The sequence below is a fragment of the Microbacterium sp. LKL04 genome, assembly GCF_900102005.1.
Lineage (GTDB): Bacteria > Actinomycetota > Actinomycetes > Actinomycetales > Microbacteriaceae > Microbacterium.
This window is the reverse complement of record NZ_LT627736.1, coordinates 1,985,674-2,098,776: the sequence shown is the minus strand read 5'-3', so window position 1 is coordinate 2,098,776 and position 113,103 is coordinate 1,985,674. Positions and strand designations below refer to the sequence as shown.

The following is a 113,103-nucleotide window of genomic DNA, read 5'->3' as shown; positions in this document are numbered from 1 at the left end:
GCGCTCGCCGCGCTGTTGCGACGCTGGGACGCCTGACCGCGGCATCCGCCCGACGGCGACGGCCCCCCACCCGCAGGTGAGGGGCCGTCGCTGCGTCAGCCGGTCAGGCCAGCTGGCGACGTCGACGCATCAGCACCGCGCCGAGCACCAGCAGCACGCCCGCACCCCCGACGAGCGCGATGAGCGGAGCGGGATCGCCGCCGGCGTTCGCGAGGCTCCCCGCCAGCACGACGGTGATCGGGACGCGGATGTCCCGTCCGCCGTCGGTGCTCAGGACCAGGGTGTGGGCGCCGGTCTCGAGGTCGCCCGGAACGGCGACGGTGAAGGCGAGGCGACCGTCGGCATCCGCTGCCGGGATGCCGGTGATGACCATCGGCTCGCTGAACAGCGTCGCGCCGATCTGCTGCCCGGCGGTCAGGCCCGACACCGACACGCGGAACGACCCGCCCTGCTCGACCCGCGTCGTGCTCAGGGTGACGGTCGCCCAGGCCCCGGTGTCGCCGGGCTCGGTCGGTTCGCCGGGCTCGCCGGGTTCGGTGGGTTCGCTCGGCTCGCCGGGTTCGGTCGGTTCGCCCGGCTCGCCGGGCTCGCCGGGCTCGCCGGGTTCAGTGGGTTCGGTGGGTTCGGTGACTTCGACGGCTCGGCCGAGGGGCGCCGGGTCGACGACGTCGCGGGACGCGAAGTACTCCACCGTGGCGGCGAGGTCGGCCTGGCCGGTGTCGGTGCGGACGGTGCCCTCGGCGAAGGCCGCGAACCCGTCGCCGCCGGCGGCCAGGAACGAGTTCGTGACGACGGTGAAGACGTCGTCCGCGGCGATCTCCTCACCCTTGAACGTCATCGACGTGACCTCGCCTGAGCGTCCGACGCTCTCACCCGGGAGGGGCGTCGCTTCGGTGTATTCGTAAGAGAAGCCCTCCGAGACGCCCAGGTGCAGCTTCGGGCGCTCGCCCGTCGCCTTCCACTGCTGCTCCAGGATCGCCTTGATCTGCGCGCCGGTCAGGGGAACGGTGACCAGGGTGTTCGCGAACGGCTGCACGTCGGCGACCTCGCGGTAGCTGACGATGCCGTCCTCGCCCTTCAGCAGGTCCGCACGCAGGCCGCCCGGGTTCATGAGAGCGATCTGCGCCGGCGTCCCGCTGTAGGCCTCGTTCGAGGCGGCCCACAGGTAGACGTCCGCGACGGTGTTGCCGAGCGTCGATTCGACGCCGCGGTCCGAGCCCTTCACACCGCCCCGCAGGATGTCGCCGCTGATGCGACCGACCTCCTTCGACCCTTCGACCTCGGCGTACGCGGTGGCGTCGGCCACGATCTTCGCGACGGCGGCATCCGGAGCGTAGCCCCCCTCGAGGAGCTTCTCGGTCGTGCCCGCGATCGACAGCAGCTCCTTGGTGGAACGGTCGACCTCGAGCGACAGACGGCCCATCGCGGTGCCGTACTCGGCAGCCTGGATGACCGGACGGGTCTCGCCGCCCGGCGCCGCGACCTCGCATGCGTATGTCTGGTGCGTGTGCGCCGAGACGATCGCGTCGATGTCCGGGGACGCACCGCGGACGAGCTTCCCGAAGTCGGACGGGTCGGATGCCACGACGCCGCAGTCGTTCGATGTCGCCGTACCCGAGTGGGTGAGCAGCACCGTGACGTCGGCGAGGTCGCCGTCGGTGATCTTCTTCGCGACGCGGTTCGCGGCGGTCAGCTGGTCGCCGAAGGTGATGCCGGCGATGCCGTCGGGGCTCACCATCGTCGCGGTGTCGGTGGTGACAGTGCCGATGAACGCCACGCGCACGCCGTCGACCGTCTTCACGGTGTACTCGCGGAGGGCGGGGGTCGTCGTGCCCTTCTCATAGACGTTCGCGCCGAGGGCGAAGTCCTCGCTCCCGTAGGACGGGATGACGCGGTCGGTGATGTCGTCGAAGCCGCGGTCGAACTCGTGGTTTCCGACCGCCGAGACGTCGAGCCCGGCAGCGACCAGCGAGTCGATGGTCGGCTCGTCGTCCTGGGTGAAGGACGTGAACGTCGACGCGCCGATGTTGTCGCCGGCCGAGACGACCAGCGTGTTGGGGTTCTTCGCCTCGGCGGCATCCACAGCACCGGCGAGGACGGCGGCGCCGACCTGGTTCGCAGAGCTGTCCTTGCCCGCTTCGATGCGTCCATGGAAGTCGTTGATCGTCAGGATGTCGATGTCGATCGGGTCGAGGGCGTCCTCGATGGCGAACAGGGTGGTCGTCCCCGAGACCTCGTTGCCGACCGCGAGCATCGGGGTGCCGCTGGGTGACTGGTCGGCGGGGATGAAGGTGACCCCCTCGGGTCCCAGGTCGCCGGCTGTGGCGAGGTCGCCGCCGTCGTCGACGGACTGCGAGAAGTCGCGGTTGTTGACGTAGGTGACGAACGTGGGGGATGCCGGGTCGCTGATGTCGTACGCCGCGATACCGCCGACGCGCTCGAAGCCGACGAACGCGTAGGTGCGCCCGCTCAGCTCGCCGATCGTGACGCTCTCGGGCTCAGGCCCCTTGTCGTCGCTGCGGCCCTCGAGGTTCGACTCGGAGTGGTTGGAGTTGAAGAACTCGGGCGCAGCGGCCGCGGTGACCTCTTCGAAGCTCGACCCGGAGTCCCAGACGAGCTCACCGTCGGTCGTCCAGATCGCGAACGAGCGGCCGCCGAAGGAGTAGAGCTCCTCGTAGCAGCCGCGGTCGGCGTCGAGGCCGTTCTCGATCGTGACGTTCAGGCGGCCGAGGTCGGCGTTGCCGAGCTTGCCGGCGACCGGGCTGTCGGCGCAGACGGGGGCGAGGTCCTTGGAGCCGAGGTCCTTGGCGCGGACGGCTTCGGCGTACTCACCCCACTCGCGGGCGTCGCCCTCGTTCGCGGTCACGAGATAGGTGGTGCCGCCGGCGGTGTAGGAGTCGATGGCGTCGGGCTGGTACATGCCCTTGAGACCCTCGTAGGTGCGGAGGGCGACCTTGTCGTCGCGGTCGCTCGGGTCGAGAGCGTTCTTCGCGAGGCCGTGGTCCTTGAAGCCGAGGGCGTGGATGTCCGTGACGGTAGCCGAGGCGAGATCGACCGTCGCGATGGCGTTCGCCTCCTGCAGGGTCGCGTACGCGACGCCGCCCACGACGGTGATGTACTCGGGCTCGAGGTTGCGGCTGACCGGGTGGTCGTCGCCGTGCGGGGTCGGACCGAAGACGCGGACGTCGGGGTCGAGGGCCCCGTCGGCCTCGTAGGCGTGGAAGTCCGCGATGCGGACGGCGCTCTGCGACGGGGCGGTCTTCGAGGTCGGCAGTGCGACGACGCCGATCGATCCCTCGGGGTCCGAGCTGAAGTCGTCGGCAGGCTCGCCCTCGTTCGCGACGACCGCGTACGCGCCGTCGGCCGAGACGGTGACCATGTCGGGCAGGGAGCCGACCTGCACGAAGCCGAGGGTCGCGGCCGCGGGGGAGGCGGCATCCGCGTCGAAGAAGACGAGGTGGCCGGGGGCGGTCTTGTCGGAGGCCTCGATGGCGGCGATGCCGAGGCCGTCCTCGCGGATCGCGACCGAGTTCGCGACGCCGTCGGAGGCGAGCGAGAAGAGCTTCTTCGGTGCGGCGGGGTCGGACGCGTCGAGCACGTCGATGACGCCTGCCTGGGCGTTGACGACGAACAGGCGGTCCTTGTAGGCGGCGACGATCTCTGCTGCCGACGCGTCGAAGACGCCGGTCTCGTACGAGCCGACGGGCGTCAGCGTGAGGGCGGCGTCCGGAGCGGAGCGGGTGATCGGGTCGGGCACGACGGCGGCTGTCGCTGTCGAGGCGGCGGTGACGGTGAGTGTGCAGGCGACGGTGGTGACGACACCCAGCGCGAAGGCGCGCCGGACGGTGCTGCGGAAGGCGTGCGAAGGCATCGGATTCCTCGTGATCGGGGTGGTGCGCGACGTGCGCACCTCTGTCCTATCGACGCCGGGTGTCCGGGGTGCACTGCCCGGTGGACGGCGGGTGAACGGGGAGGGTACGTCGCGTTCCGGCATCCGTCTGCGAGCATGTGGACATGACGGATTACGCGACCATCCTCACCGAGACGCGCGGACGCGTCGGGTGGATCACCCTCAACCGGCCCGAGGCGCTGAACGCCCTGAATGCGCAGGTCATGCACGATGTCGTGGATGCCGCGGAGGCCTTCGACGCCGATGCCGGGATCGGCGCGATCGTCGTGACGGGCAGTGAGCGGGCGTTCGCGGCGGGGGCGGACATCAAAGAGATGGAGGCGCTCAGCGGCAGCGAGATGCTGCTCGCGAACCACTTCGGCGAGTGGTCGCGGTTCGCCGCGGTGCGGACGCCGACGGTCGCTGCGGTGGCGGGCTACGCGCTGGGCGGCGGGTGCGAGCTGGCGATGATGTGCGACATCATCCTCGCGGCGGACACTGCGCGTTTCGGGCAGCCCGAGATCGGTCTCGGGGTGATCCCGGGGCTCGGCGGAACGCAGCGGCTGGTGCGTGCAATCGGCTCGTTCAAGGCCGCGGAGATCGTGCTGACGGGTCGGCAGCTTGCGGCGGACGAGGCCGAGCGTGCCGGGCTGGTCTCGCGCGTCGTCCCCGCGGCGGAGCTTCTGGAGGACGCGCAGCGCACGGCGGAAACGATCGCGGCGAAGCCGTTGCCGGCGCTGTACGCGGCGACGGCGGCGCTCGACGTGGCGGAGGAATCGACGCTCGCCGAAGGGTTGCGCTTCGAGCGGCAGGCGTTCGCCGGGCTGTTCGACACCGCGGACCAGAAGGAGGGCATGGCCGCCTTCCGCGAGAAGCGGACGCCGGAGTTCCGTCACCGATGAGCGCCGTGCGTCTGGTGCGGTCCAGCGGTCTCGCCGCGGCGCCGTACGCCTACGCGTCGCGCGTCGAGGCCGGTGCGGAACTGGTTTTCCTCGCCGGAGCGTGCCCGCTGGCCGACGACGGCTCGACGGTCGCGGTCGGCGACGTCGCAGGGCAGGCGCAGCGGTGCGTCGAGACGATGCTGGTGGCATTGGATGCCGCGGGTGCTGCGCTCACTGACGTCGCCTCGACGAGGGTGCTGGTGGCCTCCGCGGACCGGAGGGATCTCGTCGCGGCCTGGGATGTCGTGCGCGCGGCCTTCGGCGACCACGACGTGCCGAGCACGCTGATCGGCGTGGCCGCGCTCGGGTATCCGGACCAGCTCGTGGAGATCGAGGCCGTCGCGGCGGTGCGGCGCGGGTAGGCGAGGTGTGGCCGCGTGGCCGGGGCGAACGGTCGGCTACTGCTGTGGTTCGGGCGGGTGCTGGTGTGGTCGTGGGGCGTGGGCGTTGTGGTGCAGCGCCGAGCCGCGGATCGGTCAGGTTCGTGCGTCATCAGGCGCACGGCCCAGGTTCGTGCGTTATCAGGCGTACCGCTCAGGCTCGGGCTGACCTGGCGGGTGCGGGGCGCGTCGAGCCAGGACCGGTCTCGGATCGCGCAGTTCGGCGTCGGCTCAGAAGGGTGCGGGGTCGCCGGGGTGTGCTGCGGCAGGGGTGAAAGCGACGGCCGGTGTGGGTGCGTCTTCTCTGTAGGTCCTGCCGACGGGTGAGGTCCATTCGAGGACTCCACCCGACAGTTGTCGCACCCGCCAGGCGGTGAATTGCTTCATCGAATGATGCCGCTGGCACAGGTGTGCGAGGTTGCTCAGTTCTGTTTTCCCGCCGAGGGCGTGGTCGTGGGTGTGGTCGACCTCGCAGCGGATCGCGGCGACGCGGCATCCGGGGAACCGGCAGTGCTGGTCGCGGGCTTGCAGGAACCGTCGCATCCCCGACGGGACCCGGTACGAGTCGGTCGCGACGGTCACCCCGGTCGCAGGGTCGTGGAACAGGCGCTCCCAGACGTGCGTCGACCCGGCCAGCACCCGGGCGGTGGCGGGATCGATGGGGGAGCGACCGGCGAGATCGCACGGCCCGTCATCCGCACCAGTCAAGGTCGCAGCGGGGACGAGAACCTGCACCCGAGCACGGATCGCGCCGAGCGGGCCGGCGGTCGTGTCACGGGTGTCATCCAACGCCGGGGTCCCCGCAAGGAGGAGGTCAGCGAAGACGTCCGCGCGGACCTGGTCCGTCGATCGTGCATCTGTCGCGACAACGTCGGCGCTCTCGCCTGATGCGCGCTCAGCGCGGGTGTCGATGATCGCCCGTGCCTGCTGTGTCAGTCGGTCGTGGATCCCCTCCGCGATCACGGTCGGCAAAGTGGCGATCAGATCCGACATGCCATCGCGCCCGGGCATGAGTCGCACGCATCGACCCGCCGAAGCCTCTTCATGTCGTTCCGCGAACGATCGTGGGTGCATCCGGTGGGCGAGGATCTCGAGCTCACCTCGGACTCGGTTCGGCGTCTGGCCGTCGCAGCGTTCGATCGCGATGGCCTCGAACTCGGCCCACAACTCCGCGGGGAGGTTCAGCCCGGCGTCGACGATTGCTTTCACGTGTCCCTGAACGATCCGTCCGGCTTCCCATGCGGCGACCGCGGCGGGGAATCCTTCGATCGTCACCCGAGCCTCACCGATCCGACGTTGCACCGCCCGGTCGGTGAGCCGCATCACCCCGGCGACCTCGGCGGAGATCGACCGGAGCACCATGTCGTGCACCTGAACTCTGGCGTTCCGAGGTGCGCCCTGCTCGTCCGCCAGCCGCCCCGCGGCGGCCAGGGCGCGCAGCTCACGAATCTTCACCCGAGCGAACTCGACACCGATGTCCTCAACGTCCGCGACGATCCCCTCGATGGCGGCGAGATACGCCTCACCATCGGGGGTTTCCGCTGCGTCCGTCATACCCGAACTCTCGCACCGACCTCCGACATCGCGACCCCGAAAACCGCCGAAACCACCCGTTATGAACAACTCCGAAAATGAGAAATCACTCATCTTTCCCGATCGCGCTGAGTGACGCACGACCGTCGTGAGGACTTCTCCACAACTCGACCACCGAGTTCGCAAGCCGCCATGGTCATCCGCAGCACCGCGGTCGTCAGGCGCGGGTCCCTATCGTCGGGCACGTGAAAGCCCCGGTCCTCGTCCCGCGATTCGCGACGTTCCCTTCGGTCTCCTTGCTGGTGTCGCGCTGGGCGTGCGAGAGGTCTGGGCTTGGGCTCCAGGGGAGTTCCCGACGCTCCTCGTGATCGCCTTCATGCCGTTCACCGTCTTCGCGGGCTTATGGACGGCAACCTTGCTCTGGGCTCTCGTCGAGCTGGTGATGATCGCCCGATATCGCGAGCCGCGGGGCGCGCCTGTCGCGGCGATCCTCGTGGGCAGCGCTCTCGGTGCGGGGTTTGCTCTGATCGCCGATGCGGCATACCCGAACCCGATGATGCGGGCATCCCTCGTCGGCCTCGCCGTCGCCGGGTCGATCATCGTGACTCTCGCGATCCGCGGCCGTCCGACGTCACTCGCGCCGCCGGGTCCCGTCCCAGACACCGGCACCCTCGCGCCCGACCGTAGACTCTGAGGCGATGCCGAGGAGGAGTCAATGAAGATCGTCGTCCTGCTGAAAGAAGTGCCGGACACCTGGGGTGAGCGCACGCTCGACCTCGAGACGGGGCTCGCCGCGCGTGACGCGTCCGAGCGCGTCCTCGATGAGATCGGTGAGCGCGCGCTCGAAGCCGCCTTGACGTACTCCGAGGCAAACGACGGCACCGAGGTCGTCGTCATGACGATGGCGTCGGATGCAGCGACCGCCTCCCTCCGCAAGGGCCTCGCGATGGGGGCTCACTCCGCCGTCCAGGTCACTGACGACGCCCTCCGTGGCGCCGACCTCGGCGTCACCGCCCGCGTCCTCGCTGCGGCGCTTCGCCGCACCGGCTTCGACCTCGTGATCACCGGCAACCTCTCCACCGACGGCGCGGGCGGCGTCCTCCCCGCCATGCTCGCCGAGCATCTCGGCGTCCCGCAGGCCACCGCTCTGTCCGCCGTCGAGATCACGGCCGACGCCGTCAGCGGCACGCGTGCGACGGACTTCGGCACCGCGTCGCTCACCGCGCCGCTCCCCGCCGTCATCTCGATCACCGAAGCACTGCCCGACGCCCGCTTCGCCAACTTCAAGGGCATCATGGCGGCGAAGAAGAAGCCGTTCGAGGTGCTGTCGCTCGCCGATCTCGACGTCGACGTCGACCCGGCATCCGCCCCGCAGTCGATCATGACCGCGGTCGCGCAGAAGCCGCCGCGTCAGGCGGGCATGAAGATCGTCGACGAGGGGGATGCCGGTGAGAAGCTCGCCGTATTCCTCGTCGAGAACCGGCTGGCGTGAGACTCGAGGAGAACATCGTGACCGACTTCGCCCCTGACGCCGTCCTCATCTGGCTCGACGTGACACCTGCCGGGGAACTGGCCGCCTCCGCCGCCGGTCTCATCGGCGCCGGCGCCTCGATCGGCACCCCTGTCGTCCTCGTCGTCGCCGACGAATCCCGGCACGCCGATCTCGCGCGCGCCGCCGGATCCCTCGGAGCGGCGACGGTCCTGACCGCCGGCCTCGGCGGTGCCGACTCAGCCCTCACTGTGCCGGTCGTCGACGCGGTGGCTGCGGCATCCGCTCTCGTGCAGCCTGACGCCGTCCTCGTCTCGAACTCCATCGAGGGCCGGGATGTGGCCGGCCGGTTCGCCGCCCGCACCTCGGCCGCGCTGTGCGTCGACGCCGTCGGCGTCTCGCGCGACGACGACGGCGTCCTCGCTCAGCACTCCGTCTACGGCGGCGCCTACAACGTCACCGCGGGAGCCACCTTCGGCCCTCTCGTCGTGACCATCCGTCAGGGTGCCGTCGACGCGCGTGCGGAGGCCGTCGACGCACCGGCGGTCGTCGCGCTGCAGGTCGAGGCATCAGGAGCGCCCGCTGCCACCATCACGGGTTTCGACGAGGCGGTCGCCGTCTCGAGCCGCCCCGAACTCCGCGGGGCGGCGAAGGTCGTCTCGGGCGGACGCGGACTGGGTTCCGCAGATCAATTCGCCCTGGTCGAGCAGCTTGCCGACGTCCTCGGCGCAGCGGTCGGTGCCTCCCGCGCCGCGGTGGACGCCGGTTACGTGCCGTACTCCTATCAGGTCGGTCAGACCGGCGTCTCGGTCTCGCCGCAGCTGTATGTCGCCCTCGGCATCTCGGGCGCCATCCAGCACAAGGCGGGCATGCAGACGGCGAAAACGATCGTCGCAGTGAACAAAGATGGAGAGGCACCGATCTTCGACATCGCCGATTTCGGTGTCGTCGGAGACCTGTTCACCGTCGTGCCGCAGCTGATCGCGGCGCTCGAGGCGGGAAAGAAGTAGAAAGCGGATGGCGACATACGCGCGTTCCGTGCGCCGGGGGCTTCCGCGCGCCTCCGGTGGCGACCCCTGGCCGCCCCCGACGGAGGCCCCGGCATCGGTCGCCGACGCAGCCACGGCCCCGGCCGCCGACGTGGCCGCGGAGACGCCGACCGCTGATGTGGTGACGTCGCGCACCGAGTCCGCGACGACACCGCCGGCCAAGTCTGCGCCGCCGGCTCCCGCCTCGGGGACGGCAGAGGATGCCGCGCCCCCGCACCCCGCCGCGCCCCCGCACCCCGCCGCGTCTCCGGCTACCGCGACACGACGCGGACTCCCGCGCACCCCCGGCGGCGAGCCCTGGCCTCCCGCATCCACCGGCCCGTCGCCGGCCGAAGGCGCGGCACCGGCGGAGCATCGCCCGGCGCCGGAAGCTGCGCCCCCCGCATCCACGGCGGCATCCGCGCCCCGCCCTACCGACGACTCGGGGGCGGCGCCCCCCGAGAGCGCCCCCGTCGCCGCATCCATCCCCGCGGCCGGCGCGGTCCGCCGAGGCCTCCCGCGCGCCGCCGGCGAGGACGCCTGGCCCCCCGCCGAGACCACGCCCGCGCCGCGCGCCGCGCCCCCATCCCGCGAGACTGCACGTGGCGACCGAGACAGCGATCTCACGCCGCAGTCTCGGCGCGAGCGTGCAGTCTCGGCGTCCTCGGAGCCGGAGTCCGCGCCCAAACCCGCCGCCCCGACCCCCGCGCCCGCCGCCCCGACCCCCGCGCCCGCCGCCCCGACCGCGCCCGCGCCCCCCACCCCCGCGGCCCCCGACACCCCGCGCGCTCCGCTCGCGGAGCGCGCGCTCGCGCACGCCGGCGTCGCTCGGCGCCCGGACCCGAAGCCCGATCCCGCGCGCATCGGCCCGTTCGCGAAGGCGCAGTGGGTCGGCGTGGTGGTCCTCGGCGGCGGGGCCGTCCTCTACGTCGCGGCGATGGCGGTCCTCGCCGTCCGCTGGGTCCTCAGTCTCGAACCGCTACAGGACTTTCTCGCGACCTACCCGGGCGAATACCACCTGCCCGAGGGGGCGCCCGTCGGGTTCCCCGCGTGGCTGAACTGGTCGCACTTCCTCAACGCGTTCTTCATCGTGCTGATCATTCGCACCGGGTTGCAGGTCAGATCGGAGAAGCGCCCCGCGGCTTTCTGGATCTCGAAGAAGGACCGCAAACGCCGGATGAGTCTGACGCTCTGGCTTCACCAGGCCCTCGACGTCCTGTGGCTCGCGAACGGTCTGATCTTCGTCGTGCTGCTGTTCGTGACCGGCCAGTGGATGCGGGTGATCCCGACCTCGTGGGAGGTGTTCCCCAACGCGCTGTCGGCGGCCATGCAGTACGTCTCCCTCGACTGGCCGACCGAGAACGGCTGGGTGAACTACAACGCTCTCCAGCAGCTCGCCTACTTCGCCACGATCTTCATCGCCGCCCCGCTCGCCGCGATCACCGGCTACCGCATGAGCGCCGTGTGGCCCAAGCAGGCGACGACACTGAACAGGCTCTACCCCGTCGAGTGGGCGCGCAAGCTGCACTTCCCGACGATGCTCTACTTCGTCCTGTTCATCGTCGTACACGTCGCCCTCGTGCTGTCGACCGGAGCCCTCCGGAACCTCGGCCACATGTACGCGGCGACCGGATCCACCGATCCCGAGGCGTACGCCGACAACTGGACCGGCTTCTGGCTCTTCGCGCTCTCGATCGCCGTCACCGTCGCGGCGTACGTCGCGATGCGTCCGCTCGTCGTCGCCCCGATCGCGCGGCTGTTCGGCGAGGTCAAGAGTCGCTGATCCGGCCGAAGACCCGTCACCCGCACACCCCGCCACAAAGTCCGACGGCGCGGCATCCGAGACGGGATGCCGCGCCGTCGAGTCTCGCGCTCGTGCGTCAGCGCACGAAGCGGACTTCCGTCAGCGTTTCGCCGAGGAAGGGTTCGGTGTGGCTCGCCCCGTCGAGGGTGAACCCGTTGCGGGTGTAGAACCGGTGGGCGCGGGGGTTGTCCTCGGCGACCCAGAGGTAGAGCTCGCTGTCGGCCTCGGGGACGACGGCGTCGAACAGGCGCTGGCCGATGCCGGTGCCGTGCCAGGCGTCGAGCAGATAGATGAAGTACAGCTCGCGGTTGCGCGGCGCATCGCGGTCGCGGGCGGGGCCCGATCCGGCGAACCCCACTATCTCGCCGTTCACGAGGGCCGCGACCATGTTGAAGTCGGGTCCCTGCTGAGCCCAGTGGGTCCAGAGTTCCGCGAGTCGGCGGGCCGAGACGTTCTCGAGGGCGGCCTTGCTGATGAGGTGGTCGTAGGTCTCGTGCCAGCACGTCGCGTGCACTCGGCCGAGGGCCTCGGCGTCCACGTCGCGAACGGGACGGACGACGGTGTCGGTCTGCAGTTCGGGCTCCATGGCCAGACTCTACGCACGGCCCGTCGGATCGTGAAATCGACAGTGACCGGGCCGTATATGCCGCGCCACGACTGTCGATAAGTGACAACGGATGCCGCATTGTGCGCGTGTACATGGCTAGGCTCGCCGCTCGTGAACGTATGGTGGCGGACCCTGTTGACCCTGATGCGCGCCCGGGTGATGTACCGCCGGCGCGGACCCATCCCGCCCGACGCCGTCGGACGTATCCGGCTGCGGACCCTGCCGACCGACATCGACCTGCTCGGCCACATGAACAACGGCCGGTACGCGTCGCTGTTCGATCTCGGCCGATTCGACCTCCTGACCCGCACCGGCATCTGGCAGACCATGAACGAGCGCGGCTGGTACGGCGTCGTCGCGAGCGAGACGGTCACCTTCCGGAAGTCCCTCCAGCTGTGGCAACGGTTCACCGTGGAGACCCGCATCATCGGCCACGACGACAAGGCGGTCTACCAGATGCACCGCGCGGTCGTGAAGGGCGAGGTCTACGCCGAGATGATCCTGCGCGTCCGGTTCCTCCGCCGCACCGGCGGGATCGTGCCCCTGGAAGAGCTCTTCGACGCCCTGCACCGGCCTGACACCCTGCCCCCGATCCCGCAGTGGATCCAGGACTGGGCCGCGGCATCCGCTCTGCCCTCCACTCGCGCGGAGGCGCCGAGCATCTGGCCCTAGCGTGTCCCGCCTCGACGGCGGGAGGCGCGCTTAGGCTGAGCCTCATGTCGGACACGTCTGTCGCGCCACAAGCGCCCACCGCCGACCTCGCCGAGCGGGCCATCGCCCTCGCAGAGCGCTGGGTCGCCGAATCCGCCGAGGTCGCTGTCGACCCCGCCGCAGAGCGTCTCGCGGGGGTGTTGAAGGACCCGAACGGCCTGCCGTTCACCCTCGGCTTCGTCGACGGGGTCATGCGGCCCGAGTCCCTCACGGCCGCGGCATCCAATCTGCAGCGCGTCGCTCCGCTCGCGCCGTCGTTCCTGCCCTGGTACCTGCGCGCCGCGGTGCATGCCGGCGGCGCCGTCGCGCCGCTGCTGCCGTCCCCGGTCGTCCCCATCGCCCGGCGCGTGCTGCGCGAGATGGTCGGTCACCTCATCGTCGACGCTCGACCCGACAAGCTCGGGCCGGCGTTGCAGACCCTGCGGGAGTCGGGCGCCCGGCTGAACCTCAACCTCCTCGGCGAAGCGGTGCTCGGCGAGTCCGAAGCCCTCCGCCGGCTCGAGGGCATCCACGAGCTCGTGCGGCGCGACGACGTCGACTACGTGTCGGTGAAGGTCTCGGCGATCGCCAGCCACCTCTCGATGTGGGCGTTCGACGAGATCGTCGAGCGCGTCGTCGAGCGCCTGCGTCCGCTCTACCTGTCGGCGGCGGAGGATGGCACGTTCCTCAACCTCGACATGGAGGAGTACCGCGACCTCGACCTGACGATGGCCGTGTTCATGCGCGTGCTCGACGACCCGCGGCTGCGGGACCTCGAAGCGGGCATCGTGCTGCAGGCGTACCTGCCTGACGCCCTCCCCGCCTTCAAGACCCTGACCGCATGGGCGCGCGAGCGCGTTGCCGCCGGTGGCGCGCGCATCAAGGTCCGCCTCGTGAAGGGCGCGAACCTCGCGATGGAGCACGTCGACGCCGTCATGCACGACTGGCCGAGCGCGCCGTACGACACCAAGCTCGACACCGACGCGAACTACGTGCGCTGCCTCGACGAGGCGCTCCAGCCGGAGAACACCAGGGTCGTCCGCATCGGGGTTGCGGGCCACAACCTCTTCCACATCGCGTACGCCTGGCTGCTCGCCGGCCAGCGCGGGGTTCAGCGCGACGTCGAGGTCGAGATGCTCCTCGGCATGGCCCAGGGCCAGGTGCAGGCGGTCGCGCGCGAGATCGGACACGTCCTGCTGTACGTGCCCGTCGTCCGCCCCGACGAGTTCGACGTCGCGATCAGCTACCTCGTCCGCCGCCTGGAGGAGAATGCGTCCAGCGCGAACTTCCTGTCGGCCGCGTTTGATCTGGCGTTCGACCGCGCCATGTTCGTCCGCGAGCGCGACCGGTTCACGGCATCGGTCGCACGCGCGGCGGAGCGCACGCTGACCACGGGACCCCGGCGTCACCAGGACCGCGCCGCGACGCCCGACGAGGGTGACACGGCGATGACGACGGATGCCGCCCCTTCAGCCGATCTCGACGACGCTGCGCTGACGCAGGTCGTCCTCGGCATCGCCGGTCGTGGCTCCGCCGCCGCCGTCGACCCCGACGAGACGCGCCCGGCCGAGCTTCCGGGCCGACCGTCGCTGTTCGGCGGGGACGCCTTCGTCGAGACCGCCGTCTTCTCCTCGCGCGAAACGGCCGTCTCGGCGGGTGCCCCCGGGTTCCGCAACACGGCCGACACAGACCCCGCCCTGCCTGCGAACCGCACGTGGGCGCGATCGATCCTGAGCCGGGTCGCCGCCTCGACGGCGGGGGATGCCGCGATCGCCGCGGCCCGCATCGGCACCAAGTCCGAGCTCGAGGCGACTCTTGGGCGTGTGACAACGGCCGCCGACGCGTGGGGCTCGATGCCCGCCGCCGACCGTGCCGGAGTGCTGCTGCGCGCGGCGCGCGCGCTCGAGGCCCGCCGCGGCGAGCTGATCGAGGTGGCGGCATCCGAGACCGGCAAGACCTTGGCCGAAGCGGACGTCGAGGTGAGCGAAGCGGTCGACTTCGCTCGCTACTACGCGGCGACCGCGCGGGAACTCGACAGTGTGAGTGGGGCGGTCTTCGTGCCGTCGCGCGTGACGGTGGTCACCCCGCCGTGGAACTTCCCCGTCGCGATCCCCGCGGGCGGAGCGCTCGCCGCGCTCGCCGCCGGTTCGGGCGTGGTCTTCAAGCCCGCGCCGCAGGCACGGCGCTGCGCGGCGGTCGTCGCCGAAGCGATCTGGGAGGCCCTCGACGATGCCGGCATCGGCCGCGAGATCCTCGCGCTGGTCGACCTCGACGAGGGCGACCTCGGTACGCAGCTCATCACGCACCCCGCGGTCGACCGGGTGATCCTCACCGGGTCGTTCGAGACCGCGGCGCTGTTCCGCTCCTGGCGGCCGGATCTCGCGCTGCAGGCGGAGACGAGCGGCAAGAACGCCATGATCGTGATGCCGTCGGCGGACCTCGACCTCGCGGCATCCGATCTCGTCCGCTCGGCGTTCGGCCACGCGGGGCAGAAGTGCTCGGCCGCCTCGCTCGCGATCCTCGTCGGGCCTGTCGCGCGGTCGCAGCGTTTCTCGCGGCAGCTGGTGGATGCCGCGACCTCCCTGCGCGTGGGGTCGCCGGACGATCCGCTGACCGAGATCGGCCCGCTCGTCGAGGCGCCGTCCGGCAAGCTCGAGTGGGCTCTCACGACCCTCGACGAGGACGAGGCGTGGCTCGTCGAGCCGCGTGAGCTGGCCGACGAGCGCTACCCCGGGCGACTGTGGACCCCCGGCATCCGCACCGGCGTGAAGCCGGGCTCACGCGTGCATCTGGAGGAGTTCTTCGGTCCGGTCCTCGGCGTCATGCACGCCCGTTCGCTCGAGCACGCGATCGAGCTGCAGAACGCCGTCGACTACGGCCTGACCGCGGGGCTCTACACGCAGAACCCCGACGACCTGGCACTCTGGCTCGACCGCGTCGAAGCGGGCAACCTCTACGTCAACCGCGGGACGACGGGGGCGATCGTCCAGCGTCAGCCGTTCGGCGGATGGAAGCGGTCGTCGGTCGGCGGGGGAGCGAAGGCCGGCGGACCGAACCACCTCATCGGCCTCGGCTCGTGGCGTCCCACCGCGGGTGCAGCGACGTCGTCGACCCTGCATCTGAAGGGTCTGGACTCCTCGATCACGGACGTCATCGAGGCTGCGCAGCCCGCGCTCGGCTACGAAGCGTTCGAGTGGCTGCGCCGCGGCGCGCTGTCGGATGCCGTCGCGTGGAATCGCATCTTCGGCAAGGTCGTCGACGTGTCGCACCTGGGTGTGGAGCGGAATCTGTTCCGGTACCGTCCCGCGACCGCCGAGATCCGGTCGACGACGGATGCCGCGCCTCAGTCGCTCATCCGTGCGATCATCGCGGCCGTGCGCGCCGGGTCGGCGTTCACCGTCAGCACCCCGGCGGGGCTTCCCGCCACGGTGCGCTCCGCGCTCACGGCGCTCGACGTTCCGGTGTTCGTCGAATCCGATGACCAGTGGTTCGCGCGGATGTCGGGACCTGGTAGCGAGGATGCCCCGGCGCGCGCCGATCGCGTGCGCCTCGTCGGGCCGCCCGCGCAGGTGCGGGAGGTCCGGACCGCCCTCGTGGCCGCGATCGACGGTGCCCCCGATCTCGCGGTCTACGCCGATGAGGTGACGCAGGCGGGACGCATCGAACTGCTTCCGTTCCTGCGCGAACAGGCGATCTCGATTACGGCGCACCGCTTCGGCAACCCCGATCACTGGAGCGAAGCCGTCATCTGACCGAGCGTTGGTAGGCCGATCCAGCTGTATTAATCGATCCGCAGAAGAAAACAACTTATCTTTCTGGCGCTGACCGATGCCGGCTTGTTTGAATGATCTAGCGCTTCTGGGGAGCGCGCACGAAAACACTTCGGGGGGAGTGTCGCCCCGGGCTCACGGACCATCGGTCAGAGCCCGGGGCATTCGTGTTCTCAGGCGTAGCGGGGGAGCCTCACCCAGGCATCCGGATCCGCGTCCTCGCGCGGGATCATGAACGAATCCACGAGTGCACGCACCGTGAGTCCCAGCAGCGTCCACTCTCCGGAGGGGGTGCCGTCGGCCCCCGTCATCTGGAACGTCGGGTGGGGGAGCCGCTCGAGCGATTGGATCGCGAACCCTTCCGCGAGCGCCGCCATCGCCTCGGCGAAGTCCTGGATGGTCAGCCCGTCCCGCATCCTCACCCCGTACGCGTCGATGACGTACTGGTACAGCTCTGCGAAGGCCTCGATGGACTCCCGGTGCCGCTCGTGGCTGGCTTCGGTCAGTTCCGGCCAGGTGTCGGCGGTGGTCCGCAGGGCCAGAGCGACGCGGAACGATTGGGCATCGAGCATCTCGGTGGGGTCGTCAGCGGTGAGCTCCGCCGCCTGCACGTGCGCGAGCGCCGCCTCGCGCACGATCTCCTCGCCGGACGCACCGGCGGCGATCATCTCGTCCACGCGGGCGCGCATCCCGTCGGCCGGCCCGGCCACTCGCATCCGCACCATCGAGACGGCGAGGTCGCGGTGGTAGTCGGCCTGATCGGCCCATAGCCGGTAGGCGGCCCCGGTGGTCAGTCCCGTCCGCCGCAGCACGTCCTGCAGGCGGATGTGCTGTACGCCGGCACTGACCCCGCGTTCGAGGAGCATCTGCATCCCGGCGCGCAACAGGAGGGCTCTGGTCTGTTCACCCGTGCGTCTGGCCATGATCTGCATCCTGTCATTCCCAGGCAACCCCGCGTGGCATGCATCCACCGGATTACTGCACCCGACCTGCCATGATGGGATCCGGCGTGCCCGATCCGTCGGCTCCTCGGAGCTCCGTCGGGCCTCAGGACAGCGTCCGCCGCCCCGGAGACGAGGAGCGAGAATGACGACGCCGACCGAGAAGCCGACCCGCATCGCCCAGCACCGCCGATACCTGATGTGCCGCCCCGAGCACTTCACGGTGTCGTACAGCATCAATCCGTGGATGGAACCGTCGCGTCCCACCGACACCGCCAAGGCGGTCCGCCAGTGGCAGGCGCTCCACGACGCGTACATCGAGCTCGGCCACGAGGTCGAACTCATCGACCCGGTGCCGGGTCTGCCCGACATGGTCTACACCGCGAACGGCGGGTTCATCGTGGACGGCCGTGCGCTCGGCGTCCGGTTCCGCGTCGACGAGCGTCGCGGCGAGGAGCGTCCTTTCATGGACTGGTTCGCCGCGCACGGGTTCGAGGTCGTCGAGCCGACCGAGGTGCAGGAGGGTGAGGGCGACTTCCTGCTCGTCGGCGACACGATCCTCGCCGGCACCGGCTTCCGCTCCGTCGGCGACAGTCATCGCGAGCTGGGGCGGGTCTTCGAGCGCGAGGTCGTCTCGCTGCGGCTGGTCGATCCGCGGTTCTACCACCTCGACACCGCGATCACGGTCATCGACCCCGTCCAGGGCCCCGGCGGGGTGGAGCGGGCGAACATCGCCTATCTGCCCTCCGCCTTCGACGAGGACTCGCGTCGTGAGCTCGCCGAACGCTACCCCGACGCGATCCAGGTGTCGGATGCCGACGGTGCCGTCTTCGGGCTGAACGCGGCCAGTGACGGACTCCACGTCTTCGCCTCGCCGCGCGCGACCGACTTCGCCGCGCAGCTCGAGGAGCGCGGCTACATCCCCGTCCCCATCGATCTGTCCGAGCTGCTGCTCGGCGGCGGCGGCATCAAGTGCTGCACGCTCGAACTGCGCGGAGGTGCGCGATGACCGACCCCGATCTGCCCGCGTCGGACGCCGTGATCTCGGCCGAAGAAGCCCACGTTGCCCACAATTACCACCCGCTCCCCGTCGTCGTCGCCGAGGGTGAGGGTTCCTGGGTCACCGACGTCGAGGGCAAGCGGTACCTCGACCTGCTGTCCGCCTACTCGGCGTTGAACTTCGGACACCGGCATCCCGCCCTCGTCGCGGCGGCCACCGAGCAGCTCGGCCGGCTGACGCTGACGAGCCGGGCCTTCCACAACGACCGGCTCGGCGACTTCGCGGCTGCGCTCGCCGAGTTGACCGGCAAGGACATGGTCCTGCCGATGAACACCGGCGCCGAAGCGGTCGAGACCGGCATCAAGGTCGCGCGCGCGTGGGCGTACCGGGTCAAGGGCGTGCCCGAGGGGCGCGCGAAGATCCTCGTCGCGTCGGGCAACTTCCACGGCCGGACGACGACGATCGTCGGCTTCAGTGACGACCCGCAGGCGCGCGACGGCTTCGGCCCGTTCGCCCCCGGATTCGAGATCGTCGCCTACGGCGATGCCGCGGCCCTCGCGGCGGCGATCGACGAGAACACGGCCGCGGTGCTCATCGAGCCCATCCAGGGCGAGGCCGGCGTCGTGATCCCGCCGGACGGGTATCTCCGCGCGGTACGCGAGGCGTGCACGGCGGCGAACGTGCTGTTCATCGCCGACGAGATCCAGTCCGGCCTCGGCCGCGTCGGAACGACGTTCGCGTGCGAGCGCGAAGGCGTTGTGCCGGACGTGTACCTGCTCGGCAAAGCGCTGGGCGGCGGCATCCTCCCGGTCTCCGCCGTCGTCGGGAACCGCGACGTCCTCGGTGTCATCCACCCGGGGGAGCACGGCTCGACCTTCGGCGGCAATCCGCTGGCCGCGGCCGTGGGCCTCGCCGTCGTCGACCTTCTCGCGACCGGCGACCTGCAGCAGCGCGCCCTCGCCCTCGGCGACCACTTGCGCTCCCGCCTCGAGCCCCTGATCGGCGCGGGAGTGACCGCGATCCGCGTCGCGGGCCTCTGGGCGGGTGTCGACATCGATCCGGCGAAGGGGACCGGACGCGAGGTCGCCGAGCGGCTTCTGGCGCGCGGTGTCCTGGTCAAGGACACGCACGGCCAGACGATCCGCATGGCACCTCCGCTGATCATCCGCGCGACCGAGATCGATTGGGCCGTGGAGCAGCTGCGACTCGCCCTCGCGGACTGACCGCACGGCGAAACACTCCGGCAACACCGCCCGGATTAGGCTCGTCGCATGGGTGACCTCTTCGACGGCTACGGTTCCACGCTGGCACCGCGCAAGACCCCCTCCGGCGTCCCGGCGTTCGACGAGATGTTCGCCGAGATCGCGCACCCGGGAGAGGCCGCGCGCTCCCGGTCGGCGTACCGGGAGCTGTACCAGGCGCTCGCTCAGATGACGCAGGAGGAGCTCCGCGGACGCACCGAATCGCTCGCCAGTTCGTACCTCGCGCAGGGCGTGACGTTCGACTTCGCAGGCGAGGAGCGGCCGTTCCCGCTGGATGCCGTGCCCCGGGTCATCGCCTACGACGAGTGGTCGCGCATCGAGAAAGGCGTGCAGCAACGCGTCCGCGCGCTCGAGGCCTTCCTCGACGATGCGTACGGGCACCAGCACGTCGTGCGCGACGGCGTCCTGCCGGCGAAGCTCATCGCGTCGTCGCAGTACTTCTACCGTCAGGCCGCCGGCATCCGCTCGGCCAACGGTGTCCGCATCCAGGTCGCCGGGATCGACCTCATCCGCGACGAGCACGGCGAGATGCGCGTCCTCGAGGACAACGTCCGCGTGCCGTCGGGTGTCAGCTACGTCATCTCGAACCGACGCGTGATGGCCCAGACGCTGCCCGAGCTCTTCGTCTCGATGCGCGTGCGTCCCGTCGGCGACTACCCCAACAAGCTCCTCCAGGCGCTGCGGAACTCCGCGCCTCCGGGCGTCGACGACCCGAACGTCGTCGTGCTGACGCCGGGCGTCTACAACTCCGCCTACTTCGAGCACACGCTGCTCGCCCGGCTGATGGGCGTCGAGCTCGTCGAGGGGCGGGACCTCGTCTGCCAGGGCGGCAAGGTCTTCATGCGGACCACCCGCGGTCCGCGCCGCGTCGACGTCATCTACCGCCGGGTCGACGACGACTTCCTCGACCCGCTGCAGTTCCGCGCCGACTCGATGCTCGGGGCCCCCGGGCTCATGCTCGCGGCGCGCCTGGGCAACGTGACGATCGCCAACGCCGTCGGCAACGGCGTCGCCGACGACAAGCTGCTCTACACCTACGTGCCCGACCTCATCCGGTACTACCTCGCCGAGGAGCCCATCCTCAAGAACGTCGACACATGGCGCCTCGAAGACCCGGGCGCCCTCGAAGAGGTGCTCGACCGGCTCGACGAGCTCGTCGTGAAGCCGGTCGACGGCTCCGGCGGCAAGGGCCTCGTCGTCGGGCCCGACGCCAGCCCCGCCGAGCTCGACTCGCTGCGCACGAAGCTCCGCGCCGACCCGCGCGGCTGGATCGCGCAGCCCGTCGTCATGCTCTCGACGATCCCCACCCTCGTCGACGACGGGATGCGGCCCCGCCACGCCGACCTCCGCCCCTTCGCCGTCAACAACGGCGACGAGGTGTGGGTGCTCCCCGGTGGGCTCACCCGCGTCGCCCTCCCCGAGGGGCAGCTCGTGGTCAACTCGAGCCAGGGCGGCGGTTCGAAGGACACCTGGATCGTCGGTGGCGAGGCACCGGGCCGAGGCGAATACGGGCAGTCGCAGTCGCTCGCGGGACTCGTCGCCGAGCAGGCCACCGCGACCTCGGCCATCCCGATCATCTACGACGCACAGGACGAGCCGGCGCACTCGCCGCAGGACCGGCCGCGCACGACCGCGGAGCAGCAGGAACAGCAGCAGCAGGGGCGCGACGCCGATGGGGGCGAGGACGCATGCTGAGCCGGATCGCCGAGAGCCTGTTCTGGATCGGGCGCTACATCGAGCGCTCGGACGGCACCGCCCGCATCCTCGACGTGCACCTGCAACTGCTGCTCGAGGACCCGTGGATCGACGAGGACACGGCGTGCCGCTCGCTCATGGGCGTCATGGGCACCCCCGCGCCGGAGGGCGGCCGCGCCGTCACCCGCGCCGACGTCCTGACGCACCTCGCGGTGGACCGGACGAACCCCTCGTCCATCGCGTACTCGCTGCAGGCCGCCCGCGAGAACGCCCGTCGGGCGCGCGAGATCGTGTCGACCGAGCTCTGGGAGACGCTCAACACGACGTACTCGCGCATGCCGCGACGTCTCAACGACGAGAAGACCCACGAGTTCTTCCAGTGGGTCCGCGAACGTGCCGCGCTCGCCGTCGGCGTCACGGACAACTCGACGAGTCACGACGAGGCCTGGCAGTTCTTCACGCTCGGGCGGGCCATCGAGCGCACCGACATGACCGCGCGAATGCTCGCGACGAGGTCGCTGACCGAGGCATCCGGTCCGTCCTGGACGACCATCCTGCGCTCGTGCGGCGCGTACGAGGCGTACCTGCGGACCTACCGAGGGATGCCGAGCTCGCAGAACGCGGCGGAGTTCCTGCTGCTCGACCGGCTGTTCCCGCGGTCGATCATCCACTCCATCCGCACCGCCGAGCAGTGCATGAGTGCGATCGACCCCGTCGCCGACCGCGTCGGGCACTCCAACTCGGTGCTGCGCGCCCTCGGGCGGATGCGCAACGAACTCGAGTACCGGCCGATCGACGAGGTGCTCACCGAGCTCCCCGCCCACATGCAGAGCGTGCAGTCGGTGACGCGCGAGGCGTCCGAGGCGATCCGGGCGCGGTTCTTCCCGACCCAGGCCGAACCCAGCTGGATCGGAGAGACCTCATGAAGCGGCTGCGCATCGAGCACACGACGGGCTTCGACTACCCCGGCGAGGTGGGGGCGTCGTACAACGAGGCTCGGATGCTGCCGACGACGAGCGACAGCCAGTTCGTCCTGAGCTCGCAGCTCGACATCGACCCGTCGACGACCGTGAACTACTTCGTCGACTACTTCGGCACGCGGGTGGCGGCCTTCGACGTGCTCGCGAAGCACTCCGCCCTCCAGATCACGGCGCGCTCCCTCGTCGAGGTGCGGGCGCGGCCGCTCACCCACCCCGACATGTCCTGGGAGGCGCTGACGCGAGACGCGCAGCGGGCGATCGGCACGGTCGAGATGCTGTCGCAGACACGGCGCACCGAGCCTCACCCCGAGGTCGCGGACCTCGCCGCGGGCATCGCCGCACAGCACGAGAACCCCTCGCACGCCGCCCTCGCGATCGCGACGGCGATCGGTCAGGCCGTCGAGTACGTGCCGGGCGCGACCGAGGTGCAGTCGACCGGTGCCGAGGCGTGGGCGGAGCGGAAGGGGGTGTGCCAGGACATGGCGCACATCGCCCTCGGTGCGTTGCGGTCGGTCGGGATTCCGGCGCGGTACGTGTCGGGCTACCTGCACCCGAACCCCACCGCCGAGGTCGGCGTGCCCGTCGTCGGCGAGTCGCACGCCTGGATCGAGTGGTACGCGGGTTCCTGGCACGGGTTCGACCCGACGAACGACGCCGAGATCGGCGACCGTCACGTCACCGTCGGCCGCGGGCGCGACTACAACGACGTCCCGCCGCTGCGCGGCGTCTACGCCGGGCCGTTCAAGAGCCGCCTCGAGGTGAAGGTCCTCATCACGCGCGAGGCGTGAGTCGGCCGCTCAGGCGGGCGAGTCGTCGGGGTCGAGGGTCTTGAGGGTGTCCTCCTCGACGGCGTTGTCGGCGTCGAGCTGATTCTCCGTGATCTCGTCGCCGCCGGTGGGGTCGTCCTGCTCGGGGGTTGCTGATGCGTCGCTCATGGCGGCACGCTACGCGCGGTGGGGGCCGGCATCCGCCCCCTTGACAGGTCGGAGCCCTGCCTCGGACGGCGGGCGGCTCAGCGCTCGATCGTGCGGAAGGTTCCGGGGGCGAGGTCGATGCCGTCCTCCACGCCGTCGACGGATAAGAAGAGCGAGCGCGCCGCGCGGTCGAGGTTCGCGACGAGCAGCGTCGTGCGACGGCCCCGTCGATGACCGATCGCCCAGACCAGGCCGTCGGGGCTGTCACCCCAGAGCAGCGCGCCGCCCGAGCCGGCGGCGAGCTCGCGCAGCGCGGATGCCGCGGGCAGGTCGGTCCCGTCGGAGGCGCGGATGCCTCGCGGTCCCCACTCCTCGAAGAACGCCAGTGAGGCGACCCCGGGAACGGCGAGCGCTGCAGCGCTCGCGACCGTCCACGCGGCGAGTTCCGGCGCGGACTGACGCGTGTCCGTCGCGCCGGTGAACTCCGCTCCGTATCCCTCCGACAGATTCCCGCGGGTGGGCGCCGGCTGCGGGCCGGTCGCGACGTTGTTGAAGCGCGGTCGCAGCGAGACGGGCCCGATGTGCACCGGTGTGCCGTCGGCGTACCCGACCGCCTGCGTCGCGACGAGCCGCTGCACGGCGACGGACTCGACGAGCTGCTCGGTGCCGGTCGCGTGGAACAGGGGGGTGACCGTCGTGAGGATGCCGTCGAGGTCGTCCGGCAGCCGGTGCCGTTCGCGATTCAGCTCCGTGAAGTGAGACCTCGAGCCGCCGGCCACGGGCGGACGGATGCCCGCGCGGTCCAGCGCCGCGCGGAGCGCGGCCGTCGCCGGGGCGTCCGACACGTGGCGCGCGTCGCCGCCCGGCTGGAAGGCGGCGACCCGCAGCACCTCGAGGCCTCGGAGTGCTGCGGCCGCGGCATCCAGGGCGTCGGCGTCGTCACCGAGGACGACGCGCACATCCAGGGGCACGGCGGATGCCGCGGTCCGGGCCAATGCGGCGGGCCAGGTCGGGGTGCCGAGGTCGAGCTCGACGACGAGGCCGTCGCCGACGGGCGACACCGGGGGAGCCGGGTCCGGCGCGGTCGCCGCGCCCAGCAGGATCTGCGGAAAGCGTCCGCCGTCGCGAAGCGTGAGCACGGCGCCGTCGTCCGTCCCTGCTGCGGCGGGCTCGCCCACCACCTCGATCGTCACCGACTGGCGCACGCGCTCGCCGACCTCGACGCGGTAGGGGAACGGCAGGTCGAGCGGGCGACTGTAGGTCTTGTACGAGGCGTCGGTCCAGTTGCGCTGGTCCTCCATCTCGAAGACGTCGCCGTCGAACGCGACGTCGACGGTCGCGCCCGGTACCTCCCACGTGAGCCCCGCGATGTCCCGCATCGGCTGGTGCGGGCTGATCGCGCGCGGGAAGGCGGTGCGCTCGCCGGTGCCGTCGGGATGCCGCACCTCGGCGGGCACACCGGCCAGGGACGGCGGGTGCAGAACGACCAGGCCCGTGCGGTTCGTGTCGAACGCGGCACCCGCTTCGAGGTCGAGCAGCACCCGGAGCCCCGAGGGCCTGGCTTCGACGCGGACGACGCCCGAGAACGAGGACCCGAGCCCCTCCGAGCGCACATGCAGCGTCAGCGTGACGTCGGTGCTCCGCACGCGGTCCACGACGAGGGCCGCGGTGTTCCAGTCGGCGTCGCGGACGACCGCGCGGATGCTGCGCAGCACCACCCGGCCGTGGGCGGCGATGTCGGCCAGCTCGTCGCCCCGCAGTTCGAGCGACCAGGGGCCGCTCCGCCACGACGGATGCTCGGTGTGCCAGACCATGTCAGAGCGAGGTCATCCCGCCGTCGACCTGGAACGTCGCCCCGGTCGCGAACGACCCGTCGTCGCTCGCGAGGTAGACCATGATCCCGGCGACGTCGTCCGGTGTCCCTGCGCGACCGATCGGGATGCGGCCGACGATGGCCGCGCGCGAGGCGGGGTCCTCGCTGATCGCGGCGACGAGCGGCGTCTCGGTGTACGCCGGCTGCACCGTGTTGACCCGGATGCCGCGGTGGGCGTACGCCGCCGCGACCGTCCGGGAGAGGCCGTGCATGCCGGCCTTCGATGCGCTGTAGGCGGTGAAGTCCTTGCCCTCGCCGTTCACGGCGGTGGGACTGCCGGTGAGGATGATCGACCCGCCGCCGAGGGCGAGCATCGTGCGGACGGCGTACTTCACGGTCAGGAAGGCACCGGTCAGATTGACGTCGATCGTGCGGCGCCAGACATCGAGGTCGAGGTCGGCCGCAGGCGCGTCCTGACCGAACAGCTGGATGCCGGCGTTGGCCACCACCACGTTCGGCGCCCATCCGGCATCCGTCGCCGTTGCGAACCCGGCCTCGACCGACGCCTCGTCGGAGATGTCCATCGTCACCGCCATCGCGGCCTCGCCGATCCGCGCGGCTGCGGCTGCCGCGCCGTCGCCGTTGCGGTCGGCGAGGATCACGCGGGCGCCCTCGCGGGCGAAGCGCTCGGCCACCGCCGCGCCGATGCCGAGGGCGGCGCCGGTGACGAGGGCGGTCCTGCCGTGCAGTCGTGCCATGTCGCTCATCTCCGGGTCAGCGCTCGATGTGGTCGAGGTGCAGCATGCGCGCGAGGTTCGCATCGAGCTCGTCGTCGCGGAAGATCTTCTTCCAGTCCTCCTTGATGATGCTCTCGCGACCGTAGTCCATCGCGATCAGGCACGCGTCGCTGAACGGGTTGTCACCGCGCAGGCCGTTGGCGAGCGCCACCTGGGTGTGCCCGTAGAGGATGCTGCGCGCTGCCGCCTCGGGGACGCCCATCGTGTGGATCGCCTCGTCGAGCGCCTCGTTCAGGAGCGAGCCGATCATGCAGGCGACGGTCTCGACGAGCGTCGGCTCGAGCTGGGCGAGCTGCTTCACGGTGACGAAGTGGACGTCGATGACGGGCGCGTAGATGGCGCGGACGGTCTCCTCGACGATGCGCGCGTGCTCGGGATCGTCGGATTCGACGGCGGCGATGGCGTCCTGCGGCGCGGCGATGCCGCCGAAGGTGTCGGCCCATTCCTCCCTCGTCGTGCGCTCGAGGAACACCGACGGGTGGCACGGGTGCGCGACGGCCTGGATGACGTCGTCGCGGGTCGTGAGGAGCCCGGCGTACGCGGCGGCGGGGTCGAGCGTCAGCACGATCGCGCCGGCCTTCAGCTGCGGGACGAGCTCGGCCGTGACGGCGCCGAGGGCGAGGTCGGGGACGGCCAGGACGACGATGTCGGCGTCCGCGACGGCGACGGATGCCTCGGTCAGCTCGCGTCCTGCGTCGAGGGTGCGTTCGCGTCCGCCAGGGGAGTTCTCGACGTAGTGGACGGTGTGGTCGGTCTTCACGAGGTTGTTGGACACGCGCATGCCCATCTTCCCTCCGGCGCCGATGACGGCGATGGTGTGGCTCATTCGAAGCTCCTCAGGTGGTCGAGGGTGGCGCGGGTCCATTCCCGCTCCGTGCGGATGGTGGTCTCGGGGTCGCCCTGCCAGGGCAACCAGTGCTCGACGATCTCGTTGATCCCGCGCTCCCGCGGGCGGACCGTGTCGAGCAGGTGTCGGTAGTCGTGCAGGCCCGTGCCCATGCGAGCTCCCGAGTAGGTGAAGCCGACCCAGCCGGGCTGCCGGTCGAACGCGAAGTCCTTCGCGTGCACGTTCACCACCGCAGCGGCGGTCTGCTCGACGCACGTGCGCGGGGATTCGAGCCGCGCGACGACGTTGGCGGGATCGAGGCAGATGCCGAGGGTCGTGCTGTGCGCGTCGCGCACGAGGCCGAGCAGGTCGTCGGTCGCGACCTGCTCGTAGGTCTCGAGGGCGAGCGTGACCCCGGCCGACTCGTACGAGGGGAGGATGCCGCGCAGCAGCGCGCCGGCCTCGGCGAGCGTCGGCCGGGAGTCCGGCCCGAACACCATGCTGCGCACGAGCCGGGCATCGAACGCCTCCGCGAGCGCGAGGAACCGTTCGAGGTGGTCGTGCCCGAGACCCTTCGTCCCGAGTTCGATGCGCAGCCCCAGCTCGCGCGCCGCGCGGGCGGCATCCCCGACCTCCCGGTCCGACATCTCGGTCAGGGGGTCGTAGTCGCAGATCTGGAACAGCTCGACGCCGAGCTCGCGCGTGCGCTCGAATGCGCCGACGAGCGAGAGCGGGTCGGGGGAGCGGTCGGAGTGCTCCCAGAAGAAGGCATACGTCCCGAGCCCGATCACGGCGCGCTCCGGCGGAGCGCGAGGGCGTGCGCGTCATCGAGGACCGCCGCGAACGCTGACGGGTCGTGTGCGAACCGGCCGAGGAAGAGTCCGTCGACGGCGTCGCCGAGTTCGCCGAGCAGACCGGGCCCCGCCGAGCCGCCGTAGATGACGCGCGAGCCCGCGCGGTCCGGGTCCGCGTAGAGCGCTGCGCGGAGCGCGCGGGTCACCGCCGAGATGTGGGGGACGGGCGCGGGCGAGGGGGCGCCGATCGCCCAGACCGGCTCGTACGCGACGACGATCGGTCCGGCCGGGGCGCCGGCGAGGTCGCGCGCGAGCTGGGCGACCGTGGCCGTCGCGGCGGACGCGGCATCCTGCTGCTCGTCCTCGCCGATGCACAGCACGGGCGTCACGCCGTGGCGGAGCGCCGCGGCGGTCTTCGCGGCCACGACCTCGTCCGACTCACCGAACAGCCGGCGTCGCTCGGCGTGGCCGACCTCGGCGTACGCGACGCCGGATTCGGCCACTTCCGCGGCGGTCACCTCGCCCGTGAACGGACCCGGCTCGTGCGCCGAGACGTCCTGCACGCCGAGGCGCACGGGGGTTCCCGCGAACGCGCCGGCGGCGTCGTCGATCTGCAGGTAGGTGGGGATGACGAAGACCTCGACGGCGCCGCTGCGGACGCCCTCGTGGGCGCGCAGCGCGGCGGATGCCTGCGCGAACCACGCGCGCGCCTGACGCCGCCCGAAGTACGCCTTCAGGCTGACCCCCACCGTGACGGGCGCCATCAGCAGGATCCGGTGCTCTCGTACTCCCCGATGACCGCGACCTTCGACGCCGAGGCGGAGGACGGGTCGAATCGGTAGGTCAGCCACTCGCGCACGAGCCGGCGGGCGAGCTCGATGCCGACGACCCGCTGTCCCATCGTGAGCACCTGCGCGTCGTTGGAGAGCACACCGCGCTCGACCGAGAACGAGTCGTGCGCGGTGACGGCGCGGATGCCCGCCACCTTGTTCGCTGCGATCGCGACGCCCAGCCCGGTGCCGCAGATGAGCAGCGCCCGGTCGGCCTCGCCGCGGGCGACGCGCTCGGCGGCCTCGATCGCGACCTTCGGGTACGGCGTGTGGCCGTCGGCGCCGACGCCCACGTCGACGACCGACGCGACGCCCTCGCTCTGCTCCAGGTCGTGCTTGAGGATCTCCTTGTAGTCGAAGCCGGCGTCGTCGCTGCCGACGACGATGCGCAGGGGCTCGGTCATGTCAGTTCCTCTCGGGGGTGTCGGCCGATGCGGACCGACTGATGACGGGGGCCGCGGCGAGGGTCTCGCCGACGGCGGTGACGATCAGGGCGAAGGAGTGGGCGCCGGCGTCGACCGTGCCCACGGCGTGCTCGCCGTGTGTGCGGGCCCGACCCTTGCGAGGGAGCAGGTCGGCCGTCGCGGCGGCAGCGGCGGTCGCCGCCACGGCCGCGGTGCGCCAGGCATCCGCGAGACGCGTACCCGCCGCAACGTCGCCCGTGAGGGCCTCGGTGAAGGGGAGCAGCGCGTCGACCATGGTCTTGTCGCCGCGTTCCGCCTTGCCGTGCGAGACGACGGCACCGACGCCCGCGGCGACGCCGTCGGCGATGCACGTCGCGTCGGGCCGGCCTGCGTCGCCGAGACGAGCGGCGATTTCGGCGAGCAGCAGACCCCACAGGGCACCCGAGGTCCCGCCGGCGCGGTCCGACCACGCGTCTGCCGCGCGGGCGAGCGTCGTCGCCGCACCGGCACCCGCGTCGGCGGCCTGCCGCGCGGCGCGGACGGCGGCGCGCGACCCGCGCTGCATCCCGATCCCGTGGTCGCCGTCGCCCGCGACCGCGTCGATGCGTCCGAGCTCGTCGACGTGCTCGTCGATCGTCCTCGCGACGGTGTCGAGTGCGGCCACGACGGTCGCTGCGAGCAGGACGGATGCCGCGTCGCCGGCGACCTCGTCGGATGCGACCGCCGAGGCGATGCGCCCGGCATCCCGCCGCTCCGTCGTCGGGACCGCGCCGCGCCGGTACGCGGGGGTGTCGACGGGGGTCTCCCACAGGTCGGCGAGCTCATCGTCGAGCCAGAAGAGGGTCAGTGACGTCCCCGCCATGTCGAAGCTGGTGCAGTACTCGCCCACGTGCGGGTCGACGATCTCGAGCCCCGCCTCGTCGAGGAGCGCGGCGACCCGGCGGTAGACGACGAACAGCTCCTCGTACTTCAGTGAGCCGAGTCCGTTGAGCAGCGGGACCACGCGGCCGTCGGCACCGTCGGGGCGTTCGGCGAGCAGCCGCGCCACGACCATCTCGGCGAGGCCGTCGGCGGTCGGGATGTCGGTCTCGTCGATGCCGGGTTCGCCGTGGATGCCGAGGCCCACCGCCATGCGACCGTCGGGCACCGAGAACAGCGGAGCGTCCGCGCCGGGGAGGGTGCACCCCGTGAAGGCGACGCCGAAGGAGCGGGTGCGGTCGTTCGCGAGGCGCGCCACGCGTGCCACGCCCGCGAGGTCGTACCCGGCGGCGGCGGCGCCGGCCGCGGTGCGGAACACGGTGAGGTCGCCGGCGATCCCGCGGCGACGGTCGCGCTCGGCGGGGCCGGCGCTCGCGATGTCGTCGGTGACGACGACGGTCTCGCAGGGGATGCCCTCCGCGCGCAGGCGTTCCTGGGCCGCGTCGAAGTTGAGCACGTCGCCGGCGTAGTTGCCGTAGCTCAGCAGCACCCCGCCGCCGGCGTTCGCGGCCGAGGCGACCGCGTGGACCTGCTGCGTCGAGGGGGAGGCGAAGAGGTTCCCCATGGCCGCACCGTGCGCGAGGCCCGGCCCGACGAGGCCGCCGAACGCCGGGTAGTGCCCGGACCCGCCGCCGATGACGACGGCGACCTGGCCATCGGGCACGCGGGTGCTGCGGACGACGCCGCCCGTGACGCGCTCGACGTAGCGACCGTTCGCGGCGACGAAACCGTCGATCATCTCGTCGGCGAAGTCCGCCGGATCGTTCCACAGGCGCGTCATCGCGTGCTGCTCCTCGGGTCGGGGGTACGGGTGTCCCGCATCGCCATTGTGCACAACCGGTTGACCAATTGCAAGCGCGTCGGCACCGCGCTTCCGGGCTCTCTCCCGTATCTTGATCCCGTGCCCGCTTATCCGTCCGACCGCTCCGCCGACATCACGGCGTCCCTCGGGGTGCTGCCCTCCGGCACGCCGGTCTCGGAAGTCGCGCGCCGGCTCATGGACCTCTTCACGAGCGGAGACCTCGAGCCCGGCACGCGCCTGCCTCCCGAGCGCCAGCTCTCGGTCACGCTCGGCGTCGGGCGCTCGGCCGTGCGCGAGGCACTCGCGGCCCTCGAGATCCTCGGCATCGTCGACGTCCGACCCGGCTCGGGTACCTACCTCCGCGGGACGGCGAGTGATCTGCTGCCGCAGACCCTGCGCTGGGGGCTGCTGATCGGGCGGCGCAGCACCGATGACCTGCTCGACGTGCGCTCGGGCCTCGAGATCTACAGCGCCCGCCTCGCCGCCTCGCGGGCCGATTCCGACGACATCTCGCGCCTGGCCGATTCGCTCGCCCGTATGAGGGCCGCTGATGCGGACCTCGCCGCCTTCGCCCGAGCGGATGCCGCCTTCCACGACGCGCTCGCCCGCGCCGCCGGCAACGACGCCCTCGTCGACCTGCTGCACGTGGTGCGCTCGCTCCTGCAGGTCTATGCCGACCGGGCCGTGCACGACGCCGACGCCGCACGTCTGGCGATCGCCGAGCACGACGCGGTGTTCCGCGCGGTCGAGGCGAAGGACGAGGATGCCGCGGCCTCCGCGATGGCGGTCCACATGGCGACCGCGGCGGCGCGGCTCGCGGGAGCGTCGCGCGACTGACCCCGCCCGGCGCCGCGTTCGAGGGGCGCATCCCGTCGCTTCGCGCGACCGCACGCGACCCGTTGCGTCCCCGGAACGAACGGGCGCCGCGTTCGAGGGACGCGTCCCGTCGCTTCGCGCGGCGCGGCGCGGCATCCTGCGTCCCCGGAGCGGTGCCCGCCGGACGTCGGCCCGTGCGCTTGCGCAGACCACTGAACGTTATTTAGTCTTTTGTCGCCGGGCGATGCCGCCCGCCCGCCACGACGACGTCGCAGGAGACCGCAGTGACCGCATCCCTTTCCACCGCCCCCGACGGCACGCGCTACCGCGACCTGAACCGCAACGGGGTGATGGACCCCTACGAGGACCCGCGTCTGCCGATCGCCGAGCGGGTCGCCGACCTCGTGTCGCGCCTCTCGCTCGAGGAGAAGGCGGGACTGATGATCCAGACGATCGTCCCGACGACGACCGACGGCGAGGTCGACGGGCCGTCCACGATGCCCGGGCGCACCGCGGCGCGCGAGTTCATCGAGGGCCTGCACGTCACGCACCTGAACATCCACCAGATCCCCGATCCACGCGCCATGGCCCGGTGGGTGAACGGGCTGCAGCGCGTCGCAGCTGCGTCGGGCCACGGCATCCCGGTCACCATCTCGACCGACCCGCGTCACTCCTTCACCGAGAACGTGGGGGCGTCGTTCACCGCCGGTCACCTCTCGGCGTGGCCGGAACCCCTGGGTCTCGGCGCGCTCGCCGACCCGGGCTTCGTGCGTGAGTTCGCGGACATCGCCCGGCGCGAGTACCTGGCCGTCGGCATCCGCTCGGCCCTTCATCCGATGCTCGACGTCGCGACCGAACCGCGCTGGCCGCGCCAGTACGGCACGTTCGGTCAGGATGCCGAACTCGTCGGACGCCTGGGGGTCGCCTACGTCGACGGATTCGAGGGCGACCGGCTGACGGCGGCGAGCGTCGCGTGCATGGCCAAGCACTTCCCGGGCGGCGGGCCGGAGAAGGACGGTGAGGACCCGCACTTCCCGTACGGCACCGACCAGGTGTACCCCGGCGGCATGTTCGAGTACCACCTCGAGCCGTTCCGCCGCGTGATCGACCGCGGGGTCTCGGCGATCATGCCGTCCTACGGGATCCCCCGCGGGGTCGTCCTCGACGGAGAGGCCGTCGAGGAGGTCGCCTTCGGCTTCAACCACCAGATCATCACCGGCCTCCTGCGCGAGAAGCTCGGCTTCACCGGCGTCGTCTGCACCGACTGGGGTCTCATCACCGAGTCGCGCCTCATGGGCAAGGTGCTGCCGCCGCGGTCGTGGGGCGTCGAGCACCTCAGCGAGATCGAGCGCGTCCGCAAGGCCCTCGACGCCGGCGTCGACCAGTTCGGCGGCGAGGACGACCCGGCGCTCGTGCTCGAGCTCGTCCGCTCCGGCGCCGTTGCCGAGTCGCGCCTCGACGTCTCGGTCGCGCGCCTGCTGACGGTCAAGTTCGAGCTCGGCCTGTTCGACGACCCGTTCGTCGACGAGGATGCCGCGGGTGAGATCGTCGGCAGCGCCGAGTTCCGTGCGGCGGGGGACCGGGCCCAGTCGCGCTCGGCCGTGATCCTCCCGGGGGGTGGTGGGGACGCAGCATCCGTCCTTCCCCTTCGTCCGGGCACGGCGGTGCACGCCCCCGAGGTGTCCGACGACGCGATCCGCGATGCGGGATTGGTGCCGACGGCGGATGCCGCCAGCGCCGACGTGACCGTCGTGCGGCTGCAGCCGCCGTTCGACCCGCGAGACGAGTACATGCTCGAGGCGCACTTCCACGCGGGCTCGCTCACGTTCGACGACGCCGTCTTGGCGGACGTCGCGGAGGTCGCTGCGGTGACGCCGACCGTCGTGGCCGTGCACCTCGAGCGCCCCGCCCTGCTCGCCCCGGTGGTCGCGCACGCGCACGCCGTCGTGGCGACGTTCGGGGTCTCCGAGCGCGCCCTGCTCGACGTGCTCACCGGGCGGGTGCCGGCGGCAGGCAGACTGCCCTTCGAGATCCCCCGCGACGAGGCGGCCGTCCTCGCCGGGCACTCCGACGTCCCCGGTGGCACGGTCGACCCGGTCTACGAAGCCGGTACCCCGTCACTCGAGGTGACGGCGTCCGCGGATGCGTGAACGGCGGAACTCCGCGCAGGGCCGGGAGAGCCGCGAGCTGATCCTCGAGACGGCGCTCGAGGTCATCGGTCGGAGAGGCTACGGGGCGACCTCGCTCCGCGACATCGCGGGCGAGGTCGGCATGACGCAGGCCGGCATGCTGCACCATTTCGGCACGAAGGAGAACCTGCTCGTCGAGGTGCTGCGGGAGCGGGATGCCGCGACCCGCGAAGCCCTCGCCGAGCAGGCCGGCGCCGAACCGCCGTCGGTGCGGGTCGCGCGGCGCAACGCCGAGTCGCCCGCGCTCGTGCACCTGTACACGAACCTGCAGGTCGCGGCATCCTCACCCGATCACCCCGCCCGCGCCTTCTTCGAAGAGCGTCAGCAGAGCGTGCACGCCGTCGTCGCAGCGGACGTGCGAGCGCGGCAGGACGCCGGTGAGATGCCCGCGGGGATCGACGCCGACATGGCCGCGACCGTGCTGCTCGCCCTCTCGGACGGCCTGCAGCTGCAGCAGGGCGTCGACCCGACGATCGACATCGCCGCGGTGCTCGGATGGACGTGGGAGCGGTTGACGGAGGCGGGCCGGCCGGGCTGAGTCACGCAGGCCGGGTGCCGGGCGTCGGAGTAGCGGACACGTCCGTCCACACTTCCGTCATCTGCTCGATCAGTCCGTCTCGGACGCTGATGAACGTCGCGCAAGCGAACTCCGTGATGCCGCGGTCGTCGCGGGCCGTGACGACGGATCGACATGCGGCCCGCACCTGGTCGCCGACGATGTCCTCGACGTGCAGACCCTCGAACCCGGGATAGGCGGCGTTGAGTTCGATCCACGAAGCCCGGTCGAAGATCTCCTCCGTGTGGACATACCGGCAGGAGAAGTCCGGGTGCAGGTAGCGCTCCAGGTCCTGCCAGCGGTGATCATCGAGTGCCGTCATGAGTTCGGAAAGAAGGGAGACAGCCTGCATCATCGAATCGTAGAGGAACGTCATCTGGTCAAGAAGCTCCGCCGCCGTTTCGGGGCCGGGCCGGGGGCTGGGGCCGTCTCTACTCCTCGCGCGTCACCCGGATGGCCATGAACTGCCGTCCCGGCAGGTCGACGCGTACCTGACCACGGCAGGTACCGGGCAGCTCCTCGACGGACATCCCCCACGTATCGATGACCTCGACGCGCCACTCGCCCTCGTCGAGGATGACGTTCCGGAACCGCGGCCGGTTGAAGCCGAAGTAGGCCACCTTCACGCGTCCCGCGACGCCGCCCCACGGCACGTCCCAGTCACTCGGCAGCGGATCCCACACGCCGCCCGGCGCCTGGGACTGCAGCAGCTCGAGGAACCCGATCCGTGCCGGCGACGAGCCGTGCAGCGCCCCGCCCTTCGACCACCAGAGCACCTCGTCGTCATCGCCGACGGATGCCGCGCCTCCGAGCGCGGGCGGGTAGTAGGTCTCGCCGTGACCGACGTAGCCGCCGCGGACGGCTCCCTCCCAGAACCGGCGGGTCATCTCCTCGCCGGTGATGTTGCCCCAGCCCTGGTCGATGTCGCCCTCGTACGCGCACTCGTCGATGACGACGGGCTTGCCCCACTCCTCGCGCCACTGGTCGGTGTTCTCCGCGGTGCGGTACACGTCGACCCGCTGGATGCTGACGTGCGTGATCCACGGCTTCGCGTAGTCGTAGACGGGGCGGCAGTTGTGGATCGAGTTGAGGTGACCGAAGGCATCCTCTTCTCCCACGACGGCGGCGAGCCGCTCCCAGTCGTCGAGGCCCTTCGACCACAGCAGGTCGTACTCGTTCGCCATCGACCACCAGACGTTCGCGAATCCCGACAGGCGTCGCACGACGTATCGCAAGTAGCGCTCGTCGACGGCTGGACCCAGGTCGGCGAAGCCCCATCGGTCGTAAGCGTGGAAGAGGATGAGGTCCGCTTGGATGCCGAGGGCCGCCAGGTCCGCGATGCGCTGCTCCAGGCGTCGGAAGTGCGCGGGGTCGAACCGGGTGTGGTCGAAACCGCCCTCGAGGGTGCCGACGAACGGGAAGTCGGCGGGTTCGTTGGCGTTGTACAGGTACGACTTCGGGAAGACGCACATGCGCAGCTTCACGAAGGGGGCCTCGGCGAGGGTCGCGAGCGTCTTCTGCTGGAGTTCCTCGGGCTGGTGGGTCCACGCGTAGGCGGTCGTGCCGACCGGGCGGTGCCGGGTGCCGTCGGCGTGCTGGAAATGCAGTCCGTCGACGCGCACCGGTCCGTGCGAGCCCTCGCGCGCGGCGACCACCTCGACCGTTCCGGTGAGGCCGTCGAGCGACCGCGCGGTCGAACGGGTCTCGAAGGTCCAGGTGCCGGTCGTGTCGGCGAGGGCGCGGACGATGTAGACGCCGTCGCCGTCGTAGAAGCCGCCGACCCGGATCTCCTCACCGCCCCGGCGGAAGACGGCGTCGAGTTCGACGTCGACGAACGGGTTGCCGTGCGCGGGGCCGGCGATGCGGACCTCGAGCGGGTCCCAGAGCGGCGTCGGCGCCGGGAGGGTGACCTCCGCCGAGGCGCGGGGGACGTCGTCGCCCTCGTAGGCGGGGTCGGGATCGATCGCGGGTGCGTACGGGGGACGACCACCCCCGGACCCCACCTCTGCGAGCGCGGCGAAGAACCTCTCCCGCTCCTCGAGATCCTCGAGGGCGGGGACGATCGCGACCAGCTGCCCGAGGCGGCCGTTCCGGAACTGCGTCGCCATCGGCGAGGCGGCGACGCCGGGAAGGTACCGCTCGAGGATCGCACGGGCGTCGGGATCGTCGAGAGCCTCGCCGAAGGTGCTGGCGCGGTCGAACATCGTGTCTCCTCGGGGGTGGGTCAGGCGGATGCCGTCGCGCGCCGGATCGCGTCGTCGACGGACGCGAGCAGGTCGGGCGGGGTGAACATGAGCGCGGTCGTGACGGGGCGCCCGGCGCCCCAGCGGGTCTCGGCCCGCACCGCCTCTGCCCGGTCGGGATCGGCGGCGGCGACCGTGTCGACGAGCGCGGCGTAGGCGCGGGGGTCGTCGATGACGTCGGCGAGCGACGCGTGCAACCCGTCCAGTGCGGGGCGCGGGGGAGTTGCCGGGGCGGCGAAGCGCCATTCGTGACGACCCGATCCGACCTCGTCCGGTGCGCCCGGCACGGCGACGTCGGCGGACGTGTTCGCCGGCACGACCGCGGTCACCACGATCTGGTCGCGGTCGCGACGCCACGAGACCGACGCCTCGCCGTACGGGGTCAGGTGGCGGGCCGATGCGGACGACAGCGTCTCGAGAGGCTGCGGCGCGATGCGCAGCCGCCGGTAGCCCGGAGCGGCAGGCGCGAGGCCGGCGACCGTCCGGTGCAGCCAGTCGGCGACCGCACCCAGCGCGTAGTGGTTGAACGAGGTCATCTCGCCCGGATTCACGGTGCCGTCGGGCAGGAGCGAGTCCCATCGCTCCCAGACCGTGGTCGCGCCCTGCGTCACGGGGTAGAGCCACGACGGGCACTCCGTCTGCGTCAGCAGGCGCTCTGCCGCGGCGAGGTGGCCGCCGCGGGTCAGCGCGTCGGCCACCAGCGGGGTGCCGACGAAGCCGGTGCCGATGCGGTACCCGCCCTCGCGGACGAGGGCCGCGAGACGGTCCGCCAGTGCGGCACGCACCTCGGGATCGGTCACGAGGTCGAACTCGAGCGCGAGAGCGTACGCGGTGGGCGCGTCGCTCATCATGCGCCCGGCGGGGGTCACGTACTCGGCGGTGAAGGCGCGGCGGCTGCGCTCGGCGAGCGTGCTGTAGTGCGCGGCATCCGTCTCGAAACCGAGCAGTCGCGCGGCATCGGCGACCTGTCGGAGGGAGCGGGCGTAGTAGGCGGACGCGACGATGTCGCTGTCGACCTTCGCGTGCCCGGGCTTGTCCGGCGGCGCGGCGGGGTCGAGCCAGTCGCCGAGCTGCATGCGACCCGCCCACAGGCCGCCCTCGCCCGCGTCGCGGCCGATGGCATCCACCCATGTCCGCATGCTCTCGTACTGCGCGGCGACGACGTCGCGATCGCCGAAGCGCTCGTGCAGGACGGTGGGGACGACGGTCGCGGCATCGCCCCAGGCCGCGGGCGACGCACCGCCGGCGAACCCCGTGAGAGCCGAGGGGACGACGACGGGAACCGAACCGTCGTTGCGCGCCTGCTCGTGCGCGAGATCACGCAGCCACGAGGTGAGGAACCCGGCGCAGTCGTAGAGGAATGACGCCGTCGGAGTGAACACCTGGATGTCGCCCGTCCAGCCCAGCCGCTCATCGCGCTGCGGGCAGTCGGTCGGGATCGACAGGAAGTTGCCGCGCATGCCCCACACGACGTTCTCGTGCAGGCGCTCGATGAGCGGATCGGATGCCGAGAACCACCCGGTCCGCGTCATGTCGGTGTGGAGCACCACCGCCTCGACGTCGGCGGGGTCGACGTCGGCGCCGGTGATCTCGGCATAGCGGAAGCCGTAGAAGCTGAAGCGCGACTCGAGGACGTCGTCGCCCCCGGAGAGATCGAAGGTCGCCGTCGCGGCGGCGTTGCGGAGGGGGCGGAGGGAGAGCTCACCGTCCTCGAGAACCTCCGCGTGCCGGATCGTCACTCGGGCGCCCGCGTCGCCGCGGAGCCGCACCCGCAGCCTGCCCACGAGGTTCTGCCCGAAGTCGAGGATCGTGCCGCCCGAAGGGGTCGCCAGCACGTCCGCGACGGGGAGGGTCTCGATCCGCCGGACGGGAGGAGCGATCCGGGCCTCGGGGACGGGGACCGTCTCGTACCCCGAGAGGGCGGCCGCCCCGACCCGGACGGGACGGAAGTCCGCGGCCGTGATCCGGAGGTCCTGGTGCTCGCCCGCGTAGATGCCGCTGTCGACGACAGAGCACTCCGCGGCAGCCTCCCACCCGTCGCCGGTCGCGGCGACCGTGGTGGTCGTGCCGTCGTCGAACGTGACGCGCAGCTGCGCGAGGAAGGACGGCTGCGTGCCGTAGAGCCGGGCGGCGAATGCGAAGAAGCCGTATTTCTCCGTGTACCAGGCGCCGGCGAGGGTCGCGGACAGCTCGTTCTCTCCCTCGCGGACGAGCGCGGTCACGTCGACGGTCTCGTGGACGAGACGGTCGCGGTAGGCGGTCCACCCGGGAGAGAGGACGTCCTCCGACACCGGCGTCCCGTTCACCTCGGGTTCGGCGACGCCGAGAGCGGTCCAGAAGAGGAGGGCGCGGGTGACCGGGCGGCCGAGCCGGAACCGCGTCTTCACGACGGTGGGCATCGCCTCGCGGGCGGGGTCTGCGAGCCCGACGGGCTGCGCGACCCACTCGCCGGCAGCCAGGAAGCCCGCCGCGAGTTGGCAGCCGTCGGACCAGTCGCTCCAGGTGCCGGATGCCGCCTGTGCGCGCACGCGGACGGCGCGGCGGTCGCCGGGTTCCAGCGGCGCGAACGGCCACGCGACGAGTGCGCTGTCGTCGCCGTCGAGCACGACGGTCTCGATGCCGTCCGTGACTTCGGCGCGGGTTTGGAGCCAGTTCGCTTCGTCGGTCGCGACGATCCAGCTCAGGCGCGGCTCGGCCGTCGCGACGAACGGGCTGTCGCTGCGGAGCTCGACGCGCAGACTGTCGATGCGGGCGTTCACAGGAGTCCTCCGAGGTCAGTTCAGCAGGCGGCCGATGTCGGCCGCCAGGGCGACGGCGCGCGGATCGGCGCCGCCGGGCCAGGGGCCGCGGGCGATGGTCCACGCGAAAGAGACCCCGGAGTCGGGGTCGACGCAGGCGAGGGCACCCGCTGCGCCGTCGTGGCCGAAGGAGCGGGGCCCGCCGAACGAGAGCTGCTGCGACGGCTTCTGGAACACGATCGCGTGGGCGCGGTCGTGCTGATGGAGGACCTCGTCGTACCCGCGGATCTGCTGCTGCCCGATCTGCTCGACGGTGTCGGCGGAGAGGAACGGCTGCCCGCCGTCGACACCCGTCACCGCGGCGGCCATCAGACGAGCGAGCCCTCGGGCGCTGCCGGCGCCGCTGCCGGCCGGGTGGCCGTACCGCCAGCTCCGCGGCGAGTTGCCGAGGTCGACGTCGCCCGCCATCGAGCCGAACACGAGCGGGCCGAGAGCCGAGTACGACCGGACGAGGGTGTCCGAGACGGGCTGGATCATCGGCAGCACGTCCGCGCGGCGATCCTCGTGCTCCGGGGGCAGCCCGAGGTAGAAATCCACCTCGTGCGGTGCGCGGATCTCCTGCTCGTAGAACTCGTGCAGGGTGCGTCCGGTGACCCGGAAGACGAGCTCGTCCCCGAGGGAACCGATGGTGATCGCGTGGTACCCGAACGCACTGCCCGGGTGCCAGAAGGGGCGGGATGCCGCGAGCCGATCGGCGGCGGCGTGATGGTCGAGCAGCTCGTCCCACGTGAGGACCGTGTCGGCCTGGGGGAGGCCCGCCTGGTGCGAGAGCAGCTGACGGACCGTGACGGCGCCCTTGCCCTTCGCGGCGAACTCCGGCCAGTAGGTCGCGACGCGCTCGTCGAGGTCGAGCTCGCCGCGTTCGATCAACAGGCCCACGGCGAGGCCGATCGTGTTCTTCGTCACCGAGTACGGCACGATGACGGAGTCCCGGCCGAGGTGCGGCCCGCCCCAGGCATCCAGGACGATCTCGCCCCGGTGACGTGCGGCGACCTGGAACGAGAGGTCGGGGTCGGCCGCGAGCCAGCTGTCGAGTCGCTCGGCGATGCCGGTGAGGCGGTCGTGGACGGTCCCCTCGAGAAGCGTCACGCGCCGACCTCCCAGTCGGCGGCGAGCGGAAGATCGGCGACCGATGCGCCGACGCGCAGCGTGAACGTGCCCGGCTCGATCTGCCAGCCGTCCGCCCAGTGCGCGAAGCGGCGCTGCGGCAGGGCGATCGAGGCGGTCGCGGTGGCCCCGGCATCCGCTCTGACGACGGCGTGACCCACGAGCCAGCGAACCGGCCGGTCGACCTCGGAGCCGGCACGCTCGGCGTAGACCTGGACGACCTGCTTGCCGGCGCGCTCGCCGGTGTTGCGGAGCGTGACCTCTATCCGCTCGCCGTCGCGGGTCGCGGCATCCCACTCCCACGAGGTGTAGCCGAGGCCGTGTCCGAACGGGAAGGCGGGTTCGGCGGCTGAGCGCAGCCAGGCGCGGTAGCCGACGTGGATGCCCTCGTCGTACGTCAGCACGCCGTCTTCCGGGGTCACCTGGGTGACGGGCACGTCGGCGAGTGCGGCCGGCCACGTGGTGGGGAGGCGCCCGCCGGGCTCGGCGGCGCCGGTGAGAACGTCGGCGATGGCGTGACCGAACTCCTGTCCGCCGAAGTAGCCCTGCACGATCGCCCCGACCTCGTCCGCCCACGGCAGGACGACGGGCGAGCCCGCGTTGACGACGACGATCACGGGCGTCCCGGTCGCGGCGACCGTGCGCACCAGGTCGTCCTGGCGGCCCGGCAGGTCGAGGTCGGTGCGGTCGTAGCCCTCGGACTCGACCTTCGCGTTCGTGCCGACCACGACGATCGCGACCTCCGCGGCGCGGGCGGCATCGGCGGCTCGCGCGATGAGCTCGGCGGGGTCGGTCCGCTCGGGGGCGATGCCGATCGTCGCCGACATGGCGCCCGCGAGCGCCCCTGCGTCGGCGGGGACGAATTCGACGCGGACGTCGATCGGGATGCCGCTCCGCACGGCGACCGCCGCGGTGAGGGACGGCGGGTTGAGGAAGGCGGCGCCGAGGTCGGTGCCCTCGACGACGGGGGAGTCGTCGAGGAGCAGCTCGCCCCCGACGTAGAGGCGGGCCGGGTTCGCGCCGGCGAAGCCGAGCTCGACCGTGCCCGTCGCCTCCGGCGTGTAACGGGTCTCGAAGACGACCGTTCGGCTCGCGGCGATCGGGGCATCGCCGCCGAACCACACGAGTGCACTGGCCCGCCGATCCTCGGTGAACAGCTCCTCGCCGTCCTCGCCGAGGAAGGTCACGCGCAGCCCCGGTTCGCCCGTGACGGGGTTCGTCATGCGGTCGAGGGCGAGCTCGGCGACGCCCTCCTGCACGACCGCGCCGATCTCGTACACGACGTCGGTGTGCGTCAGGGCCTCACGGATGCCGTCGAGCGGCGACACCGTGCGCTCGGGCAGCACCGTGGCCGACCCGCCGCCCTGTGTCCGGGCGTCGCGGGCGTTCTGGCCGATCACCGCGACGCGGCGCAGGCCACCGGCATCCAGCGGCAGCACCTTCTCGTTCTTCAGGAGCACCGTGCCTTCGACGGCGGCCTCGCGGACGAAGGCGACGCCGTCGACCGGCGCGGGCTCGAGCGGACTCGTCCCGTGGAGGGCGCCGACGCGTTCGGCGAGCAGCAGCATACGGAGCACCTTGCGGTCGAGGTCTGTCTCGGCGACGCGACCGTCCCGGACGGCGGCGACGAGGTCGGCCCAGGCGGGAGCCGGTCCCGGCATGGCGAGGTCCTGAGCCGCGGCGACCGCATCGAGCGAACGGACCGCGGTCCAGTCGCTGACGACGACTCCGTCGAAGCCCCACTCGCTGTTCAGGGGCGTCTCGAGCAGGTCGTTCTCGGTCATCGTCACGCCGTCGACGGAGTTGTAGGAGCTCATGATGCTCCACGTCCCGGCGGCGACGGTCGCCTCGAACGGGGCGAGGTAGAGCTCGCGGAGAGCGCGTTCGTCGACTTTTACGTCGACCGTGAAGCGGTCGGTCTCGGAGTCGTTGGCGACGTAGTGCTTGGGGGTCGCCGCGACGCCGTTGTCCTGCAGGCCGCGGACGTACGCCGCACCGAGCGCCGAGGTGAGGTGCGGGTCCTCCGAGAAGCATTCGAAGTGCCGGCCGCCGAGCGGCGATCGGTGCAGGTTGATGGTCGGTCCGAGGACGACGTCGACGCCCTTGCGTCGGGCTTCGCTCGCGGCGGCGGCGCCGTAGCGGTGCGCGAGTCCCGGATCCCACGACGCGGCCAGCGCCGACCCCGAGGGCATGTTCAGCGACGGGTCGCGCTCGTCCCAGCGGGGACCGCGGACGCCCGCGGGACCGTCGGAGAGCGTCATGGCCCGCAGCCCGATCTCGGGGAGCGGGACCGTCGTCCAGAAGTCCGCGCCCTGCACGAGGGCCGCCTTCTGCTCGAGGGTCAGCTTCTCGAGAAGGGGACGGAGGTGGTCGGTGGACGCGGTCATGCGATCTCCTGTGATCGGAAGATGAGAAGAGGGATGGTGGATGCCGGCGCGCGATGTCCGCGCACCGGCATCCGGTCAGGCGGCGCCCGGAACCGACGCGCCGGCCTCGGACGCGAGGAACGCGCGACGCGCGGCGCGGCGCTCCTCCTGCTTGTCGGGGTCCGGCACGGGAGCGGCCATGAAGAGCCGCTGGGTGTAGGGGTGCTCCGGGGCGGAGGTGACCCGGTCGCCGTCGCCGTACTCGACGATCTCGCCCCGGTACATCACGGCGACGCGGTGACTCACGTGGCGAACGACGGCCAGATCGTGCGTCACGAACAGGTACGCGACGCCGGTGCGCTCCTGGATCTCGACGAACAGGTCGAGGACGCGCGCCTGCGTCGACAGGTCGAGCGCCGACACCGGCTCGTCGCACACGATCAGCCGCGGCTCGAGCGCGAGGGCTCGGGCGATCGCGACGCGCTGCCGCTGGCCGCCCGAGAACTCGCGGGGCAGCCGGCTGCGTGCGTCGGAGGGAAGGCCGACCTGGTCGAGCAGATCCCGCACCCGCGTGCGTGCGGTGGCCTTGGCGACCCCCGCCGCCGTGAGCGGCTCGATCAGGATCTCCTCGATCGTCATCGACGGGTTCAGCGACGAGTACGGATCCTGGAAGACGACCTGGATCTCTGAGGTCAGCGACCGGCGCTGGCGCCGGCTCAGGTGCGAGATGTCGCGACCGTCGTAGGTGATCGTGCCGCCGCTGACGGGCGCGAGTCCGAGGGCGGCGCGGCCGAGGGTCGTCTTCCCCGATCCCGATTCGCCGACCAGGCCCACCGTCTCGCCCGGGAGGATGTCGAGCGAGACGCCCTTCAGCGCGCGGAACGGTTCGGCACGGAACCCCTTGCCCGGGTATTCGACGACGAGATCTTTCACCTCGAGCAGCGGAGCGGTCATGCCCGTGCTCCCTTCAGGACGAGCGGACCGCGGGCGGGACCCTCGTCGAGGATCGCGTCCAGCAGTGCCTGGGTGTACGGGTGACGGGCCTGGTGGAAGATGCTCCGCACCGGTCCCTGCTCGACGAACAGACCGTTCTGCATGACGGTGACCCGGTCGCAGAGGTCGGCGACGACGCCGAAGTTGTGCGTGACGAGGAGCATGGCCATGTTGCGCTCGGCCTGCAGGTCGCGCAGCAGGTCGAGGACCTCCGCCTGCACCGTGACGTCGAGCGCCGTGGTCGGCTCGTCAGCGATGATGAGGTCCGGGTCGGTCGAGACCGCCCCGGCGATCAGCACGCGCTGAGCCATGCCGCCCGACACCTCGAACGGGTACGCGTCGAACGTGCGCTTCGGCTGGGGGATGCCGACGCGGGCGAGGAGGTCGAGGGAGCGCTCCGTCGCCTCCTTCTTCGACAGCCCGAGGTGCGCGCGCAGCGGCTCGACCAGCTGGCTGCCGATCGTGAAGGACGGGTCGAGGTTGCTCATCGGCTCCTGCGGGATGTAACCGATGCGCTTGCCGCGGATGCCGACGTAGGTGCGCTCGGACGCGTCGGCCAGCTCGGTCCCCTCGTAGAGGATCGATCCGCCCGTGACGTGACCGCCGCGGGGGAGCAGGCCCAGCACGCCGAAGGCGGTCTGGGTCTTCCCCGAGCCGGATTCGCCGATGAGACCGTGCACCTCGCCCTTGCGGATGTCGAACGAGACACCGTGGACGACCTCGATGTGGGAGCCGTCGGGCTGGTCGTACCCGACCCGCAGGTCGCGGACCTCGAGCACCTTCTCCGTCGCCTTGCTGCGGGCGTCCTCGCTGTGACGGATCACGCCCTGGTTCTCGATGACCGGGAGTTCGTCGAGGTCTTCGATCGGCTCACCGCCGCTCATCGAGATCGAGGTGGTCACGGCCGCGACCGAACCGGTCGCGGTCGTGACGGCGCGACGGCGCTTGCGACGCACCGAGACGGTGCGCTCGAGCTCGTCGCGCATGACGTTGGCGAGCAGCGTGAGGGCGATGCAGGTGAGAGCGATCGCGAGCGACGGCCAGATGAGCAGGAGCGGCGTGCGAGCGATGTTCTTGAAGCCGTCGTTGAGCATCGAGCCCCACGTGGGGACCTTGACGTCGCCGAGGCCGAGGAACTCGAGCCCGGACTGGATCGCGAGGGCGATGCCCGCGATGATCGCGGCCTGGATGATGATCGGTGCCCGGACGACCGAGAGGACGTGGCGGCCGATGATCCGCGCGTCGCTGAGGCCCGAGACGCGGGCCGCGTCGACGTACAGCTCGCCGCGCACGGCGGTGACCGCGGCGTAGACGAGTCGGAAGAACGACGGCGCGAGCAGGATGCCGAAGATGAACATCGAGATCCAGACCGAGGGGCCGAGGACGGCGCGCGCCGCGAGCAGGATGACGATGCCCGGGAGTGCCATGTTCAGTTCGGTGACCCATGTGGCCACCGCGTTGAACCAGCCCTGGTAGTAGCCGGCGATGAGACCGCTGATGACACCGATCACGATGGCGACGACGACGGCCAGCAGTGCGGCCAGGACACTCGTCTGAGTGGCGACGAGCAGGCGCGACCAGACGTCGCGGCCGCTGCTGTCCGTGCCGAGGAGGTTCGCGCCGCCCGGGGATGCGAGGACGTTCCGGATGTCGGCGTAGTTCGGGTCGAGGGGGGCGATCGCACTGCCGATGACGGCGATGACGGCGATGAGCAGCAGGAACAGCGCGGCTCCGACACCGACGGGGCGCTTGAGGAGTCGTCGCGCGAGGTGCATGCGCACGGGCGCGGCGTTCGCCGGGGCGAGGGGGAGAGCCGGGTTGATGGGAGATGCTTCGCTCACGAGAGCCTCACCTTCGGGTTCAGAGCGGCCTGAGCGAGGTCGATCAGCAGGTTGACGATGACGACGAGGATCGCGAAGGCGATCACGAGCCCCATCACCACGGGGATGTCGCCGAGGGTGGTCGAGCGGACACTGAGCTGTCCCATGCCCGGGATGGAGAAGATCTGCTCGACGACGACCGCACCGCCGAGGAGTCCCACGAACTGCAGGGCGAGGACCGCGAGCGCGGGGCCGCCGGCGTTGCGCAGGACGTGCTTGTAGATGACGGAGCGTTCGCTGAGGCCGCGAGCGCGGAGGGTTCGGACGTAATCGCGGGAGGTCGCGTCGATGACCGATCCGCGCACCTGGACTGCGACCGACGCGATCGCGCCGATGGAGAGGGCGATGATCGGCAGTGTGACGGAGGAGACCCAGCCGCTGAACGACGTCGCGATCGGCACGTACCCGGTCGCCTTGAACCAGTGCAGGTTGACCGCGAAGATCAGCACGAGGATGAGGGCGATGAGGAAGCCCGGCACGGCGAAACCGACGAGCGAGAGGATCTGGATCGTCCCGTCCACCGCGCCGCCCCGGCGCGCTGCCCAGACCCCGATGACGATCGCGATGACCGCGGAGATGAGGGTGGCCCCGATGACGAGCGAGAGGGTGACGGCGAGGCGGTTGGTCACGCTCACGCTGACCAGCTCGCCGGTGAACCAGCTGCGACCCAGGTTGCCCGTGAACGCGGACGCGAGCCAGTCGGTGTACTGGGTGAGGAGCGGGCGGTTGAGCCCCAGCTCCTCGGTCTTCTTGGCGACCGTCTCGGCGGTGGCGTTCTCACCGAGGATGCGGCGGGCGATGTCGCCGCCGCCGGCGTAGAGGAGGAGGAACGCGACGGCGGAGATCACCGCGACGAGGACGACGCCGGAGACGACGCGTCTGATGATGAATGACAGCATGATGCCTTCCCGGAGGTGGTCGGCGGGTGGCGGGCCGGAGCCCGCCACCCGCCGGATCGGTCAGTTCTTCGGCGAGAAGTCGAAGATCGACGGGTAGGCGTTGGTCGGCCAGAACTCCAGGTTCGTGTTCGCGTCCGTCGCGAACGATCCCTGGACGCGGTAGAACGGTGCGAACCAGGCCTGGTCGACGATGTACTTGTTGAGCTCCTTGGCGGCGGCCGCAGCCTCGTCCTCGGTCCCGCGCTGGATCGTCTCGATGTAGCCGTCGACCGTGTCGTCCTGGTACTTGAACGGGTTGAACGTCGCGTTCGGCGCGATCATGAAGTTGATCAGCTGCCAGTCGGGGTTCTGCTCCAGTGCCATCCACGTCGCGGGGTACTTCGGGGCGAGCATGTCGGTGATGAAGTTGCCCGTTCCCGGGTCGGTGTAGTTGACGGTGACGCCGATGTCCGACAGCTGCTGGGCCACGAGGTCGAACGTCGTCTGGAAGGCGGGCGTCGACATCATGTTCAGCGTGAAGCCGTTCGGGTACCCGGCCTCGGCGAGGAGGGCCTTCGCCGCATCCGGGTCGTACGGGTAGGTGCTGTCGAGCGCCTCGTCGTAGGCCGCGGACGTGGCGGGGAAGACCTGCTCGGTCACGGTGCCGTATCCGCTCTGCAGGGACTGCAGCAGCGCCTCGCGGTCGAACGCCATGTTGAGTGCCTGTCGCACCTTCACATCGGCGAGCTCGGGCGCCATGGTGCCGGCGCGGTCGAGCAGGAGCAGGCCCTGGAAGTCGAGCTCGTTCGACTCGATGGCCCAGCCGGCGCCCTCGACCTCGGAGATCGTGTTGTTGTCGGCGATCTTGGCGCCGTTGGCCTCGCCCGCCTTGATGGCGTTGAGGATGGCGGTGGTGTCCTCCATCACGTTGATGGTGAGGTTCTCGTATTTGACCGCGTCGGCGTTCCAGTAGTCGGGATTCGCCGTGTAGTTGTAGGTGGTGCCGGTGACGCTCGATGCGGAATCGAGGATGTACGGACCCGAGCCGACGGGCGTGGTGGCCGAGTTCTCGTCGTCGAAGCTCGACGGCGCCTGCACGAGTCCGGGCGCGATCGAGAGGAGGTTCTCGAGCGACGGGTCGGGAGCGTCTTGCGTGATCGTGACGGTGGTCGCGTCGGGGGCGGCGAACTCCTTGCCCGCAAGGGTGGCGGCCTGTGGGGAGGTTCCGTCGCGGAAGCGCTCGAGGCTGCCCACGACGGCGTCGGCGTCCACCGCCGTGCCGTCGGTGAAGGTTGCATCGTCGCGCAGGGTGAGGGTCAGGACGGTCTTGTCCTCGTTGTACTCCCACGCCGTGGCGAGGTTCGCCTGGATCTCGCCGGAGGAGTCCTTGCGGAGGAGCGTGTCGAAAACGGCCTCGAAGAACTCGCTGCGGTTGCCCCATTCGGCACCGGCGCCGATGTCGTAGCTCGTCGGTGCGGCGATCGAGATCAGGGTCAGCCGGTCGGCCTTCCCTCCTTCACCGGTGCTGCTCGTCGTGTCTCCACCGGCGCAACCGGTCAGTGCGAGAGCGGCGACGACGGCGACGGCTGCTGTGGCCTTCCATCGGAACATCATTGTCCTCATTTCGGGTGGCGATACCCCTGCGGATCGCTCTGCCGACGGACGCTAGCAGCAATTTCTAGTGGGCACTAGGTTTTCGCGACGAAAATCTAGCCATCGCTAGGTTTTCGTTACCAAACCGTGCAGACTGGCCCCGATGACGGCTCACGGGAGCGGTCTCAGAGAATCGATGGTGATGACGAACACGCAGACGGTCGAGCCCGCGAAGGCGCGACGACGAGGCACCTACGCCAAGACCGAGGCGACGCGACAGGCGATCCTGGACGCCGCTCTGGAGGTCTTCTCGGGGTCCGGGTACCGGGCCGGGTCGCTGCGCGAGATCGCGGTCCGCGTCGGCATGAGCGAGGCGGGACTGCTCCATCATTTCCGCAACAAGAGCGCCCTTCTCGAGGCGGTTCTCGCGGAGAAGGACGACCGCGCGCGCGCCATCGTCCCCACACAGTCCGAGGACGGTGCCGCCGTCCTCCGGGGGCTCGTGGAGCTCGCCGAGTACAACGCGTCGATCCCCGGGGTCGTGGAGCTGTTCGCCACGCTCTCCGCAGAGGCCACCGCGCCCGACCATCCCGCTCACGAGTACTTCGTGGGTCGCTACAACTTCACCAGGTCCACGATCGAGCGCGCTCTGGTGAACCTCGAGCGCGACGGACGCCTCCGTCACGGGATGACGCCCCGCCGAGCGGCCATCACGATCATCGCGATGATGGACGGTCTGCAGGTGCAGTGGCTGCTCGACCGCAGCGTCCTCGACATGGCGGAGGAACTGCGCGCCCTGTTCCGTACCTTCGCCGACATCGACTGGTCGGATCCGGCGCCGGAAGTCACCGTCGATGAGGTCGCCCCGTGACGCGCGAGTCGCTGCACGACGGCTGGACCGTGGGGCCGAAACTGGGCCCGTTCGAGGCGCCCGCCGACGGAGCCGGCCCTCGCCTCGTGGTCCTCCCGCACGACGCGCTCCGCGACCTGCCCCGCTCCGCCGACGAGGTCCAGGGGGTCCACTCCGGGTACACGCCGGGCGGCGCGTTCGAATACTCCCGCGACCTGGACGTCCCGCCGTCGTGGCGGGAGAGGACCGTTCGCCTCGAGTTCGAAGGCGTGTACCGCGACGCCGTCGTGTTCCTCAACGGCGAGGTCGTCGTCCATGAATCCAACGGGTACGCCGGCTTCTCCGCCGTCCTCGACCCCTACCTGCGCTTCGGTGAGGTCAACCGCCTCACCGTCGAGGCGCGCGCGCATCGGGACAGTCGCTGGTACAGCGGGGCGGGCATCTACCGGCCCGTCCATCTCGTGGTCACCGACCCGGTCCACATCCCCGTGCACGGCGTGACCGTGACCACCCCCGACATCGACGAAGAGCGTGCCGTCGTGGCCGTCGCGGCCACCGTCCGCAACTCCACGCGTCACACGCGCGAGACACGAGTCGCGTGGACGGTGACGGGACCCACCGGCGAGATCGTGGCATCCGGCGGCTCTCCGGTCACGGTGCTGCCGGGAACGGATGCCGTCGCCCGAGCCCGGCTCATCGTCGACGAGCCGCTCCGGTGGCATCCCGACCATCCGCACCTCTACGCGTTGCAGACGACGGTTACGGATGCCGCAGGTGCCGCGCTCGACGAGGACTCGACGACCTTCGGCATCCGGACCCTTCAGGTGGATGCGCGGAACGGGCTGCGCATCGACGGACGCCCCCTGAAGCTGCGCGGCGCCTGCGTGCATCATGACAACGGACCGCTCGGTGCCGCGACGTTCGACGACGCGGAGGATCGCCGGGTCCGACTCCTCAAGGAGGCGGGGTTCAACGCCCTGCGCAGCGCTCACAACCCGATGTCGCGGGCCATGCTCGATGCGTGCGACCGTCACGGCCTCGTCGTCATGGACGAGCTCGCCGACGCCTGGACGCGGTCGAAGGCGCCGCACGATGCGACCATCACCTTCCCTGAGCGGTGGGAGCGCGACGTGGCCGGCCTCGTCGCGAAGGACCGCAATCATCCGAGCGTGATCATGTATTCGATCGGCAACGAGATCCTCGAGCTCGGCACGCCGATCGGGTCGACCTGGAGTCGCCGGCTCGCCGAACGCGTGCGCGACCTCGACCACACCCGGTTCGTGACCAACGGGATCAACGGCATCATCGCGAACCTGCCCCGCATGGCGGAAGCCCGCGAACAGGTCGAGGATGCGAACACGATGATGGCGAACATGGGCGATCAGATGGGGTTGATGAATGCGTCGCCGCTCGTGAGCGCGTCGATCGAGGAGTCGGCCGCCGTCCTCGACGTCGTCGGGTTCAACTACGCCGACTCCCGATACCGGCAGGATGCCGTCGACCACCCGGATCGCGTCATCGTCGGCTCCGAGACGTTCCCCGCGCGCATCGATGTCATGTGGGAGCTCGTTCAGGAGCTGCCCCACGTTATCGGCGATTTCACCTGGACCGGCTGGGACTACCTCGGAGAAGCGGGGATCGGTCGCGTCGACTACACCGACGAGCCCGGGTATGAGCCCACCGGGACGGCCGGTCCCTACCCCTACCGGCTGGCCGAGTCCGGTGACCTCGACATCACCGGGTATCGACGGACGATCTCGTACTACCGCGAGATCGTCTACGGACTGCGTGCCGAACCCTACATCGCCGTGCACCGCCCCCAGCATCACGGTCGGCCGACCGCGACGACGCCGTGGTCCTGGACCGACACCGTGTCGACGTGGAGCTGGGATGCCGCGCACGGCGCCCCGGTGACGGTCGACGTGTACGCGGATGCGGACGAGGTCGAGCTGCTCCTCGACGGGGAGAGTCTCGGCGTGGCCCCCGTCGGCGCCGAGAAGGCTTTCCTCGCGCGGTTCGAGACCGAATTCCACCCGGGCGAGCTCATCGCCGTCGCGCGGCGGGCAGGTCACGAGACCGGACGGCACGTCGTCCGCACCGCCGGCACCCCTCGCCTGCAGGCGCACGCCGAACGCGACGAGGTCGCGGTCGGCGGGCTCGCCTTCGTCGCGATCACCCTCGCGGACGACGCCGGCATCACCGTCGCCGACCGCGACGTGCGGGTCGAGGTCCAGGTCTCGGGTCCCGGGGTACTGGCTGGTTTGGGCTCCGGCCGCGCGAGGACCGAGGAATCGTTCGGGGCGTCCGCGTACACGACCTACGACGGCCGGCTGCTGGCCGTGATCCGGGTCGACGGCCCGGGCGAGGTGGTCGTCACGGCGTCGGCCGACGGTTATGAGATCGCGCGGACAGCGGTGCGCGGAATCTGACGCCGGTCAGCCTCGGCGAGCCGCGGCATCCCTCTCGGCCGCGGCGGTCGCCTCGGGGAGCCGGATCGGCGTCGTCGCGGCGACCTCGTCGCTGAACTCCTCGGGAGCGACGACGCTGATCGGGCGGGTCTCGTCGATCGTCATCGCGAACCTGCGGGTCTCGTGACGGTGGAGGCGGCCGGAGAAGAGCAGCCACCCGCCGCCGACGCAGAACGCGATGAGCGCCGCCGCCGCGCCGAGCAGGATCGCGGCGCGGGGGCCGAATGCGTCGGCTGCCCAGCCCACGATGGGGGCGCCGAACGGCGTCCCGCCCATGAGGATCGCCATGTACAGGGCGAGGACGCGTCCGCGCAGGGCGGGTTCGGTCGTCGTCTGCACGTATCCGTTCGCCGTCGTGAGCGTCGTGACGGTCGCGAAGCCGATGAGCATGAGGGTCGCGGCGTAGGCGATGTACACGGGCATCGCGGCCGAGAGGACCGACGCGACCGCGAACAGGCCGAGCCCGCCGATCACGAGCCGCAGGCGCGCACGGTCGCGCCGGGCCGCCAGGAGCGCGCCGGCGAGCGACCCGATCGCAAGGATCGAGCTCAGCACGCCGTACCCGTCGGCGTTCTGCCCGAACTCGAGGGCCATGGTCGAGGCGAGGATGGGGAAGTTCATGCCGAAGGCGCCCAGGAGGAACACCATCACGAACGTCACGATGAGGTCGGGCCTGCCCCCCACGTAGCGCAGGCCGTCGGCCATGCGCGCCGCGCTCCGGAGCTTCGGGCGCGGGACGAGCTCGGCGGAGCGGATGAGGCTCAGCGCGATGAGCATCGCGAGGAACGTCAGTGCGTTGACGAGGAACACCCAGCCGGTGCCGACCGCGACGATGACGAGACCCGCGACGGCGGGTCCGATCATGCGGGCGGTGTTGAAGGATGCCGCGTTCAGGGCGACCGCATTCGAGGCGTTCTCGCGGGCGACGAGGTCGGACACGAACGCCTGCCGAGTCGGGTTGTCGAAGGCGGCCACGATCCCGAGCGCGAACGCGAAGGCGTACATCGTCCAGAGGTTCATGCTGCCGGTGAGCAGGAGGACGCCGATGATGAGGCCGAGCAGCATGAGCGAGCCCTGGGTGAAGAACAGGAGCTTGCGGCGATCGAAGCGGTCCGCCACCAGGCCGGTGACGCCCACGAGGAGCAGCGGCGGCGCGAACTGCAGCGCCATCGTGACGCCCATCGCGGTCGCGTCGTTGTCGGTGAGCTGCGTCAGGACGACCCAGCTGAGGGCGGTCGCCTGCATCCACGCGCCCACGTTCGAGACGAGCGCGCCGATGAACCAGACCCGGTAGTTGAACACCGAGAACGAGCGGAACATCGCGGAGCTCATCGGCCGGCCACCTCCTGCATGATCGCCGCAGCCTCGGCGAGCGTCTCGCGCTGGGCGGGGCTGAGTTCCTCGAACGCGTGCTCGAGCCAGGAGTCCCGGCGACGGACCGTCTCGACGACGACGTCGCGGCCGGATTCGGTGAGGTCGATCACGACCTTGCGGCGATCGTTCTCGTCGGGGGTGCGGCTGAGGTAGCCGAGCTCTTCGAGGCAGTTCACCGTGCGGTTCATCGACGGGGCGGAGACGCGCTCACGCTCGGCGAGCTCGCCGAGCGTGTGGGGTCCGTGCACCTTCAGGCCGGCCAGGACGGCGAACTGCCCGTCGCTCATGGTGTCGACGGCGCGCTGCGACCGGAGGCGACGCGCGAGGCGGAAGGTCGCCATGCGGAAGTCGGATGCCGCGAGCGCGAGGTCCGTGATCGTGGTCTCGGGTGCGCTGCTCATTTTCATTAGCATAACTCATTAGTCTGGCTAACGGCTTGGTTTCGGGCATCCGTCTCCCCCGTCGTCGTCCTAGGATTCGAGCCATGCCCGAGTTCATCGATGCACACGGCATCGCGATCGTCTACGACATCCACCCGGCGCAGGGTGACCCGCGCGGCGTCGTCCAACTCCTCCACGGCGTCGGCGAGCACGCCGGCCGCTACGGCGGGGTGATCACCGCCCTGACCGCCGACGGCTTCACCGTCTACGCCGACGACCACCGCGGCCACGGCCGCACGGGCCTGCGTCAGCACGGCGGCGACCACTCCCGCCTCGGACGCCTCGGCCCCGGCGGCCTGCGCGCCACCGTCGCCGGGCTGCAGCAGTTCACGCGGATCATCCGCGACGAGAACCCCGGCCTGCCGCTCGTGCTCCTCGGTCATTCGTGGGGCTCGTTCCTCGCGCAGAAGCTGCTGAACGCCGATCCGCGCGCCTACGACGCCGTCATCCTCTCGGGGTCATCCCTCCTGTGGCCCGGCGACCTCAACGCGGCGCCCCTCAACAAACGGTGGTCGGCGGCGGACGCCACAGGGGTCGAATGGCTGTCGACGGATGCCGCGGTCGGCCGCGCGTTCCTCGACGACCCGCTGACGACCATCGTCCCCCTCCCGAAGCTCTTCGGTCCGCTCGATACCCTGCGGCTGATCGGCAAGCCCGCCCGCGACCTCGGCGTCGATGTGCCGGTGCTCCTCATGGTCGGCCGAGACGATCCGGTGGGCGGTCCCCGGAGCGTCCATCGCCTCGCCGACGCGTACCGCACGAGGTCGGGTCTCACCGACGTGACGACCCTCGTCTATCCCGACGCGCGACACGAGATCTTCAACGAGCACTGCGCCCCGGCGGTGCGCGCCGACCTGCTCGCCTGGCTGGGCGCCCGCATCGCGCGGCGGGATGCGGCATCCGTGCCGGACTCTGCAGCCGCATCGTCCGCGGACACGGGAGAATAGGACCATGCACGGCGAGTACAAGGTCCCTGGCGGCAAGCTGGTCGTCGTCGACCTCGAGGTGGAGGACGGCCGCATCGCGGACTTCCATCTCGCGGGCGACTTCTTCCTCGAACCCGACGACGCGCTCGCCGACATCGACGCGGCGGTGACCGGGCTCCCGACCGAGGCCGACGTCGCGACGATCGCCGCCGCCGTCCGCGGGGCGCTCCCCGAGGGCGCGCAGCTGCTCGGGTTCACGCCAGAGGCCGTCGGGACCGCGGTCCGTCGCGCGCTCATCGTCGCGCCCGGGTGGGCGGAGTTCGAGTGGGAGGTCGTCCACGAGAAGGCCGTCTCGCCCGCGATGAACCTCGCCCTCGACGAGGTGCTGACCACCCGCGTCGGCGACGGGCGACGCAACCCGACCCTGCGCATCTGGGAGTGGAACGAGTCCGCCGTCGTCATCGGCTCGTTCCAGTCCTACCGCAACGAGGTCGACCCCGAGGGTGCCGCGAAGCACGGGTTCCAGGTCGTCCGGCGGATCTCGGGCGGCGGCGCGATGATGATGGCCGCGAACTCGATCGTCACCTATTCGCTGTACGTGCCGGCATCCCTCGTATCGGGCATGACGTTCGCGGACTCCTACGCCTTCCTCGACGACTGGGTGCTGCATGCGCTGCGCTCGCTCGGCATCGACGCGACCTACCAGCCGCTCAACGACATCGCCTCGTCGAAGGGCAAGATCGGTGGCGCCGCGCAGAAGCGACTCGCCAACGGGGGAGTGCTGCACCACGCGACGCTCAGCTACGACATGGACGGCCAGGTGCTGACCGAGGTCCTGCGCATCGGACGAGAGAAGCTCTCCGACAAGGGCACGGCGTCTGCCGCGAAGCGCGTCGATCCGCTCCGCAGCCAGACCGGAATGGCCCGCGCCGACATCATTGAACGCTTCATCGAGACGTTCACCTCGCTCTACGGCGCGAAGGCGGGATCGATCTCGGAGGAGGAGTACGCCGAGGCCGAGGCGCTCGTCGAGTCGAAGTTCTCGACGGACGCCTGGCTGCGCCGCGTCCCGTGACCGTCGAGATCCATCTCGGCGACAACCTCGAGGTCGCCCGGCGCCTGCCGGACGCCTCGTTCGCGCTCGTCTACCTCGATCCGCCGTTCAACACCGGCCGGACGCAGGAGCGGGCGATCGAGTCCGCGGTCCGTATTCAGTCCGCAGCGGGTGCCGCACCGCCCGCATCGGCGGATCCCCGACTTCCCGTCCCGGCGCTTGCAGCGGCGGGACTGAATACCGAACACCTCGTACCCGATCCCGACGCCCCGACGCCACCGGCCGGCCCGGTGAAGGGCGGGTTCCGCGGCACGTCCTACGCCCGCACGCGCGGCGCGCTGAAGCTGTACGACGACCGGTTCGACGACTACTGGGGCTTCCTCGAGCCGCGCCTGCGCGAGGCGTGGCGGCTGCTGCAGGACGACGGCACGCTGTACCTGCACCTCGACTACCGCGAGGCGCATTACGCGAAGGTCATGCTCGACGCCGTCTTCGGCCGCGAGTGCTTCCTCAACGAGCTGATCTGGGCGTACGACTACGGCGCGAAGTCGCGCAAGCGCTGGCCGAGCAAGCACGACACGATCCTCGTCTACGTCAAGGATCCGTCGGCCTACTTCTTCGACTCGGATGCCGTGGACCGAGAGCCGTACATGGCTCCCGGTCTCGTGACGCCCGAGAAGGCGGCGCGCGGCAAGCTGCCGACCGATGTCTGGTGGCACACGATCGTTCCCACTTCCGGGCGGGAGAAAACCGGCTACCCGACGCAGAAGCCCGAGGGGATCCTGCGTCGCATCGTCCAGGCGTCGAGCCGGCCGGGGGACCGGATCCTCGACCTGTTCGCGGGCTCCGGGACGACGGGCGCGGTCGCCGACGCCCTCGGGCGCGACGCCGTGCTCGTCGACCACAGCGCCGACGCGCTCGCCGTCATGCGCGCACGCATCCCCGAGGCGATCGTCGCCGGCTGAACCCCGGCATCCCCTCGACGCGAGTCAGTCCTGCAGGAACCCCAGGAGCGCGTCGTTGACCTCGGCGCCGTGCGTCCAGAGCAGGCCGTGCGGGGCGCCCTCGATCTCGACGTAGGTCGCCTCGGGCAGCAGCTCGCGGAACTTCCGCGCGGTCGCGTCGATCGGCAGGATGTTGTCGGCCGTGCCGTGCACGATGAGCGCCGGCACGGTGACGGCGGGTATGTCGGCGCGGAAGTCGGTCGGCCACGTCAGGGGAGCGGCGGCGATCGCGGCGTTGCCGGCCTGGTTCGCGACGGCGACCGACGCGTCGACAGCCTCCTGCGAGATGCGGTTCCCGAGGTAGTCGTCGAGGTTGTAGAAGTCCTGGAAGAAGCCGGTCAGGAAGGCGTACCGGTCCTCGGCGACGGCCGCCGCCGTGCCGTCGAAGAACGCCTGGTCACCGGCGCCGTCGGGGTTCTCATCGGTCTTCAGCAGCCACGGTTCGAGCGAGCCGAGGAAGGCGACCTTCGCGATCCGGTCGGCGCCGTAGCGGGACAGGTAGCGGGCGATCTCGCCGGTGCCCATCGAGAACCCGACGAGCACGGCGTCGGTCAGCTCGAGCTCCTCGACGAGCGCGTGGAGGTCGGCGGCGAAGGTGTCGTAGTCCGAGCCGGAGGCCGTCTTGGTGGATGCCCCGAATCCCCGCCGGTCGTAGGCGATGACCCGGTAGCCGGCGTCGAGCAGGGCGGCCTGCTGCTTGCCCCACGACTCGCCGTTCAGCGGGAATCCGTGGATCAGCACGACGGGCTGGCCCGATCCCTGATCGGTGTAGAAGATGTCGACGTCGGCCGAGTTCTCGGTCCCCACGGTGATGTACGCCACAGCGGCTCTCCTTCCGGCCGGACCGGTCGTCCGGCGACATCCCCGACGCTACGGTCCGAGTCCGGAGCCGACCAGCGCTTGACGGATCCTTCCTCCACCGTTCATCCTGCCCCGCCGGTACCGTGGCCTCATGGCGTCGATCGACCTGAACGCGGACCTCGGCGAGACGGTCGACGGTGTGCCGACCGCCGACGACGAGGCGATGTTCGCGGTGGTCTCGAGTGCGTCCGTGGCCTGCGGAGGTCATGCGGGTGACGCCGCCTCGATGACGGATGCCGTCCGCCGCGCGACGGCCCAGGGCGTCGCCGTGGGGGCCCACCCCTCCTTCGTGGACCGCGCCGGGTTCGGCCGCGTCGCGCTCGCCGTGGCGCCGGCTCTCCTGCGCGATCAGGTGCGGGAGCAGATCGCCGCGCTCCTCCGCGCCGGAGCCGACCTCCGCTACGTGAAGCCGCACGGCGCGCTCTACCACGCCGTCACGGCCGATCCCGAGACCGCGCTCGCCGTCGCGGACGCCGTCGCCGATGTCTCCGCCGATCTCGGCAGACCCGTGCCCCTCCTCGGGATGCCGGGGGAGATCGCCGCGTTCGCGGCGAGTCGCGGCATCCCCTTCTTCGTCGAGGCCTTCCTCGACCGTGGCTACCTCCCTTCGGGTGGGCTCGTCCCGCGGACGGAACCGGGCGCTCTGCTGCACGACCCCGACCTCGTCGCGGAGCGCGCCGTGTCCCTCGTCCGGGAGGGGCGGGTCGACGCCGTCGACGGCTCGACGATCCGGGTGGATGCGGCATCCCTGTGCCTCCACGGCGACACCGCCGGCTCGGTCGCGATGACGCGGGCGGTCCGCGCGGCGCTCGACGCGGCGGGGATCGCGGTGCGCGCCCCGTGGTGATCCTGCCGTTCGGCGACACCGCCCTGCTCGTCGAGGTCGACGCGCTCGCCGACGTCCTGGATCTGCACGCCCGCCTGGCCGGGACGCGCCCCGCGGGGGTCGTCGATCTAGTTCCCGCGGCGCGCACGGTGCTCGTCCACGTCGATCCCGCGGTCCTGCCGCTGACGGCGGCCCGCGCCTGGATCACGGCGGCGGATGCCGCGCCCCGCGTCCCGGCGGAGGCCGGGACCGCACCGGAGGAGGTCGAGGTGCCGGTCGTGTACGACGGCGCGGACCTCGCCGAGACGGCATCCCTCCTCGGCCTGTCGGCGGAGCAGCTCGTCGCGCGACACCTCGCGGCACGCTGGACGGTCGCCTTCACGGGCTTCGCCCCGGGGTTCGGCTACCTCGTGAGCGACGACTGGGACCTCGACGTGCCCCGCCGTGCGACGCCGCGGACGCGCGTGCCGCAGGGCGCGGTCGCGCTCGCCGGCCGGTTCTCCGGCGCGTATCCCCGGGAGACCCCGGGCGGATGGCAGCTCATCGGCACGACGGGCGCGACCCTGTTCGATCCCGCTGCGCGCCGTCCCGTGTTGCTGCGTCCGGGTACGAGGGTGCGGTTCCGCCGGACTGCCGCGCAGTCGATCGTCCGCGTCCCGTCGTCCGCCGCGTCGGCCGCGCCTGCCGCGTTCACCGTCACCGATCCGGGCGCGCTCGCGACGGTGCAGGATGCCGGCCGCCCGGGACGTCTCGCCGACGGCGTCGCCCGCTCGGGCGCGGCGGACCTGCCCGCGTTCGCCGCGGCGAACCGGCTCGTCGGCAACGCGCCCGGTGCCGCGGGCCTCGAGATCGCCCTCGGTGGTTTCCGAGCGACGGCGCGGCGCGACCTGTGGATCGCGGCGACCGGGGCGTGGGCGCCGCTCCACGTGGCGGGACGCGAGGTCGACCCGTACCGCCCGGTCCGGTGGCCCGCCGGCACCGAGCTCGCGATCGGGACCGCTCGCGCCGGCGTCCGCGTCGTCCTCGCCGTTCGTGGCGGTGTCGCCGCACCCGCCGCGCTCGGCTCCGCCGCGACCGACACGCTCGCGGGTATCGGACCGGACCCGCTGCGCGCGGGCGACGAGGTCGCGACGGCGGATGCCGCGCGGCATCCCGTCCCGCCCGTCGACTCCTGGCCGTGGACACCGCCCGACGTGCTCGTGGTCGAGGTCGCCGCCGGCCCCCGGGGCGACTGGTTCACGCCCGCCGCGCGGCGGGCGTTCCCGGCCACCCGGTGGGTCGTCGACGCGAGAGCGGATCGCGTCGGCATCCGGCTCGACGGTCCTCCGCTGGAACGGACCACGGATGCCGCGGCCCGAGAGCTCCCGAGCGAGGGGATGCTGCCCGGCGCCGTCCAGGTCCCGCCGGACGGGCGTCCCGTGATCCTCGGGCCGGACGGCCCTGTGACCGGCGGATACCCCGTCATCGCCGTCGTCACCGCTGCGGGTCGGGCGGCGCTCGCGCAGGCGAGACCGGGCTCGCATCTTCTGCTGCGGAGCGCAAGCCCCGGGCCGTGACCGACCGCGCCGCGTACGTTGGCGGTATGTCCCGCCGTCGTGCCTCCCTCGTCCTCGTCCTTCTGACCGGACTGGCCCTGACCGGGTGCGCGGCCCCCACGCAGGCTCCCGAGACCTCGGCCGTCGAGACGCCGGCGCCCGACACGGGAGCCGAATTCAGCCCGGCCGCCGGCGACACCATCACGGCAGAGCAGTACACGCTCACCCTCCCCGACGGGTGGGGGTTCCCCGACGGCGCACCGGAAGGCTTCGACGAGACGACCTTCGCCGCCGACCTGACCATCGAGGACGGCTACCGCGACAACGTCAACATCCTGGTCTCCCCCGGGGGAGAGGTGACCTCCGAGCAGGTCGAGGAGGCCGGGGTCGCCCAGCTCGAAGAGGCCGGGGCGTCGGACGTCCAGGCGTTGGACCGCGTCACGGCCGCCGGCTCGGAGTCGGCGCACCTCACCGCACGCGTCGAGCAGGGTGGGACCCCCTACGTGATCGACCAGTTCTACCTCGTCAACGCCGGCCAGACCTATATCGTCACGTTCGCCTCGGACGCCGAGAAGCCGCAGGCGGAGCGCGACGCCCTCGCGCAGTCGGTCCTCGTGACCTGGCAGTGGGTCTGAGCGGCAGCGGGTCTGACGGTCGCCCGCGAGTTATACCGCAGCCTGCCGAACTCGTCAACGATCCGACTGGACACGGCGCGTCGCGCGTCCTATAGTGGGTAGTTGCGCTCCCCTCTACTTGCCCTCATATGGTGGTCGGCTTGTGCCTGCGCCCCCGGCGGTCTCCGTCGGCGCGCGCCGCAGGCGTGGACGGGAGTACTCCACCTGACGACAAGGAAAACCAGCCCTCCCCGGGCTCACGGAGGTAATTCCCTTGGCTGCTGCGCGCAACGCAACTTCCACCACCACCATCAAGAACGGCCGCGGAGCATCCCGCCTCTCGTTCGCCAAGATCTCCGACACGCTGGAGGTTCCTGACCTCCTCGCGCTGCAGACCGAGTCGTTCGACTGGCTCGTCGGCAACGAGGCATGGAAGGCACGCGTCGCCGAGGCGCAGGCCGCCGGGCGCACCGATGTCCCCGAGATCAGCGGCCTCGAGGAGATCTTCGAGGAGATCTCGCCGATCGAGGACCTGGGCGAGACGATGCAGCTCTCGTTCACGAACCCCTACCTCGAGCCCGAGAAGTACTCCATCGAGGAGTGCAAGGAGCGCGGCAAGACCTACGCCGCCCCGCTCTACGTCGAGGCCGAGTTCATGAACCACCTCACGGGTGAGATCAAGACGCAGACGGTCTTCATGGGCGACTTCCCGCTCCAGACCGCGCGAGGCACCTTCATCATCAACGGCACCGAGCGCGTCGTCGTCTCGCAGCTCGTCCGTTCGCCCGGTGTCTACTTCGACAAGACCCCCGACAAGACGTCCGACAAGGACATCGTCTCGGCGCGCGTCATCCCCAGCCGCGGTGCGTGGCTCGAGTTCGAGATCGACAAGCGCGACCAGGTGGGCGTGCGCATCGACCGCAAGCGCAAGCAGTCGGTCACCGTCTTCCTCAAGGCTCTCGGCCTGACGACCGAAGACATCATGCAGGAGTTCGCGGGCTTCAGCTCGATCGAGGAGACCCTCGAGAAGGACACGATCCTCACCAAGGAGGACGCGCTCCGCGACATCTACCGCAAGCTCCGTCCGGGCGAGCAGGTCGCCGCCGAGGCCGCCCGCGCGCTGCTCGACAACTTCTACTTCAACCCGAAGCGCTACGACCTGGCCAAGGTCGGTCGGTACAAGATCAACCAGAAGCTCGGCATCGACAAGCAGCTGAGCGACTCGGTCCTGACCGTCGAGGACATCGTCGCGACGATCAAGTACCTCGTGCGCCTCCACCGCGGCGACGTCAGCTACGACGGCACCCGCGGCGGCAAGGCTGCGGAGATCCGCCTGGACGTCGACGACATCGACAACTTCGGCAACCGTCGCATCCGCGCCGTCGGCGAGCTCATCCAGAACCAGGTCCGCACCGGTCTGTCCCGCATGGAGCGCGTCGTCCGCGAGCGCATGACCACGCAGGACATCGAGGCGATCACGCCGCAGACCCTGATCAACGTCCGCCCCGTCGTGGCCGCGATCAAGGAGTTCTTCGGAACCTCGCAGCTGTCGCAGTTCATGGACCAGAACAACCCGCTCGCGGGTCTGACCCACAAGCGTCGCCTCTCGGCGCTCGGCCCCGGTGGTCTCTCGCGTGAGCGTGCCGGCGTCGAGGTCCGTGACGTCCACCCGTCGCACTACGGCCGCATGTGCCCGATCGAGACGCCGGAAGGCCCGAACATCGGTCTGATCGGCTCGCTCGCATCGTTCGCGCGCATCAACGCGTTCGGCTTCATCGAGACGCCGTACCGCCGCGTGGTGGGCAACAAGGTCACCGACCAGATCGACTACCTCACGGCGGCCGAAGAGGCCGACTACGTCGTGGCGCAGGCCGGTGTCGAGCTCAACGCCGACGGCACGTTCGTCAACGACCGCATCCTGGCCCGCCGCGGCCAGGGTGGCGAGGTCGACCTGTTCCCGGTCGACGAGATTGGCTACATGGATGTCTCGCCGCGCCAGATGGTGTCGGTCGCGACCTCGCTCATCCCCTTCCTCGAGCACGACGACGCGAACCGCGCCCTCATGGGTGCGAACATGCAGCGTCAGGCCGTCCCGCTGCTGCGCAGCGAGTCGCCGATCGTCGGTACCGGTATGGAGGGCTACGCCGCCATCGACGCGGGTGACGTCATCACCGCGCAGAAGGCCGGTGTCGTCTCCGAGGTCTCGGCGGACGTCGTCACCGTCCAGCTCGACGAGGGTGGCACGCAGGACTACTTCCTCCGCAAGTTCGACCGCTCCAACCAGGGCACGTCGTACAACCAGCGCGTCGTGGTCTCGGCCGGTGAGCGCGTCGAGGTCGGCGAGGTCATCGCCGACGGTCCCGCCACCGAGGACGGCGAGCTCGCCCTCGGCAAGAATCTCCTCGTCGCGTTCATGACGTGGGAGGGTCACAACTTCGAGGACGCCATCATCCTCAGCCAGGAGCTCGTCAAGAACGACACCCTCTCCTCGATCCACATCGAGGAGTACGAGGTCGACGCCCGCGACACCAAGCTGGGCAAGGAGGAGATCACCCGTGACCTCCCCAACGTCAGCCCCGACCTGCTGAAGGACCTCGACGAGCGCGGCATCATCCGCATCGGTGCCGAGGTCCGCCCCGGCGACATCCTCGTCGGCAAGGTCACGCCCAAGGGTGAGACCGAGCTCTCGGCCGAGGAGCGCCTGCTCCGCGCGATCTTCAACGAGAAGAGCCGCGAAGTCCGCGACACCTCGCTGAAGGTGCCCCACGGTGAGCAGGGCACGATCATCGCCGTCAAGGAGTTCAACGCCGAGGACGGCGACGACGAGCTCGGCTCGGGCGTCAACCGCCGCGTCGTGGTCTACATCGCCCAGAAGCGCAAGATCACCGCGGGTGACAAGCTCGCCGGCCGCCACGGCAACAAGGGTGTCATCGCGAAGATCCTCCCCGTCGAGGACATGCCCTTCCTCGCGGACGGCACCCCGGTCGACGTGGTGCTCAACCCGCTCGGCATCCCCGGTCGAATGAACTTCGGCCAGGTCCTCGAGACCCACCTCGGATGGGTCGCCAAGCAGGGCTGGAAGGTCGACGGTTCGCCGGAGTGGGCTGCCAAGCTCCCCGAGCAGGCTCGCGAGGCCGCTCCCGGCACGAAGGTCGCCACCCCGGTGTTCGACGGCGCATTCGAGGAGGAGATCGCAGGTCTCCTCGACTCGACGAACCTGACCCGCGACGGAGAGCGTCTGATCGACAGCTCCGGCAAGGCGAAGCTGTTCGACGGCCGCTCGGGTGAGCCGTTCCCGGCCGGCATCTCGGTCGGTTACATGTACATCCTGAAGCTGCACCACCTTGTCGACGACAAGATCCACGCACGCTCGACGGGCCCCTACTCGATGATCACCCAGCAGCCGCTCGGCGGTAAGGCCCAGTTCGGTGGCCAGCGCTTCGGTGAGATGGAGGTCTGGGCGCTCGAGGCCTACGGCGCCGCATACGCGCTGCAGGAGCTGCTGACGATCAAGTCCGACGACATCGTGGGCCGCGTCAAGGTCTACGAAGCGATCGTCAAGGGCGAGAACATCCAGGAGCCCGGCATCCCGGAGTCGTTCAAGGTCCTCATGAAGGAGATGCAGTCCCTCTGCCTGAACGTCGAGGTCCTTTCGGCCGACGGCACCGAGGTGAACCTGCGTGACAGTGACGACGAGGCCTTCCGCGCTGCGGAAGAGCTCGGCATCAACATCTCCACCCGGTTCGAGTCGACGTCGATCGACGAGATCTGACCCGTACCGGCAACGAACAGAATTCCGACACAGGAGAATCAGTGCTCGAGTCACACACCTTCGATCAGCTTCGCATCGGTCTCGCCACCGCCGACGACATCCGTCGTTGGTCCTTCGGCGAGGTCAAGAAGCCCGAGACCATCAACTACCGCACGCTGAAGCCCGAGAAGGACGGCCTCTTCGGAGAGCAGATCTTCGGACCTTCCCGCGACTGGGAGTGCGCCTGCGGTAAGTACAAGCGCGTCCGCTTCAAGGGCATCGTCTGCGAGCGCTGCGGCGTGGAGGTCACCAAGTCCTCCGTTCGTCGTGAGCGCATGGGCCACATCGAGCTCGCCGCCCCCGTCACCCACATCTGGTACTTCAAGGGCGTGCCTTCGCGCCTCGGATACCTGCTGGACATGGCGCCGAAGGACCTCGAGAAGGTCATCTACTTCGCCGCCTACATGGTGATCTCGGTCGACGAGGATGCGCGTCACCGCGACCTCCCGACCCACGAGGCGAACCTCCGCCTCGAGATCAAGAACATCGCCGACCGTCGCGACGCCCGCGTCGCCGACCGCCTGCAGAAGCTGGAAGACGAGCTCGCCGCCCTCGAGGCGGAGGGAGCCAAGGCCGACCAGAAGAAGAAGGCCAAGGACGCCGCCGAGAAGGAGATGACCACGATCCGCAAGCGCGGCGACGAGCAGGTCGCCAAGCTCGAGCGGATGTGGGACGAGTTCCGCGGCCTCGAGGTCGGTCAGCTCAAGCAGGAAGACGACATCTTCCAGGAGCTGCAGGACCGCTTCGGCCAGTACTTCGAGGCCTACATGGGCGCCGAGTCGATCAAGCGTCGCCTCGAGGCGTTCGACCTGGCCGCCGAGGCGGACTCGCTGCACCTGCAGATCTCCGAGGGCAAGGGCCAGCGCAAGATCCGTGCGATCAAGCGCCTGAAGGTCGTCAACTCGTTCCTGTCGACGGGCATGAGCCCCGCGTCGATGGTCCTGGACGTCGTCCCGGTCATCCCGCCGGAGCTCCGCCCCATGGTCCAGCTCGACGGTGGCCGTTTCGCCACGTCGGACCTGAACGACCTGTACCGCCGCGTCATCAACCGCAACAACCGTCTTCGTCGTCTGATCGACCTCGGTGCCCCCGAGATCATCGTCAACAACGAGAAGCGGATGCTGCAGGAGGCCGTCGACGCACTGTTCGACAACGGCCGCCGCGGTCGTCCCGTCACCGGTACCGGCAACCGCGCTCTGAAGTCCCTCAGCGACATGCTGAAGGGCAAGCAGGGTCGCTTCCGCCAGAACCTGCTCGGCAAGCGCGTCGACTACTCGGGCCGTTCGGTCATCATCGTCGGCCCGCAGCTGAAGCTGCACCAGTGCGGTCTGCCCAAGCAGATGGCGCTGGAGCTCTTCAAGCCGTTCGTCATCAAGCGCCTGATCGACCTCGGTCACTCGCAGAACATCAAGGCCGCCAAGCGCGCCGTCGAGCGCACCCGTCCCGAGGTCTGGGACGTGCTCGAGGAGATCATCCGCGAGCGTCCGGTTCTCCTGAACCGTGCGCCCACGCTGCACCGCCTCGGCATCCAGGCGTTCGAGCCGCAGCTCGTCGAGGGCAAGGCCATCCAGCTCCACCCGCTCGTCTGCGCCGCCTTCAACGCGGACTTCGACGGTGACCAGATGGCCGTGCACCTGCCGCTGTCGGTCGAGGCTCAGGCCGAGGCCCGCGTGCTGATGCTCGCCTCGAACAACATCCTGAAGCCGTCGGACGGCCGTCCGGTCACCCTGCCCTCGCAGGACATGATCATCGGTCTGCACCACCTGACGACCCTCAAGGAGGGCGCCGCCGGTGAGGGCCGCGTGTTCGGTTCCGTCGGCGAGGCGATCCTGGCCAAGGACGAGGGCACCCTCGACCTGCAGGCCAAGGTCCGCATCCGCGTCCCCGGCCTGACCTTCCTCGAGGGGGAGGCTCCGGAGGGCTACGAGCGTCACGGTCTGGTGGATGCCTCGCTCGGCCAGGCGATCTTCAACGACACGCTTCCCAAGGGCTACCCGTTCGTTCGCGAGCAGGCCGACAAGGGCAAGCTGTCGCAGATCGTCAACAAGCTGGCCGAGGAGTACCCGAAGACCGAGGTTGCGGCATCCCTCGACCGGATCAAGGACGCCGGCTTCCACTGGGCCACCCGTTCGGGTGTGACCGTCGCCCTCAGCGACGTCCTCACGCCGCCGAACAAGAAGGAGATCGTCGCCGCCTACGAGAAGCAGGCAGCGAAGGTCCAGGGTCAGTTCGAGAAGGGTCTCACGACCGACGCCGAGCGTCGCCAGGAGCTCATCAAGATCTGGACCGAAGCGACCGACGAGGTCCAGAAGGCGATGCGGGACAACTTCCCGTCCGACAACACCATCAATCGCATGGTGAGCTCGGGTGCTCGTGGTAACTGGCTGCAGATCCGCAACATCGCGGGTATGCGAGGCCTGGTGAACAACCCCAAGGGTGAGATCATCCCCCGACCGATCATCTCCTCGTACCGCGAGGGTCTGTCGGTGGCGGAGTACTTCATCGCGACGCACGGTGCCCGTAAGGGTCTGGCCGACACGGCCCTCCGTACGGCCGACTCGGGGTACCTCACGCGTCGTCTCGTCGACGTCTCGCAGGATGTCATCATCCGCGAGGAGGACTGCGGCACGACCAAGGGTCTCGAGTTCACGATCGCCGCTCCCGGCGCCGACGGCGAGCTCGTCCGCGACGCGAACGTCGAGAACTCGGTGTTCGCCCGCACCCTGGCCGCCGCTGTGGTCGACGCTCAGGGCACCGTCCTGGCAGAGGCAGGCGACGACGTGGGCGACGTCCTCATCGACAAGCTGGTCGCCGGTGGTATCGAGAGCATCAAGGTGCGCTCGGTCCTGACCTGCGACTCGGCCGTCGGTGTCTGCGCGAAGTGCTACGGCCGTTCGCTGGCCAGCGGCAAGCTCGTCGACATCGGCGAGGCCGTCGGCATCATCGCCGCTCAGTCGATCGGTGAGCCCGGTACCCAGCTGACGATGCGTACGTTCCACACCGGTGGTTCGGCATCGGCGGATGACATCACCCAGGGTCTGCCCCGCGTCCAGGAGCTGTTCGAGGCCCGTACCCCCAAGGGCGCGTCCCCGATCGCCGAGGCCGACGGTGTCATCAAGATCGATGAGACCGACAAGGCCAAGAAGCTCATCCTGACCCCGGACAATGGCGACGAGCCGCACGTCTACCCGGTCCTCAAGCGCGCCACCCTCCTCGTCGAGGACGGCCAGCGCGTCGTGGTCGGTCAGCCGCTGCAGGTCGGAACGCTCGACCCCAAGGAGGTCATGCGCGTGCAGGGTGCCCGCGAGGTGCAGAAGTACCTCGTCGGCGGCGTGCAGGGCGTGTACCGCTCGCAGGGTGTGCCGATCCACGACAAGCACATCGAGGTCATCGTGCGCCAGATGCTGCGCAAGGTCACGGTCGTCGACCACGGCGAGACGGACCTGCTGCCCGGTGAGCTGGTGGACTTCAAGCGCTACCAGCAGATGAACCGCGAGGCGGTCGCCGCGGGCAAGCGTCCCGCGTCGGGTCGTCCCGAGCTGATGGGTATCACGAAGGCGTCGCTCGCGACGGAGTCGTGGCTCTCGGCCGCATCGTTCCAGGAGACCACCCGCGTCCTCACGCAGGCGGCCATGGAGGGCAAGAGCGACCCGCTCGTCGGCCTCAAGGAGAACGTCATCATCGGAAAGCTCATCCCCGCCGGCACCGGCCTTGCGAAGTACCGCAACGTCGTGGTCGAGGCGACGGAGGAGGCCAAGAGCGAGCGGTACCCCAACCGCATCTTCGCCTCGGACGGCGCCTACAGCGACGCCGACCTGAGCTACGTCGACTTCGACAGCTTCTCGACCGACGACTTCACCCCGGGCAGCTACAACTGATTGAGGTGAGAGACGAGCGAGCTTGCTCGCTCGGCCGAACCGATTGAAGTTGTCGAACGACGAAGTCGTGAGAGCAACTGACCCAGCGTGTGAACGTCTGACCGAAGGCCCCCGGGACATGTTCCCGGGGGCCTTCGGCGTTGCCGTAGCAAGACATCGTCTTGGCGCCGCTACCGTGGGACGCATGGCACGGGTCGCAGGGCGGAACGCGGTTTTCGCATGGTTCGTCGGGGTGGTCAGTGCGGCGGTCGTCGTGACGCTGCTGGTCCTCGCCTTCCCCCTGTTCCCCGCGGCGACGCAGTGGATCGCCCAGGCAGGCGGTGCACAGCCCACGGGGGAGCCCGCGCCGGCGGCGTCCGGCGCAGCGAGCGATGGCCCGCGTACATGCCGCGATCTCTACAACGAGCCATCCTGGGCAGGACTGCGCTGGACGGACGGCGCCGAGCTCGCCGAATCGACCGACCCGCCCGTCTCGACGGCGGAGGAACTCGTGGCAGCCCTCGAGCCGGCGGTCGTCGTGACGTGCCGGTGGACCTCGGACGAGGGAGAGATCTCCACGACGGTCGCGACCGTGCCGACGGATGCCGGGGCTGTCGCAGCGGCTGCGCTGCCCGCCAAGAAGTACACGTGCGGCGACGCCGACGGCCGGGTCCGCTGCACGCGCACCGACGGCGACCTCATCGAGACGATCGAGGCCGGTGGCGACCGGTGGGTGTCGACCTCGCAGCGGGCATGGCACCCGGCGGGCTATGCCGACGGTGTCGCCGAGGCCGTCTGGCCGGCGGCGGGCTGAGGCCTCAGCCCCAGATCGCCTTCACGATCCCGTCGGTGTACCCCTGCGGGGCGAGGTTCCGGTACTGGGTGTCGATGGCGACGCCGTCGCGCCAGAACACGGTGCGTCCCTCCGACAGTCCGAGATCGTCCGTCCCGCTCTTCTCGCACCGGAGTCCCTCGTCGGGCTCGTAGCAGAGGTAGCCGTCATCGACGCCGAGCAGATAGAGGGCGTCGCGTGCGTCGCGCTCGGGGGAGTAGCCGACGACGGTGACGAGGCTCGTGCGGCTCGCTCCGGGGTCCGCCCATACGCATACGCGGCTGCTGTCGGGACGGATGCCGCCGCCCATCCCGGGGGCGTTCAGCGGGATGCCGTCGAGCGAGGCGCGGATGTCGGGGGTCAGGATGCTCTCGCAGTCGGACGGCAGCGGGGTCGTGGACGACGAGGGACCGAATGGGAAGTCGGCGATGGCGACGGGGGTGACCGTGGGAGCGGGGGTCCCGGATGCCGCGTCGGTGGGCCCCGGAGGTGCGGCATCAGGTTCGGGTGCACAGGCCGTGACGGTCAGCGCCAGGAGGACGGCTGCCGTGGTGGCGAGAGTCCGCCCGATCGTCGCCTGCCGCCTCGCCATGGCTCCACGATACGCACCACGGCGGGCACCGCCTCCGAGACACGTCGGGGCGCCTCCGCGGCGCCTGTGAGGCGCGGGGATACGCTCGCTTCAGCGGCGGCGCACGCCCCTGCGTGAGGAGTGACACGGCAATGAGCGACCCCCAGTTCGGCGAGCGCAACGACAAGACGACCGAGCCGGCCTTCGGCGAGCCCGTGGCGGAGCCCACGTCCGCGGATGGATCGCGTGGCGTGGACGATGTCGTCGGCAGCGCCAACGACAGCCTCGCCGACGCTGAGGCGGCGTCGCGCACGGCGGACGACCGCCCCCGCGGAGACCGGTCCTTCGACGCGACCGACCGCGGGTCGGACCTGTCCGTCGACTACAGCAAGTACAGCGAGCCCGACGCCCCCGTGACCGCGAGCGCGGTCAGCAGCGAGCCGCTGTATCGTCCGGCCACGCCCGAGGCCGAGTCCGCTCCCGCTGAATCCATCGAGGCGACCCGTGCGAACGACACCGTGACGAAGGATGCCGCGGCCCCCGCCGTCGCGACCGAGGCGTACGCGCACGCCGATCACACGCCGACGACCGTCACCGCGAGCGAGCCGGCGGCGGCCGCCGCGCCGACCGCCGTGTACTCGCAGCAGCCGATCTTCGTGCAGGCGCCCGAGGCGCCGCGGCCGCGCGGCAACCGCGGCGCGGCGGGAGCGATCGGTCTCCTCGCGGCGCTCCTGTTCGCGGTGCTGTACCTGGCTGCGACCCTCGGCCTCATCGCCCTCACGGACGGCCTCGCCGTCAACACGCTCGGCCAGACGGTCGTCGACATCGTCACCACGTGGAGCTTCTGGGTTCCGGTCGTGGTCTTCTTCCTCGGATTCTGGATCCTGGGCGCCTTCATCAACCGCGGCCGCTGGGGACGCTGGGTCGTCTTCGGGCTGATCGTCGGCGCCGTCGCGTACGGGGGACACCTGCTCGGTCAGCTGTTCCAGGCTCCGTTCTGGTCCATCCCCCCGTCGCAGGCCGCTCAGATCGTCGGCGATCAGCTGCTCGCTCCGCTCGCGGTCATCGCGTTCATCCTCGGTCGCGAGATCACCATCTGGTTCGGCGCCTGGGTCGCTGCGCGTGGGCGTCGGGTGACCGAGCTCAACGACGAGGCGCAGCGCGAGTACGAGCGCACGCTCGAAGCCGGCCCGCAGCTGCACCAGTACTGATGTCCGACCGCGGCTGATGACGCAGCCGTCCGGTGTCGCAGCCCCCATCGCCGCGTTCTTCGCGACGGTGGGGTTCGCGGCGCTCGCGATCTGCGGGTTCGGCTTCACGAGCCTGCTCACCGACACCGACGTCCTCTCGGCGCCCGGCCTCGGGCAGGGATCGGGCATCGCGGCCATGCTGCTGTGCGCCGTCGCCTTCGCCGGGACGGAGTACGGAGCGGTGCGCCGCCGTCGGTACACGGCAGCTCTGTGGGTGACGCTCGCCACGCTCGCCGCGTACCTTCTGGGAGTCGTCCTCGGCGGCGTCCTGAGCGGCGCCGACGCCGCGGCGGCGATCGGTGTCGCGGGGGAGTTCGCGCTGTCCTGGTACGCGCTCGTCCTGGCCGTCACATCCGCAGCGGCTGCGTGGGCGGGCATCGCGCTCCACCGCACGCGCGCCCGCCGTCCGGAGTGGCCGTGGGAGCGCGACGAGGACGACGAGTGACGGGCCGCGGCATCCTGCTGCCCTGAAATACCCCCGATCGGGCTGTGTCTCCGCGACAATGGACGCGTGGAGCGCTCGCTCGAGACGCAGGTCAGCCAGGCCGTCGAGGCCTGGCTGCGCTGGTTGCCGCGCTGGGAGCCTGCCACCCACCGCGGCCGGGTGGCCCCGTGTCGGCGCTGTCTGGGCTCGCCTGTCCTCTCGGCGGCCGGGCTCGGCTCGGATGTGCCGCACGGTGTGCAGCACGGGCTGTCGACCCGGATCAAGACGATCGTCGACAACGCCGTCGCCCTGTACACAGCGCGGAACCTGCCCATGCTCCAGGCCGAGCTCGACCAGCAGGCCGACCGCAACCGCTCCCGCACCTACCGGCCGTCGGAGGGGCTCGAGCCGGAGTTCGACGGCCTCCCGATGGATCCCGACCCGGTTCCCGGCGCTCCGTTCCTGTTCACGGTCGCCGGGATGGCCGACGAGGCGGATGCCGCTGTGCCGGCCCTCCCGCCGTTGTCCGATGATGCGAAGGCGGCGCTTCGGCAGGAGGTCCGCCTCGCGGACGAGTACGCGAGCATGGTCGGCCGCGAGGTGTGCACGCTCCTCCTCCGGCACCGGTTGAGGATCCAGACGGCGATCGCGCAGTACGTCGAGCCCCAGATCGCCGCCATGCTCGATGAACTGACACGCTCGCTCGACGCGCCGTTCGACACCGGCGAAGGCCTTCCGGGCGTCTGACCTCCGCCCCGCCGCAGCGGCCCGCGCACGTAGGGTGGAGGGATGAACGGAGTCGACGTCGGTGCGGCGGTCGTCCTGAGCCTGCTGACCGGCATCCTCGGCGTCGCGGTCTACATCTGGGTCGCTCTGGCCCTCGCGGCTGCGTTCCGCAAGATGGGCGAAGACGCGTGGCGTGCGTGGGTGCCGATCGTCAACATCGCCGTCCTCCTGCGTTGGGGCGGCTTCTCGCCGTGGCTGGCGCTCCTGGTCCTCATCCCGGGCCTGGGAACCCTCGCGGTCTGGATCCTCGTCGTCGTCGCGGTACATCGACTCAACCCCGGCTTCGGGTACGGCGCGGGGATGACGGGGGTGGCGGCGCTGCTGTTCCCGGTGTGGGCCACCATCGTCGGCTTCGGCCCTGCGGAGTGGCGGGGCGCGCGGCCCGCGCGCGTGCGCGCGCAGCCCGCGGCGCAGCCGGACGACCCCTATCCGCCGATCGGGACGCCGATGCCGGAGTTCGGTGCGCCGCTGCCGCCGCCGCCTTTCCCGGCGACGTCCGAGCCTGCGCCCCCGACCCCCCGGACGGGCGTCCCGGCGATGCTGGCGCCCGCTCCGGCATCCGTCGCCCCGCAGCCGTGGTCGCCCGGATCGGACGTTGCGCCGGCGTCGCTCGAAGAGTCGGCGCCCGAAGCCCCCGACCCCACGGCGCCCACGCCGACCGTCCGCTCCGAGGTCAGTCCGCCGGTGCGGGCGAGCGGCCCGGAGATCATCTCGTCGGTGCCCGGTCGCGACGACGCCCCGGTCACACGCCTGCGTCGCTCGGCCGCGCGCACCGACCGCGACGAGCGGGACGTGTTCCCGGAGCTCACGGGGGAGGTCTCCGCCGTCTCGGGGTCGCCCGCCGCCGGGGCGCCCGTATCGGCGGCCGCATCGGTCTCGGCGCAGGAGCGCCGGCGCGACGAGGCCGCGGCGCCGTCCTTCGAGGCCGACCTCGAGCGCACCGTCGTCGTGCGGCGCGGCCACCCCCGGTGGGAGCTCGCCCTCCCCGATGCATCGACGGTCACCCTGTCCGCGGACGTCGTCGTGCTCGGGCGCAACCCGGTCTCCGACCCCTCGCACCCCCGCGCGCAGCTGGTCGCCGTCGTCGACGCGACTCGCACGGTCTCGAAGACCCACGCCCGCCTCGAGCGTCGCGGGGACACCTGGCGGATCACGGATCTGGGATCGACCAACGGCATCCTGATCCCCAGTCCGCTCGGGGCGGACGTCGAGCTCCAGCCCGGGGAGGACGTCGAGGTCACGGGCAGGTTCCTGCTCGGCGACGCCGCCCTCCGACTGCACCGGATGGATGCCGGTTCCTGACCGGCGGCGATCTTCACCTGAGCCTTCTCGGTGAACACCGGCCCCGTTTGACCCGGGTTCGCGATCCCGCGTATCATTGAGCGGGTGTGCGCACACGCGCGCCATGCGACGTGCCTCGGTTCGGAGCAGGCGAGGCGAACGCACACAGGGACAGGGCCTGCGAACAGGTCACCCCCACGGCATATCCATCACCCCGTTCGCCGCAGTCGCGGCAAGCCGATGGATCTGTGGTGAAACCACGAACGCTGTCACCGTGCAGCACCTGTGCAAGGCGAGAGCCGCGCGCAGATCGACAAGGAGAGAACGTGCCAACCATTCAGCAGTTGGTTCGCAAGGGTCGCTCGCCGAAGGTCTCGAAGACCAAGGCGCCCGCCCTGAAGGCGAACCCGCAGCAGGCGGGTGTCTGCACCCGCGTGTACACGACCACGCCCAAGAAGCCGAACTCGGCGATGCGCAAGGTCGCTCGTGTGAAGCTCCGTAACGGGACCGAGGTCACCGCCTACATCCCCGGTGAGGGTCACAACCTGCAGGAGCACTCGCTCGTGCTCGTCCGCGGTGGTCGTGTGAAGGACCTCCCCGGTGTGCGTTACAAGATCGTCCGCGGCGCCCTGGACACCCAGGCCGTCAAGAACCGTAAGCAGGCTCGCAGCCGCTACGGCGCCAAGAAGGGTTGAGTTAGATGCCTCGCAAGGGACCCGCACCCCGCCGCGTCGTCGTCAACGACCCGGTCTACGGTGCTCCGATCGTCACCCAGCTGGTGAACAAGATCCTCGTCGATGGCAAGAAGTCCATCGCCGAGGCCATCGTCTACAACGCCCTCAAGGGTGTCGAGGCGAAGAACGGCCAGGACGCCGTCGCGACGCTCAAGAAGGCGCTCGACAACGTCCGCCCCACCCTCGAGGTCAAGAGCCGCCGTGTCGGTGGCTCGACCTACCAGGTTCCCGTCGAGGTCAAGCCGCACCGCGCGAACACGCTCGCGCTGCGCTGGCTCGTCTCGTACGCGAAGGGTCGCCGTGAGAAGACCATGACCGAGCGCCTCCAGAACGAGATCCTGGATGCCTCGAACGGCCTCGGTGCCGCGGTGAAGCGCCGCGAGGACACCCACAAGATGGCCGAGTCGAACCGCGCCTTCGCGCACTACCGCTGGTAATCAGCACCTCGGTGACCGGCCGGGCAACCCCCGGCCGGTCACCCCGCGACATCCGTCACTACACGTAAGGACACCCCGTGGCACAAGAAGTGCTCACCGACCTCAACAAGGTCCGCAACATCGGCATCATGGCGCACATCGATGCCGGCAAGACGACGACGACCGAGCGCATCCTCTTCTACACGGGTGTCAACCACAAGCTGGGCGAGACCCACGACGGCGCCTCGACCACCGACTGGATGGAGCAGGAGAAGGAGCGCGGCATCACGATCACGTCTGCCGCCGTGACCTGCTTCTGGAACAAGAACCAGATCAACATCATCGACACCCCCGGTCACGTCGACTTCACCGTCGAGGTGGAGCGCTCGCTCCGCGTCCTCGACGGCGCCGTCGCCGTCTTCGACGGCAAGGAGGGCGTCGAGCCCCAGTCCGAGACCGTGTGGCGTCAGGCCGACAAGTACGACGTCCCCCGCATCTGCTTCGTCAACAAGATGGACAAGCTCGGCGCGGACTTCTACTTCACCGTCGACACCATCATCAAGCGCCTCGGTGCCAAGCCGCTCGTGCTGCAGCTCCCGATCGGTGCCGAGAACGACTTCGTCGGCGTCATCGACCTCGTCGAGATGCGCGCACTGGTGTGGCCCGGTGACTCCAAGGGTGACGTCACCATGGGCGCCAAGTACGAGGTCCAGGAGATCCCCGCGGACCTCAAGGACCGCGCTGACGAGTACCGGCAGAAGCTCCTCGAGACCGTCGCCGAGTCCGACGACGAGCTGCTCGAGAAGTTCTTCGGCGGCGAAGAGCTGACCCTGGCCGAGATCAAGGGCGCCATCCGCAAGATGACCGTCGCCGGCGAGCTCTACCCCGTGCTCTGCGGCTCGGCGTTCAAGAACCGCGGCGTCCAGCCGATGCTCGACGCGGTCGTCGACTACCTCCCGTCGCCCCTCGACGTGCCCGCCATCGAGGCGCACGACCCGAAGGACGAGGAGAAGGTCATCGAGCGTCACCCCGACGCCAACGACCCGTTCGCCGCGCTGGCCTTCAAGGTCGCCGTGCACCCGTTCTTCGGTCGCCTGACCTACATCCGCGTCTACTCGGGTCAGCTCGACTCGGGTGCGCAGGTCATCAACTCGACCAAGGGCAAGAAGGAGCGCATCGGGAAGATCTTCCAGATGCACGCCAACAAGGAGAACCCGGTCGACGCGGTCACCGCGGGCAACATCTACGCCGTCATCGGCCTGAAGGACACCACCACCGGTGACACCCTGGCAGACCCGGCCGAGCCCGTCGTCCTCGAGTCGATGACGTTCCCCGAGCCCGTCATCGAGGTCGCGATCGAGCCGAAGACCAAGGCCGACCAGGAGAAGCTGGGCATCGCGATCCAGAAGCTCGCCGAAGAGGACCCGACGTTCCGCACGGAGCTCAACCCCGAGACGGGTCAGACCGTCATCAAGGGCATGGGCGAGCTGCACCTCGACATCCTCGTGGACCGCATGAAGCGCGAGTTCCGCGTCGAGGCCAACGTCGGCAAGCCGCAGGTCGCGTACCGCGAGACGATCAAGAAGACCGTCGAGCGTCACGACTACACGCACAAGAAGCAGACCGGTGGTTCGGGTCAGTTCGCGAAGATCCAGTTCGCCCTCGAGCCCCTCGAGGTCACGCCGGACAAGATCTACGAGTTCGAGAACAAGGTCACCGGTGGCCGCATCCCGCGCGAGTACATCGAGCCCACCAACCAGGGCTTCCAGGACGCCATGCAGGTCGGCGTGCTCGCCGGCTTCCCCATGGTGGGTGTCAAGGCGATCCTGACCGATGGCGCGTCGCACGACGTCGACTCGTCCGAGATGGCGTTCAAGATCGCCGGCTCGATGGGCTTCAAGGAGGCCGTCCGCAAGGCGAACCCCGTTCTCCTCGAGCCGCTCATGGCGGTCGAGGTCCGTACTCCCGAGGAGTACATGGGCGACGTCATCGGCGACCTGAACTCGCGTCGTGGCCAGATCCAGTCCATGGAGGACGGTGCGGGCATCAAGATCGTCCGCGCCCTCGTCCCCCTGTCGGAGATGTTCGGCTACATCGGTGACCTGCGCTCGAAGACCTCGGGTCGTGCGGTCTACGCGATGGAGTTCGACAGCTACTCCGAGGTCCCCCGCGCGGTGGCCGACGAGATCGTCCAGAAGACCAAGGGCGAGTAACACCCGCTCTTCGGATGCCGGGGGCCCCGGCCCTCGGCATCCGCCCAAACTGAATATCGTCACGTCAACTACACTGACAACATCCCCGTAGAAACCCGGTCGCAATCCAGCGCCCGGATGACTACACGACAGTCCTGAGGAGGACCCAGTGGCCAAGGCCAAGTTCGAGCGGACCAAGCCGCACGTCAACATCGGAACGATCGGTCACGTCGACCACGGCAAGACCACGCTCACCGCTGCCATCTCGAAGGTGCTCGCCGACAAGTTCCCGTCGGCCACCAACGTGCAGCGTGACTTCGCGTCGATCGACTCCGCTCCCGAAGAGCGCCAGCGTGGTATCACGATCAACATCTCGCACGTCGAGTACGAGACCCCGAAGCGTCACTACGCACACGTCGACGCCCCGGGTCACGCTGACTACATCAAGAACATGATCACCGGTGCTGCGCAGATGGACGGCGCGATCCTCGTGGTCGCCGCCACCGACGGCCCGATGGCCCAGACGCGTGAGCACGTCCTGCTCGCCAAGCAGGTCGGCGTTCCCTACCTGATGGTCGCCCTCAACAAGGCCGACATGGTCGACGACGAGGAGATCCTGGAGCTCGTCGAGCTCGAGGTCTCCGAGCTCCTCGCCTCGCAGGGCTTCGCTGAGGACGCTCCCGTCGTCCGCGTCTCGGGCCTCAAGGCTCTCGAGGGCGACGAGAAGTGGGTCCAGTCGATCCTCGACCTCATGGACGCCGCTGACGAGAACATCCCCGACCCCGTGCGTGACAAGGACAAGCCGTTCCTCATGCCGATCGAGGACGTCTTCACGATCACCGGTCGTGGAACGGTCGTCACCGGTCGCGCCGAGCGTGGCACCCTCGCCATCAACTCCGAGGTCGAGATCGTCGGCATCCGCCCGACGCAGAAGACCACGGTCACGGGTATCGAGATGTTCCACAAGCAGCTCGACGAGGCCTGGGCCGGCGAGAACTGTGGTCTGCTCCTCCGTGGTCTCAAGCGCGACGACGTCGAGCGTGGCCAGGTCGTCGTGAAGCCGGGTTCGGTTACGCCGCACACCAACTTCGAGGGCACTGCCTACATCCTCTCGAAGGAGGAGGGTGGCCGTCACAACCCCTTCTACACGAACTACCGCCCGCAGTTCTACTTCCGTACCACGGACGTGACCGGCGTCATCTCGCTGCCCGAGGGCACCGAGATGGTCATGCCCGGTGACACCACGGACATGACGGTGGAGCTCATCCAGCCCATCGCCATGGAAGATGGACTCGGCTTCGCGATCCGTGAGGGTGGCCGCACCGTCGGCGCCGGCACGGTGACCAAGATCATCAAGTAAGTCCTCGGACTTCACCGACAGGGGTCGGGCCTTCGGGCCCGGCCCCTTCGTCGTTCCCGCAAGGGGTGCCGCGTCGATGGTGGGCGATCTAGACTGACCGCGCCGCGGCACCTGCGCGAGCATCGACGGAGATGAGGAAGAGCATGGGAATCGACGACATCGTGGGCAAGGGGAAGCAGTTCCTCGAGCAGCACAAGGACGAGATCGAGAAGAACTTGAAGTCCGAGAAGGCCGAAGACGTGAGCGACAAGGTCCTCGATGCCGCGGCCGACTTCGTCAAGAAGGTCGCACCCGACTCCGTCGACGCGAAGGTCGACGGAGTCCGTGACAACGTGGATCGGCGTATCGGCAACGAGTGATCTCGAACCCGGACGAGGGGTCGGATGCCGCGGCATCCGGCCCCTTCTTCGTGGCGGCGGGCAGGTGCCCTCGGCGCGCGACACGCCCGGGTTTGCGACACGCCCGAACGGCACGTAGACTGTACAGGTTCCACATTCCTGCGCTTTGCGCGGGATCACTGCCAGGGCAGTGCATAGGCGTCACAGCCTAGGCCGCGGGCAGCAGAACATCACATCCCACACCCCGCTCCGGAAACGGATTCGTTCGCATGCGTGCGAGGGGGACGGAATGCCGCGGGTAGCCCCGCGGAATGACATCAGAACAGCGGTGCCGATCACCTCGCCTCCGGGCGAGGAGAAGTGCCCGGCGCGTAAGCGCCCCGTGCGTCCAATGCCCCCGAGGTACGACGCGAGAAAGAGAGTGAGCAGACAATGGCGGGACAGAAGATCCGCATTCGCCTGAAGTCGTATGACCACGAGGTCATCGACTCGTCGGCACGCAAAATCGTCGACACCGTGACCCGTGCGGGCGCGACGGTCGTGGGCCCCGTGCCCCTTCCGACCGAGAAGAACGTGATCGCCGTGATCCGTTCGCCGCACAAGTACAAGGACAGCCGCGAGCACTTCGAGATGCGCACCCACAAGCGCCTCATCGACATCATCGACCCGACGCCCAAGGCCGTCGACTCGCTGATGCGTCTCGACCTCCCGGCCGACGTCAACATCGAGATCAAGCTCTGAGGTCGATCATCATGGCTGACATCAACTCCAAGGTTTCCAAGGGCCTGCTGGGTACCAAGCTCGGCATGACCCAGGTCTGGGACGAGAACGGCAAGGTCGTTCCCGTCACCGTCATCGAAGTCGCCCCCAACGTGGTGACCCAGGTGCGCACGCCCGAGCGCGACGGCTACAACGCCGTTCAGATCGCTTACGGCCAGATCGACCCCCGCAAGGTCAACAAGCCCCAGTCGGCTCACTTCGAGGCTGCTGGTGTGACCCCGCGTCGTCACCTCACCGAGGTGCGCACGGCGGATGCCGCTGACTACTCACTCGGTCAGGAGCTCACCGTCGACGCCACCTTCGAGGCCGGCCAGCTGGTCGACGTCGTCGGCACCAGCAAGGGCAAGGGCTTCGCCGGTGTCATGAAGCGTCACAACTTCAAGGGCGTCTCGGCTTCGCACGGTGCGCACCGCAACCACCGCAAGCCCGGCTCGATCGGCGCATCGTCGACCCCGAGCCGCGTCTTCAAGGGAATGCGCATGGCCGGCCGTATGGGTGGCGAGCGCGTGACCGTCCTCAACCTCACGGTGCACGCCGTCGACGCCGAGAAGGGTCTGCTGCTCGTCAAGGGCGCCGTCCCCGGTGCTCGTGGCCGCATCGTCTACGTCCGCAACGCAGTGAAGGGTGCCTGATCATGGCTGACTCGACTCTCGCGCTCGACGTCGTGAAGGCAGACGGCAAGAAGGCCGGCTCCGTGGAGCTGCCCGCCGCACTGTTCGACGTCAAGACGAACATCCCCCTCATCCACCAGGTCGTCGTCGCGCAGCTCGCGGCGGCTCGCCAGGGAACCCACTCGACCAAGCGTCGCGGTGAGGTCTCGGGTGCCGGCCGCAAGCCCTTCAAGCAGAAGGGCACGGGTAACGCCCGTCAGGGCTCGATCCGCGCGCCGCACATGACCGGTGGTGGCATCGTCCACGGACCGAAGCCGCGCAACTACTCGCAGCGCACCCCCAAGAAGATGGTCGCTGCCGCCCTGCTGGGCGCGCTCAGCGACCGGGCACGCGGTGGACGTCTGCACGTTGTCGACTCGTTCGGCATCGAAGGTGCGCCCTCGACGAAGGCCGCTGTCGCGGTCCTCGGCCAGCTCGCGCCGACCAAGAACGTCATGGTCGTCATCACCCGTGATGACGAGCTGACCGTCAAGAGCGTCCGCAACCTCGCGTACGTCCACGTTCTGACGTTCGACCAGCTCAACGCCTACGACGTGCTCGTCTCCGACGACATCGTCTTCACCAAGGCCGCCTACGACGCGTTCGTCGCTGCGAAGGCCGGCGCCACCGAGGAGGTCTCGGCATGACCGCCGTCAACAAGGACCCGCGCGACATCATCCTGAAGCCGGTCGTCTCCGAGAAGAGCTACGGGCTCATCGACGAGGGCAAGTACACGTTCCTCGTGGACCCCCGCGCCACCAAGACCGAGATCAAGCTCGCCATCGAGAAGATCTTCTCCGTCAAGGTCGCGTCGGTGAACACGCTCAACCGCCCGGGCAAGTCCCGCCGCACCCGTTTCGGCACCGGTAAGCGCAAGGACACCAAGCGCGCCATCGTGAGCCTGAAGTCGGGCACCATCGACATCTTCACGGCCGTCGGCTGACAGCTGGGATAGAGGACTAGAGACATGGCTATTCGCAAGTACAAGCCCACGACCCCCGGTCGTCGCGGTTCGTCGGTCGCCGACTTCGCTGAGATCACGCGATCGACGCCCGAGAAGTCGCTTCTTCGCCCGCTGGCGAAGACCGGTGGTCGCAACAACCAGGGCCGCATCACGACCCGTCACATCGGTGGTGGCCACAAGCGCCAGTACCGCGTCATCGACTTCCGTCGTAACGACAAGGACGGCATCAACGCCAAGGTCGCTCACATCGAGTACGACCCCAACCGCACCGCACGCATCGCGCTGCTGCACTACTTCGACGGTGAGAAGCGTTACATCCTCGCCCCGAACAAGCTGTCGCAGGGTGACATCGTCGAGTCGGGTGCCGGCGCTGACATCAAGCCCGGCAACAACCTGCCGCTGCGCAACATCCCCACCGGTACCGTGATCCACGCGATCGAGCTCCGCCCCGGCGGCGGCGCGAAGATGGCGCGCTCGGCTGGTGCGTCCGTCCGCCTCGTGGCGAAGGACGGCCCCTACGCGCAGCTTCGTCTGCCCTCGGGTGAGATCCGCAACGTCGACGCACGTTGCCGCGCCACCATCGGTGAGGTCGGCAACGCCGAGCAGTCCAACATCAACTGGGGCAAGGCCGGCCGTAACCGCTGGAAGGGCATCCGCCCGACCGTGCGTGGTGTCGCCATGAACCCGGTCGACCACCCGCACGGTGGTGGTGAGGGTAAGACCTCCGGTGGACGTCACCCCGTCACTCCTTGGGGCCAGGCCGAGGGTCGTACCCGGCACCCCAACAAGGAAAGCGACAAGTTGATCGTTCGCCGTCGCAACGCCGGCAAGAAGCGGAAGTAGGAGTAGAGGAAGATGCCTCGCAGCCTTAAGAAGGGCCCCTTCGTCGACGAGCACCTGCTTCGCAAGGTCGTCTCGCAGAACGAAGCCGGTACCAAGAACGTCATCAAGACCTGGTCGCGCCGTTCGATGATCATCCCGGCAATGCTGGGTCACACCATCGCCGTGCACGACGGACGCAAGCACATCCCCGTGTTCGTGTCCGAGACCATGGTCGGTCACAAGCTGGGCGAGTTCGCGCCCACCCGCACCTTCCGCGGCCACGAGAAGGACGACAAGAAGGGTCGTCGCCGCTAAGGCGGTGGCGCTCTCAGAGAGAGGAAGAGGAGGAGTAGTAATGGTGGAATCCATCGCACGCGTGAAGCACATCCGCGTGACCCCTCAGAAGGCTCGTCGTGTCGTCGCGCTCATCAAGGGCAAGCAGGCTCAGGAGGCTCTCGCCATCCTGAAGTTCGCTCCCCAGGGTGCCAGCGAGCCCATCTACAAGCTCGTGGCCTCCGCGGTCGCGAATGCTCGTGTGAAGGCCGACAAGGACAACGAGTTCCTGGACGACCAGGATCTGTACGTGAAGAACGCCTACGTGGACGAGGGCACGACGCTCAAGCGTTTCCAGCCCCGCGCCCAGGGTCGCGCGTTCCAGATCAAGAAGCGCACCAGCCACATCACCGTGGTGCTCTCGACCCCCGAGGTCGCGGACACTGCAGCGGCTGACACCAAGAAGGCGAGCAAGTAATGGGACAGAAGGTCAACCCGTACGGCTTCCGCCTCGGCATCACCACCGACCACGTGTCGCGTTGGTTCTCCGACTCCACCAAGCCGGGACAGCGTTACGCCGACTACGTGGCCGAGGACGTCAAGATCCGTCGTCTCCTGACGACGTCGCTCGACCGTGCCGGCGTGAGCAACATCGAGATCGAGCGCACGCGTGACCGCGTCCGCGTCGACATCCACACCGCCCGTCCGGGCATCGTGATCGGCCGCCGCGGCGCCGAGGCCGAGCGCATCCGCGCCGACCTCGAGAAGCTCACCGGCAAGCAGATCCAGCTGAACATCCTCGAGGTCAAGAACCCCGAGGCCGACGCTCAGCTGGTCGCCCAGGGCATCGCCGAGCAGCTCTCCGCTCGTGTGGCTTTCCGCCGCGCGATGCGCAAGGGTCTGCAGGGCGCGCAGCGCGCCGGCGCCAAGGGTGTCCGCATCCAGGTCTCCGGCCGTCTCGGCGGCGCTGAGATGAGCCGGTCGGAGTTCTACCGCGAAGGCCGTGTGCCCCTGCACACGCTCCGCGCGAACATCGACTACGGCTTCTACGAGGCCAAGACCACCTTCGGCCGCATCGGCGTGAAGGTCTGGATCTACAAGGGCGACCTCACCAACAAGGAGCTCGCTCGCGAGCAGGCCAACGCACCGAAGTCCCGTCGTGACGACCGTGGTGGCGACCGCCGCCGTGGCCCGCGCAACGAGGCCCCTGTCGCAGAAGGAGCGTCAGCCTGATGCTTATTCCCCGCAAGGTCAAGTACCGCAAGCAGCACCACCCGAAGCGCGACGGCGCCGCCACCGGCGGCACGACGGTCAGCTTCGGTGAGTTCGGCATCCAGGCGCTGACCCCCGCTTACGTGACGAACCGTCAGATCGAGTCCGCTCGTATCGCCATGACGCGTCACATCAAGCGTGGTGGAAAGGTGTGGATCAACATCTACCCCGACCGTCCGCTCACGAAGAAGCCGGCCGAAACCCGCATGGGTTCCGGTAAGGGTTCGCCGGAGTGGTGGGTCGCCAACGTCAAGCCGGGTCGCGTCCTCTTCGAGGTCGCGGGCGTCAACGAGGAACTCGCTCGTGAGGCCCTGACCCGTGCCATCCACAAGCTGCCGCTCAAGGCACGCATCATCAAGCGCGAGGAGGGCGACGCGTAATGGCTGTCGGCACCAAGACGCTCGCCCCGAGCGAGCTGGACACGTTCGAAGACCAGCGCCTCGTGGAGGAGCTGCGCAAGGCCAAGGAAGAGCTGTTCAACCTGCGCTTCCAGTCGGCCACCGGCCAGCTGGAGAGCCACGGCCGCATCCGTGCGGTCAAGCGCGACATCGCGCGGCTCTACACCGTCATCCGCGAGCGGGAGCTCGGCATCCGTGCCACCCCCGCCCCGGTCGAGACGGCCACCAAGGCGAAGAAGAGCAAGGCCAAGAAGGCGGACGAGTCCGCTGAGGCCGCGAAGGAAGAGGCCGAGTGATGGCTAAGAAGGATGCCGCCGAGGCGACCGTGGCCGCTGGTCACGAGTCGTCCGAGCACGACGTCCGCGACGTCAACGCCCGTGGGTACCGCAAGTCCCGCCGTGGCTACGTCGTCAGCGACAAGATGGACAAGACGATCGTCGTCGAGGTCGAGGACCGCGTGAAGCACCCCCTCTACGGCAAGGTCATCCGCCGCACGTCCAAGGTGAAGGCTCACGACGAGCAGAACTCCGCGGGCATCGGCGACCTCGTCCTCATCAACGAGACCCGTCCGCTCAGCGCCACGAAGCGCTGGCGCCTGGTCGAGATTCTCGAGAAGGCGAAGTAACCCATGATCCAGAACGAGTCCCGCCTCAAGGTCGCCGACAACACCGGCGCCAAGGAACTCCTCACGATCCGCGTGCTCGGTGGCTCGAACCGCCGTTACGCCGGCGTGGGCGATGTCATCGTGGCGACCGTCAAGGACGCGATCCCGGGCGGCAACGTCAAGAAGGGCGACGTGGTCAAGGCCGTCGTCGTCCGCACCGTCAAGTCGACCCGTCGTCCCGACGGTTCGTACATCAAGTTCGACGAGAACGCCGCCGTCATCCTGAAGAACGACGGGGAGCCCCGCGGCACCCGTATCTTCGGCCCGGTCGGCCGTGAGCTTCGCGACAAGAAGTTCATGAAGATCGTCTCGCTGGCACCGGAGGTCATCTGATCATGGCGCACATCAAGAAGGGTGACCTGGTTCAGGTCATCAGCGGCCGCAAGCAGGACAAGGGCGGCGACCGCGGCAAGCAGGGCGAGGTCCTCGAGGTCCTCGTCGAGCAGAACCGCGTGGTCGTGCAGGGCGTGAACTACGTCACCAAGCACAGCCGTGTCGGCCAGTCGCAGCGCGGCACCAAGACGGGCGGCATCGAGACGATGGAAGCCCCGATCCACATCTCCAACGTGGCGCTGGTCGACCCGTCGACCAAGAAGCCGACCCGTGTCGGCCACCGCGTCGAGGAGCAGACCAAGGACGGCGTCAAGCGCACCGTCCGCGTCCGCTACGCCAAGAAGAGCGGCAAGGACCTCTGAACATGAGCAACGCAACTGCCGCGGCGGCTGGCAAGATCCAGCCCCGCCTGAAGCAGAAGTACCAGAGCGAGATCAAGAAGGCTCTGCAGGAAGAGTTCGGCTACGCGAACGTCATGCAGATCCCCGGTCTCGTCAAGGTCGTCGTCAACACCGGTGTCGGTGAGGCTGCGCGCGACAGCAAGGTGATCGATGGTGCGGTCGACGACCTCACCAAGATCACCGGCCAGAAGCCGGTCGTCACCAAGGCCCGCAAGTCCATCGCGCAGTTCAAGCTGCGCGAGGGCCAGCCGATCGGTGCCCACGTCACCCTCCGCGGTGACCGCGCGTGGGAGTTCGTCGACCGCCTCGTCAACCTGGCGCTGCCCCGCATCCGCGACTTCCGCGGACTGTCGGCTGCGCAGTTCGACGGCAACGGCAACTACACCTTCGGTCTCCAGGAGCAGTCCGTGTTCCACGAGATCAACCAGGACAAGATCGACCGCGTCCGCGGTTTCGACATCACGATCGTGACGACGGCCAAGACGGATGACGAGGGCCGGGCGCTTCTGAAGCACCTCGGCTTCCCGTTCAAGTCGGCCGACGCTCAGGCGTGATCCGATAAGATCGATCGTTCGGCCTCGGGGCGTGCTCCGGGGCCGAACGACTGCACAACTGAATATCGCTCATTCATAGAAGGTCGCCTGTCGTGTAACGGCAGTCGAAACCTCATGACTAAAGGAACACACTTATGACGATGACAGACCCGGTCGCAGACATGCTGACCCGTCTGCGCAACGCGAACTCCGCGCACCACGACTCCGTCGCGCTGCCGAGCTCGAAGCTCAAGACGCACATCGCCGAGATCCTCCAGCAGGAGGGCTACATCTCCGGCTGGGAGGTCTCCGACGCTCGTGTCGGCCAGACCCTCACCCTCACCCTCAAGTACGGCCCGAACCGCGAGCGGTCGATCGCCGGAATCAAGCGCGTCTCGAAGCCCGGCCTCCGCGTGTACGCGAAGTCGAACGAGCTTCCCAAGGTCCTCGGTGGCCTCGGTGTCGCGATCCTGTCCACCTCCTCTGGCCTCCTCACGGACCGCCAGGCCGAGCAGAAGGGCGTCGGCGGGGAAGTCCTCGCCTACGTGTGGTGATCTGACATGTCGCGTATTGGACGTCTTCCCATCGACATCCCCGCCGGCGTGACCGTTTCGGTCTCCGGTCAGGACGTCGCCGTCAAGGGCCCCAAGGGTGAGCTGAACCTCACCGTTGCACAGCCCATCGAGGTCAAGGTCGAGGAGAACCAGGTTCTGGTCTCGCGCCCCGACGACGAGCGCGAGTCGCGCGCTCTCCACGGGCTCACCCGCACCCTCATCAACAACAACATCATCGGCGTGACCCAGGGCTACACCAAGGGCCTCGAGGTCGTCGGCACCGGTTACCGCGTCGCTCAGAAGGGCACGGCGGTCGAGTTCGCTCTCGGCTTCTCGCACCCCGTTCTGGTCGAGGCTCCCGCGGGCATCACGCTCACCGTCGAGGGCAACAACAAGGTGACCGTCGCCGGTATCTCGAAGCAGGCCGTCGGCGAGGCAGCTGCCAACATCCGCAAGATCCGCAAGCCCGAGCCGTACAAGGGCAAGGGTGTGCGGTACGCGGGCGAGGTCGTTCGCCGCAAGGCCGGAAAGAGTGGTAAGTAACCATGGCTCTCAAGTCGAAGTCCGACGCACGTTCGCGTCGTCACGCCCGTCTTCGCAAGAAGATCGTGGGCACCGAGGTGCGTCCGCGTCTCGTTGTGACCCGCTCCGCCCGCCACGTCTTCGTTCAGCTCGTCGACGACAGCAAGGGCACCACGCTGGCTTCCGCCTCGACCCTCGAGTCGGGCCTGCGCACGTTCGAGGGTGACAAGACCGCCAAGGCCCGCAAGGTCGGCGAGCTCGTCGCTGAGCGTGCCAAGGCGGCCGGCATCGAGACGGTCGTGTTCGACCGCGGCGGCAACCGCTACGCGGGCCGCGTCGCTGCGATCGCCGATGGCGCTCGCGAAGGAGGTCTGAACCTGTGACCGAGAACAAGGAGAACGAAGTGACCGCGACCGAGCAGCCCGCTGCGGCTGCGGCTACGGCCGAGGCGCCCGCCGAGCGTGAGCGCGAGCCGCGCCGCGGTGGCCGCGAGCGCAGCCAGACCCGCGACCGCAACTCGCGCGACCGCGGCGACAACCAGTTCCTGGAGCGCGTCGTCACGATCAACCGCGTGTCGAAGGTCGTCAAGGGTGGTCGTCGCTTCAGCTTCACGGCGCTCGTCGTCGTCGGCGACGGCAACGGCCTCGTGGGCGTCGGCTACGGCAAGGCGCGTGAGGTCCCCCTCGCCATCTCCAAGGGTGTCGAAGAGGCCAAGCGCAACTTCTTCCGCGTGCCCCGCGTCGGCTCGAGCATCCCGCACCCCGTGCAGGGTGAGGCTGCTGCCGGTGTCGTGCTGCTGCGTCCGGCTGCTGCCGGTACCGGTGTCATCGCCGGTGGCCCGGTCCGCGCCGTCCTCGAGTGCGCCGGCATCCACGACGTGCTCTCGAAGTCGCTCGGTTCGTCGAACACGATCAACATCGTGCACGCGACCGTCGCGGCGCTGAAGGCCCTCGAGGAGCCGCGCGCCGTCGCCGCTCGTCGTGGTCTCGACTTCGACCAGGTCGCGCCCGCGCGTCTGGTCCGTGCCGAGGCTGAGGCAACGAAGGCTGCAAAGGTGGGTGCATGATGGCTGCTCGTCTGAAGGTGACCCAGGTCAAGTCCAAGGTGAGTGAGAAGCAGAACCAGCGTGACACGCTGCGTTCGCTCGGTCTGAAGCGGATCAACGACTCCGTCGTTCGTCCGGATGACGCGCAGACGCGCGGCTACATCAAGACCGTCGCGCACCTCGTGAAGGTTGAGGAGATCGACTGATGGCTGAGAACAAGGACGAGACGGTCGAGACCGTCGTGCCCAAGGCCAAGAAGCCGGCAACCCGGAAGGCTGCGGCCAAGCCCGCCGCCGACAAGGCTGCCCCGAAGAAGGATGCGGCACGCCCCGGCGTGCTGAAGGTCCACCACCTGCGTCCGGTCCCCGGATCCAACGTCGCGAAGACCCGTGTGGGTCGCGGTGAGGGATCGAAGGGTAAGACGTCGGGCCGCGGTACCAAGGGCACGAAGGCTCGGTACCAGGTCAAGGTGGGCTTCGAGGGTGGGCAGATGCCCCTCCACATGCGTACGCCGAAGCTGCGCGGGTTCAAGAACCCGTTCCGCGTCGAGTACCAGGTGGTCAACCTCGACAAGCTCGCGGAGCTGTACCCCAATGGTGGCGACGTCACCATCACGGATCTGGTCGCCAAGGGCGCCGTCCGCAAGAACGAGAAGGTCAAGGTGCTCGGCACCGGCGACATCTCGGTCGCGCTGACGGTCTCCGTCGACAAGGTCTCGGGATCGGCCGAGCAGAAGATCGTCGCCGCTGGCGGTTCGATCAAGTAATCACGTGCCAGGGGCCGGAGGGTAACCTCCGGCCCCTGTTGCCGTATGTTGGAATGCGGCGCGCCCCGACGCGCCCGGCATCCCACTGGAGGAAATCCCTTTGTTCAGCGCTATTGCGCGGGTCTTCCGCACTCCGGATCTGCGTCGGAAGATCGGCTTCACGCTCGGCATCATCGCCATCTACCGATTCGGTGCGCACATTCCGGCTCCGTTCGTCGACTTCCCGAACGTGAAGACCTGCCTGGACCAGTCCGGGTCCACCGAGGGGCTCCTCTCGCTCGTCAACCTGTTCTCGGGTGGCGCGCTGTTGCAGCTGTCGATCTTCGCCCTCGGCGTCATGCCGTACATCACGGGCACGATCATCGTCCAGCTCCTGCGCGTCGTGATCCCTCACTTCGAGACGCTGTACAAGGAGGGCCAGGCCGGCCAGGCCAAGCTCACCCAGTACACCCGCTACCTGACGATCGCCCTGGCGCTGCTGCAGTCGACCACGCTCGTCACGGTGGCCCGGTCGGGTCAGCTGTTCGGTATCACGGGCGTCCCCGAGTGCCAGCAGCTCCTCACCGATGAGGCGTGGTGGGCGCAGCTGCTCATGATCGTCACGCTGACCGCCGGTACCGGCCTCATCATGTGGATGGCCGAGCTCGTCACCGAGCGCGGCATCGGCAACGGCATGTCGCTCCTGATCTTCACCTCGATCGCCGCGACGTTCCCCTCCGCCCTGTGGAGCATCGCCGTCGCCCGCAGCTTCGAGATCTTCCTCCTCGTCCTCGCCGTCGGCATCGCGACCGTCGCGCTCGTCGTCTTCGTCGAGCAGTCGCAGCGCCGTGTCCCGGTCCAGTACGCCAAGCGGATGGTCGGCCGGCGCACGCTCGGCGGCAGCAACACCTACATCCCGATCAAGGTGAACATGGCCGGTGTCGTGCCCGTCATCTTCGCGTCGTCGCTCCTGTACATCCCGGCTCTCATCGCGCAGTTCAACGCGAACCCCGCGGCCGACGGCAGCGTTCCCGGCTGGGTCTCGTGGATCCAGGCCAACTTCGTGAACGGCGACCACCCGCTGTACATGGCGGTGTACTTCCTGCTCATCATCGGGTTCACCTACTTCTACGTCGCGATCACGTTCAACCCGGTCGAAGTCGCCGACAACATGAAGAAGTACGGCGGCTTCATCCCCGGCATCCGTGCGGGTCGTCCGACCGCCGAGTACCTCGACTACGTGCTCACCCGCATCACCCTGCCGGGCTCCATCTACCTGGGCCTCATCGCCCTGCTTCCGCTCCTCGCCCTCGCGACGGTCGGCGCCAACCAGAACTTCCCGTTCGGCGGCGCCTCGATCCTGATCATCGTCGGTGTGGGTCTCGAGACCGTGAAGCAGATCGACGCCCAGCTCCAGCAGCGCCACTACGAAGGACTCCTCCGATGACGCAGACCCCCGCCCGCCTCCTGATCATCGGCCCGCAAGGTTCGGGCAAGGGGACGCAGGGGGCTCGGATCGCCGACCATCTCGGCATCCCGACCATCTCCACCGGAGACGTCTTCCGCGCGAACGTGAAGGACGGCACCGAGCTGGGGCTCAAGGTAAAGGCGCTCATCGACGCCGGCGACCTCGTCCCCGACGACCTGACCAGCGAGATCGTCCGCGACCGGCTGTCGCAGGAGGATGCCGCGCACGGCTTCCTGCTCGACGGTTACCCGCGCAACCTCGGCCAGGTGGGCGACCTCGACGCGTTCCTCGACGGACGCAGCGAGCCGCTCACTGCGGTCATCGAGCTCTCCGTCCCGCGTGACGAATCGATCGCCCGCCTCTCGCGGCGCGCTGCCGAACAGGGCCGCGCCGACGACAACGAGGAATCGATCGCGAAGCGTCTGTCGATCTACGAGTCGGAGACCGCGCCGATCCTCGACGTCTACCGCGAACGCGGCATCGTCGACGAGGTCGACGGCTTCGGCTCGCTCGACGAGATCACCGAGCGGATCACCGTGGCTCTCGCGGCTCGCGGCATCACCGCCTGATGGTCTTCCGTCGCTCGATCTACAAGACCCCCGCGCAGCTGCGCGCCATGGTGGAGCCGGGGCTGATCACGGCCGCCGCGCTCGACGCCGTGCGTCCGGCTGTCCGAGCCGGGGTGACGACAGCCGAGCTCGACGCCATCGCGGAGGCGACGATCCGCGCCCGCGGTGCGGAGTCGAACTTCCAGCTCGTCCGCGGCTACCGGCATACCACGTGCATCTCGGTCAACCAGGAGGTCGTGCACGGCATCCCGGGTGATCGGGTCCTTGAGCCGGGCGACATCGTCTCCATCGACTGCGGCGCGCAGTTCGACGGGTGGAACGGCGACTCGGCGATCACCATCGTCATCCCCGACCCCGACCGTCCCGAGCTCGTCGAGCGTCGCCAGCGGCTGTCGGATGTGACCGAAGGGTCGCTGTGGGCGGGCATCGCCGCGCTCGCCTCCGCCGCGCGGGTCGGCGAGATCGGCGACGCCGTGCAGACCTACGTCGAAGCGTCGGGGGAGGGCTACGGCATCCTCCGCGACTACGTCGGCCACGGGATCGGCCGCAAGATGCACGAGGGCCCGACGGTCTTCAACTACCGCGTCGAGGACCTCGGTCCCGACGTGCGTCCCGGGCTCTGCGTCGCGATCGAGCCGATGATCGTCGGTGGCGACGAGGCGACCCTCGTCGAGGACGACGACTGGACCGTCAGCACGGTCGACGGCGAGGACGGCTCCCATTGGGAACATAGCGTCGCGGTGCACGATGGAGGTATCTGGGTGCTGACCGCTCCCGACGGCGGCGCCGCGGCACTTGCGCAGTTCGGCGTCACCCCGACCCCCATCTCCTGAGAGGACACGCACATGGCGACGGCCGCGCGTAAGACGAACTGGTTCGCGATCTGGGTCAGTGCGGGGGTGGTCGCCGTCCTCGTCGGCGTCATCGCCGTTGTCGCGGTCCTGAACACGCGCGCAACCGACCCCGGCCCCGTGCCGCAGGCCGGGGGCATCAATCGTGAGACCGGGGCCATCACCTTCGGCGACGGCCCCGACAAGGTCGCGACCTACGTCGACTTCATGTGCCCGTACTGCGGACAGTTCGAGGAGACCGAGGGCAAGACGATCTCGGGCCTGGTCGACGACGGCAGCATCACCCTCGAGGTCCACCCCGTCACGATCCTCGATCGCCTGTCGCAGGGCACCGAGTACTCGAGCCGTGCGGCATCCGCCATGTACGCGGTCGCCGAGGCGGACCCCGACAATGCCTACGCCTTCTTCCGTGCGCTCTGGGACAAGCGGCCGGAGGAGCAGACGCCGGGACTGACCGACGACGAGCTCATCCAGCTCGCCAAGGACTCGGGCGTGAATGTGACCGCCGCTCTCGAGAAGTCGATCAAGGACGGCGAGTACAAGACCTTCGCGCAGCAGCAGCAGCTGCCTGAGGGCGCCACCGGCACCCCGACGTTGATGGTCAACGACACACTCGTCCCCGTGACCTACGACCCCGAGACCGACATCGTCGCGAACCTGACCTCGCGCTGACGAGTCGGGGCGCGGGGCGGGCTCAGTCTTCGGCTGGGTCCGCACGCCGCCCCCGATTCCAGACCTGACGCCGAATCACCATCCGGCTGCCGAATCACCACCCGCATGCACGTCGGCGGGTGGTGATTCGGTGTTTTGGTGGTGATTCGGCGGAGTCGGGACTGGGGCGCCGCGGGGTTGGTGCGGGCGCGCGGGGCGATAGGGGAGCGCGGCGTGCGGGGGTCGTAAGGCGCGCGGCTGGCGGGAGCGGGGCGCGCGGGGCGCGCGGCGGCGGGAGCGGGGCGCGCGGCGGGCGCGCGGGGCGCGCGGCGGCGGGAGCGGATGCCGGGGGTAGGGGCATCCGCTCGCCGAATCACCACCGGGGTGCCGAGTCAACGCTCAGGTCCAGGGTTTCGGCCGGTGATCCGGCAGTTCAGCGGTGACTCGGCCCGCGAGAGGGTGTGGGGAAGACTCGGAAGTGGGCGAGTTTCGTGCGCAGCGCGGCGGTGGTGCGGATGTCGGCGGTCGACCACCGGACGAGTCGACGGCCCGTGACACCCCTGATCCAATCCTCGCGTGCCTTCTCGGCGCTGATCAGCTCGTCGAGGGCAGCCCCGCGGCGCATCTCCTCGACGCGGTACTTCACCTCACCGTCGTACTCGCCCCACACGTCGGCGTCGTCGAGCCCGAAGTCGACGAAGTACGCGCCGGGGCCCGGCCCGGGGATCCGCACCTGCAACCGCGGCGGCGCGAAGGCGATCTCGTGCAATCGCCACCGGCTCACGCTCTCGCCCGGACTCTCGGAGCGCCCGTCGGCCAGATCGAGCACCTCGCGCGCCTGGCAGACACCGCGCGCGCCCGGCCGGAGCCGCCGAGCCACCGCGCCTCGCAGCGCGTCCGCCGCGTCTGAGTCGTACGCGCGCCGGCTGTCGTCCCCTGCCACTCGCCGCATCGCGGCATCCGCCATCACGATCGCTGTCGCCACCGGCGCCGTGCGCAGCACGTCGGCGAGTGTGCGCGCGAGGCTCGTCGCCGTGAGTCGTCCGACCGCGGCGACGTCTGCGTCGGGGATGGCGCAGCGATGCCGCGACACCAACGGTGCACCCCGCGTGACTGCGCCGTTGTGGTGGGAGCCGGAGAGATGCACCCGAGCGGGCGCCGCACCCCACAGCGGGAGTCCATGGAGGATCGCCGCCGTCAGATGCGAGTAGACGACCGGTCCACCTCGGCGGCGCTCCTCGAACGCCGCCACCTGGAGGAGGTGTCGCTCGTTGGGCCACGCCTCAGCCCAGACCTCGTGCGGCACGAATCCGCCTCGCGCGATCCGATGGACGCCGCCGGTGGAGATGTCGCGACGGGTGACGCCGTTGCGCAGGAGCGTCGCACGCGATTCGATCCGGGATGCCGCGTCCTCGAAGTCCATGCCGCCCACCCTGGCCGCATGTGCTGTGGCGCGGGACGGCGCGCTCGCGGTAGGGGGAGGGCCGCGGCATCCGTCCCGCTGTGGAGGACGCGCCGGCGTCGCGAATCACCACCCGGATGCCGGATCACCAGCGAAACGCGCGCCCCTGCGTGGTGACTCGGCACGCGGGTGGTGATTCGGCGCCGAGGGCGGCGCCAAGGGCGGCGCCACGGGCCGGGCCGGGCGGGGCCGGCGCAGGGGGAAGCCCGAGACGCGACGCGCCCGAGTGGCGGGGTGCTCCGATATCACGTACACTAAATCTTTGGTGCGTTGCGCCTGTTTCGGCGTGTCACCACAAACCCCACTCACCGCAGACCGACCGGTCTGCCAACTGTAAGCGAGCGTATGGCCAAGAAAGACGGTGTCATCGAGATCGAAGGCGTGATCTCCGAGGCTTTGCCGAACGCGATGTTCCGCGTCGAGCTCAGCAACGGTCACAAGGTCCTGGCCACGATCTCCGGAAAGATGCGGCAGAACTACATCCGCATCATCCCCGAGGACCGTGTGGTCGTGGAGCTGTCGCCCTACGACCTGACCCGCGGCCGCATCGTCTACCGCTACCGCTAGACCGGTCGAGAAGTAACGCCCCGCTCGCCAGAGCGTCGGCGAAGACAGCGAATCAGGAACATCATGAAGGTCAACCCCTCCGTCAAGCCCATCTGCGACCACTGCAAGGTCATCCGCCGCCACGGTCGCGTCATGGTCATCTGCAAGTCGAACCCGCGTCACAAGCAGCGCCAGGGCTGATGGGATGCCGCGCCCCGCGCGGCTCGCAGGCTCACAACTGAACACATCTCGGCAGGATCAGAACCCGCTCAGCGGGGGACACCTCGGGTCGGAGGCCCGGGCACCGATCCTGCTCCACACCTCCACTGACTCCTAGGAGACATCGCATGGCACGTCTTGCCGGCGTTGACATCCCGCGCGACAAGCGCGTGGTGATCGCCCTCACCTACATCTACGGCATCGGCCGTACCCGCTCCGTCGAGATCCTCAGCTCGACCGGTATCGACGAGTCGATCCGCGTCAAGGACCTCTCCGACGACCAGCTGATCGCCCTGCGCGACCACATCGAAGGCGCCTACAAGGTGGAGGGTGACCTCCGCCGTGAGGTCGCCGCAGACATCCGCCGCAAGGTCGAGATCGGCTCGTACGAGGGCATCCGCCACCGTCGCGGCCTGCCTGTGCGCGGCCAGCGCACGAAGACCAACGCGCGTACCCGCAAGGGTCCCAAGCGCACCGTCGCCGGCAAGAAGAAGGCGCGCTAAAGCGCCGCCGCCACAGGTTTAGGAGAACACTCACATGGCACAGGCCAAGTCCGCAGCGCGCAAGCCGCGCCGCAAGGAGAAGAAGAACATCGCGCTGGGCCAGGCCCACATCAAGTCGACGTTCAACAACACGATCGTTTCGATTACCGACCCCTCGGGTGCGGTCATCAGCTGGGCCTCCTCGGGTGGCGTCGGCTTCAAGGGCTCGCGCAAGTCGACCCCGTACGCCGCCGGCATGGCCGCCGAGTCCGCTGCGCGTCAGGCGCAGGAGCACGGCGTCAAGAAGGTCGACGTCTTCGTCAAGGGCCCCGGCTCGGGCCGCGAGACCGCGATCCGTTCGCTGACCGCTGCCGGCCTCGAGGTCGGTTCGATCCAGGACGTCACGCCGCAGGCCCACAACGGCTGCCGTCCCCCGAAGCGCCGCCGCGTCTGATCCTCGACGGATGCCGGGGGCTGCGACGCGTGTCGCGCCCCGGCATCCCGGACACAACTCAACACTTCACCAATTGCACGTGTCATATAGCGGTCACGTGATTGAAAGGAACACATAGTGCTCATTGCACAGCGTCCCACTCTGACCGAGGAGAAGGTCGGCGACTTCCGTAGCCGGTTCGTCATCGAGCCCCTGGAGCCCGGCTTCGGCTACACGATCGGCAACGCGCTGCGTCGCAGCCTGCTGTCGTCGATCCCCGGCGCCGCGGTCACCAGCATCCGCATCGACGGCGTGCTGCACGAGTTCAGCACGGTCCCGGGTGTGAAGGAGGATGTCACCGAGATCATCCTGAACATCAAGCAGCTCGTGGTGTCGAGCGAGCGCGACGAGCCCATCACCGCGTACCTGCGCAAGACGGGTGCCGGCGAGGTCACGGCCGCAGACATCTCCGCTCCGGCGGGTGTCGAGGTCCACAACCCCGAGCTGGTCATCGCGACGCTCAACGACTCGGCGAAGTTCGAGCTCGAGCTGACGATCGAGCGCGGCCGCGGCTACGTCTCGGCCACGCAGAACCGCAACGAGTACGCCGAGGCCGGTCAGATCCCGATCGACTCGATCTACTCGCCCGTCCTCAAGGTCAGCTACCGCGTCGACGCCACCCGTGCCGGTGAGCGCACCGACTTCGACAAGCTGGTCCTGGACGTCGAGACCAAGTCGTCGATCAGCCCCCGCGACGCCGTCGCATCGGCCGGTCGCACGCTGGTGGAGCTGTTCGGTCTCGCTCGCGAGCTGAACGTCGAGGCCGAGGGCATCGAGATCGGCCCCGCGCCGGTCGCCGAGGTCCTGACCAACGAGCTCTCGATGCCGATCGAGGACCTCGACCTGTCGGTTCGGTCGTACAACTGCCTCAAGCGCGAAGGCATCAACACGGTGTCCGAGCTCGTCGCCCTCTCGGAGACGCAGCTCATGAACATCCGCAACTTCGGTCAGAAGTCGGTCGACGAGGTCAAGGACAAGCTTGTCTCGCTCGGTCTGTCGCTGAAGGACTCGGTTCCCGGGTTCGACGGCTCGCACTTCTACGGCGGCTACGACGACGAGACCGTCTGATCGGATCGCGGTTCGCCGGGTCCTTTTGACTGACTTTCATTTCCAGGAGTAATTGACATGCCCAAGCCCACGAAGGGTGCCCGCCTCGGAGGCGGCCCCGCACACGAGCGTCTGATGCTGGCGAACCTCGCCGCTTCGCTGTTCACGCACAAGTCGATCACCACGACCGAGACCAAGGCCAAGCGCCTGCGTCCGTTCGCCGAGCGCCTGGTGACGTTCGCCAAGCGCGGCGACCTGCACGCCCGCCGCCGCGTCCTCTCGGTCATCGGCGACAAGAGCGTCGTGCACGAGCTGTTCGCCGAGATTGCCCCGCTGGTCGCCGAGCGTGAGGGTGGATACACCCGCATCACGAAGGTCGGCAACCGCAAGGGTGACAACGCCCCCATGGCCGTGATCGAGCTCGTCCTCGAGCCCGTCACCCCCAAGGCGAAGTCCACCAAGAAGGCTGCTCCGGCCGCTGCCGCTCCGGCTGCTGCCGAGGAGCCCGCGGTCGAGGAGACCGAGGTCGAGACGCCCGCTGAGGACGCCGCCGACGCCGGTGCCGAGTCGCCCGAAGAGGGTGCCGCTGCTGAAGCCACCGCCGAGGACGCCGTCGCGTCCGAGGACGGAAAGGCCGACGAGGCCAAGTAAGGCTCCCTCTCCGGAGGGAATCTGAGGGCCCGCCCCCGTTTCGGGGCGGGCCCTTTCTCGTACCCCGGCGCCGGGCGTGCAGCGTGCGACGTGTCCGATGTCGACACTCCCGAACCGGGGTCAGCGGGCGCGGTGGAAGGTGTCGCCGACGGCCCACTGGGCGAGTTCGACGCGATACTCGAGCTGGGCTCGGCTGTTCTCGACCTCGTCGATCGCGTCGCCGACGGCATCCGCGTACCGCTTGCCTCCGGCTGCGCCGGGATGGATGCCGTCGCCCGCCAGCAGGTCTTCGTGACCCGATATCGCACTCGACCAGTCGGCGAGCGTCACGCCGGGCGCGCGGTCGGCGAAGGTGCGCAGCTCGTCGTTCACGCCGGGGATCCAGTCGCGCGGCGCGTGAGCGGTGACGAGCACGAGCGTCCGGGTCGGCCCGACGTCCTTCTTGAGCCGAGCGAGGTCGGCGGGATCGATCGGTCCGTTGGTGCCGAGGCCGACGACGACGTAATCGCGCAACTGTCCTCGTGCGGCCAGCCCGTCGACGATGTCGACGCCGGCACTCATCGAGCGCGACACCTTCGCGTCGATCTGGGCACCCGGCATCCGATCAATCAGGCCGCCTGCGGACGCGAGCATGACGGAGTCGCCCACGGCGGTCACGCGGGCGCCGGCGACACGTGCCGGGGCCGGGGGAGCGGGACGTCCGTCCGGGGCGGTGCAGAGGCCGCCGTCGTCGGTGAGGTTCGCGCTCGGGCACTCGGCAAGCAGCGCGGGGTCGTCGCTGCGCAGCGCGGCGCCCGGCAGGGTCGCGTGATCGGTGCGGGAGGATCCTGCGCTGAGTGCCGCGGCGCCGTTCTCGACGACGGCTTCACTCGAGGCGACCGTCGGCGCGTCGGCGACGGCGGCTGTCGTCCCCGCGACGACGAGCGCACCGGCGGCGACGGCGGCCGTCGCGGCGAGGCGGCGGACTGGGCCGCCGCGGAATGCCCGGCCGATGGCGCGGACGGACGCGCGGAACCCGAGCCGCCGCACGGGCTGCTCGACGAAGCGGTACGACACCTCGGCGGCCAGCAGCGTCAGAACGAGCGTGGCCGCGGCGACCTCGAGCGGCACGGCGACGTCCGGGGAGGTCCGCGTCGTCGCGACCGTGAGCAGGACGACGAGCGGCCAGTGCCACAGGTAGATGCCGAACGAGCGTTCGCCGACCCAGCGCAGCGGCGCGACGTCGAGGACGCGTCCGAGCCAGGACCCGGGGCGGACGGCCGCGGCGATGGCGGCGACGGTGAGGACGGATGCCGCGAGCAGCAGCCCCGGGAAGGTCTCCGCACCGCGCCCCGGCGTGACGAAGGCGAGCGCGATGATCGCCGCGATCGCGAGCCCGCCGAGCGCGGCGGGCACTCCGCGTTCGCGCGCGGCGGGACGTAAGAAGGCGAGCGCGACGCCCAGGAGCAGTCCGAAGGCGTGCGTATCGGTCCCGTAGTAGACGCGTGTAGGGTCCGCGCCGACGATCAGGACGGCGGCGAGGGCGGATGCCGCGGCCAGCGCGACGGCGACGACCACGCGCCCGCGGCGCAGCCGCAGGACGACGGGGAGCAGGAGCGGCCACAGCAGGTAGAACTGCTCCTCGACGGCGAGGGACCAGAGGTTCCGGAGCAGCTCGGGCGCGGAGGAGTCGAGCCCCCCGAAGTACGACGACCCGGCCGCGACCGCGACCCAGTTGTAGGCGAAGGTCGCAGCTCCGGCGAGCTGTGATCCGAGGCCCACGAGGACATCGCCGCCGATCGTCCACGCGAGCGACGCGCTGACGAGGACCACCACCCCGATCGCGGGCAGCAGGCGCCGCGCGCGGCGGCGCCAGAACTCGAGCAGCCGGATGCGCCCGTGCTCCTCGTGCTCGCGCATCAGCAGGGTGGTGATCAGGAACCCCGAGATCACGAAGAAGACGTCGACCCCGAGGAATCCCGCCGGCAGCGCCGGGAACAGGTGGTACACGACGACGAGCAGGACCGCGACGGCGCGGAGTCCGTCGAGGCCTGGCAGGCGCGCGGGAGCGGTTCGGGGCATGGCGGGGGCAGTCGTCGAGGGGGGTCGAGGGCTGGGGGGGCGAAAGTCGGCGTCCAGTCTACGAAGCGATCCTGAGCGCCGTCCGTCTCTTCCGGCGCGCTCGCGAGCGGGATAGGTTGGCATCACCGAGACACGCACGAGCGCCGCAGACGTCACCGCGATCGGGTCGGCGCGTCGTCCCAGGAAGGGCTGGCATCATGGCGGGCACCATCATCGTCGGAGTCACCGGAGCGCGCGTGTCGCGGCGGGCAGTCGACTGGGCGATCGCCCGTGCGACGACGCGGCGGCAGGCGATCGAGCTGATCTCGGTCGTGGGCGGCGCGATCGGCGCGATCGGCGAGGCGGAGGTCCTCGGGGCGGCGCAGACCGCGACCCAGCAGCTGCTCGACGGCGAGGCGAAGCGGGTGTCGGATGCCGGTATCCCCGTGTCGACGCGGGTCGAGTCGGGCAACCCCGTCACGAAGCTCGTCGAGGCGTCCCAAGACGCCGCGATCCTCGTGCTCGGCAGCGACTACCGGGGTCCGGGCACCGGGCCCGCGCGCGGGGTCCACGGCATCCGGATCGCCGCGGGGGCGACGTGCCCCGTCGTCGTGATCCCCGACCGCGACCTGGGTGAGGGGATGGGCGTGGTCGTCGGCATCGACGGGTCGGAGGTGTCCGAGCACGCGATCGAGTTCGCGGCATCCGAAGCCGACCGTCTGGGCGAACCGCTCATCGCGGTCAGCGTCTGGACTCCCGTGCACACGCCTCGGAACGCGATGGAGGTCTACCCCGACCTGTACCTCGCGAACATGCAGGCGACGACGGAAGAGGTCTTGGCGCTCTCCCTCGCCGGGCTGTCGGCCCGCTACCCCGATCTGCGTGTCGTCCGGCGGGTCGAGCGCGGTCACCCTTCGCACGTGCTGGCCGGGATCGCCGGCGACGCTCGTATGGTCGTCGTGGGGACGCATGGTCGCGGCGCGCTCGCCCGGTTCCTGCTCGGGTCGATCAGTCAGGAACTCCTGTCGCACCTCCCGACGGTCACCGCCGTCGTCCGCTGACACGGACGTGCGCGGCATCGTGCGTCGTGCGAAAGTGAGGGCATGACCCACACGGACACCGTCCTCGTCGTCGGCGAAGCGCTGATCGACATCGTCGAGCGGGATGGCGCGGACGCGGAGCACGTCGGCGGGAGCCCGGCGAACGTCGCTGTCGGCATCGCCCGGCAGGGGGTGTCGGCCTCGCTGCTCACCCGACTCGGTCGGGACGACCGCGGCCGCCGGATCGCAGACCAGGTGACGGCGTCCGGTGCCGGGATCCATGCGTCGTCGTGGACGGATGCCGCGACCTCCACCGCGCGCGCCCGGCTGCGCCCCGACGGCTCGGCCGAGTATGACTTCGACATCGTGTGGAAGCTCGACGCTGCGGCGGCCGAGGCGGCGGCAGGGGCGGCATCCGTCGTCCACTCCGGGTCGATCGCTCTGTTCCTGCAACCCGGGGGAGAGGTCGCGCTCGCGACCCTCGAACGCGCCCGCGACGCGGGCCGGGTGGTCACGGTCGACCCCAACGTACGTCCGGCCCTCGTCGGCGACGACCCGCGACCGGTCGCCGAGCGAGCGTTCGCGGCGGCGACACTCGTCAAGCTGAGCGATGAGGATGCCGAGGCGCTCTACCCCGGTGTGCCCGCCGCGCAGGTGCTCGAGACCATCGCGGCGCTCGGGCCGCAGATCGTCGTCATGACGCGCGGCGGCGAGGGCGCACAGGCGCTCGGAGCGTCGGGACACGTCGAGGTCGCACCGCTGCGCGTCGACGTGGCCGACACGATCGGTGCGGGCGATGCGTTCATGGCGAGCCTCATCACGAGCCTCGTCGACGACGCACGGCTCCTGAGCGGCGACGCCGATGCCCTGCACCGGGCGCTCCGCCGCGCGGTCGTGACGGCGGGCATCACCGTCTCGCGTCCCGGCGCGAACCCGCCCACGCGGGCCGAGGTCGACGCGGCGCTCTGACGGCCGCGGATAGGCTGGCATCGTGCGCCTGCGGATCGACCTCGCCTATGACGGCACCGACTTCCGGGGTTGGGCGCGGCAGCCGGGCCTTCGAACCGTGCAGGGCACGCTCGAAGCGGCGATCGCCCGCATCCTCGGCGGGGATCCGCGGCTGGTCGTCGCAGGACGGACGGATGCCGGTGTGCACGCATCCGCGCAGGTCGCCCACCTCGACCTCACCGAGGGTCAGGAGCGTCGCCTCCTGTCGGGCCGTCGCCCCGAGCCGGCGGCGCTCGCCGCGCGCCTGAACGGTGTGCTCGGGCCGTACCCGGACGTGTTCGTGCACCGCGTCGACGTCGCCCCCGAGGGGTTCGATGCGCGGTTCTCGGCGGTCTGGCGTCGCTACGCCTACCGGGTCGCCGACCGCGTGACGGGCTACGATCCGCTGGAGCGCGGGCGGACGACCTGGGTCCCGGCATCCCTCGACGTCGCAGCGATGGATGCCGCAGCCCGGAGCCTCCGCGGACTCCACGACTTCGCCGCCTACTGCAAGCCGCGCGAGGAGGCCACGACGATCCGGACCCTGCTCGAGTACGGCTGGCACCGCGACGATTCCGGCGCGCTGATCGCGTCGGTGAAGGCGGATGCGTTCTGCCACAGCATGGTGCGCGCGCTCGTGGGCGCGTGCGTCGCGGCGGGAGAGGGGCGGATCGAGGTGAGCCGCGTCGCCGAGATCCGCGACGAGCTCACCCGGACGAACGAGATCAAGGTCCTCGCGGCGCGCGGCCTGACGCTGACCGCGGTCGGCTACCCGGCGGACGATCTGCTCGCGACGCGCGCCGAGCAGACGCGCGCCCGGCGCGAGCTCGACCCGTCGACCGACTGAGCGCGCATCGCACGGCCTGTACCGTGCGGCGCGCCCCACACGAAGAAACTCCCCCAGGCCGTGGCCCGGGGGAGTTTCTTCTGCGATGGTTCGCGAGTGCCTTATGCCCGACGTGCGCGGCGCACCGAGGTCGCAACCGCGATGCTCGCACCGGCGAGGACGAGGACGCCGCCGCCGACCCAGAGGCCGAGGAGTGCGTCACCGTCGAAACCGGCGTTCGGAAGTGCAGTGCCGCCGTCGCCACCAGCGCCAGCGCCCGTCGCGGTGACCGCGATGGTCGTGGATGCCGAGGTGCCGCTGTCCTGGCCGACAGCAGCGAGGGTGTAGGTGCCGCGGGCGTTGGAGGGAAGGGTGACCGTGACGGCCGCCTCGCCCTGAGCGTTGGCTTCCTTGGTGATCGTCTGCGAGTCCTGAGCGGAGAACGCGACGAGAGCCAGGGTGGCGCCCGAGGCGTTGAAGCCGGTCAGGGTGAAGTCGACGGTCTCGCCTGCGGCGAAGTCGTCGAACGTCACAGTGCCGGCCTCGCCGGGAGCCAGGGCGCTCGGCGAGTCGACGACGACGGGGTCTGCGGGGTAGGCGCTCGCGACGGCCGGCGCCGCGAAGACCGCCGCGATGGCGACAGCGAGAGCCGCCGTTGCCTTGCTGATCTTGTGCTTCATGGTGACTGCTTTCGGTCGTCGTGAGTTCGAGGCGTGGACGGCAACAAAAAATCCAACCGACCGCCCCTCGTTGGTTGGACATAGCCAGTATTCAGGTTTTGCTCAGTATCGGCAACTAATCGGGGTTTCGATCAGGTAAACAACGACTCACTCCGACACATCCCCGGCGATCGGCACCCGGCATCCGCCCTTGTAGACTGTCGGCACCGCGGGGAGGGGTCATGATGCGGATGAGAACCGTGCGTCTGGCCGCAGTCGCCGTCGTGCTGAGCAGTGCCGTCGCCCTGTCGGGATGCGGACCCGCGCCGTGGGCGAGCGAGAGCCCGTCGGCCTCGGCTCCGGCAGTATCGTCGTCTCCGCCGCCCGTCGTCGCACCTCCGGTCGAGAACGACCTGTCGAGCGGGTCGACGCAGCGCGACCTGACCGCCGGTGCGGTGAGCGTCGCAGTCAACTACTGGTCCGAGCTGCGCATGGATCGCTGGACCCCCACGGCTGTCAAACCGGTCAGCCTGTCCCTCGTGACGACCGTGACCCCCAATGACGGGCAGAAGGTCTACCTGCAGAAGGCGACGATGCTGGCGATCCCCGCCAACGCTGAAGAGACGTTCCCCGCCCTCGACCCGCAGGTCGACCAGGCGAGCGTCAAGAACGGCTACCTCGTGCTCAAGCCGTACAGCTACTCGCAGACCTTCAACGTCGGCCAGGTGCCCGAGAACGCGACCTACGTGACGCTCCAGTTCACGTACGACTTCCTCGTGCAGACCAAGCCCCGAGCCGACGAGTACGCGAAGCAGACCGCGACCGACACGGTGACCGTGGCGATCGCGCAGCAGCCGGCATCCGGCTCGGACTAAGCGGTTCTGCGGGCGCGGTTCCGCAACCTCAAGAACCTCAAGATCCGGTAAAGGCCGTCGCGAGGGTTCCCGAAGTCCCGGTTTCTGGGCGGCGCGCGCCCCTACCGTGAAGACGTGGCACCGGCGGCGGCGACCCGAACCCCGCCGCCGGTGCCCTCCACCCTTCAGACCGAACGAGGTTCGCGCATGTCCATCCGTCCCCACGCCCGCCGCCGGCTCGCCGTCATCGCCCTGGCAGCCGCGGCCGCACTCTCGTTGTCGGGATGCTCGCAGATCGTCGAGGCGTTCAACGGGATCTCCGGCACACAGGACGACGCTCAGGCGGTGCCCGCGCCGAACGCGACGCCCGCCGCGGGCACGACCGAGATGCCGTTCGACTCGCAGTTCACCTACGACGGCTCCGTGCAGATGACCTACGAGGTCGCCGATGGTCTGCAGATCATCCTCGACATGTGGGCGGTCGATTCGAAGCGCACGCGCGAGTGGTACGCCGACAACTCGAAGACCTTCGGGTTCGCGGTCAACGTCAAGGACACGCGCGTCGACGAGAAGGCCGTCCTCAAGCAGAAGCGACGCGTCTACCTGTCGAACGTGACGATCAGCTCGCAGACCGCGCAGACCTCCAACCAGGTCAGCTCGCCGTTCCAGTTCAGTGCCGACCCGCGCACGCTCGTGCCGACCGACACGATCCGCTCGAACCGCGGACTGCTCATCAACAGCTTCCAGGGTGGTCTGCTCGTCCCCGAGACGACGATCAACCAGCTGCCGCAGGACACCTACGGCGTCACCCTGCAGTTCGCGCTCGACATCTGGGTCGAGGGGACGGCGAACGACGACAAGTCCTTCGCGCAGCAGACGGTCTACCCCGTTGTCCCGATTGCGATCTATCCTCGGGTTACAGAGACCGACGAGTCCACGGGGGGAACAACCGGCGGCACGTCGGGAGGAGACTCCCAGGGCACCACGGGAACTGACGGTTGGACGTCGACCGGCGGTACCGGCGGTCCCACCACACCGTGAATCCAGTTCGAGGAACCGACGTGACAAGTCCGTACATCCCCGGCCCGCAGGGTTGGCAGCCCGCACAGCCCCAGGCTGGAGCGTGGCAGGATCCGAACGCGGCGCAGTGGCAGCAGGGGTGGCCCGCCGCCCAGCAGGCCGCGGTGCAGCAGCCCGCGGCGCAGCAGCCTGCGCAGCCCGTCCAGCCGCAGCCCGTCCAGCCGCAGCCCGTTCAGCCGCAGTGGCAGCAGCCCGCAGGTGCGTGGGCCGAGCCCGCCGGTTCGTGGCAGGATGCCGCGCCGCAGGGCTCGTGGCAGGGTGCCCCCGCGCGAGACGGCTTCGGTGCCGGCCCCGGCGAGATCGTCCCCGTCGACGAGTTCGCCGACGACTTCGCTTCGGTGCTCGAGAACTCGTCGGTGCACCGCTCGACGATCGGGTGCATCGTCCCGGCCTACAACGAGGCCGAGTCGATCGCCGACGTCATCCAGTCTCTGCTCGCACAGAGCCGCGTGCCCGACGTGATCCACATCGTGGTCAACAACACATCCGACGACACGGTGAAGATCGCGTCGGAGTTCTCGGGCCCGCACGAGGTCGAGACCGAGCTCGGTCTGCAGTTCACCGAGGTGTTCGTCCACGACATCGGCAAGAACCCCGACAAGAAGGTCGGCGCCCTGAACTACGGGTACGCGCTCGTCGAGGGCTACGACTACCTGCTCGGCGTCGACGGCGACACGACCGCCGACCGGCGTGCAGTCGAGTACCTCGAGAACGAGGCCGTCGCCGACTCGCGTATCGGCGGAATCTCCGCGATCTACACGATCGACGACCGGCCCATCAAGGGTTTCATCGCCAAGTGGCTGATCGCCGGTCAGCGCACCCAGTTCGCTGCGTTCAACATGCAGAACCTGCTGCGCGGCCGCAACATGGCCGTGCTCGGCGGGCAGTTCTCGATCTTCTCGACGACCGCCCTGCGCGACATCATGAAGGAGAACCACCAGAACTCCCCGTGGGTGAAGGACTCCGAGGTCGAGGACTCACTGCTCTCACTGCAGATCAAGTCGGCCGGCTACCTCACGAAGATCAGCCCGTTCGCGCGGGCGGACGTCGGCGGCATGACGACGCTCAAGGGCTATGACGCCCAGCAGGTCAAGTGGACCTACGGTGCCATCGAGCTCATGTGGCCCGGTCAGCGCGGCGACACGAAGGGGCAGCCCTTCCACCCGAACCTGCGGCTGCGCTGGTTCGAGCAGTTCTCAATGCTCACGAACTTCTTCGTCCGCGTGGCCTTCATCACGCTGCTCATCGCGTCGCTGTCGATCAACGCGTTCGTCTTCTCGCCGTGGTGGCTGATCCCGCCGCTGGTGGCCGCGGGCCTGAACTTCCGCATGGCGCGCGCGATGGAGAAGTCCAACGGACGCGACCTCGCATTCGCGATGCTCATGTTCCCGGCGGAGATCTTCATGTGGATCCGGATCAGTCACTTCATCCGATCGTGGACCCGCTTCCTCTCGAAGAAGAAGGTCGACAACTGGGCCCTGCAGGCGAGAGCCGAGAAGGGCGGCGTCAGTTTCGGCCACTGGACGCCCTTCATCATCCTCGCCATCGTCGCGATCGCGATCGCCGTCATCTGGAACCTGCTCGACCCGGTGACCCAGTCCGCGATCCTGTGGGTCGGCTGGCCGATCGTCGGTGTCGTCACGGTGTTGCAGACCCTCACGATGGCCATCAAGCTCTTCCAGCGTCACCAGGGCTACAAGGTCTGAGTCGCGCCGGGCGCGCGGCGCAGATGTACGCGGATGCAATAGTTTCGCCGCGACACGCCGCGTTCTGAGCCGTGGATGCCGGGTGTCGCGCGGCATCCATTGCATCCGTCGTCGGTGCGGGGCCGTCTGAGCTCCGGCCTGCCGCTCCGGACTCGTGAGGGCTTGCCCGTGCGCCGAGTCACCACTCGGGTGCCGCGCCGGACTCGTGCGGGCATGCCCGTGCGCTGAGTCACCACTCGGGTGCCGAGTCACCAGCCGAATGCGGGCCGATGGGTGGTGATTCGGCCCTGGGGTGTTGATTCGGCGAGGGGGTGCGGACCGTGCGCGCTCGGATGCGCGCGCGGGCGTCCCGGCCCGGGTGTGCGGGCACGGTGTACGCCGATGCAATAGTTTCGACGCAACACGCCGTGTTCAGCGGTGTGGATGCCGGGTGTCGCGCGGCGTCTATGGCATCCGCGAACGCACGCACGGCTCACACCCCCGCAGCCGGCCCGCGCACGCCCCCCGGGCGCACGCCTCCGGCAAGCCTCAGGCGCTGGCGACGGTTTCGGAGGTGAGGCGGTAGCCCACGCCGCGGACGGTCTCGATGTACCGCGGGTTGTTGGGGTTGTCGCCGAGCTTGCGGCGCAGGTTGGTCATGTGCGCCTCGATGGCCCGCTTGTCGGCCTCGCCGACGAAGTAGCTCGTGACGTACGACTCTCCGCGCAGCACGAGCGTGAGGTCGGCCTTGCTGCGCACGCGTCGCTTGGATTCCATCAGCGTCGAGAGCAGGTCGAACTCGGTGCGCGTGAGGGTCAGCTCGCGCCCGGCGACGAGGACGACGCGGTGCTCGGCGTGCACGGCCAGGTCGCGGTGGACGGTCCATCCCGGACCGCCGACGGGCGGGGTGGCGGATGCCGGGGCCACAGCGTTCCCCGGGTGCGCACCCTGCGGCGGCACCCCCTGCGGCACGAGACCCTGACCGGGGGCACCCTGCCCGGGCGCACCCTGCCCAGGCGTACCCTGACCGGCGCCGCCGAACTGCGGCCCGCCGTACTGTCCGGGCGGCACAATGACCGCACCGCCCTGCTGCTGCGGGTCGGGGTACACGGGCGTCATGACGCGCTCGTCGAACACGGGGCTCGTCGGCGCGGGGTCGTACTGCGGCTGCGCGGCGGGGCGGGCACCGGGGAAGGAGGGACCGGCGGCATCCTGTCGGGGAGCGGCTGCGGCGGTCGTACCCGTCGCCCGCGGACGCCGCAGGAGCGACTCGACGCGGGCGCGGAGCTCGCGCGGACGGAAGGGCTTGACGACGTACTCGTCGGCACCGGCGCCGAGGCCGAGGACGACGTCGGCCTCCTCTTCGAGACCGGTGATCATGATGATGTAGGTGTCGCTCTGCGCGCGGATGCGGCGGGCCGCTTCGAAGCCGTCGATGCCGGGCATGTTCACGTCGAGCGTCGTGATGAGCGGCTGGTACGAGAGCACGGCGCGCACGCCGTCGATGCCGTTGCCGACGGAGACCGTCGAGAATCCTGCCGCTTCGAGCACCTCGACGATGAGGTGGCGGATGTCCGGATCGTCCTCGACGATGACCGCTGTCTTATGCATCGACATCGAATCACTCATCGCCGATTGCCCCCCGATCCAGTATGAAAGTCGGTCCTCATGCTACACACGCCTCAGCGCACGCCCTGCGTCAGTTCGACGCCGGCCTGCGGCCAGTACACGCCCGCTGCGGGCCCGCCGCTGCAGGTGCCGTCGCTCTCTCCGGGAGGTTTGATCCAGAGGTTGGTGTCGACGACGTCGTCGTGGAACGTGCCGCCGGGCTCGCCGACCGTCTGGCCGGAAGGGTTGCACCACTCGCCGCCCGATGACGCGGTGCCGTTGCGCGACGTGTCGACGATCGCGTGGGCACCGCCGAGCAGCTGTGACAGCGCGGCGGCGTAGGCGAACTCGTCGGCGGATGCCTGATAGTTCGAGACGTTCGTCGCGAACCCGCGGACGCGGTCGATGACGCCGGTCTGCCGGATGAAGTCCGCCATCTTCTCGGCGGGCAGCCAGTTGCTGTGTCCGCCGTCGATGTAGATCCAGGTGTTCGCGGTCGTCAGCCCGTCGACCGCGGTGCTCAGCTGGCGGGCGCGCTCGCCGATGTTGCCGCACTCCTCCGACAGCGCGATGCTGTCGGGCTCGAGGATGACGATCTTCTGCACCTCGGGGGCGGTGTCGAGCGCCTTGCCGATCTCGCCGACCCAGACGGGGTAGTCCTGCTCCGACAGGCCTCCCGCGGAGTGGTTGCCGCAGTCGCGCCCGGGAAGGCCGTAGACGACGAACGCGGCGGCGCGCCCCTGATCGCGTGCCTGCGAGATGAGGTCGAGGACCGTGCCGCCGGCTGTGCCGATGGGGTCCTGCTCGGGGGTGAGCCAGTACGCGGTGGGTTGTGCGGCGAGGTAGGCGGCGGCATCCTTCTCATCACCGGACAGGTCGCGGGATGCCGCGGCCACCTTCGCCTGGTCCGGCGCGATGATCGTCGTGCCCACGTGCGGGGGCTGCGCGGTGAGCGCGTGGAACCCGCGGGTCACGGCGCTGCCGATGACACCGACGAGCACGAGGACGAGAGCGAGCGCCACGATGATCGCCACGGGGACGAGTACGCGGGCCGGAGGCATCCGCAGCTTCCTGGGAGCCACTCTTGAACTCTAGCCATAGGCTTGATGCTCGATGATCACCGTCGTCTCGTACAACCTGCGCAAGCACGCCGCAGCGGGCGAACTCACCGAGCTGGTGGGCCGCTACGACGTCGACGTGCTGTGCCTGCAAGAGGTCGACACGACCGACATGCCCGAGCGCATCGGCGGACTCGTGCTGGCCGACGCGACGCGCTCGAATCGGCTGGGGCTCGCGATCTACTACCGCGAGAACGGCTTCCGCGCTGGCGCGAGCAAGACCTTCTCGCTCAAGAAGTCGTTGCACGACATCGTTCTGAAGCCGGCGGACGAACGGATGTTGGGGCTCAGCCTTCGCGACATCGACTCGGGCATGGACTTCATCGTCTCGTCGTTCCACGCTGCTCCGCTGACGGCCCTGAACTCGCTCCGGCGACACCAGATCCGCGCCGCGCTGCGCGAGCTGTCGACGCTCGGCAAGGGAGCGCCGATCCTCATGGTCGGCGACTTCAACTACCCCGTCTTCAAAGAGAACCTGAGCCAGGTGATCCGCGAGAGCGGCTACGAGCTGAGCCTCAGCGACGCGCGCACGTACACGCGGTACAAGTTCTTCAAGGGGTACTACGACTTCGCCACGTCGAGCGGGTTCGAGATCGTCCAGGTCAAGACGCTCCCGAAGGGTGCGAGTGACCACCTACCGATCCTGGTGACGGCGAAGCCGATCCAGCGGAAGTCGTCGAGCGTCGCCTGAGCCGGGCGAGCTGCCTCAGTCGCCCGGGCCCCGAGGGCTTCCTCAGTCGTCGGTGCGGTCGCGGCGGCGGCGCACCGCCGAGGCGATCACGATGACAGCGCCGGCGGCGAGGAGCGCACCGGCTCCGATCCACAGGCCCATCAGCTGGTTGCCGTCGAACCCGGCCCGCACGAGTGGGTCGCTGCTCTGCGAGGCGTCGATGACGGCGCTGGAGGTGCCGCCGGTCGAGGTCGCCGAGATGGCGGCGATGTTGTAGACGCCGCGCGCGTCCGACGGGAGGACGATGCGGATCGCGGGCAGTGCGCCCGACGCGTCGGACTCGAAGACGGCGCTCGCCGTCGAGATCGCCGTGCGGATCATGGCGAAGCGCGCGCCGGCGCCGTTCTCACCCGTGACGGTGACCGTGACGGTCTCGTTGGGCGCGAAGGTGCGGGCGTCGCACGAGAAGCTGATGGTGTCGCCCGGGCCGGCACCCGCGGCATCCGACGAACAGGCGTCGACCGGCGGGTAGATCGTGGATGCGCTCGCGACCGCGGGCGCGCCGAACGTCAGAGCGGTGAGAAGGAGAATCGTGACGAGGGCGCGGGGGGAGCGGCGCATGGGTGCTGCTTTCAGGCGAGGTACGTACCTGAGTGTAATCGAGGGCTTCCGATCTGGGGTTTCTCGCAGATGACGGTTGCGCAACGTGTCACTCGAGCGAGAGGCCGGTGCCCGCGGGCGCGCAGGACGCTCGCACGACCGGTGACAGTGTGGCATCCGCCGTGGGGGTGACCCAGGCTTCGGCGTCACGGATGGCGGTGTCGGCGGTGAGGTCGACCGACACGGTGGCGGTCTCGCCGGGCTCCAGGTCGACCGAGTACGACAGCACCTGGCGTCCGTCGACGATGGCGCCGCCGAAGGCGCGGTCGCCCGGGGGAGTGGCCGCGCTGATCGTGAAGCCCTTCGGCAGGTAGATCTCGCCGACCGTGCGGGCGGTTCCGGCGGGCACTCCGTAAGAGCCGCCGCCGGTGATGTAGTCGGGCAGCGACGCGGCGTCGGCGGGTGCGTTGTTCGTCAGACTGACCTTCAGCGACAGCGTGCGCGGAGTGGCGCCGGTACCGCACCCCGACCAGCCGAGCTGGACGGCGGGCGTCATGTAGTAGTCCATCTTCGAGCCCGTGCCGTCGTTGAAGTAGACGCCGAATCGGGCGGTGTCGGCGTCGCTCGCGGGCGGGGCGCCGGCCAGGGTCGTGTCGGCGAGGATCTTCTCGTCGTCCTCGTCCGCGCTCCAGAGGTACAGGCGGTGCTCCGCGCCGGCGCGACCGAGTGCGCTGACGAGCGCGCCCGGGTCGACCTGTCCGCCGGTCATCGCGGTGAAGACCGCCCCCGCCGCCGAGGCGAAGAACGCATCCTGCTGCCGCGGATCCTCGTAGCGCAGGTACACGTCGTTGAGCAGGAGTTGGACGACGTTCTCGCTCGTCAGCTCGTCGCCGGTGGGGAGCCGGACCGGCCCCGTGGCCTGCAGCAGGTACGACAGGGCGACCGGGTCGATCGACATGACGCTGCTGACGTCGCGCCCCTCGCGTTTGGCGAGCTCCTGCGCCAGGCGCGCGGTCAGCGAGAAGTCCGGAACCTGCGTGACGTTCTGGATGTAGCGACCCGGCTTGGCGCCGTAGAGCGAGGCGTACTCGCCCAGGTCGAGCACCGCGTCGTCGTACCGGTCGAAGTCCGCGGACGACAGCTGGCCGTCGAGCTCGATCGCCCCCTTGTCGGCGCGGAGGAACGTCGACGCACCGACGATGCCTCCTAGCGTCCGCCACTCGGCGTTGTTCTGCACGAGCAGCAGGTGGTCTCGGGGGCCGTCGGCACCGAGCATCGACGGGAGCAGCCGGCTCGCACGCGACAGGGCGTCGGTTCCCGATGCGACCTCCGACAGCAGGCCGTCCAGCGAGCCGATGGCGTCGGCGAGAGGCGGGACGAGGGGAGCGCGGTCGATCGCCTCGACGTCGTCCCGAGCGGATGCCGCAGCCCGGGCACCCTCCTCGGCGGGGCCTGCGAGCGCCGCGAAAACCGAGGTGTCGATGCGCCCGTTGACGGGCACGAACGCTTCCACGCCGAAGCCGTCGGCGACCGCGGCGATGGGCTTCGCCGTGCCGGTGACGACGTCATCGACCGCGGCAGCGGCATCCGCGACGGCCGCCAGTTGCGGACCCACCCACGGCACGCCCTCGGCGCCTCGCCAGAGCGGGTCGGAGGTCAGCTCGCGGGCGGCCGAGGTGTCACGACCCACCCGGTCGAGCGCCGCGGTGGCCGCGGAGAGATCGCCGATGTTCTCAGCGATCGCGGGGGCCTGGCGCTGCGCCGAGGCGAGGTGATCGTAGGCGAGGTAACCCCGCACGCCGATCCACCCGACGACGAACAGCACGAAGAGCAGGGCGAGCCCGAGCGCCCACACGACGACACGGCCCACGGTGCGGGCGGCGGGCGGCAGGAAGGTCTCGGGCATCGGCACGATCCTACGGTGGTGCCGCGTCGACGACGTATCAGGGAGCGAAGACCGCTCGCTCCCACCGGTCGCCGCCCGAGATCTGGGCGTGCTCGGCGGCCTCGCCTGCGGCCGCGGTGAGGCGATCCAGGTCGTAGTCGGCCAAGGGGGCAGCAGCGACGCCGATGCTCGCCGAGAGGCGGATCGGGACGGCGGGCTGATCGGTCAGCGTGCCGATGCGGTCGAGCAGGCGAGACAGAAGGCCGCGCACGGCGGTGTCGGGCCGGGGGAGCAGGACGAGGACCTGCGTCGGCGAGACGGCGTGGATGTCGGCCTCGGGGGGCATGACCGCGCGGATGTCATCGGCGAAGCGGGCCGTGATGCGCTGGAACGCTCGTCCGCTCGAGGCGTCGAGCAGCTCGCCGGCGTCATCGAGGCGCACGTCGATCAGCGACCACCAGCGGTCGCCGGCCACCTGAGCCCGCGCCAGTCGATCGCGGGCCACGCCGAAGAACTCGACGGTCTGCTGCTGCTCGTTCGTCTGCGCCCCCCGCCGTGCGAGGTAGAGCAGCGTCACGAGGGCGCAGATGAGATACAGCAGCGCCACGACCTCGTTGAGGTCGTATAGGTCCTGCAGGTCCGCCTCGGTCTCGCCGATCGTGCCCTCCGCCAGGCGGATGAGCCCGTCGATCGCGACGAGAACGGCCAGGCCGACGAACCCGCACGCGACGACGATGAGCGGCAGTGACATCTCGCGTTCGGCTTTGCGCAGGCGCAGCAGCTCCCACGCGGCGAGACCGGCGGTGGCGGCGGCGAGGAGGAACGACACCCGGAACACGGTGCCGTACGCGAGGGTCTCGGCGGTCAGGCCGAGGACCACGGTGGCCGCGCTGAACACGACGATGGTCGGGACCAACATGATCGGCTCCCGGCCGCGGCGGGCGCGCAGGCCGATCCAGACGAAGGCGACGGCGCACAGGATGGGGCCGTGGGCGGCTCCGCGCAGGTGATGCGAACCGATCTGGTCGGCCGCGACGAGCAGATAGCAGCTCAGCATCGCGAGGGCGAAGCCGGAGGACCAGATGGATGCCGCGCGCCCCGGATGCGGCAAAAAGCCGAGCCCGATCATGATGATCGTGCAGGTCGTCGCGACCGCGACGAGCACGATCGTCACGTCGATGTGCTCCATCAGTACGCCCCCTCGCTGCGGCCTGCGGCGGGCAGACGGACCGTGACGGTCGTCCCGCGTCCGAGAGCGCTCTCCACGGTGATGCTACCCCCGTGGCTCTCGACGATATCGCGCGCGATCCCCATGCCGAGGCCGGTGCCGGGCACGCCGCCCTCCTGCGCGGTCTGCGCGCGGAAGTAGGGCGTGAAGACGCGCTCGACGTCGTCGGCGGACATGCCGATCCCCTCGTCGGCGATGGTCACGGCGACCCAACCGTCGTCGTCGACCGCCGCGGCTACACGGAGCGTTCCGCGGTCGCTGTACTTGATGGCGTTGCTCAGGACGTTGTCGACGACCTGGCGCAGGCGGAACTCGTCGCCCTCGACGACGAGCGGGCCGGCGACGACGGCGTCCACCACCAATTCCGACGCGGATGCCGCGGGCGTGAACGCCTCGATCGCCGAGGTGACCAGGGCGGCAGCGTCGAAGCGCGCGCGGTGGACGTCGGCATCCGTTGCCGGAGCGAGAATCCCCTGAATGAGGGTGAGCATTCGCTCGCTGGCGGATTCGATGACGTTCACGTGGTCGCGCTGCGCAGGCGTGAGGGGGGCGCCTTCGAGGAGCAGATCGGCGTGGCCGAGGATCGCGGTGAGGGGGTTCCGCAGCTCATGTGCGATCACCCGCGAGACGTGCGGACGTTCTTGCTGGGCTTCGGCCACGGCGGTGAGGTCCTCGAGTTCGACGACGAAGGTGTCCTCGCCAATCGAGTTCGCGCCTGCCGGGCGGATCGAGAGCCCGAGGGCGCGCCAGGTCCCGCTGCGGTCGAAGAGCCATAGGCGCTCGTGTTCGACGACCTCGCCTCGGCCCGCGCGTGCGAGAGCGGTCTCGGCCGGGGCCAGGGCGCGGCCGCGGAAGCCGGAGTACTCGACCGCGCCCCCCACCGGGAAGCGGAGGTCCTGCGCGTCGAGCGAGTAGAGCTCGCGGTAGGCGGCGTTCGCCGAGACGATCTCACCGCCGCGCGCCACCCGGGCGAGGGCGACGCCGATCGAGTCGAAGACCGTGTTGACCCGTTGCTCCGCCGACTGCACGCGTTCGACG

The 113,103-nt window shown here is 69.8% G+C and carries 108 protein-coding genes (2 of these 108 cut by a window edge); 74 read left to right on the top strand and 34 right to left on the bottom strand.

Annotation, left to right across the window (positions count from 1 at the left end; genetic code table 11):
- Positions 1–36, top strand: the end of a protein-coding gene (locus BLP38_RS10235; protein ID WP_091356940.1) for a thiolase family protein. Its footprint begins 1,152 nt before the window's first position; the window shows 36 of its 1,188 coding nt (coding positions 1,153–1,188); its start codon lies beyond the left edge, outside the window; it ends in the stop codon at positions 34–36.
- A gap of 67 nt (positions 37–103) precedes the next feature.
- Here the strand turns inward: BLP38_RS10235 and BLP38_RS10230 are convergent, their stop codons facing one another.
- Positions 104–3,871 carry a choice-of-anchor I family protein gene (locus BLP38_RS10230; RefSeq protein WP_091356937.1) on the bottom strand — a complete coding sequence of 1,256 codons (3,768 nt, stop codon included), beginning with the start codon at positions 3,869–3,871 and terminating at the stop codon, positions 104–106.
- 143 nt (positions 3,872–4,014) lie between these two features.
- On the opposite strand from BLP38_RS10230, the gene BLP38_RS10225 reads away from it, so the two are divergent.
- Both BLP38_RS10225 and BLP38_RS10220 read left to right on the top strand, forming a co-directional pair.
- Positions 4,015–4,791, top strand: a complete 777-nt coding sequence (locus BLP38_RS10225; protein ID WP_091359763.1) for an enoyl-CoA hydratase-related protein — start codon at positions 4,015–4,017, stop codon at positions 4,789–4,791.
- Positions 4,788–5,192, top strand: a complete 405-nt coding sequence (locus BLP38_RS10220; protein WP_091356933.1) for a RidA family protein — start codon at positions 4,788–4,790, stop codon at positions 5,190–5,192. Before BLP38_RS10225 ends, BLP38_RS10220 begins: the two co-directional genes overlap by 4 nt.
- Before the next feature lie 249 nt (positions 5,193–5,441).
- Here the strand turns inward: BLP38_RS10220 and BLP38_RS10215 are convergent, their stop codons facing one another.
- Positions 5,442–6,764, bottom strand: coding sequence for an HNH endonuclease signature motif containing protein (locus BLP38_RS10215; protein ID WP_091356930.1), 1,323 nt, complete (start codon positions 6,762–6,764; stop codon positions 5,442–5,444).
- A 295-nt stretch (positions 6,765–7,059) separates the two neighbouring features.
- Between BLP38_RS10215 and BLP38_RS10210 the strand changes: the two genes are divergently transcribed.
- Genes BLP38_RS10210 through BLP38_RS10195 form a run of 4 tightly spaced genes read left to right on the top strand, consistent with a single transcriptional unit; the run spans position 7,060 to position 11,043 of the window.
- Positions 7,060–7,437: a hypothetical protein gene (locus BLP38_RS10210; RefSeq protein ID WP_157681094.1), complete on the top strand. Its 378-nt coding sequence runs from the start codon at positions 7,060–7,062 to the stop codon at positions 7,435–7,437.
- 21 nt (positions 7,438–7,458) lie between these two features.
- Complete coding sequence (locus tag BLP38_RS10205; protein WP_091356922.1) at positions 7,459–8,235, top strand: electron transfer flavoprotein subunit beta/FixA family protein; 777 nt, start codon at positions 7,459–7,461, stop codon at positions 8,233–8,235.
- A 17-nt stretch (positions 8,236–8,252) separates the two neighbouring features.
- Entirely contained in the window at positions 8,253–9,242 is a 990-nt protein-coding gene (locus BLP38_RS10200) for an electron transfer flavoprotein subunit alpha/FixB family protein (protein ID WP_091359760.1), read from the top strand.
- A gap of 7 nt (positions 9,243–9,249) precedes the next feature.
- Positions 9,250–11,043 (top strand): cytochrome b/b6 domain-containing protein, encoded by a 1,794-nt coding sequence (locus BLP38_RS10195; RefSeq protein WP_091356919.1) that lies wholly within the window; start codon positions 9,250–9,252, stop codon positions 11,041–11,043.
- Positions 11,044–11,140: 97 nt separating this feature from the next.
- Here BLP38_RS10195 and BLP38_RS10190 read toward each other — a convergent pair whose 3' ends face one another.
- Positions 11,141–11,650 (bottom strand): GNAT family N-acetyltransferase, encoded by a 510-nt coding sequence (locus BLP38_RS10190; RefSeq protein ID WP_091356916.1) that lies wholly within the window; start codon positions 11,648–11,650, stop codon positions 11,141–11,143.
- A gap of 132 nt (positions 11,651–11,782) precedes the next feature.
- Between BLP38_RS10190 and BLP38_RS10185 the strand changes: the two genes are divergently transcribed.
- Both BLP38_RS10185 and BLP38_RS10180 read left to right on the top strand, forming a co-directional pair.
- A complete protein-coding gene (locus BLP38_RS10185; RefSeq protein WP_091356913.1) occupies positions 11,783–12,343 on the top strand; it encodes an acyl-CoA thioesterase in 561 nt (186 codons plus the stop codon).
- Positions 12,344–12,387: 44 nt separating this feature from the next.
- On the top strand, positions 12,388–16,113 hold the full coding sequence (locus BLP38_RS10180; protein ID WP_091356910.1) for a proline dehydrogenase family protein: 3,726 nt from the start codon (positions 12,388–12,390) through the stop codon (positions 16,111–16,113).
- A 191-nt stretch (positions 16,114–16,304) separates the two neighbouring features.
- Here BLP38_RS10180 and BLP38_RS10175 read toward each other — a convergent pair whose 3' ends face one another.
- Entirely contained in the window at positions 16,305–17,054 is a 750-nt protein-coding gene (locus BLP38_RS10175) for a hypothetical protein (RefSeq protein WP_231916483.1), read from the bottom strand.
- A 163-nt stretch (positions 17,055–17,217) separates the two neighbouring features.
- Here BLP38_RS10175 and ddaH point away from each other — a divergent pair, with 163 nt between their 5' ends.
- Genes ddaH through BLP38_RS10150 form a run of 5 tightly spaced genes read left to right on the top strand, consistent with a single transcriptional unit; the run spans position 17,218 to position 22,797 of the window.
- On the top strand, positions 17,218–18,081 hold the full coding sequence (gene ddaH, locus BLP38_RS10170) for a dimethylargininase (protein ID WP_091356903.1): 864 nt from the start codon (positions 17,218–17,220) through the stop codon (positions 18,079–18,081).
- Positions 18,078–19,295 (top strand): ornithine--oxo-acid transaminase, encoded by a 1,218-nt coding sequence (rocD, locus tag BLP38_RS10165; protein WP_091356900.1) that lies wholly within the window; start codon positions 18,078–18,080, stop codon positions 19,293–19,295. Before ddaH ends, rocD begins: the two co-directional genes overlap by 4 nt.
- Positions 19,296–19,343: 48 nt before the next feature.
- Positions 19,344–21,029, top strand: a complete 1,686-nt coding sequence (locus BLP38_RS10160; RefSeq protein WP_091356896.1) for a circularly permuted type 2 ATP-grasp protein — start codon at positions 19,344–19,346, stop codon at positions 21,027–21,029.
- Positions 21,023–21,955 carry an alpha-E domain-containing protein gene (locus BLP38_RS10155; protein ID WP_091356892.1) on the top strand — a complete coding sequence of 311 codons (933 nt, stop codon included), beginning with the start codon at positions 21,023–21,025 and terminating at the stop codon, positions 21,953–21,955. The genes BLP38_RS10160 and BLP38_RS10155 overlap by 7 nt, the downstream gene beginning before the upstream one ends.
- Positions 21,952–22,797 carry a transglutaminase family protein gene (locus BLP38_RS10150; protein WP_091356888.1) on the top strand — a complete coding sequence of 282 codons (846 nt, stop codon included), beginning with the start codon at positions 21,952–21,954 and terminating at the stop codon, positions 22,795–22,797. The genes BLP38_RS10155 and BLP38_RS10150 overlap by 4 nt, the downstream gene beginning before the upstream one ends.
- Positions 22,798–22,806: 9 nt before the next feature.
- On the opposite strand, the gene BLP38_RS14335 is transcribed toward BLP38_RS10150, so the two are convergent.
- The 8 genes from BLP38_RS14335 to BLP38_RS10115 form a co-directional block, all read right to left on the bottom strand.
- Complete coding sequence (locus BLP38_RS14335; RefSeq protein WP_172824693.1) at positions 22,807–22,944, bottom strand: hypothetical protein; 138 nt, start codon at positions 22,942–22,944, stop codon at positions 22,807–22,809.
- A gap of 77 nt (positions 22,945–23,021) precedes the next feature.
- Positions 23,022–24,737: a hypothetical protein gene (locus BLP38_RS10145; RefSeq protein ID WP_091356885.1), complete on the bottom strand. Its 1,716-nt coding sequence runs from the start codon at positions 24,735–24,737 to the stop codon at positions 23,022–23,024.
- Position 24,738: 1 nt separating this feature from the next.
- On the bottom strand, positions 24,739–25,494 hold the full coding sequence (locus BLP38_RS10140; protein ID WP_231916482.1) for an SDR family NAD(P)-dependent oxidoreductase: 756 nt from the start codon (positions 25,492–25,494) through the stop codon (positions 24,739–24,741).
- A gap of 16 nt (positions 25,495–25,510) precedes the next feature.
- Positions 25,511–26,359, bottom strand: coding sequence for a phosphogluconate dehydrogenase C-terminal domain-containing protein (locus tag BLP38_RS10135; RefSeq protein WP_091356879.1), 849 nt, complete (start codon positions 26,357–26,359; stop codon positions 25,511–25,513).
- Complete coding sequence (locus tag BLP38_RS10130) at positions 26,356–27,150, bottom strand: sugar phosphate isomerase/epimerase family protein (RefSeq protein ID WP_091356875.1); 795 nt, start codon at positions 27,148–27,150, stop codon at positions 26,356–26,358. Before BLP38_RS10130 ends, BLP38_RS10135 begins: the two co-directional genes overlap by 4 nt.
- A complete protein-coding gene (locus BLP38_RS10125; RefSeq protein WP_091356872.1) occupies positions 27,147–27,917 on the bottom strand; it encodes a triose-phosphate isomerase family protein in 771 nt (256 codons plus the stop codon). The genes BLP38_RS10130 and BLP38_RS10125 overlap by 4 nt, the downstream gene beginning before the upstream one ends.
- Positions 27,917–28,387, bottom strand: a complete 471-nt coding sequence (locus tag BLP38_RS10120) for a ribose-5-phosphate isomerase (protein WP_091356869.1) — start codon at positions 28,385–28,387, stop codon at positions 27,917–27,919. The genes BLP38_RS10125 and BLP38_RS10120 overlap by 1 nt, the downstream gene beginning before the upstream one ends.
- Position 28,388: 1 nt before the next feature.
- The gene (locus BLP38_RS10115; RefSeq protein WP_091356866.1) at positions 28,389–30,146 is read right to left on the bottom strand and encodes a dihydroxyacetone kinase family protein; all 1,758 of its coding nucleotides are present in this window, start codon (positions 30,144–30,146) and stop codon (positions 28,389–28,391) included.
- Positions 30,147–30,266: 120 nt separating this feature from the next.
- Between BLP38_RS10115 and BLP38_RS10110 the strand changes: the two genes are divergently transcribed.
- From BLP38_RS10110 to BLP38_RS10100, 3 genes are all read left to right on the top strand, one after another.
- Complete coding sequence (locus BLP38_RS10110) at positions 30,267–31,004, top strand: FadR/GntR family transcriptional regulator (RefSeq protein WP_091356862.1); 738 nt, start codon at positions 30,267–30,269, stop codon at positions 31,002–31,004.
- Positions 31,005–31,267: 263 nt separating this feature from the next.
- Positions 31,268–33,133, top strand: a complete 1,866-nt coding sequence (locus BLP38_RS10105; protein WP_091356857.1) for a glycoside hydrolase family 3 protein — start codon at positions 31,268–31,270, stop codon at positions 33,131–33,133.
- The gene (locus tag BLP38_RS10100; RefSeq protein ID WP_091356853.1) at positions 33,126–33,710 is read left to right on the top strand and encodes a TetR/AcrR family transcriptional regulator; all 585 of its coding nucleotides are present in this window, start codon (positions 33,126–33,128) and stop codon (positions 33,708–33,710) included. The genes BLP38_RS10105 and BLP38_RS10100 overlap by 8 nt, the downstream gene beginning before the upstream one ends.
- Position 33,711: 1 nt before the next feature.
- Here BLP38_RS10100 and BLP38_RS10095 read toward each other — a convergent pair whose 3' ends face one another.
- The 9 genes from BLP38_RS10095 to BLP38_RS10055 form a co-directional block, all read right to left on the bottom strand.
- Entirely contained in the window at positions 33,712–34,080 is a 369-nt protein-coding gene (locus BLP38_RS10095; RefSeq protein ID WP_157681093.1) for a nuclear transport factor 2 family protein, read from the bottom strand.
- Positions 34,081–34,159: 79 nt separating this feature from the next.
- Positions 34,160–35,932: a DUF5605 domain-containing protein gene (locus BLP38_RS10090; protein WP_091356845.1), complete on the bottom strand. Its 1,773-nt coding sequence runs from the start codon at positions 35,930–35,932 to the stop codon at positions 34,160–34,162.
- 20 nt (positions 35,933–35,952) lie between these two features.
- Positions 35,953–38,730 carry an alpha-L-rhamnosidase gene (locus tag BLP38_RS10085; RefSeq protein WP_091356842.1) on the bottom strand — a complete coding sequence of 926 codons (2,778 nt, stop codon included), beginning with the start codon at positions 38,728–38,730 and terminating at the stop codon, positions 35,953–35,955.
- A gap of 15 nt (positions 38,731–38,745) precedes the next feature.
- Complete coding sequence (locus tag BLP38_RS10080) at positions 38,746–39,858, bottom strand: serine hydrolase domain-containing protein (protein ID WP_231916481.1); 1,113 nt, start codon at positions 39,856–39,858, stop codon at positions 38,746–38,748.
- Positions 39,855–42,263, bottom strand: a complete 2,409-nt coding sequence (locus BLP38_RS10075; RefSeq protein WP_091356838.1) for a beta-glucosidase H — start codon at positions 42,261–42,263, stop codon at positions 39,855–39,857. Before BLP38_RS10075 ends, BLP38_RS10080 begins: the two co-directional genes overlap by 4 nt.
- A gap of 75 nt (positions 42,264–42,338) precedes the next feature.
- Positions 42,339–43,196, bottom strand: a complete 858-nt coding sequence (locus tag BLP38_RS10070; RefSeq protein WP_091356835.1) for an ATP-binding cassette domain-containing protein — start codon at positions 43,194–43,196, stop codon at positions 42,339–42,341.
- On the bottom strand, positions 43,193–45,076 hold the full coding sequence (locus BLP38_RS10065) for a dipeptide/oligopeptide/nickel ABC transporter permease/ATP-binding protein (protein ID WP_231916480.1): 1,884 nt from the start codon (positions 45,074–45,076) through the stop codon (positions 43,193–43,195). Before BLP38_RS10065 ends, BLP38_RS10070 begins: the two co-directional genes overlap by 4 nt.
- A complete protein-coding gene (locus BLP38_RS10060; RefSeq protein ID WP_091359750.1) occupies positions 45,073–46,014 on the bottom strand; it encodes an ABC transporter permease in 942 nt (313 codons plus the stop codon). Before BLP38_RS10060 ends, BLP38_RS10065 begins: the two co-directional genes overlap by 4 nt.
- 60 nt (positions 46,015–46,074) lie before the next feature.
- Positions 46,075–47,607 (bottom strand): ABC transporter substrate-binding protein, encoded by a 1,533-nt coding sequence (locus BLP38_RS10055; protein WP_231916479.1) that lies wholly within the window; start codon positions 47,605–47,607, stop codon positions 46,075–46,077.
- Positions 47,608–47,788: 181 nt separating this feature from the next.
- Here BLP38_RS10055 and BLP38_RS10050 point away from each other — a divergent pair, with 181 nt between their 5' ends.
- Together BLP38_RS10050 and BLP38_RS10045 are read left to right on the top strand one after the other, a co-directional pair.
- On the top strand, positions 47,789–48,457 hold the full coding sequence (locus BLP38_RS10050) for a TetR/AcrR family transcriptional regulator (RefSeq protein WP_231916478.1): 669 nt from the start codon (positions 47,789–47,791) through the stop codon (positions 48,455–48,457).
- On the top strand, positions 48,454–50,865 hold the full coding sequence (locus BLP38_RS10045; RefSeq protein WP_091356828.1) for a glycoside hydrolase family 2 TIM barrel-domain containing protein: 2,412 nt from the start codon (positions 48,454–48,456) through the stop codon (positions 50,863–50,865). Before BLP38_RS10050 ends, BLP38_RS10045 begins: the two co-directional genes overlap by 4 nt.
- 6 nt (positions 50,866–50,871) lie before the next feature.
- On the opposite strand, the gene BLP38_RS10040 is transcribed toward BLP38_RS10045, so the two are convergent.
- Together BLP38_RS10040 and BLP38_RS10035 are read right to left on the bottom strand one after the other, a co-directional pair.
- Positions 50,872–52,236 carry an MFS transporter gene (locus tag BLP38_RS10040; protein WP_091356824.1) on the bottom strand — a complete coding sequence of 455 codons (1,365 nt, stop codon included), beginning with the start codon at positions 52,234–52,236 and terminating at the stop codon, positions 50,872–50,874.
- Positions 52,233–52,679 carry a MarR family winged helix-turn-helix transcriptional regulator gene (locus tag BLP38_RS10035; RefSeq protein WP_091356821.1) on the bottom strand — a complete coding sequence of 149 codons (447 nt, stop codon included), beginning with the start codon at positions 52,677–52,679 and terminating at the stop codon, positions 52,233–52,235. Before BLP38_RS10035 ends, BLP38_RS10040 begins: the two co-directional genes overlap by 4 nt.
- Before the next feature lie 83 nt (positions 52,680–52,762).
- Here BLP38_RS10035 and BLP38_RS10030 point away from each other — a divergent pair, with 83 nt between their 5' ends.
- From BLP38_RS10030 to BLP38_RS10020, 3 genes are read left to right on the top strand one after another with little or no spacing between them, the layout of a single operon-like run.
- Positions 52,763–53,665: an alpha/beta fold hydrolase gene (locus tag BLP38_RS10030; RefSeq protein WP_091356817.1), complete on the top strand. Its 903-nt coding sequence runs from the start codon at positions 52,763–52,765 to the stop codon at positions 53,663–53,665.
- Between the two features lie 4 nt (positions 53,666–53,669).
- Positions 53,670–54,719: a lipoate--protein ligase family protein gene (locus tag BLP38_RS10025; protein ID WP_091356814.1), complete on the top strand. Its 1,050-nt coding sequence runs from the start codon at positions 53,670–53,672 to the stop codon at positions 54,717–54,719.
- Positions 54,716–55,663: a DNA-methyltransferase gene (locus BLP38_RS10020; protein ID WP_091356810.1), complete on the top strand. Its 948-nt coding sequence runs from the start codon at positions 54,716–54,718 to the stop codon at positions 55,661–55,663. Before BLP38_RS10025 ends, BLP38_RS10020 begins: the two co-directional genes overlap by 4 nt.
- A 24-nt stretch (positions 55,664–55,687) precedes the next feature.
- Here BLP38_RS10020 and BLP38_RS10015 read toward each other — a convergent pair whose 3' ends face one another.
- Entirely contained in the window at positions 55,688–56,524 is an 837-nt protein-coding gene (locus BLP38_RS10015) for an alpha/beta fold hydrolase (protein ID WP_091356807.1), read from the bottom strand.
- A 130-nt stretch (positions 56,525–56,654) separates the two neighbouring features.
- On the opposite strand from BLP38_RS10015, the gene BLP38_RS10010 reads away from it, so the two are divergent.
- The 6 genes from BLP38_RS10010 (at position 56,655) to BLP38_RS09985 (ending at position 68,020) form a co-directional block, all read left to right on the top strand.
- A complete protein-coding gene (locus BLP38_RS10010; protein WP_091356803.1) occupies positions 56,655–57,410 on the top strand; it encodes a LamB/YcsF family protein in 756 nt (251 codons plus the stop codon).
- The gene (locus BLP38_RS10005; RefSeq protein ID WP_091356800.1) at positions 57,404–58,945 is read left to right on the top strand and encodes a 5-oxoprolinase/urea amidolyase family protein; all 1,542 of its coding nucleotides are present in this window, start codon (positions 57,404–57,406) and stop codon (positions 58,943–58,945) included. The genes BLP38_RS10010 and BLP38_RS10005 overlap by 7 nt, the downstream gene beginning before the upstream one ends.
- 26 nt (positions 58,946–58,971) lie before the next feature.
- Entirely contained in the window at positions 58,972–59,559 is a 588-nt protein-coding gene (locus tag BLP38_RS10000; RefSeq protein ID WP_091359744.1) for a hypothetical protein, read from the top strand.
- Between the two features lie 253 nt (positions 59,560–59,812).
- The gene (gene rpoB, locus BLP38_RS09995; RefSeq protein ID WP_091356797.1) at positions 59,813–63,310 is read left to right on the top strand and encodes a DNA-directed RNA polymerase subunit beta; all 3,498 of its coding nucleotides are present in this window, start codon (positions 59,813–59,815) and stop codon (positions 63,308–63,310) included.
- Between the two features lie 41 nt (positions 63,311–63,351).
- Entirely contained in the window at positions 63,352–67,227 is a 3,876-nt protein-coding gene (gene rpoC / locus BLP38_RS09990; RefSeq protein WP_091356793.1) for a DNA-directed RNA polymerase subunit beta', read from the top strand.
- A 184-nt stretch (positions 67,228–67,411) separates the two neighbouring features.
- Entirely contained in the window at positions 67,412–68,020 is a 609-nt protein-coding gene (locus BLP38_RS09985) for a hypothetical protein (RefSeq protein ID WP_091356789.1), read from the top strand.
- 4 nt (positions 68,021–68,024) lie between these two features.
- Here BLP38_RS09985 and BLP38_RS09980 read toward each other — a convergent pair whose 3' ends face one another.
- Positions 68,025–68,630: a hypothetical protein gene (locus BLP38_RS09980; protein WP_231916477.1), complete on the bottom strand. Its 606-nt coding sequence runs from the start codon at positions 68,628–68,630 to the stop codon at positions 68,025–68,027.
- 131 nt (positions 68,631–68,761) lie between these two features.
- Between BLP38_RS09980 and BLP38_RS09975 the strand changes: the two genes are divergently transcribed.
- The 33 genes from BLP38_RS09975 (at position 68,762) to BLP38_RS09815 (ending at position 90,906) form a co-directional block, all read left to right on the top strand.
- On the top strand, positions 68,762–69,820 hold the full coding sequence (locus tag BLP38_RS09975) for a hypothetical protein (protein ID WP_091356786.1): 1,059 nt from the start codon (positions 68,762–68,764) through the stop codon (positions 69,818–69,820).
- A gap of 16 nt (positions 69,821–69,836) precedes the next feature.
- Positions 69,837–70,304, top strand: coding sequence for a hypothetical protein (locus BLP38_RS09970; protein WP_091356783.1), 468 nt, complete (start codon positions 69,837–69,839; stop codon positions 70,302–70,304).
- Between the two features lie 66 nt (positions 70,305–70,370).
- Positions 70,371–71,030 carry a spermidine/putrescine ABC transporter substrate-binding protein gene (locus BLP38_RS09965; RefSeq protein WP_091356779.1) on the top strand — a complete coding sequence of 220 codons (660 nt, stop codon included), beginning with the start codon at positions 70,371–70,373 and terminating at the stop codon, positions 71,028–71,030.
- A gap of 42 nt (positions 71,031–71,072) precedes the next feature.
- On the top strand, positions 71,073–72,371 hold the full coding sequence (locus BLP38_RS09960) for a DUF5684 domain-containing protein (RefSeq protein ID WP_091356776.1): 1,299 nt from the start codon (positions 71,073–71,075) through the stop codon (positions 72,369–72,371).
- Positions 72,372–72,676: 305 nt separating this feature from the next.
- On the top strand, positions 72,677–73,045 hold the full coding sequence (gene rpsL / locus BLP38_RS09955) for a 30S ribosomal protein S12 (RefSeq protein ID WP_018171438.1): 369 nt from the start codon (positions 72,677–72,679) through the stop codon (positions 73,043–73,045).
- A 5-nt stretch (positions 73,046–73,050) separates the two neighbouring features.
- Entirely contained in the window at positions 73,051–73,521 is a 471-nt protein-coding gene (rpsG, locus tag BLP38_RS09950) for a 30S ribosomal protein S7 (RefSeq protein ID WP_018187368.1), read from the top strand.
- A 77-nt stretch (positions 73,522–73,598) separates the two neighbouring features.
- Positions 73,599–75,713, top strand: coding sequence for an elongation factor G (gene fusA, locus BLP38_RS09945; RefSeq protein WP_065570950.1), 2,115 nt, complete (start codon positions 73,599–73,601; stop codon positions 75,711–75,713).
- A 148-nt stretch (positions 75,714–75,861) separates the two neighbouring features.
- Positions 75,862–77,052, top strand: a complete 1,191-nt coding sequence (gene tuf, locus BLP38_RS09940) for an elongation factor Tu (RefSeq protein WP_091356773.1) — start codon at positions 75,862–75,864, stop codon at positions 77,050–77,052.
- 143 nt (positions 77,053–77,195) lie between these two features.
- Entirely contained in the window at positions 77,196–77,411 is a 216-nt protein-coding gene (locus tag BLP38_RS09935) for an Rv0909 family putative TA system antitoxin (protein WP_091356769.1), read from the top strand.
- A gap of 411 nt (positions 77,412–77,822) precedes the next feature.
- Entirely contained in the window at positions 77,823–78,131 is a 309-nt protein-coding gene (gene rpsJ, locus BLP38_RS09930; RefSeq protein ID WP_018171443.1) for a 30S ribosomal protein S10, read from the top strand.
- A gap of 11 nt (positions 78,132–78,142) precedes the next feature.
- Complete coding sequence (gene rplC, locus BLP38_RS09925; protein WP_091356766.1) at positions 78,143–78,802, top strand: 50S ribosomal protein L3; 660 nt, start codon at positions 78,143–78,145, stop codon at positions 78,800–78,802.
- A gap of 2 nt (positions 78,803–78,804) precedes the next feature.
- Positions 78,805–79,467, top strand: coding sequence for a 50S ribosomal protein L4 (gene rplD, locus BLP38_RS09920; RefSeq protein ID WP_018187351.1), 663 nt, complete (start codon positions 78,805–78,807; stop codon positions 79,465–79,467).
- Positions 79,464–79,763, top strand: a complete 300-nt coding sequence (rplW, locus tag BLP38_RS09915) for a 50S ribosomal protein L23 (RefSeq protein ID WP_091356764.1) — start codon at positions 79,464–79,466, stop codon at positions 79,761–79,763. The genes rplD and rplW overlap by 4 nt, the downstream gene beginning before the upstream one ends.
- Before the next feature lie 24 nt (positions 79,764–79,787).
- Positions 79,788–80,627 (top strand): 50S ribosomal protein L2, encoded by an 840-nt coding sequence (gene rplB / locus BLP38_RS09910; RefSeq protein WP_036309862.1) that lies wholly within the window; start codon positions 79,788–79,790, stop codon positions 80,625–80,627.
- A gap of 12 nt (positions 80,628–80,639) precedes the next feature.
- Positions 80,640–80,921, top strand: a complete 282-nt coding sequence (gene rpsS / locus BLP38_RS09905) for a 30S ribosomal protein S19 (protein WP_018187348.1) — start codon at positions 80,640–80,642, stop codon at positions 80,919–80,921.
- Between the two features lie 40 nt (positions 80,922–80,961).
- Positions 80,962–81,357: a 50S ribosomal protein L22 gene (gene rplV, locus BLP38_RS09900; RefSeq protein ID WP_065570946.1), complete on the top strand. Its 396-nt coding sequence runs from the start codon at positions 80,962–80,964 to the stop codon at positions 81,355–81,357.
- Positions 81,357–82,112 (top strand): 30S ribosomal protein S3, encoded by a 756-nt coding sequence (gene rpsC / locus BLP38_RS09895; RefSeq protein ID WP_018187346.1) that lies wholly within the window; start codon positions 81,357–81,359, stop codon positions 82,110–82,112. The genes rplV and rpsC overlap by 1 nt, the downstream gene beginning before the upstream one ends.
- Positions 82,112–82,531 carry a 50S ribosomal protein L16 gene (gene rplP / locus BLP38_RS09890; protein WP_065570945.1) on the top strand — a complete coding sequence of 140 codons (420 nt, stop codon included), beginning with the start codon at positions 82,112–82,114 and terminating at the stop codon, positions 82,529–82,531. Before rpsC ends, rplP begins: the two co-directional genes overlap by 1 nt.
- A complete protein-coding gene (rpmC, locus tag BLP38_RS09885) occupies positions 82,531–82,845 on the top strand; it encodes a 50S ribosomal protein L29 (RefSeq protein ID WP_018187344.1) in 315 nt (104 codons plus the stop codon). Before rplP ends, rpmC begins: the two co-directional genes overlap by 1 nt.
- Positions 82,845–83,174, top strand: a complete 330-nt coding sequence (gene rpsQ / locus BLP38_RS09880; protein WP_091356761.1) for a 30S ribosomal protein S17 — start codon at positions 82,845–82,847, stop codon at positions 83,172–83,174. Before rpmC ends, rpsQ begins: the two co-directional genes overlap by 1 nt.
- A 3-nt stretch (positions 83,175–83,177) precedes the next feature.
- On the top strand, positions 83,178–83,546 hold the full coding sequence (gene rplN / locus BLP38_RS09875; protein ID WP_091356758.1) for a 50S ribosomal protein L14: 369 nt from the start codon (positions 83,178–83,180) through the stop codon (positions 83,544–83,546).
- Positions 83,547–83,548: 2 nt separating this feature from the next.
- The gene (rplX, locus tag BLP38_RS09870; RefSeq protein WP_091356756.1) at positions 83,549–83,908 is read left to right on the top strand and encodes a 50S ribosomal protein L24; all 360 of its coding nucleotides are present in this window, start codon (positions 83,549–83,551) and stop codon (positions 83,906–83,908) included.
- Between the two features lie 2 nt (positions 83,909–83,910).
- The gene (rplE, locus tag BLP38_RS09865) at positions 83,911–84,501 is read left to right on the top strand and encodes a 50S ribosomal protein L5 (RefSeq protein ID WP_091356753.1); all 591 of its coding nucleotides are present in this window, start codon (positions 83,911–83,913) and stop codon (positions 84,499–84,501) included.
- A 134-nt stretch (positions 84,502–84,635) separates the two neighbouring features.
- Positions 84,636–85,034, top strand: coding sequence for a 30S ribosomal protein S8 (rpsH, locus tag BLP38_RS09860; RefSeq protein ID WP_018187339.1), 399 nt, complete (start codon positions 84,636–84,638; stop codon positions 85,032–85,034).
- Between the two features lie 6 nt (positions 85,035–85,040).
- Positions 85,041–85,577, top strand: coding sequence for a 50S ribosomal protein L6 (gene rplF, locus BLP38_RS09855; RefSeq protein WP_065570943.1), 537 nt, complete (start codon positions 85,041–85,043; stop codon positions 85,575–85,577).
- 2 nt (positions 85,578–85,579) lie between these two features.
- Complete coding sequence (gene rplR / locus BLP38_RS09850) at positions 85,580–85,939, top strand: 50S ribosomal protein L18 (protein ID WP_065570942.1); 360 nt, start codon at positions 85,580–85,582, stop codon at positions 85,937–85,939.
- The gene (rpsE, locus tag BLP38_RS09845) at positions 85,936–86,622 is read left to right on the top strand and encodes a 30S ribosomal protein S5 (RefSeq protein ID WP_091356750.1); all 687 of its coding nucleotides are present in this window, start codon (positions 85,936–85,938) and stop codon (positions 86,620–86,622) included. Before rplR ends, rpsE begins: the two co-directional genes overlap by 4 nt.
- Positions 86,622–86,807 (top strand): 50S ribosomal protein L30, encoded by a 186-nt coding sequence (gene rpmD / locus BLP38_RS09840; RefSeq protein ID WP_020098644.1) that lies wholly within the window; start codon positions 86,622–86,624, stop codon positions 86,805–86,807. The genes rpsE and rpmD overlap by 1 nt, the downstream gene beginning before the upstream one ends.
- Positions 86,807–87,367, top strand: coding sequence for a 50S ribosomal protein L15 (gene rplO / locus BLP38_RS09835; protein ID WP_091356747.1), 561 nt, complete (start codon positions 86,807–86,809; stop codon positions 87,365–87,367). Before rpmD ends, rplO begins: the two co-directional genes overlap by 1 nt.
- 100 nt (positions 87,368–87,467) lie before the next feature.
- Positions 87,468–88,793: a preprotein translocase subunit SecY gene (gene secY / locus BLP38_RS09830; protein ID WP_091356744.1), complete on the top strand. Its 1,326-nt coding sequence runs from the start codon at positions 87,468–87,470 to the stop codon at positions 88,791–88,793.
- Complete coding sequence (locus tag BLP38_RS09825) at positions 88,790–89,383, top strand: adenylate kinase (RefSeq protein WP_091356742.1); 594 nt, start codon at positions 88,790–88,792, stop codon at positions 89,381–89,383. The genes secY and BLP38_RS09825 overlap by 4 nt, the downstream gene beginning before the upstream one ends.
- Positions 89,383–90,216 carry a type I methionyl aminopeptidase gene (gene map / locus BLP38_RS09820; protein ID WP_091356739.1) on the top strand — a complete coding sequence of 278 codons (834 nt, stop codon included), beginning with the start codon at positions 89,383–89,385 and terminating at the stop codon, positions 90,214–90,216. Before BLP38_RS09825 ends, map begins: the two co-directional genes overlap by 1 nt.
- A gap of 12 nt (positions 90,217–90,228) precedes the next feature.
- On the top strand, positions 90,229–90,906 hold the full coding sequence (locus BLP38_RS09815; RefSeq protein WP_091356736.1) for a DsbA family protein: 678 nt from the start codon (positions 90,229–90,231) through the stop codon (positions 90,904–90,906).
- A gap of 412 nt (positions 90,907–91,318) precedes the next feature.
- On the opposite strand, the gene BLP38_RS09810 is transcribed toward BLP38_RS09815, so the two are convergent.
- Positions 91,319–92,308, bottom strand: coding sequence for a hypothetical protein (locus BLP38_RS09810; protein WP_091356732.1), 990 nt, complete (start codon positions 92,306–92,308; stop codon positions 91,319–91,321).
- A 384-nt stretch (positions 92,309–92,692) separates the two neighbouring features.
- On the opposite strand from BLP38_RS09810, the gene infA reads away from it, so the two are divergent.
- The 6 genes from infA to rplQ all read left to right on the top strand — a co-directional run bounded on the left by infA (position 92,693) and on the right by rplQ (position 95,785).
- Positions 92,693–92,914: a translation initiation factor IF-1 gene (gene infA / locus BLP38_RS09805; RefSeq protein ID WP_017201569.1), complete on the top strand. Its 222-nt coding sequence runs from the start codon at positions 92,693–92,695 to the stop codon at positions 92,912–92,914.
- A 63-nt stretch (positions 92,915–92,977) separates the two neighbouring features.
- Complete coding sequence (gene rpmJ / locus BLP38_RS09800) at positions 92,978–93,094, top strand: 50S ribosomal protein L36 (RefSeq protein WP_005050492.1); 117 nt, start codon at positions 92,978–92,980, stop codon at positions 93,092–93,094.
- Between the two features lie 146 nt (positions 93,095–93,240).
- Positions 93,241–93,615, top strand: coding sequence for a 30S ribosomal protein S13 (gene rpsM, locus BLP38_RS09795; protein ID WP_091356727.1), 375 nt, complete (start codon positions 93,241–93,243; stop codon positions 93,613–93,615).
- A 34-nt stretch (positions 93,616–93,649) separates the two neighbouring features.
- Positions 93,650–94,048 carry a 30S ribosomal protein S11 gene (rpsK, locus tag BLP38_RS09790; protein ID WP_018171470.1) on the top strand — a complete coding sequence of 133 codons (399 nt, stop codon included), beginning with the start codon at positions 93,650–93,652 and terminating at the stop codon, positions 94,046–94,048.
- A gap of 117 nt (positions 94,049–94,165) precedes the next feature.
- Entirely contained in the window at positions 94,166–95,155 is a 990-nt protein-coding gene (locus tag BLP38_RS09785; RefSeq protein ID WP_091356724.1) for a DNA-directed RNA polymerase subunit alpha, read from the top strand.
- A gap of 57 nt (positions 95,156–95,212) precedes the next feature.
- A complete protein-coding gene (gene rplQ, locus BLP38_RS09780; protein WP_091356721.1) occupies positions 95,213–95,785 on the top strand; it encodes a 50S ribosomal protein L17 in 573 nt (190 codons plus the stop codon).
- A 120-nt stretch (positions 95,786–95,905) separates the two neighbouring features.
- On the opposite strand, the gene BLP38_RS09775 is transcribed toward rplQ, so the two are convergent.
- Positions 95,906–97,846 carry an acyltransferase family protein gene (locus BLP38_RS09775; protein ID WP_091356717.1) on the bottom strand — a complete coding sequence of 647 codons (1,941 nt, stop codon included), beginning with the start codon at positions 97,844–97,846 and terminating at the stop codon, positions 95,906–95,908.
- Positions 97,847–98,043: 197 nt separating this feature from the next.
- On the opposite strand from BLP38_RS09775, the gene BLP38_RS09770 reads away from it, so the two are divergent.
- From BLP38_RS09770 to truA, 3 genes are read left to right on the top strand one after another with little or no spacing between them, the layout of a single operon-like run.
- Positions 98,044–98,886: a universal stress protein gene (locus BLP38_RS09770; protein ID WP_091356713.1), complete on the top strand. Its 843-nt coding sequence runs from the start codon at positions 98,044–98,046 to the stop codon at positions 98,884–98,886.
- A 42-nt stretch (positions 98,887–98,928) separates the two neighbouring features.
- Positions 98,929–99,834, top strand: coding sequence for a PfkB family carbohydrate kinase (locus BLP38_RS09765; RefSeq protein WP_091356710.1), 906 nt, complete (start codon positions 98,929–98,931; stop codon positions 99,832–99,834).
- 22 nt (positions 99,835–99,856) lie between these two features.
- On the top strand, positions 99,857–100,699 hold the full coding sequence (truA, locus tag BLP38_RS09760) for a tRNA pseudouridine(38-40) synthase TruA (protein ID WP_091356706.1): 843 nt from the start codon (positions 99,857–99,859) through the stop codon (positions 100,697–100,699).
- 101 nt (positions 100,700–100,800) lie between these two features.
- Here truA and BLP38_RS09755 read toward each other — a convergent pair whose 3' ends face one another.
- Entirely contained in the window at positions 100,801–101,358 is a 558-nt protein-coding gene (locus BLP38_RS09755; protein ID WP_091356703.1) for a hypothetical protein, read from the bottom strand.
- 230 nt (positions 101,359–101,588) lie between these two features.
- On the opposite strand from BLP38_RS09755, the gene BLP38_RS09750 reads away from it, so the two are divergent.
- The 3 genes from BLP38_RS09750 (at position 101,589) to BLP38_RS09740 (ending at position 104,977) form a co-directional block, all read left to right on the top strand.
- A complete protein-coding gene (locus tag BLP38_RS09750) occupies positions 101,589–102,212 on the top strand; it encodes a hypothetical protein (RefSeq protein ID WP_231916476.1) in 624 nt (207 codons plus the stop codon).
- Between the two features lie 186 nt (positions 102,213–102,398).
- A complete protein-coding gene (locus tag BLP38_RS09745; protein WP_091356700.1) occupies positions 102,399–103,232 on the top strand; it encodes a fructose 1,6-bisphosphatase in 834 nt (277 codons plus the stop codon).
- 20 nt (positions 103,233–103,252) lie between these two features.
- Positions 103,253–104,977 carry a glycosyltransferase family 2 protein gene (locus tag BLP38_RS09740; protein WP_091356697.1) on the top strand — a complete coding sequence of 575 codons (1,725 nt, stop codon included), beginning with the start codon at positions 103,253–103,255 and terminating at the stop codon, positions 104,975–104,977.
- 528 nt (positions 104,978–105,505) lie between these two features.
- Here BLP38_RS09740 and BLP38_RS09735 read toward each other — a convergent pair.
- Together BLP38_RS09735 and BLP38_RS09730 are read right to left on the bottom strand one after the other, a co-directional pair.
- Positions 105,506–106,585 carry a response regulator transcription factor gene (locus BLP38_RS09735; RefSeq protein WP_231916475.1) on the bottom strand — a complete coding sequence of 360 codons (1,080 nt, stop codon included), beginning with the start codon at positions 106,583–106,585 and terminating at the stop codon, positions 105,506–105,508.
- 53 nt (positions 106,586–106,638) lie between these two features.
- The gene (locus tag BLP38_RS09730) at positions 106,639–107,646 is read right to left on the bottom strand and encodes a glycoside hydrolase family 6 protein (protein ID WP_231916474.1); all 1,008 of its coding nucleotides are present in this window, start codon (positions 107,644–107,646) and stop codon (positions 106,639–106,641) included.
- Positions 107,647–107,677: 31 nt separating this feature from the next.
- On the opposite strand from BLP38_RS09730, the gene BLP38_RS09725 reads away from it, so the two are divergent.
- A complete protein-coding gene (locus BLP38_RS09725) occupies positions 107,678–108,373 on the top strand; it encodes an endonuclease/exonuclease/phosphatase family protein (protein WP_091356690.1) in 696 nt (231 codons plus the stop codon).
- Between the two features lie 42 nt (positions 108,374–108,415).
- Here BLP38_RS09725 and BLP38_RS09720 read toward each other — a convergent pair whose 3' ends face one another.
- From BLP38_RS09720 to BLP38_RS09705, 4 genes are all read right to left on the bottom strand, one after another.
- Positions 108,416–108,973, bottom strand: a complete 558-nt coding sequence (locus BLP38_RS09720; protein ID WP_091356686.1) for a cell wall protein — start codon at positions 108,971–108,973, stop codon at positions 108,416–108,418.
- 88 nt (positions 108,974–109,061) lie between these two features.
- Positions 109,062–110,858 carry a DUF4012 domain-containing protein gene (locus BLP38_RS09715; protein WP_091356682.1) on the bottom strand — a complete coding sequence of 599 codons (1,797 nt, stop codon included), beginning with the start codon at positions 110,856–110,858 and terminating at the stop codon, positions 109,062–109,064.
- A gap of 37 nt (positions 110,859–110,895) precedes the next feature.
- Entirely contained in the window at positions 110,896–112,026 is a 1,131-nt protein-coding gene (locus BLP38_RS09710; protein ID WP_091356679.1) for a hypothetical protein, read from the bottom strand.
- Positions 112,026–113,103, bottom strand: partial view of a sensor histidine kinase gene (locus tag BLP38_RS09705; protein ID WP_091356675.1) — the 3' portion only. It continues 572 nt past the right edge of the window; the window shows 1,078 of its 1,650 coding nt (coding positions 573–1,650); its start codon lies beyond the right edge, outside the window; the stop codon is at positions 112,026–112,028. The genes BLP38_RS09710 and BLP38_RS09705 overlap by 1 nt, the downstream gene beginning before the upstream one ends.

Excerpts from the sequence above, each read along its gene's own strand:
- BLP38_RS10090 (WP_091356845.1), bottom strand. The coding sequence starts at position 35,932 with ATGTTCGACCGCGCCAGCACCTTCGGCGAGGCTCTCGACGATCCCGAC.
- rplQ (WP_091356721.1), top strand. The coding sequence starts at position 95,213 with ATGCCCAAGCCCACGAAGGGTGCCCGCCTCGGAGGCGGCCCCGCACAC.
- BLP38_RS10000 (WP_091359744.1), top strand. The coding sequence starts at position 58,972 with ATGTCCCGCCGTCGTGCCTCCCTCGTCCTCGTCCTTCTGACCGGACTG.
- BLP38_RS10195 (WP_091356919.1), top strand. The coding sequence starts at position 9,250 with ATGGCGACATACGCGCGTTCCGTGCGCCGGGGGCTTCCGCGCGCCTCC.
- rplO (WP_091356747.1), top strand. The coding sequence starts at position 86,807 with ATGGCTGAGAACAAGGACGAGACGGTCGAGACCGTCGTGCCCAAGGCC.
- BLP38_RS10120 (WP_091356869.1), bottom strand. The coding sequence starts at position 28,387 with ATGACCGAGCCCCTGCGCATCGTCGTCGGCAGCGACGACGCCGGCTTC.
- BLP38_RS10175 (WP_231916483.1), bottom strand. The coding sequence starts at position 17,054 with ATGGCCAGACGCACGGGTGAACAGACCAGAGCCCTCCTGTTGCGCGCC.
- BLP38_RS10115 (WP_091356866.1), bottom strand. The coding sequence starts at position 30,146 with ATGACGCGCCTGTGGAACGATCCGGCGGACTTCGCCGACGAGATGATC.
- BLP38_RS10060 (WP_091359750.1), bottom strand. The coding sequence starts at position 46,014 with ATGCTGTCATTCATCATCAGACGCGTCGTCTCCGGCGTCGTCCTCGTC.
- BLP38_RS09975 (WP_091356786.1), top strand. The coding sequence starts at position 68,762 with ATGAGCGACCCCCAGTTCGGCGAGCGCAACGACAAGACGACCGAGCCG.
- BLP38_RS09750 (WP_231916476.1), top strand. The coding sequence starts at position 101,589 with ATGAGAACCGTGCGTCTGGCCGCAGTCGCCGTCGTGCTGAGCAGTGCC.
- infA (WP_017201569.1), top strand. The coding sequence starts at position 92,693 with ATGGCCAAGAAAGACGGTGTCATCGAGATCGAAGGCGTGATCTCCGAG.
- BLP38_RS09770 (WP_091356713.1), top strand. The coding sequence starts at position 98,044 with ATGGCGGGCACCATCATCGTCGGAGTCACCGGAGCGCGCGTGTCGCGG.
- BLP38_RS10205 (WP_091356922.1), top strand. The coding sequence starts at position 7,459 with ATGAAGATCGTCGTCCTGCTGAAAGAAGTGCCGGACACCTGGGGTGAG.
- rpsK (WP_018171470.1), top strand. The coding sequence starts at position 93,650 with ATGGCACAGGCCAAGTCCGCAGCGCGCAAGCCGCGCCGCAAGGAGAAG.
- BLP38_RS10145 (WP_091356885.1), bottom strand. The coding sequence starts at position 24,737 with ATGGTCTGGCACACCGAGCATCCGTCGTGGCGGAGCGGCCCCTGGTCG.
- BLP38_RS10035 (WP_091356821.1), bottom strand. The coding sequence starts at position 52,679 with ATGAGCAGCGCACCCGAGACCACGATCACGGACCTCGCGCTCGCGGCA.
- BLP38_RS09810 (WP_091356732.1), bottom strand. The coding sequence starts at position 92,308 with ATGGACTTCGAGGACGCGGCATCCCGGATCGAATCGCGTGCGACGCTC.
- rplW (WP_091356764.1), top strand. The coding sequence starts at position 79,464 with ATGACCGCCGTCAACAAGGACCCGCGCGACATCATCCTGAAGCCGGTC.
- BLP38_RS10125 (WP_091356872.1), bottom strand. The coding sequence starts at position 27,917 with ATGGCGCCCGTCACGGTGGGGGTCAGCCTGAAGGCGTACTTCGGGCGG.
- ddaH (WP_091356903.1), top strand. The coding sequence starts at position 17,218 with ATGACGACGCCGACCGAGAAGCCGACCCGCATCGCCCAGCACCGCCGA.
- BLP38_RS09710 (WP_091356679.1), bottom strand. The coding sequence starts at position 112,026 with ATGGAGCACATCGACGTGACGATCGTGCTCGTCGCGGTCGCGACGACC.
- BLP38_RS09815 (WP_091356736.1), top strand. The coding sequence starts at position 90,229 with ATGGCGACGGCCGCGCGTAAGACGAACTGGTTCGCGATCTGGGTCAGT.
- BLP38_RS10030 (WP_091356817.1), top strand. The coding sequence starts at position 52,763 with ATGCCCGAGTTCATCGATGCACACGGCATCGCGATCGTCTACGACATC.
- map (WP_091356739.1), top strand. The coding sequence starts at position 89,383 with ATGGTCTTCCGTCGCTCGATCTACAAGACCCCCGCGCAGCTGCGCGCC.
- rplC (WP_091356766.1), top strand. The coding sequence starts at position 78,143 with ATGGCTGACATCAACTCCAAGGTTTCCAAGGGCCTGCTGGGTACCAAG.
- BLP38_RS09985 (WP_091356789.1), top strand. The coding sequence starts at position 67,412 with ATGGCACGGGTCGCAGGGCGGAACGCGGTTTTCGCATGGTTCGTCGGG.
- rpsS (WP_018187348.1), top strand. The coding sequence starts at position 80,640 with ATGCCTCGCAGCCTTAAGAAGGGCCCCTTCGTCGACGAGCACCTGCTT.
- rplX (WP_091356756.1), top strand. The coding sequence starts at position 83,549 with ATGGCGCACATCAAGAAGGGTGACCTGGTTCAGGTCATCAGCGGCCGC.
- rplB (WP_036309862.1), top strand. The coding sequence starts at position 79,788 with ATGGCTATTCGCAAGTACAAGCCCACGACCCCCGGTCGTCGCGGTTCG.
- BLP38_RS09960 (WP_091356776.1), top strand. The coding sequence starts at position 71,073 with ATGAACGGAGTCGACGTCGGTGCGGCGGTCGTCCTGAGCCTGCTGACC.
- BLP38_RS10070 (WP_091356835.1), bottom strand. The coding sequence starts at position 43,196 with ATGACCGCTCCGCTGCTCGAGGTGAAAGATCTCGTCGTCGAATACCCG.
- BLP38_RS09980 (WP_231916477.1), bottom strand. The coding sequence starts at position 68,630 with ATGGCGAGGCGGCAGGCGACGATCGGGCGGACTCTCGCCACCACGGCA.
- BLP38_RS09775 (WP_091356717.1), bottom strand. The coding sequence starts at position 97,846 with ATGCCCCGAACCGCTCCCGCGCGCCTGCCAGGCCTCGACGGACTCCGC.
- rpsG (WP_018187368.1), top strand. The coding sequence starts at position 73,051 with ATGCCTCGCAAGGGACCCGCACCCCGCCGCGTCGTCGTCAACGACCCG.
- BLP38_RS10095 (WP_157681093.1), bottom strand. The coding sequence starts at position 34,080 with ATGCAGGCTGTCTCCCTTCTTTCCGAACTCATGACGGCACTCGATGAT.
- BLP38_RS10155 (WP_091356892.1), top strand. The coding sequence starts at position 21,023 with ATGCTGAGCCGGATCGCCGAGAGCCTGTTCTGGATCGGGCGCTACATC.
- rpsQ (WP_091356761.1), top strand. The coding sequence starts at position 82,845 with ATGGCTAAGAAGGATGCCGCCGAGGCGACCGTGGCCGCTGGTCACGAG.
- rpsJ (WP_018171443.1), top strand. The coding sequence starts at position 77,823 with ATGGCGGGACAGAAGATCCGCATTCGCCTGAAGTCGTATGACCACGAG.
- BLP38_RS09715 (WP_091356682.1), bottom strand. The coding sequence starts at position 110,858 with ATGCCCGAGACCTTCCTGCCGCCCGCCGCCCGCACCGTGGGCCGTGTC.
- BLP38_RS10075 (WP_091356838.1), bottom strand. The coding sequence starts at position 42,263 with ATGACCGCGTCCACCGACCACCTCCGTCCCCTTCTCGAGAAGCTGACC.
- BLP38_RS10010 (WP_091356803.1), top strand. The coding sequence starts at position 56,655 with ATGGCGTCGATCGACCTGAACGCGGACCTCGGCGAGACGGTCGACGGT.
- BLP38_RS10180 (WP_091356910.1), top strand. The coding sequence starts at position 12,388 with ATGTCGGACACGTCTGTCGCGCCACAAGCGCCCACCGCCGACCTCGCC.
- BLP38_RS10100 (WP_091356853.1), top strand. The coding sequence starts at position 33,126 with ATGCGTGAACGGCGGAACTCCGCGCAGGGCCGGGAGAGCCGCGAGCTG.
- BLP38_RS10190 (WP_091356916.1), bottom strand. The coding sequence starts at position 11,650 with ATGGAGCCCGAACTGCAGACCGACACCGTCGTCCGTCCCGTTCGCGAC.
- BLP38_RS09970 (WP_091356783.1), top strand. The coding sequence starts at position 69,837 with ATGACGCAGCCGTCCGGTGTCGCAGCCCCCATCGCCGCGTTCTTCGCG.
- rocD (WP_091356900.1), top strand. The coding sequence starts at position 18,078 with ATGACCGACCCCGATCTGCCCGCGTCGGACGCCGTGATCTCGGCCGAA.
- rplR (WP_065570942.1), top strand. The coding sequence starts at position 85,580 with ATGGCTCTCAAGTCGAAGTCCGACGCACGTTCGCGTCGTCACGCCCGT.
- BLP38_RS10215 (WP_091356930.1), bottom strand. The coding sequence starts at position 6,764 with ATGACGGACGCAGCGGAAACCCCCGATGGTGAGGCGTATCTCGCCGCC.
- BLP38_RS10150 (WP_091356888.1), top strand. The coding sequence starts at position 21,952 with ATGAAGCGGCTGCGCATCGAGCACACGACGGGCTTCGACTACCCCGGC.
- BLP38_RS09720 (WP_091356686.1), bottom strand. The coding sequence starts at position 108,973 with ATGCGCCGCTCCCCCCGCGCCCTCGTCACGATTCTCCTTCTCACCGCT.
- BLP38_RS10025 (WP_091356814.1), top strand. The coding sequence starts at position 53,670 with ATGCACGGCGAGTACAAGGTCCCTGGCGGCAAGCTGGTCGTCGTCGAC.
- BLP38_RS10135 (WP_091356879.1), bottom strand. The coding sequence starts at position 26,359 with ATGAGCCACACCATCGCCGTCATCGGCGCCGGAGGGAAGATGGGCATG.
- BLP38_RS10160 (WP_091356896.1), top strand. The coding sequence starts at position 19,344 with ATGGGTGACCTCTTCGACGGCTACGGTTCCACGCTGGCACCGCGCAAG.
- rpmC (WP_018187344.1), top strand. The coding sequence starts at position 82,531 with ATGGCTGTCGGCACCAAGACGCTCGCCCCGAGCGAGCTGGACACGTTC.
- rplD (WP_018187351.1), top strand. The coding sequence starts at position 78,805 with ATGGCTGACTCGACTCTCGCGCTCGACGTCGTGAAGGCAGACGGCAAG.
- BLP38_RS10055 (WP_231916479.1), bottom strand. The coding sequence starts at position 47,607 with ATGATGTTCCGATGGAAGGCCACAGCAGCCGTCGCCGTCGTCGCCGCT.
- BLP38_RS09765 (WP_091356710.1), top strand. The coding sequence starts at position 98,929 with ATGACCCACACGGACACCGTCCTCGTCGTCGGCGAAGCGCTGATCGAC.
- BLP38_RS10230 (WP_091356937.1), bottom strand. The coding sequence starts at position 3,871 with ATGCCTTCGCACGCCTTCCGCAGCACCGTCCGGCGCGCCTTCGCGCTG.
- BLP38_RS10140 (WP_231916482.1), bottom strand. The coding sequence starts at position 25,494 with ATGGCACGACTGCACGGCAGGACCGCCCTCGTCACCGGCGCCGCCCTC.
- rplV (WP_065570946.1), top strand. The coding sequence starts at position 80,962 with ATGGTGGAATCCATCGCACGCGTGAAGCACATCCGCGTGACCCCTCAG.
- BLP38_RS09735 (WP_231916475.1), bottom strand. The coding sequence starts at position 106,585 with ATGAGTGATTCGATGTCGATGCATAAGACAGCGGTCATCGTCGAGGAC.
- BLP38_RS10225 (WP_091359763.1), top strand. The coding sequence starts at position 4,015 with ATGACGGATTACGCGACCATCCTCACCGAGACGCGCGGACGCGTCGGG.
- BLP38_RS10220 (WP_091356933.1), top strand. The coding sequence starts at position 4,788 with ATGAGCGCCGTGCGTCTGGTGCGGTCCAGCGGTCTCGCCGCGGCGCCG.
- BLP38_RS10050 (WP_231916478.1), top strand. The coding sequence starts at position 47,789 with ATGACGAACACGCAGACGGTCGAGCCCGCGAAGGCGCGACGACGAGGC.
- BLP38_RS09755 (WP_091356703.1), bottom strand. The coding sequence starts at position 101,358 with ATGAAGCACAAGATCAGCAAGGCAACGGCGGCTCTCGCTGTCGCCATC.
- rpsC (WP_018187346.1), top strand. The coding sequence starts at position 81,357 with ATGGGACAGAAGGTCAACCCGTACGGCTTCCGCCTCGGCATCACCACC.
- rpmJ (WP_005050492.1), top strand. The coding sequence starts at position 92,978 with ATGAAGGTCAACCCCTCCGTCAAGCCCATCTGCGACCACTGCAAGGTC.
- BLP38_RS14335 (WP_172824693.1), bottom strand. The coding sequence starts at position 22,944 with ATGAGCGACGCATCAGCAACCCCCGAGCAGGACGACCCCACCGGCGGC.
- BLP38_RS09725 (WP_091356690.1), top strand. The coding sequence starts at position 107,678 with ATGATCACCGTCGTCTCGTACAACCTGCGCAAGCACGCCGCAGCGGGC.
- BLP38_RS09745 (WP_091356700.1), top strand. The coding sequence starts at position 102,399 with ATGTCCATCCGTCCCCACGCCCGCCGCCGGCTCGCCGTCATCGCCCTG.
- rplN (WP_091356758.1), top strand. The coding sequence starts at position 83,178 with ATGATCCAGAACGAGTCCCGCCTCAAGGTCGCCGACAACACCGGCGCC.
- rplE (WP_091356753.1), top strand. The coding sequence starts at position 83,911 with ATGAGCAACGCAACTGCCGCGGCGGCTGGCAAGATCCAGCCCCGCCTG.
- rplF (WP_065570943.1), top strand. The coding sequence starts at position 85,041 with ATGTCGCGTATTGGACGTCTTCCCATCGACATCCCCGCCGGCGTGACC.
- BLP38_RS09935 (WP_091356769.1), top strand. The coding sequence starts at position 77,196 with ATGGGAATCGACGACATCGTGGGCAAGGGGAAGCAGTTCCTCGAGCAG.
- rplP (WP_065570945.1), top strand. The coding sequence starts at position 82,112 with ATGCTTATTCCCCGCAAGGTCAAGTACCGCAAGCAGCACCACCCGAAG.
- rpsM (WP_091356727.1), top strand. The coding sequence starts at position 93,241 with ATGGCACGTCTTGCCGGCGTTGACATCCCGCGCGACAAGCGCGTGGTG.
- BLP38_RS10040 (WP_091356824.1), bottom strand. The coding sequence starts at position 52,236 with ATGAGCTCCGCGATGTTCCGCTCGTTCTCGGTGTTCAACTACCGGGTC.
- rpsH (WP_018187339.1), top strand. The coding sequence starts at position 84,636 with ATGACGATGACAGACCCGGTCGCAGACATGCTGACCCGTCTGCGCAAC.
- rpmD (WP_020098644.1), top strand. The coding sequence starts at position 86,622 with ATGGCTGCTCGTCTGAAGGTGACCCAGGTCAAGTCCAAGGTGAGTGAG.
- BLP38_RS09825 (WP_091356742.1), top strand. The coding sequence starts at position 88,790 with ATGACGCAGACCCCCGCCCGCCTCCTGATCATCGGCCCGCAAGGTTCG.